Below are 112701 nucleotides of genomic sequence, written 5' to 3' on the forward strand. Positions count from 1 at the left end.
AATTCCGAGACCACCGAACGCGACAGGGCTTCCACCTCGACGGCGTCCTCTTCCGGTTCCGAAAGAGTCGTTGCCTTGGCTTCGTAGAACTCTTCCCGACCGGTATAGCTGTCGATCTTGGCGCGCGAGCGGCCTTCAACGAGCACCTTCACGGTGCCGTCGGGCAGCTTCAGGAGTTGCAGCACGTTCGCGACCGTGCCGACCTTGTAGATCGCGGAGGGCTCAGGGTCGTCATCGCCAGCGTTGATCTGGGTTACGAGCATGATCTGCTTGTCGGAACCCATGACTTCTTCAAGCGCACGGATCGACTTCTCGCGTCCGACGAACAAAGGCACGATCATGTGGGGGAAGACCACGATGTCGCGCAGCGGCAGGACCGGATACGTTTCGCCGCCAGGTGCCGCAGACGTTGAATTCGTCATGTTATTTCCTTTCCATCGTCCCGTTTCCGGGAAACGTCCCCAAGCAAACGCCTGGGCACTTCACTCCCGCCCAAAGTGGAGTTTGCGAAAATTGATTTCAAGCCTTGCACGCCGCCGCATGGCAGCAATGTGACAGTGCTTTGACAAGGCCTACACGCCTTGATTACGCGAAACAGCAGAGAACACGGTACGCGATCACCAGCACCTGAGGCTCCTCATGAAAGCCCTGAGCGAAGCAGCCGGGATATCGATGATCATCCGGGTCAGGTTCTAATGCAAGCTCAATAAGATGCAATTCTTCACGAGGCAAAAGTCGTGGATTTGTCTGCCATATCAAACCATTCCCGCCAGACGAAAAAGAGGCCCGAATCGGGCCTCTTCATGATCTTTCGCTGCGGATCGGATCAGGCCGAAACGTTGGCCTTTTCGTCCTGCCGGTCGGCGTAGATGTAGAGCGGACGGGCATTGCCGTTGACCACGTCGTCGGAGATGACGACCTCGCGAACGCCTTCCAGCGTCGGCAATTCGAACATCGTGTCGAGCAGGATCTTCTCCATGATCGAACGCAGGCCGCGGGCACCGGTCTTGCGGATGATCGCCTTGCGGGCGATTTCGCGCAACGCGTCCTCGTGGAAGGTCAGTTCGACATCTTCCATCTCGAACAGGCGCTGGTATTGCTTGACCAGGGCGTTCTTCGGCTCCGACAGGATCTGGATCAGCGCATCCTCGTCGAGATCCTCGAGCGTCGCCAGGACCGGCAGACGACCGATAAATTCCGGGATGAGGCCGAACTTGACCAGATCTTCCGGCTCCAGCTCCCGCAGGACTTCGCCGACGCGGCGTTCGTCCTGGGCACGAACCATCGCGCCAAAACCGATCGAGGTCTTTTCGCCACGGGCCGAGATGATCTTGTCCAGGCCGGCGAACGCGCCGCCGCATATGAACAGGATGTTGGTCGTGTCAACCTGCAGGAATTCCTGCTGCGGATGCTTGCGGCCACCCTGCGGCGGAACCGATGCAACCGTGCCTTCCATGATCTTCAGCAGAGCCTGCTGGACGCCCTCGCCCGATACGTCACGCGTGATCGACGGGTTGTCCGACTTGCGGGAGATCTTGTCGACTTCGTCGATGTAGACGATGCCGCGCTGTGCGCGCTCGACGTTGTAGTCGGCAGCCTGAAGAAGCTTAAGGATGATGTTTTCAACGTCTTCGCCGACATAACCGGCTTCGGTCAGCGTCGTCGCGTCAGCCATGGTGAACGGCACGTCGATGATGCGGGCGAGCGTCTGCGCAAGATAGGTCTTGCCGCAGCCGGTCGGGCCAACGAGCATGATGTTCGACTTGGCAAGCTCGACATCGCCGCCCTTGGAGGCGTGCGCGAGGCGCTTGTAGTGGTTGTGGACGGCGACCGAAAGGATGCGCTTGGCCTGCTTCTGGCCAATGACGTATTCGTCGAGAACCTTGATGATGTCCTGCGGGGTCGGGACGCCATCGCGCGACTTGACCATGGAGGTCTTGTTCTCTTCGCGAATGATGTCCATGCACAACTCAACGCATTCATCGCAGATGAACACGGTCGGGCCGGCGATCAGCTTCCGGACTTCATGTTGGCTCTTTCCGCAGAAAGAGCAGTACAGGGTATTTTTCGAGTCGCCGCCGTTGCTGCCGCTGACTTTGCTCATATCACTTTCCTTCCAGCACTCCGCGCGCTCATCAAAAACGGGCACGGTCCACTTTACCGTTTGCCGACGCGCATCCCCGGTCAGGAGGATTGACGGGCCTTGCGCGCCTGCCTTGCCCTAAAGGTACTCTACCGATCCCAAATCCTACGCGAACCGGCGGCAACGAACCCCTTAAGAACGAATGCTACGTCGAAATAGTTCAACACAGCATTAATACGTACTAATAGCGCTTTCCGAGCCGGTTGAAACCCCACCCCGGTCAAATCCGGGTGAGATGTGCCGGCTCTGCACCACCAGTCAGTCTGCGGAGCCGCCTTCAAGTTCTTGACGCGATGTCAGGATCTTGTCGATGACGCCCCAGTCCTGCGCTTCGTCCGCCGTCATAAAGTGGTCACGGTCGAGGGTTTTTTCAACTTCCTCTAATGTACGACCCGTGTGCTTTACATAGACCTCGTTCAAACGCCTCTTCATCTTCAATATGTCACGAGCATGGCGTTCGATATCGGATGCCTGGCCCTGGAAGCCGCCAGACGGCTGGTGGACCATGATGCGCGAATTCGGGGTGGCAAAACGCATGCCTTTTTCGCCAGCTGCGAGCAGCAGCGAGCCCATCGAAGCGGCCTGGCCGATGCACAGCGTCGAAACCGCAGGCTTGATGAACTGCATGGTGTCGTAGATCGCCATGCCCGCCGTCACGACGCCGCCCGGCGAATTGATGTAGAGGGCGATTTCCTTCTTGGGATTTTCAGCTTCGAGGAAGAGGAGCTGGGCGCAGACAAGCGACGCCATGTGATCCTCGACCGGACCCGTCAGAAAGATGATGCGCTCTTTCAGAAGGCGGGAATAGATGTCGTAGGAGCGTTCACCGCGATTGGTCTGTTCAACGACCATCGGCACCAAGGCCATAGCGGTATCAACTGGGTTTCTCATGTCCGTCCTTTGTCAAGCGAGCTCTGATCCCGGGGCCGAAGGCATGAGCGCTCCGGAATCAATTAGAATGGGTCAATCCCTACATAGAGTGTCAAGGCCCGGTACTTCAAGACGGAGCACCTGATATCCTTAACCACCCAGGATGCTCTCGACGCGGTGTCTAGCGCCTTCTTCGGCCGTGCGTCAGTCGCGCTGGCCCGTCGTCGAGAGGGGAGCACAGCTTTTTGCGGCTGCTTCGTAAACCGGTGATGAACGGCTGTCCCATTTGGCATCACATTACCGCCATGGAGGCCGGATGGGGACGAATTCCTCCGTAATAACCCGGGGCGGCGGCAACGTCCTCTTAAAGCCTCCGTGTCATGGTGAGGCCACTCGTGAGCGAGTATTGGAGTTTCGAGTGGATATCCTGACAGGTCTGATGATCTGGGCTGCGGAAGCAATCACGCTGGCCGTCCTGCTTTGGTCGCGTTGGTTTGCCGAGCGCAAGAACTATTGTCTGACCTGGAGTTGCGGCTTTGCTCTTCATGGGCTGGGTGTCGCTCTTGTTGCAGCGCGCGGGCACATTCCCGATTTCATGTCGATCGAATTGGCGAATGCCATCATTCTGGCAGGCGTCGGCGGCTGGATCGCAGGATTGTTGCAGTTCGACGGCAGGCGAGTTGAAGGTTATGTGGCAGTCCCGGCGCTGATCTGGATCGCCGGCATGTTCCTGACGCCGGTGCGCGAAACCTTCGCGTATCGGGTGGCCCTCGCCAATATGGCGTCCGCAACCGGGTACCTGATCATTTCCGGCCTCCTTCTCAAGCACGCAGGAACCTCGCGCTCCACCCGCCAGATATTGGCTGCACTCATTGGGGCGCAGGCCGTCTGCTCGTTCCTGGTGGCCGGGTCCACGCTTCTTGCCCAATACACCTCTTTCCAGACGGCTCATGTCGCCGGCTGGCTGTTCGTTCCGACTGCGATCTGCTTCATGGCCAGCGTCATGTTCGCCGGGAAACTTCTGGCGGAGCGCACCGAACAGAAGCTCAAGATCCTGGCAAAGACCGATGCCCTGACCGGCGTACTGAACCGGCGCGGGCTGATCGATGAATTCCATGCGCTTCGGGCGCATGTCGATCCTTCCAAGCCGATCATCGCATTCCTGCAGTTCGACCTCGACTTCTTCAAGCAGATTAACGACAAATTCGGACATCAGGCGGGCGACGCGGTGCTGGTCGCCTTCGCAGAGATCGGACAGACGTCGTTGCGCGGGCGCGGATCCTTCGGCCGCATGGGTGGCGAGGAGTTCGCCTCGATCCTGCGGGTGAAAGACATGGTGGAGGCCGCAAGCATTGCGGAAGCCGTGCGGCTCACGATCAAACGCCAGACGGTCTTGATCGGCGAGCACGAGTTGAAGGGTACGGTGAGCGCCGGGATTGCGCTGGCAGTGGCCGAAACCGCCAACCTCGATCTTCTGCTGAGCGCCGCCGACCGCGCGCTCTACACCGCCAAGAATTGCGGCCGTGACCGGTCCGCGATTGCCGACGGCGCCGACATCTCCATCGTGCCCTCGGCCGACCGTCGCGGCGAAGCAGAGGAACCAGGCGACCTGCGCGTGAGCCAGCAGGTGGTGGCGCTGAGGCGGATCGCAGCCATCGGCCAGCCCTCAGCGGTCTTGCCGTAGCCAGCCTGCGACACACATCCCATTGAGGGTTCAATCGGGAGACGTGTCATGCGAGCCAGAAAGACATTCGGTATCATCCTGTCCGTGATCATGGTGGCCGGGACGGCCTCTGCCCAACAGGCATCCGATACGATTGCGCCAGAACGCGCGACAGGCTTCAAGCCGGCGACGCGGACGGAAGCTAAGACCTTCATGGTCGCAGCCGCGCATCCGCTTGCTGCCGAAGCGGGCCGCGACGTGCTAGCCGCCGGCGGCAATGCGATCGACGCGATGGTTGCGGTGCAGACCGTGCTCGGCCTCGTGGAGCCACAGAGCTCCGGCCTCGGCGGCGGGTCCTTCCTCGTCTACTACGATGCAGCCTCTAAGAAGCTCACCACGTTCGACGGGCGCGAAACGGCGCCGATGGAGGCAACGCCAAAGCTCTTCCTCGACGATCAGGGGCAGCCGCTGAAGTTCATGGATGCCGTGGTCGGTGGCCGTTCGGTCGGCACGCCGGGCACCGTGCGACTGCTCGAAGAGGTGCACAAACGCTACGGCAAGGCGGAATGGGCGAGCCTGTTCGAACGCGGGCGGGCGCTCGCCACCGATGGCTTCAAGGTGACGCCGCGGCTTGCTGCGCTCGTGGCGGCCGAAGGCGACCGGCTGAAGACCTACGAGGGCGCCAAGAGCTACTTCTTCGATGAAAGCGGCGCGCCGCTGAAAGAAGGCGACACGCTGAAGAACCCTGCCTATGCCGAGACATTGAAGGCGATTGCAGAGGGCGGCGCGGACGCCTTCTACACCGGCAAGATCGCCGAAGACATCGTCAAGACCGTGCGCGAGGCTCCTTCCAATCCGGGCGTACTGTCGCTTGCTGACCTGCGTAACTATCGCATCAAGGAGCGCGAACCGCTCTGCTTCCCCTACCGGGCGCTCGATGTCTGCGGCATGGGGCCGCCCTCCTCTGGCGCGATCGCTGTGTCACAGATCCTCGGCGTGGTCGAGAACTTCGACATTAAGGCGCTCGGCCCGCAGAATGTCGACAGCTGGCGACTGCTGGGTGATGCGCAGCGACTGGCCTTTGCCGATCGCGAGCGCTACGTCGCTGACACGGACTTCCAGCCGACGCCCATCAAAGGCCTAATCAAGAAAGATTATCTCGGCACGCGAGCCGGCCTGCTCGATGGGGACAAGGCGCTGGCGCCTGACCAGGTGAAGGCGGGCGAGCCGGAATGGGACCATGCGCTTCTGTTCGGGCGGGACGTGGCGCTAGAGCTTCCCTCCACCAGCCACTTCGTGATCGTTGACCGTGAAGGCAATGTCGTCTCGATGACCACGACCATCGAAAGCGGCTTCGGGTCACAGCTGATGACCAACGGCTTCCTGCTCAACAATGAACTCACCGACTTTTCCTTCAAGACGCATGACGGCCAGTTTCCGATTGCCAATCGGGTCGAACCCGGAAAACGCCCGCGTTCGTCCATGGCGCCGACGATCGTCATGAAGGACGACAAGCCGCTTCTCGCCATCGGCTCACCGGGCGGCAGCCAGATCATCGGCTACGTTGCCCAGGCGCTGATAGCCTATGTTGACTGGGGCATGCCGGTCGAAGAGATTGTCGCGCAGCCGCACCTGATCAACCGCTTCGGCACCTATTACATCGAGGCAGGCACGGAAGCAGAGAAACTTGCCGAACCGTTGAAGGCGTTGGGATACGAGGTGAAGGCGGGCGAGATGAACAGCGGCCTGCACGCCATCGAGATCACCGATAACGGTCTCGCCGGCAGTGCCGACCCGCGTCGCGAAGGTGTGGCGCTTGGCGACTGAACGGAGGCTTTCGCTGCGGGAAAGTTTCGGCTAGGCATCGGCCATGGATACCCTGCCCGACTTTCTCCGCATCGACCCCGTCTTGCGACGCGTTTCACTCGATGGTCGCAATCCCGGCTTCTACAGCGACCCGAACCGCGTCTATGCGCTGCTGCACCAGCACTGCCCGACCTTCTATTGGGAGGAGCAGAAGCAATGGTTCTTCACCGGTTATGACCATGTGAACGCCCTGCTGCGCGACCGCAGGTTCGGTCGCCAGATCCTGCATATCGCCAGCCGCGAAGAGATCGGCCTCGCCGAGCCTGAGCCGCATCTCCAGAACTTCGATCTGGCCGAACGCTATTCGCTGCTGGAACTGGAGCCGCCGGAACACACGCGACTGCGCACGCTCGTCAACAGGGCCTTCGTATCCCGCCATATCGAAAGGCTGAGACCTGAGATCGCGGCGCTGGCGGAGAGCCTGATCGACGGGTTCGAGAAGGACGGCCGGACCGAACTCCTCTCCTCCTTCGCCGACATCATCCCCGTCACCATGATCGCGCGGATGATCGGCATCCCGGACGAGATGGGTCCGCAGTTGCTCAAATGGTCCCACGACTACGTCGGCATGTACATGTTCAAGCGGACGAAGGAAGACGAGTTCGCCGCCGACCGTTCGGCCAAGGAATTCGCCGACTACGTCAAAAGCCTGATCGCCGAGCGCCGCCGCCAGCCGCGAGAGGACCTGCTCACCCACATGATCCATACGGAGCACAAGGGGCAGTACCTGACCGATGACGAACTGGTGTCGACCACCATTGTGCTGCTGAATGCGGGGCATGAAGCGACCGTGCACCAGATCGGCAACTCGGTCCGCGTCATCCTCGACAGCGAGTTCGATCCCGCCAACCTGTTTGCTGACGAGGCGGTGACGGAGCGAACGGTCGACGAGACACTGCGCATCTGTGCGCCGGTGCACATCTTCCAGCGCTGGGCGCTCGAAGACGTCGAGATCGACGGTCTGTCCTTCAAGCGTGGGGACAAGGTGAGCCTGATCCTGGCGGCGGCGAACCTCGACCCGAAGAAGTTCTCCGATCCGCTGGCTTTCCAACCCGGGCGCCAGGAGGCGCCGAATCTTTCCTTCGGCGCCGGCATCCATTTCTGCATCGGCGCGCCACTTGCCCGGCTGGAGCTGAATACGGTGCTTCCGATCCTGTTCAGGCGCCTGCCGTCGATGCGCATCGCGCATCCGCCCGTGGTCAAGGATGTCTACCATTTCCACGGGCTGGAGCGGCTCGATCTTGCCTGGTAACGCGGCTTAAGCGGCGACGGGGCTTGCGCTGTAGCGCAAAGCCGGCTTGTTGCGCGACAGGTGCGGGCCGAGCGCCGCCCGAGACTGGCGGAAGCTGTCGAACAGGGCGGCGTCCTCCAGCGAGGGTATGGTGACGAGTTCGTTGCGGTCGAGGCCGGCGAGTGCCGCATCAACCAGGTCGCCCACCTCCATCACCGAGTCCTGCGGCAGGTTATCCATCGACCCGCCGACGCGGTCGAAGATTTCGGTCCGGGTAAAACCGGGCAGAACCGCCTGCACCTGGACGCCAGAATCCTTGAGCTCGGCCGCGAGCGACTCCGTGAGCGCCAGCACGAAGGCCTTGCCCGCTGCATAGGTGCCACTGAACCGCTCGGGCGCCAACGCGACGGCCGAGGCGATATTGACGATTGTTCCCCGGCCGCGCGCGCTAAAGGCGCGTGCTGCGGCAAGCGCCAGCCGGTTGGCCGCAGTGACATTGAGATCGACCATGCGGTCAAGATAAGCAGTATCGGCCTTCAGCAGCGGGCCGTTGGGACCGATGCCGGCATTGTTGACGAGGAGGCTTATCGTCCGGTCGTCGCGCAGGCGGCGGTCAACAATGTCGAGATCGAGGCGATCAGCTAGGTCTGCGCGCAGTACATCTGCGGTGATGCCATGCTGTTGCTCCAGTTTTTCGCCCAGCGCCATCAGGCGAGCGGCATCGCGGGCGACCAGGATAAGGTCATAACCGCGTGCCGCCAACTTCTCGGCATAGCTTGCGCCGATACCAGAGGATGCCCCTGTTACAAGTGCCGTTCCATGTCTTGATCCGCTGCTCATCTTTCATCTCCTGATTTAATTTACTGGCATATGCCACTATTTAAATGAGGAGATGCCTTTGAGGCTGCAAGGGCTCGCGGCAAGATTTTGCGACCCGCGCTCCTGCAGCTATAGACTGGGCGCCAGAAACACGGTGGACAAATGGCAGATAGAATCGACAATGATGAGGATGGGGTCTGGCTTCACTGCAGCAACAGCGCGATTCGTCGCGCGGGGCGGCAGCTTGGCCAGCTTTACGACGACGCGATGGGCGACAGCGGGCTCAAGGGCACGCAGTTTTCCCTGCTGTCACAGATAAGGCTCTTGGGCGCGCCAAGCCTGAAGACGCTGGCCAATGCGATGGTGATGGATCTTTCGGCGCTGGGACATACGCTGAAGCCGCTGTTGCGGGATGGCCTGGTGGAACTCGTGCCCGACGAGCAGGACCGGCGGGTGAAGCGGGTGCGTCTCACGCCCCTCGGACGAGCGAAGCAAAAGGAGGTGGCGGCGCGCTGGAAAAAGGCTCAGCGCCGGTTCGATGAGGTCTTTGGCGAAGACCGGTCGGTCGAGTTGCGTCGGACGCTTGCCCTCATCTCATCGCCCGAATTTGCCAAGGCCTTCGCCACCACTGGCGGCGACCCATCCTAAAGCCGGATGACGTAATCCTTGCGAGTCGTTTCAACGACTTCCCAGGTTCCGCTAAAGCCAGGCCTGAGGATCAGGCTCTCCCCTGCTCGCAGGTGGATAACCTCGCCCTTGTCGTCGGTGACGATGGAATAACCGGAGATGATGCGGAAATATTCCCACTCCTCGTAGACGATCCGCCACTTGCCGGGTGTCGATTCCCACACCCCGGCGTAGAGCCCACCCTCGGCCTCTTCGACATTCCAGGTGCGAAACCTGGGGTCGCCGGACAGAAGCCGGTCGGGGGCCGGAGCCCCCTCTTCAGGTTCGACAGAGGTGAGATCGAAGGTGATCCAGCTTCCCGTCACTGGATGGCCGCCAGCGCCTGATCAAGGTCAGCGATGATGTCACCCGAATCCTCGATGCCGATCGACAGGCGCACGACATCCGGTCCGGCGCCTGCAGCAATCTGCTGCTCTTCCGTCAACTGGCGATGGGTGGTCGATGCCGGATGGATCACGAGCGAGCGCGTGTCGCCGATATTGGCGAGGTGCGAGAAGAGTTGCAGGCTTTCGACAAAGGTCTTGCCCGCCTCGTAGCCACCCTTGACGCCAAAGGTGAAGACGGCGCCGGCGCCCTTCGGTGAATAGCGCTGCTGCAGGCCGTGGTTCGCGTCATCGTCCAGACCGGCATAATTGACCCAGGCAACCTTCGGATGGGTCTTCAGCCATTTTGCGACCGCTAGCGCATTGTCGCAATGCTTCTGCATGCGAAGCGGCAGGGTTTCGATGCCTGTCAGGATCATGAAGGCGTTGAAGGGCGAAATCGCCGGGCCAAGATCGCGAAGCCCCAGCACCCGAGCGCCGATCGCAAACGCAATGTTGCCGAAGGTCTTGTGCAGTTCCACCCCGGCATATTCCGGGCGCGGCTCAGACAGCATCGGGTAGTTGCCCGACGCCGACCAGTCGAAGGTGCCGCCATCCACCAAGATGCCGCCCATCGAATTGCCGTGGCCGCCGAGGAACTTCGTCAGCGAATGGATGACGATGTCGGCGCCATGCTCCAGCGGACGCACGAGGTAAGGGCTTGCCATGGTGTTGTCGACGATCAGCGGCACGCCGCGACGGCGAGCGACCTCGGCAATTGCTGCAATATCCACGAAGGTGCCGCCGGGATTGGCGAGGCTTTCGATGAAGATCGCCTTGGTGCGGTCGTCGAATTGCGCGTCGAAGGTCGCCGGATCAGCGGGGTCGGCCCAGCGCACCTCCCACCCAAAGTTCTTGAAGGCGTGCCCGAACTGGTTGATCGAGCCGCCATAAAGCTTGCGCGCCGCGACGAAATTGTCACCCGGCTGCATCAGCGTGTGGAAGGCGAGCATCTGGGCCGCATGCCCGGATGCGACCGCAAGGGCCGCCGTTCCGCCCTCCAATGCGGCGACGCGCTCCTCGAGCGCGGCCTGCGTCGGGTTCATGATGCGGGTGTAGATGTTGCCGAACTGCTGCAGGCCAAAGAGCGCCGCGGCGTGGTCCGCATCATTGAATACGAAGGACGTGGTCTGGTAGATCGGGGTCGCCCTGGCACCCGTCGTCGGATCTGGCGCCGCGCCGGCATGTACGGCCAGTGTTGAAAAGCCCGGATTGTTGGTCGCCATATCTCTCTCCCTTAAAGCGCCATGTCATGATGACGCGCAACAGAGCAAGCGGAGCGATCCCGATCAAGGCATATTCTTCCGCGGAACCTCATCCGTTTGGAAATGCGTGACAATTCTGGAGCGCTGTGTGGCGCCCCGCCTGGCGATCAGCCGATCAGCCGGGGGTATTCGATGGCCGGGCAGCGGTCCATGACCATCTTGATCCCGGCCGCTTCCGCCTTTGCCGCAGCGGCATCATCGCGAACGCTGAGTTGCCCCCAGATCACCTTAGGCTTCTTTTCAAGCGCGATGGCCTCGTCGACCACGCCATCGAGATATTCGGCAGCCCGGAACACATCAACCATGTCGACCGGCTGCGGCACGTCCGCGAGCTTGGCATACACCGTCTGGCCGAGGATCTGCTTGCCCGCCTGCCCGGGGTTGACCGGAAAAACCTCGTAGCCCTTGGAAAGGAGGAAGCCCATGACGCCGTTGCTCGGGCGGTCCGGGTTTGGCGAGGCGCCGAGAAGCGCGATCGTCTTCACCGACTTCAGGATGTCGGCGATATAGGCATTGTCATAGTGATCGTGGTTCATCTCGGGCTCCAGTTCTCTACGATGGCTCGCCCTTATGTAGGTTGAGACGGTGCGGCTTTCCATTCCGCGCATGTCGCGTGTAGTCTCCGCTTCCAGTCATTTGCCGGAACAGTCATTTCATGCCCGCACCAATTTTATCGATCGAACAGTTGCACGAGTTTCTCGACCGAGAGTTTCCGCAGATCCATGTCAATGGCCGCGTGCTGGCGGTGACTGAGGTGTCCGATGGTCGGCTGGTGATGCGGCTTGATCCGAGCGACCGACATCTACGGCCAGGCAATACCGTATCCGGCCCCTCGATGGTGATGCTTGCCGATGTCGCAGCTTATGCGATCATTCTTGCACACATCGGTCCGGTTGCGCTCGCAGTCACGACGAACCTCAACATCAACTTCCTGCGCAAGCCCACGCTCGCGCCGATCTTCTGTGAATGCCGTCTGCTGAAGCTCGGCAACCGGCTTGCGGTGGTGGATGCCCTGCTCACCCAGGAAGGCGCCGAACCCGTCGCTCAAGCGACCGCGACCTACTCGATTCCACCGCGTTAACGTGTGGCATTATAATACCACATCGCTAACCACTTGTTTTCATTGATGTTAAAAATCTCCGCTCCAGATCCCTCACCTTGACCGCGACAGCCTGCATGCGTATAAGCCACCCATGAATGCGACCCCTTCCGGGGCCGTTTTCTTTTTGCCGCTTGATCGGCAAAACAAGCAACAAGAAACGCCCCGGCGACCGGTTCGGAAGCCACGGGTCCAAAGAAAGAGAAAACCATGTCAACCTTCGTTCAGAAGCCCGCAGAGGTGGAGAAGAAGTGGGTGATCATCGACGCCGAAGGCCTCGTTGTCGGTCGCCTCGCCACCATCGTTGCCAACCGCCTGCGCGGCAAGCACAAGGCTACGTACACCCCTCACGTTGACGACGGCGACAACGTCATCGTCATCAATGCGGAAAAGGTTGCCTTCACCGGCAAGAAGTATTCCGACAAGAAGTATTACTGGCACACCGGTTATCCGGGCGGCATCAAGGAGCGCACTGCGCGCCAGATCATCGAAGGTCGCTTCCCGGAGCGCGTCGTTGAAAAGGCTGTCGAGCGCATGATCCCCCGCGGCCCGCTCGGACGTCGCCAGATGAAGAACCTGCGTGTCTACGCTGGCTCGAACCATCCCCATGAAGCTCAGCAGCCGGTCGTTCTCGACGTGGCATCGCTGAACAAGAAGAACGTAAGGAGCGCCTGATCATGGCCGATCTCTCCTCTTTGAAGGACCTCGCGCCGGCTGCTGAAGCCGCTGCTCCGGTTCATGTCCGCAAGGTCGACACGCTTGGCCGTTCCTACGCAACCGGCAAGCGCAAGAACGCCATTGCCCGCGTCTGGATCAAGGCTGGCACCGGCAAGATCACGATCAACGGTCGTGACTTCTCGGCATACTTTGCCCGTCCGGTTCTGCAGATGATCCTGCAGCAGCCGATCGTCGCGGCTGCCCGCACGGGTCAGTTCGACATCGTTGCAACGGTTGCCGGCGGTGGTCTTTCCGGCCAGGCTGGTGCAGTTCGCCACGGCCTGTCCAAGGCCCTCACCTACTTCGAGCCGGGCCTGCGTCCGGTCCTCAAGAAGGGTGGCTTCCTGACCCGCGACAGCCGCGTCGTTGAGCGTAAGAAGTACGGTAAGGCCAAGGCCCGCCGCTCCTTCCAGTTCTCCAAGCGTTAATCGCTTCGAGTTATTTCGGAATGTTCAAAGGCGGGGCTTCGGCTCCGCCTTTTCTGTTTGTGCGCTTGCCTTTATCAACAACGACATCCGCAACTGCCGTTGGAAGACGCGACCATGGCTGCCAGGACCATCGACCATGCCTTTACGGCGACGAGCCTGCGCTCCGCCGCAACCGACCCAACCTTTGCCGGCGCGCTTTCCTTCATGCGCCGTCGCTTCACCAAGGACCTGGCCGGTGTCGATGCCGCAGTCTGGGGCATTCCCTTCGATGCCGCGACCTCCAACCGCCCCGGGGCCCGCTTCGGGCCGCAGGCGATCCGTCGCGCCTCGGCCATCTTCGATAACGATCCGCAGTATCCGTTCAACCGGGATCTGTTCGCGCAGATGTCGGTCATCGACTATGGCGATTGCCTGCTCGACTACGGCAACCATGCGGAGACCCCTGCGGCAATCGAACGGCAGGCGACAACGATCCTCGACAGCGGCGCCTTTCTGCTGACGCTCGGCGGCGATCATTATGTAACCTGGCCGCTGCTGCAGGCGCATGCGGAAAAGCACGGGCCGCTGGCGCTCGTCCAGTTCGATGCACACCAGGATACGTGGCTCGATCACGAAGGGCGTATCGACCACGGCTCCTTCGTCGCCCGCGCGGCCCGTTCCGGCATCATCGATCCCGCTCACTCCATCCAGGTCGGCATCCGCACCCATGCGCCGGAGGACTGCGGCCTGCGACTGATCTATGGTCACGAGGTGGAGGAGATGACCGCATCCGAGATCGCGGCCGCGATCCTGGAGCGCACCGCAGGACGCCCCGCCTACCTCACCTTCGACATCGACTGCCTCGATCCGGCCTATGCGCCCGGTACCGGCACGCCCGTCGCAGGCGGGCCGTCGAGCACCAAGATCCTCTCGATTCTCAGCAAGCTTGGCGCCCTCGACATCCGCGGCGCCGATGTCGTCGAGGTCGCGCCAGCCTATGACCACGCCGATATCACCGCCATTGCCGGGGCAACCGTTGCAATGTATATGCTCGGGCTGCGCGCAGAGCGACTGGCAAAAGGCTGAAGACGTGATTCAACTGTTTCCCAGTTTGATTCAGAATTCCAATCCAAGTGGTTGAAACGACAGGAACAAGGTTATGGCAGCAAAGATCTTCATCGATGGCGAACACGGCACCACGGGCCTGCAGATCCGCACCCGCATGGCCGGCCGCCGAGATGTTGAACTGCTGTCGATCCCGGAAGCCGAGCGTCGCAATGCGGCGATGCGCGAGGACCTGCTGAACAGCGCAGACATCGCAATCCTCTGCCTGCCGGACGATGCATCGCGCGAAGCCGTGTCGATGCTTGCCGGAAACAACAAGGTGCGGGTGATCGACACCTCGACCGCCTTCCGCGTCGACCCGAACTGGGCCTATGGTTTTGCCGAGCTCGACAAGGCGCAGGCCGAGAAGATCAAGTCGGCACGCCACGTTGCCAATCCGGGTTGCTACCCTACGGGCGCGATCGCACTCATCCGCCCGTTGCGTGCCGCCGGCATCCTGCCAGATGGTTACCCGGTCAGCGTCAACGCGGTCTCCGGTTACACCGGCGGCGGCAAGCAGTTGATCGGCCAGATGGAAGACAAGGGCCGGGAGGACGCGATCAGCGCCAACAACTTCCTTTATGGCCTGCCGCTCAAGCACAAGCATGTGCCGGAGATGAAGGTTCATGGTCTCCTCGACCGGGCCCCGCTCTTCTCGCCATCCGTCGGGCGCTTTGCACAGGGCATGATCGTGCAGGTCCCGCTGTTCCTGGAAGACCTCAAGGAAGGCACGACGATCGAGGGGATCCACAAGGCGCTGGTCGAGCATTATGCCGGCCAGGACATCGTCACGGTGGTGCCGCTTGAGGAAAGCAGCAAGCTGCCGCGCGTGGATGCCGAGGAACTGGTGAACCAGGACACGATGAAACTCTTCGTGTTTGGCACGCCGGGCGGCGCGCATGTCAATCTCGTGGCCCTGCTCGACAACCTCGGCAAGGGTGCGTCTGGTGCGGCCGTGCAGAACATGGACCTGATGCTTTCGGCCTAATGACCGAAAGCACTGTCTCTCCAAACGCCCTCGGCCAGCCTAGGCGGCCTGGCCTCTCGTTGCGAGAACCTGCCGCAGGCCGAGGTTCAGCACCAGCTTGTTTCCAGGACCATGCACCGCCGCGAACAGCAAGCCGGCCAGGAATGTGAAGTGGTCCACGAAGAAGCCGAACTCCGCCTGGTTCCCCTCCCAATGGCTGGGGCCGTGGAATGCGAAGGCCAGAAAGATCACATAGACACCCGCGAGCAGCGCCGCTTCTGAGAAGAAGGCGCCGGTGAGGAAGGCGAGCGCCAGGCCGATTTCGAAGATCGCCGCGCACCAGGCGAGAAACAGCGGAAACGGGAAACCGGCGCCGGCGATGTAGCTCGCCGTCATCGGCGTATCGATGAACTTGAATGTCGTCGCCATGACAAACAGGCCGCCGAAGATCAGCCTCGCCACCAGGATTGCCACTGTGCCTGCCATTGTCCTCTCTCCTCTTGTTCGGCCGCGCCCATGCGGCGATACCCCAAGGACGGGCGGCAGAACCGTTTGCCGACATGGGGGAGCGAGAAATTGTGAAAGTTTGGCGCCAACGAAAAAGGCAGGCGGTAAAGGATCCGCCTGCCCCGTTGATGTCAGCCGTTGCGGAGGATGTCAGCTGCGCTCGACGATCGCCGTCTGCAGCGGATACTCGCCGATGAAACCACGCCAATGCGCCACGGCAAAACCAAGCACGACCAGCGCCATGCCCTGGTGGGTGAGCGCCATGTGAAGCGGCACCTGCATGACCAGCGTCGAGATGCCGATGATCGCCTGCACGCAGACGAGAAGGAACAGCACGACGGAACGACGTGCATGCGTGGTGCCCGGCGCCTTGGCGAGCGACACGATCATGTGGAGGAGCGTTGCGGCCCAGAGGAGATAGGCACCACAGCGGTGGACGAACTGCACCGTCTTCGGGTTTTCGAACAGGTTGATCCACCACGGCTGCTGGATGAACAGGTCGCCCGGGATGATCGCACCATCCATCAGCGGCCATGTCGTGTAGCTGAGGCCCGCATCAAGACCGGCCACAAGCGCACCGAGATAGATCTGGAACAACACCAGGAAGGCAATGCCGGCTGCGGCCCAATGCGAATTCGACGTCGGCGCCGGATCCTTGGAATGCGGTGCAAGGCCGCGCATGATCCAGACCGACGCTGCAAAGATAAGGCAGGCAATCGTGAGATGAACGGCGAGCCTGTATTGCGACACGCTGACCAGCTTGCTCAGGCCCGACGACACCATCCACCAACCGACGAATCCCTGGAAACCGCCAAGCGCCAGCAGGCCGACCAGGGGCCAACGGATGCGCCGCTCGATGCGGCCGGTAAACCAGAAGAAGGCAAGCGGCAGCGCAAAGATCAGCCCGATCGACCGTGCCAGGAAACGATGTGCCCATTCCCACCAGAAGATCGACTTGAACTCATCGACCGTCATGTCCTTGTTGACTTCCTGGTATTGGGGGATGCGCTGATAGAGCTGGAACTCCTCTTCCCATTCAGCCGCATTGAGCGGCGGAATGACGCCGTGGATCGGCTTCCACTCTGTGATCGAGAGGCCGGAGTCGGTCAACCTCGTCGCACCGCCAACGAGTACAAGGCAGAACAGGGTGAAGATCACCACGCCCAGCCAGATGCGCACCGCCTTGCGGTCACGCTCCTGGCGTTTCGTCTGTTTCAGGACATCGATAATCACAGCATCCGTTGCGGACATGTCTCGGGCTCCGCCAATGTTCATGGGCGGCACTGGACGTGACGCTCCTGCGGTTCGTTAGGATTGTGCGTTGATTTGCGCCATCGACCCGTGCAAAACAAGCCCTCGTGGTTTGCGGCATGGGGTCGCGGCCCGGATTCGCATGAGCAGGAGAAGCCGTTTGGTACCGCGTCTGAGGAGCTTCATCGGCACCATTCTGATCATTTTCCTCGTCATCATCTATGCGCTGGTTGCCACCACGGTCGCAACCCTGATGCTGGCCACCTCGCCATGGTGGATCCATTTCCTCTACTTCCTGATCAGCGGCCTCCTGTGGATCCTGCCGGCGATGCTGATCATCAAGTGGATGGCGGGCCCAAAGCTCAAGAAGTAGCTGCTAAGCCGCAGTTAACCAGTCCCGGCACTAATCCCCCTTTCGCGTGGCGTATAAACCGTTTGTTCGGCTCCGTTTGCCAATCGTGTGACCCCACACGCATTGGAACCGGGAAGAGCGATGCAGACAGCCCGTCTTGTCTTCGAGCACGATAGATCAGTTTCGGCCGCGGCAGCCGAGGTTTCGCCAGAGGTGCGGTTTGCACAACTGACGTTGGAGGTCGTGCCCGATCCCCGGGCCATCGAGGCCGACTGGCGGCGGCTGGAAGCGCTTGGGCGCAACTCGCTGCACCAAGGCTTTGACTGGTGCACGAGCTGGATGGAGGCGCGCGCAAGCGAGGCGGCCATCATCCGCGGCCATGTCGCGGGCAAGACCGCGCTCATCCTGCCGCTCGAAATCGTCCCTGAGCATGGCTGCCGAATTGCGCGTTTCCCCGGCGAGAGGTTCAACAACGTCAACACAGGCCTCTTTGATGCCGATCTGGCGGAGCCCGACGCGGAAGAGCTGCACAACTTTGCCTACCAGCTGAAACGCGCGCTTCAGGATCGCGCCGATCTGATCGTGCTGGACAGCGTGCCGCTCAAATGGCGCGGCGTCCGGCATCCGCTGGCCGGGCTTGCGACCATCGAGAACCAGAACCATTCGTTCCAACTTCCGCTTTTCGCCAATTTCGAAGCGACGATTGGCCAGCTCAACGCCAAGACGCGACGGAAGAAATTCCGCTCATCGACGCGCCGGCTTGAAGCAATCGGCGGCTTCGACCACGTGATTGCAAGCGAACACAGGCAGAAAGACGAACTGCTCGACCTGTTCTTCCAGCAGAAGAGCGAGAGGTTGAGGCTCGCGGGCTTGCCGGACGTTTTCCAGCCGTCCGAGATACGCCGCTTCTTCCACTCGGTGGTGGATGCGGGCGATCCGTCCGCCGATGCGCCGCTGATCCTGCATGCGCTGCGGCTGAAGGGCGAACACGATGGGCATGTCGCGGCAATCGCCGGCGTGTCGCGCAAGGGCGACTATGTCATCTGCCAGTTCAGTTCGATCGACGATACGGTTGGCGCTGACGCAAGCCCGGGAGAACTTCTGTTCTGGCTGGTTATCGAACATTGCTGCCATACGGGTGCGAGTACCTTCGACTTCGGCATGGGCGACCAGCCCTACAAGCGGAATTGGTGCCGCCAGGAGACGGTCCACCACGACATCCTGCTACCGCTCACATGGAAGGGTTCGCTGTTGCGCCCAGTGCTCGTAGGCGTCACGAAGGCCAAGGCGATCGTCAAGCGCAACCCGCGGCTTTACGCGATGGCGCAGCGCTGGCGTTCGCGCCGCCATTCCGCGGCCTCCGAGGCCACCGCCTCCGACGACTGATCCCTACGCGGCCCTGCGACCGCTGCGGGGATGGTGGCGGTCGGTCGCTTCGGACATGACGAGCAGGTTCGGGTAGCCCGCCTCCTCAAAACCGAGGACGAGGGCTGCTACGTCCTCATCCTTAAAGCCCGGAACCGACAGTACGATCTCGGCGCCTTCCTTGCGCGTGAGACGCGAAAGACCGTCCGCTTCTGCCGGACCACACTCGATGACGACGAGGTCATAGGCGTCGGCCAACGCGTCGATGATCATCGTCAGCCGGTCGGCGCCGCGCATGGCGCGCGCGGGATCGGACACACCCTGCGGGATGATGTGGGCGCTGGAAAGCCGGTCCGGATGGATGGCGTCACCAAAGGCGGTTTCGCCGCAAAGCAGATCGGTGATGCCCGGCAGCTTGCGGCTTTCGGCCATCAGCCGGGTCGGGCAGGCAGAGCCCGTCATGTCGATCAGCACGACCGAACGGCCCTGCTGGGCGATCTCGCGCGCCAGCACGACGGTTGCGGTCGAACCGGCGTCACCGCTCGGTGATACGGCAATCGCCACGGGTACGGCGTAACGCTGCAGGTAGTGCGCGACGGCGTCGATGGTAAAGCTCGGATCCTCGGATGCGGTCTCGTCTCCCATGACCGATACCGGTGCAGCGGGCTCGGGCTGCGCGACGGCCTCTGCCGGAGCGACCGCCGGTGCAGCGGGAGCAACGGCTGGCGCTGCGGCCACCACCGGCTCCGGTCGCACTCGTTCTGGCTGCGAGACTGCGACGGGCACCGGAGCGGCAACAACGGGCGCGGCGTCTGCCGGCGCCACCTCGTCCCGACGCGGGTTCAACGGGCGCAGCGCACGACCGGAGAAAAGCTCGGTGATCACGACAAGCAGGCAGCCTAGAATGAACGTAACCAGCGATACAACGACAACGATCGGGATGATCTTCGGGAAATAGGGTTCGGACGGTTCGACCGCGCGCGAAACGACACGCGCATCGGCGGGTGTGGAATTGCTTTCGAGCCGCGAGGTCGCCTGGCGGTAGCGGGCAAGGTAGGTTTCCAGAAGCTGGCGCTGGGCTGCTGCTTCCCGCTCCAGGGCGCGCAAGCCGACCTCTTCTTCGCCGGCCCGGGCGGAATCCGCCTTGAGCCCGTTCAACTGGCTCATCAGTTGCCTCTCGCGTATCCGCGAAAGCTCCGCTTCGTTGTCGAGGCTGGTGAGGATCTTGCGCGTTTCGCTGTCGATCTGTTGGCGAATACCAGCAAGCTGGGCGCGCAGCCCCTTGAGGCGCGGGTGCCCTTCGAGCAGCGAGGTTGCGCTGTCGGAGATCTGCGCCTGAAGATTGGCCTCGGCCTCCTTCAGCCGCTGGATCACCTGCGAGCCGACCACGTCGCTCAGCGTATCGACCGAGCGGCCGGCCCTCAGCGCCGCACGCACGTTTTCGGCGCGCGCTTCGGCATTGGCGCGCTCCGCCCTCACACGCGTGAGCTCGGCGGAAATGTTGTTGAGCTGCTGGGTCGGCAGGCTGCTGGTTTCGGTCGTCTGGAACAGGCCGTTGGCGGAGCGGTAGTCGGCAACCTTCTTTTCGGCCTCCCTCACCCGCTCCGTCAGGTTGGCGATTTCGGGCTCCAGCCACTTGGCGGTTTCGGAATGGGTGTCCTGCTTGGCGCCGCTCTGGAACTCCAGGTAGACTTCCGCCATCTTGTTCGGGATATACGATGCGAGCTTCGGATCATGCGAGGAGAACTCAATCGCGATGACGCGGGAGTTCTCCACCGCATAGACATGCAGCTTCTCGCGGAATTCCTCGATCACCCGATCTTCGGCATTGAGCTTCATCGGGTCCTGTTTCAGCCCGATCATCACCAGCGGGTTCGGGATCAGCGCCTTACCGGCGGGATCGAACTCTTCCAGCTTTGCCAGACCGAGGTCACGCACCACCCGCTTGATCAGGTCGCTAGACTGGAGGAGTTGGGCCTGGCTGGTGACGTTGAGCGAGTCGAGAAGCGGATCATTGGCCTGGGCGGCGGCTTCGGCTCCGGACAAGTTCGGCGAGCGGGATTCGATCAGCACCCGTGTTTCGCCCATGTAGCTCGGTTTTACCAGGCTGGCGCCAACCAGGGCCACCGCAGCAGCGACAACCGTGACACCGAGGATCCTGACCTTGCGATCCCAGACAGCGGCAATGATGCGGCTGAGATCGATATCCACGTCCTGATCGCCACCGTTTACGCCCGACATAACACGCTCCAACTCTCGGTTGGGCGCGATGGTAAAGGATCATGGTAACTTGCGGGTTAATGGCGCAGTGGCCCTCTTCGAAGCCACCGAACGGCAAAATCCGCGGCTGCCTTTACCGGGCGTTAACCCTAACAGATTGATAACAGCAGCCAGATGAACCCCGCTGGAGCCTGGAACGCAATGTCGTTCGCCCCTATCAAACGTGTGATTGCCAGATCCGCGCTCGTGCTCGGCACGGCCGCGACGGTCCTGGGCGGCTGCACAGGCTATGCGCCGGCGCCCAAGGGCTTCGACCAGGCTGCAATCCAGCCTTACCGCCTGGACAGCGGCGACCGCCTGCGCATCAGCGTCTTCGAGCAGCCCAGCCTCACGAACAGTTATACCGTGGATCAGGCCGGCTACATCGCGTTTCCGCTGATCGGCCAGGTGGCGGCGCGTGGCCAGACCCTGCCCGCCATGGAAGCTGCGATTGCCGCACGCCTGAAGCAGGGATATCTGCGCGACCCGGACGTGACGATCGAGGTCGACCGCTATCGCCCCGTCTTCGTCATGGGTGAAGTCGGCCGCCCGGGCCAGTATTCCTATGTTCCCGGCATGACGGCGCAGAACGCGATCGCGATTGCAGGCGGCTTCACCTCGCGTGGCAACCAGCGCGATGTCGACGTAACACGCAAGATCAACGGTGAGGTTATCACCGGGCGGGCCAACATCTCCGCCCCGGTTCTCGCAGGTGACACGATCTACGTTCGCGAACGGCTCTTCTGAATAGAGCCATGACCCAACAAGCTCCATTGCGGATTCTGCACTGCTTTCGATCGCCGGTGGGCGGCATCTTCCGGCATGTGCGCGATCTCGTGGAGGAGCACCGAGCAGCGGGCCACGACGTCGGCATCCTTTGCGATAGCCTGACGGGTGGCGCGCATGAAGAGCGCCTGTTCGACAGCATCCGGCCGATGCTTTCACTCGGCCTGTCCCGAGTTCCCATGCGCCGGGCGGTCACGCCGACCGACGCCGTGGCCATCTACAGGAGCTACAAACACATCAAGAGCTTGCAGCCGAACATCTTGCACGGTCATGGCGCCAAGGGTGGCGCATTGGCCCGGATGATCGGCTCAGCCCTGCGGGTGAACAGGTATTGCGTAGCCCGCCTCTATTCGCCGCATGGCGGCACCCTCCACTTCGAACGTGGCAGCCTGTCCGGCCAGGTCGTGTTCCGGATGGAGAAGTTCCAGGAGCGCCTCGGCGACGCAGTCGTTTTCGTCTGCGACTACGAGCGACGCACCTATGAAGCCAAAATCGGCGCGCCCCGCACGCTCTCGCGGGTCATCTACAACGGCATCAAGGATGCTGAATTCACGTCGGTCGGGACGACAGAGAACGCGCGCGATTTCCTTTATATCGGCATGATGCGGGACCTAAAAGGACCGAATGTCTTCATCGACGCCTTCACCCGTACCGAAGCTCTTTCCGGGCGCCGGCTCTCCGCCCTGATGGTCGGCGACGGGCCCGACCGCGACCGCTATCAGGCGACTATCGAGGCCCACGGCCTCTCCGACCGGATCGAGATGCGACCGGCCATGCCGGCAAGGGAAGCCTTTGCGCTCGCGAAAACCATCGTGGTCCCGTCCCGCGCCGAAGCCATGCCATACATCGTGCTGGAAGCGCTTGCGGCTGGCAAACCGGTCATTGCCTCCCGTGTCGGGGGCATTCCCGAAGTGCTGGGAGAACAAAGCGCCGCACTTGCCACACCTTGCGATGCGGAAGATCTTGCGCGGATCATGACAGCATCGATGGCGACGCCGGACTGGCAAGATACCGTGATGCCAAACCCGGAAACTTTGAAGAAAGCATTCTCGGCCTCCGTGATGGCCAGTGAAATGCTTGACCTGTACCAAAATGTACTTGCCTCAGCGGCAACGGGCGCGCCTCGCTAAAGGCTTCTTTCACCTCTTTTTGCTAGTGCCTGTCTATTGCTCCGGGGCTTGATCATCTCGGCAGCCGAGGGGGACAGGGCAGATGAGCCAGCCAAACACGTCCGAACAGCTCAACATGGACGACCTGCGCAGGAAGGTCTCCGAACTGCGGGCGAGCGAAGAGCGGCACGAGGCAACGGGCACGACGGAGCTCAACCCCTTTGCGCGGCAGATCGCCGAACAGTTCCGCGACCAGACAACCTCGCCTGCCATGCTCATCGGCCAGTTTCGACTGGCGGAGTTCATCTCGCTCCTCTTCATCGGCCTTCTGGTATCGATGCTGGTTGCGCCGACCGGTTGGGCGGCGCTCTTGAACCGCGTCGCATTGATCGGGCCGGGTGCTGCGCTCACGGTTCTGCTGCTGCAGCTTGTCGATACCTACCAGATCCCTTCGCTGCGCGCGGCGGGGAGCACAACGAAGCGCGTCCAGACGGCGTGGATCCTGTCTTTTGTCCCGACCGCCGTCGCCATGCATTTGCTCGACACCCCCCTCACCTTTGGCGGTTATGCGGCATGGTTTGCGTCAGGTGCCGTCTTCCTGCTGCTCGAGCGCCAGTTCATCGCCTATGCGATCCGCAACTGGGCCCGCAACGGCGTGATGGAGCGGCGCGCCGTGATTGTCGGTGGCGGCGAACCGGCAAAGCAACTGGTTCGCCAGCTTGAAGCACAGCCGGACAACGACATCCGCATCTGCGGCATCTTTGATGACCGCGGAAGCGAGCGCTCCCCCACTGTCGTCGCCGGCTACCCCAAGCTCGGCACCTTCGGCGAGTTGGTGGAGTTTGCACGCCTCGCCCGCATCGACATGCTGATCATCGCGCTGCCAGCAACGGCCGAACAGCGCATCCTGCAATTGCTGCGCAAGCTCTGGGTCCTGCCTGTCGACATCCGGCTCGCCGCACATGCAAACCGCCTGCGCTTTCGCCCGCGCTCCTATTCGCATGTCGGCGCCGTGCCGATGTTCGACATTTTCGACAAGCCGATCCGCGACTGGGATTCGGTTGCCAAACGGCTGTTCGACATCGTCTTTTCGCTCGGCGCCATCGCGGTCCTGTGGCCGATCATGCTCGCCGCCGCCATTGCCGTGAAGATGACGTCGAAGGGCCCGATCATCTTTCGCCAGAAGCGGCATGGCTTCAACAACGAGATCATCGAGGTGCTGAAGTTCCGCTCGATGTACACGGAGATGAGCGACCAGACGGCGGTGAAGGCCGTGACGAAGGGCGACCCACGCGTGACGCCGGTGGGGCGTTTCCTGCGCAAATCCTCGATCGATGAACTACCCCAGCTCTTCAACGTGCTTCGCGGTGAACTGTCGCTGGTCGGCCCGCGCCCGCATGCGGTGAGCGCGCAGACCGGCGAGCGCAAATATGTCGACGTGGTCGAAAGTTATTTCGCCCGCCACCGGGTAAAGCCCGGCGTCACCGGCTGGGCGCAGATCAACGGGTTGCGCGGCGAGCTCGACAGCGATGAGAAGATCCGCGCCCGCACGGCCTACGACCTCGATTATATCGAGAACTGGTCGCTGCTGTTTGACCTGAAGATCTTCTTCCTGACGCCGATCCGGCTCCTCAACACGGACAACGCGTATTGAGTGCCGTCGTCCAAAGTCCTGATCATTTCGATGCGCGGCTGGCAGCCATGCGGATTGCCGGCACGGCGCTGATTGCGTTTGGCGTCTTCCTGTCCGGCTTCGTCATCTCAGAACCGGCGCCCTATGAACTGGTGATGGCGATCCAGATCGCCATCTGGTTCATCCTCGGGCTGAAGATCTCGCGCACCACGGCCGCCCTGCTGGTTCTGCTGATGATCTTCAACCTCGCGGGTCTCCTGACGATGTTCGTGATGAAGGATATCAGCGGCGCGCCCCTCTATTTCGCCGTGTCGATCTTCCTGGCGCTGAGCGCGGTCTTCTACTGCGCCGTCATCGAGGCCGACCACCGCCGCCTCAACCTCTTGTTCAAGGCATGGGTTGCGGCCGCCATCATCACCTCGCTGCTTGGCATCGCGGGTTATTTCAATGCCTTTCCCGGCGCCCATGTCTTCACCCGCTACAACCGGGCGATGGGCGCCTTCGAGGATCCGAATGTCTTCGGGCCATACCTTGTGGCCCCGCTGCTTTATCTCCTCTACCGGATGCTGACCGGGCCGCTCATCAAGACGCCGCTTCTCATCCTCGGCCTGCTCGTGCTGACGCTCGGCATCTTCCTGTCCTTCTCGCGCGCGGCCTGGGGCCTGCTGGTCTTCAGCGGCGTGGCGCTCGTGGTCGTCATGCTGCTCAAGCAGCGCACCACGGCGTTCCGGTTCAAGATCCTGGCGATCGCCGGCGGCGCGGTCCTGGTGCTGGCGCTGGCGCTCATCGTTGCGCTGCAATTTCCCCAGGTCTCCGAACTCTTCTCCAACCGCGCCAAGCTGGTGCAGGAATATGACGGCGCCCGCCTTGGCCGCTTCGAGCGCCACAAGATCGGCTTCCTGATGGCGATGGAGCGTCCGTTGGGCCTCGGACCAATGGCCTTCGGCAAGATCTTTGGCGAAGACGAACATAATATCTGGCTGAAGACGCTCACCACCTATGGCTGGCTCGGGGCGATCACCTACCAGATCATGCTGTGGACAACGATCGGCTTCGGCTTCCGCTACATGCTGCGCGAACGCCCGTGGCAGCCATACCTGATGATCGCCTGGGTGATGATCCTCGGGCACGCCATCATCGGCAACGTCATCGATACCGATCACTGGCGGCATTATTACCTGCTGCTCGGCATCGTCTGGGGCTGTGCCGCACTTGAACACCGGCTGCAGCGCCGCGGTGGACCGGAGGCGAACGCGCTTGCGTCTTGACTTGGCCGCCAAGCGCACCAGATCAGTTCCATGCTGACTGCTTCCCAAATCCGTGCGGCTCGCGCCATGACAGGAATGACCGTCGACGACCTTGCCGCGGCCTCCGGCCTGCCGCGTGACGTCATCGAGGATGCCGAGGCGGCACAGGCCACTCCGCCGACCGACGTTGCCGAGCGCCTTCGGGTGATCTTCGAATCGAAGGATGTCGTGTTTCTCGCAGCTGGCGAGGACGACGCGAATGTTGGCCCGGGCGTGCGGTTGCGCCAACACTTGGCGAACGAAGGCATCCGCCCGCAGAACCTCAGTGCTGCCAACGACGGCTGACGTCGACCCCAAACAGTCACGTAACTCGACGGCTGCCTGCCGCGTTCGAAAAAAAATCGCCTTGCGCGCATTTTTTCCAGGAACAACTTCTTCTTCAAATCGTTGGCGTTCGAATAATCAGAAGAAGGGGCTGGGCATGACGACGCATCTGAAGCTTGAAGAGCTCAACAATCAGGGTTTGAAGAAGGTTTGGAGCGTTGCGGAGTTTGCAAAACACTATCGCCTCCACCGCGAGGAAGAAGCACGGCTTCTCAAGCTGCTCGGACCCTTTGCCTCCCAGCAGGAACTGCTGATGAACGCGACGCGGGCACCGCGATTCCGCTAATCTCATCTGGCCTCGCCCAAGTAGTGGTCCGCCAGATCTCTGATACATTATTGCTTCTTCTGCAGCTTCATCTTTATCCGGAACAATTGCCGTGGCGATCCAGTTTGGCGTGCGTGAACAAGTTCGCGCAGCATTGGCCGCAGCCACTGTGCAGAAGGAGGATAACAATGAACAAGATGCTTTCTACTGTGGTGCTGTCCAGCGTACTTTCGCTCGGCGCCATTGCTGCAGTTTCGACGCCGGCATCCGCCCAGGATGTCGAGCTACGCCTTGGCCCGGATGGCATCCGCCCGGTCATTCGTGACAGGGATCGCGACCGCGACCGCAATCGTGAATATGGCCGCCGCGACAGGGGCTGCTCGCCCGGTGAAGCACGTGCCGCCGCCCGCGACGAAGGTTTCCGCCGTCCCGAAGTCGTCCGCGTTACCGATCGCAGCATCACGGTCCGCGGCTGGACCTCGAATGGTCCCGACCGCATCACCTTCGCCAACCGCCGTGGTTGCCCGGAAATCTGATCCACCGCCGCCTGAACTCGAAAGCCCCGCCCTCGCGGGGCTTTTTGTTTTGCGTCGTCGGGAAATCGACCTTCGCAAACATTGGTGTTATCGTGGCTTGGTGGGGGTGCCGATGGTTTTTCCGAGGCAGCGCAGGGATGTCGACATGCCGCTTCTCGCGGTGCTTCTCGGCTGCCTGCTGCTCGCCGCCTTCAAGGTCGAGGCTGATACGACACTGACCGGCGAACTGGTGGTGGAAGCCATCTCGCATCCGTGGCTCGTTGCACTGCGCCCCATGATGTTTCCGATCGTCCTGGCGATCGTCGCGCTTGCTGCTGCATGTTCCCTGTTCGGCGCAGAGCTGCGGCTCAGCCTCCATCCGGTTTCGCTGCTGGTCTGCGCCCTGCCCTTCTATGCTGCCTTCCGCAGTTCGTTCGAGGATGCGGAGCTGGCTTTGAAGAGCCTGCAGGCCTTCCTGCTGTTTGCTTTCCTGACTGTTTTCATCGCCTTCCGGCGAGCGAACGTGAGGGATGACGTCGTGGCGGACACGGTCGCGGCCGCTTTCAGCCTGCTTGCCTTTATCCTCGTTTGCCTCAACCTGATGTTCTATCTGGGTGGCTACGGTTACCTTGGCCAGAACGCACGCTTCTTCGGCGCGACGGTTCATCCGAACTTTCTCGGCGTGCAGATGGCGGTCTGCGGCATCATTCTCTTGCATCTGGCGCTGACGGCCCGGCCCATGCTGAAGCCGATGGCCACTGCGGCTCTGGCAGCCGCGGCGTTCCTGTTGGTGCAGACCGGCTCGCGCACCGCGCTCGTTGTCCTCGCTGGTGGCTTTTACCTCTGCGCCTGGCGCGTCATCGGCTTCAAGGCGCGCCTTGTATCCGGCGCGCTGCTCTTGGCCGTGGTCAGCCTTGTTCTTGTTTCGGACCTTGCTCAGGACAACTGGCTGGAGGTCTATTCCCGCGGCGGCTTCACCGACACCCGGTCGGCGGCCTGGCAGGATCTAGTCCATCGCATCACCAAACGTCCGGTGCTTGGGCTCGGTGTTTTCGAAGGCGCGTCGGAGAACTCGCTGATGCGCGGCTGGGCGGCTTACGGCCTGCCCTACTTCCTCATCATGTCGGCCATGATCCTCGCAGGTCTCGCCAGACTCTACCGGGCAAGCAGAAGCGCCCAGGCATCATCTGCCAGCCAGTTGGTGGCGGGGCTGTTCTTCGGCCTCATCCTCGGCAGCATGTTCGAAGGTTATCTCTGCGACAACATGAGCGTCGGCATCGTGACGCTGGTCATCGTCTCCTCCGTCATCGGAGCACCGTCTGCACCGGCAACCGAGGATAATCCTGCCGCTTTGGAAGATCTAGCGGCGGGCGCCTGAGCCGTCGCTGGCGCATGAGAACCGCGGGCCGAGATCATCGTCGCTCGTTTTTCGCTTGCATCAAAACAAGGGAACGACTAGGGAGACCGTGCTCCCCAAGCTTGGCCATGCGCCGGGCAAACGAGCGGTGACGGAATGTAGCGCAGCCAGGTAGCGCACTTGACTGGGGGTCAAGGGGTCGTGGGTTCGAATCCCGCCATTCCGACCATTTCTATTTGAGCTTACTTGCGTAAGCTGAGGTTGAAGCCAGCCGGCCCCGTTGCCTGCTGGCTTTTTCGTTTTTGCCAATACATCCGACCTTTAGAGATTTCTTGACGAAGGTGCCGGTTGTGGGCTTCCCTGATGGCGTGCGGCGTCCATTTACTCAACACCAACTTCGCGAAGCACGCACTGACGGAAAAGACGATGGATCTAGCCACGCCTGCCTCGCCTCTCAGCTTCCTCACCGGTGATGGTGAGGTCGCCCAGCGCATGCGCGACCTCGACTGGTCCACGTCGCCGCTTGGGGATCCAGAGGGCTGGCCGCAATCGCTCAGCCTGGTCGTCAGCCTGATGCTCTCGTCGAAGTTCCCGATGTTCGTGGCCTGGGGACCGCAACTCGGCTTCCTCTACAACGACGCCTATGCCGATATCCTTGGGTCCAAGCATCCGCAGGCGATCGGCCAGCCGTTCCAGGAGGTCTGGTCAGAGATCTGGACGGACATCCTGCCGTTGATCCAGGCGGCCATGTCCGGCAACGCCATCTACCGGCAGGACCTGCCGCTCCTCATGCTGCGCAGGGGGTTCGAGGAGCAGACCTGGTTCACCTTTTCCTATTCTCCCGTCAGGGACGAGAGCGGCCATGTGGCCGGCATGTTCTGCGCCTGCACGGAAACCACCGCCCGCGTGCTGGCAGAGCATGCGGTGATCGAGAGCGAAGCCCGCTTCCGCAACATGGCAGACCATGCCCCGGTGATGATGTGGGTCACCGATCCGAGTGGTCACTGCACCTATATCAACCGCGCCTGGCACGACTTCACCGGCCAGACGCAGGAGGATGCGCAAGGGTTCGGCTGGCTGGAAGCCACCCATCCGGAGGACAAGATCGAGGCTGAGCGCATCTTCCTTGAAGCCAATGCGACGCGCTCCCCGTTTCGCGCCGAATATCGCCTGCGCCGCCATGACGGAACCTATCGCTGGGCGCTCGATGCCGCCGCGCCCCGGTTCGACGACAACGGAGACTATCTCGGTTATGTCGGCTCTGTCATCGATATCGATGCCCGGCGTGAGGTGGAGGATCGGCAAAGGCGCAGCGAGGCGACGCTGCGGACCTTGACCAACGCGCTTCCGGCCTTCGTGTGGTTTGCGACCCCGGACGGCGAGACGCATTACTTCAACAACCGCTGGTATGAATATACCGGGCAGACGCGCGAAGAAGCCCTGCCCAACGGCTGGATCACCACGCTGCATCCAGATGACGTCGAGGAAACCGCGGCCCGTTGGACCGAAGCGCGTGAGCACGGAAAGACCTACGAAATCGAGGTGCGCTATCGCCGCGCCGACGGCGTTTATCGCTGGTATGTCGTGCGGGCGGAACCGCTCCGTGACAGCAGCGGCAGCGTAACAGGCTGGGTCGGCACCTCCATCGACATCCATGATCGCAAGGAGGCGGAAACAGCGCTGCGGGAGAGCGAGACGCAGTTCCGGATCATGGCAGATGCCGTGCCACAGATCATCTGGATTACAGATGCTGAAGGAAGGGCCGAGTTCTTCAATCGCCACTGGTATGTCTACACCGGATCGGAACCGACCGAGACAACCGCCAGTGCCGTTTCCGCCAGCCATGTTCACCCGGATGATGGCGAGGCGACCCTCGCGGCGTTTGATGCCGCGCGCGCCAACGGCACGACGTTCCTCGTCGAGCACCGGATACGCTCGGCCTCCGGAGCCTATCGCTGGTTTCTCGTGCGCGGCGAGCCTTACCGGGATCCGCAGTCTGGCGCGATCGTGCGCTGGTATGGTGCATCCGTCGATATCCACGACCGAAAGGTCGCCGAAGCAAAACTTCATGACCTGAACCAGACGCTGGAGCGGCGCATCGAAGCCGCGCTGCAGGAGCGCAAGCTACTGGCCGACATCGTCGAGGGCACGAATGCCTTCGTGCAGGTCCTGTCCGCCGACTACGAGTGGCTCGCGATCAACAGGGCTGCGGCCGACGAGTTCGAGCGCATCTATGGCAAGCGGCCGCAGGTCGGCATGAACATGCTCGAGCTTCTGGCCGATCATCCACAGAACCAGGCGACGGTCCGCAGGATCTGGGCACGGGCCTTGTCCGGTGAGGAGTTTACCGAGGTTGGGGAATTCGGTGATCCGGACCGTGACACGCGCTTCTACGAAATGAAGTTCAGTGCGCTGCGCGACGACTCGGGCGAACTCATTGCAGCCTACCAGTTCGTCTACGACGTAACGGAGCGGATGGAGGAGCAGGAGCGTCTGCGCAAAGCAGAAGAAGCGCTGCGGCAAAGCCAAAAGATGGAGGCGATGGGCCAGTTGACCGGCGGCGTCGCGCACGACTTCAACAACCTCCTGACGCCGATTGTCGGCAGTCTCGACATGCTGCAACGTCGTGGCGTTGGTGGCGAGCGTGAACAACGGCTGATTTCGGGTGCCATGCAATCTGCCGAGCGCGCCAAGACGCTGGTGCAGCGGCTGCTTGCCTTTGCACGCCGCCAGCCGCTGCAGGCGGTGCCGGTGGACATGGCGAAACTCATTCAGGACATGGGACAACTGGTGGCGAGCACCACCGGGCCGCAGATCAAGGTCGCGATCGACGTTTCAGAAGACCTGCCGCCCGCCAAGGCTGATCCGAACCAGCTGGAAATGGCACTGCTCAACCTGGCGGTCAACGCGCGTGACGCGATGCCGGAAGGTGGGACTTTGCGCATTTCGGCAAGCCAGGAGGTGGTGCGCGACGGGCCGCGGCCCGATCTGCAGCCGGGCAACTATATCCGCCTGTCCGTGGCAGATACCGGTTCCGGAATGGACCAGGCGACGCTTGCCCGGGCGATCGAGCCGTTCTTCTCCACCAAGGGCATCGGCAAGGGCACCGGGCTTGGGCTTTCAATGGTGCATGGTCTTGCCCAGCAGCTCGGCGGTGCGCTGAAGATCTCCAGCCGCCCGGGCTTTGGCACCAATGTCGAGCTATGGCTGCCGCAGAGCCTTGAAGCGGCCTCCCCCGCAACCGAGGCGCCAGAGGCCGTCGCATCGGTTCCCTCGCAAACCACCGCACTCCTTGTCGACGACGAGGAACTGGTGCGGCTCACAACGGCGGACATGTTGGCGGATCTTGGCTACAACGTCATCGAGGCAGCCTCTGCCGAGCAAGCGATCGCGATCCTGGACGGTGGCCAGCGGTTCGACGTGCTGGTGACGGACCACCTGATGCCGGGCATGACCGGCACGGATCTGGTCGAGATCGTCAAGGCGCGGCTGCCGGGCACGCCGTGCCTGATCGTGTCAGGCTATTCCGGCGACCAGGGCATCGAGCCGGGCCTGGCGCGCCTCACCAAGCCCTTCCGCAAGGACGAGCTCGCCAACATGTTGAACCAGTTGCAGGGCGCGGCTTCCGTCAAGTGACGCCGGGATTGCCCGATGGGCGCAATCCCGATCTACTCGAGCGATCTCAGTCCGTCAGCGCAACGGGAAGCGCGCGCTTGTGTCCGCTGGCACGGTAAGTCGACAGGATGCGATCCAGCGACTCCTTGCGGATCTCCCTGCCCTCCAGGAAGTCGTCAATCTCGTCATAGGTCACGCCGTAGACTTCTTCATCCGGCTTCAACGGTGCATCCGATTCCAGATCGGCGGTCGGTACCTTGAAAACGAGGTTGTCCGGAGCACCAAGATGCTTGGCCACCGCCCGCACCCGCCGCTTGTTCAGGCCCGACAGTGGAAGGATGTCCGCGGCACCATCGCCGAACTTCGTGTAGAAGCCCATCAGCGCTTCAGCGGCATGGTCGGTGCCGATGACAATGCCACGCATGCCGCCCGCCAAGGCATATTGAGCGATCATCCGCTGCCGCGCCTTGACGTTGCCAAGGTGGAAATGCAGGCGCGGTCCGGCGACGAGATCATCGACTTCCCGCCGGACCTCGGCCATCATCGCATCCGCCGCCGGCTGGATGTTGATCCGCACGGTCCGGTCCGGCTTGATGACATCGAGGCAAGCCTGAGCATCGGCCTCATCCGCCTGCTCGCCATAGGGCAGCCTGACGGCGACAAAGGTTGCGTCATAACCACCCGACCGCAGTTGCTCCACCGCTCTTTGCGCCAGCAGCCCTGCAGTCAGCGAGTCCACGCCGCCGCTGATGCCGAGCACGAAGCCCTTGGCGGATGATGCCTTCAGGTAGTTGGCAAGAAAGCTTGTGCGCCGCTCGGCTTCTTCCCCTGCATCGAACTGCGAGGTGACGCCGAGCGCTTCGATGATTTTCTGCTGTTCCTCCAACAAGAAGGCCTCCTTCATGATTCTGTCCGGTTCATCTAGACGTACGAGCAGGCGGTGAAGTTCCTTCTAACCACCTATCCGCCAACAGAAAAAGCCCGTTCTGCACGAGGCAGAACGGGCTTCCGTTGCATTCCTTGCCCCCTGTCTCAGGAGTAAGGCGAGTAGCACTGCTGGCGCGGGCCGTTGTACGGCTGGAACGTGTTGTCGTAGGCGCGATACGAACGGTAGCGCGAGTAGCACCAGTTCACATGTGCGCTGCCACCGCTAATGTAACGACGTGGCGCGACATAACGCGGTTCGGCATAACGGGGTGCCGCAAGGGCGCCTCCGATGATGGCGCCGGCTGCAAGGCCACCAATGATGGCGCCGGCACCGGGACCGCGCCGATAATGGCGGTGCCCATAGTGGCGGGGACGATAGTGGCCACGTCCGCCATGCCATCCACCACGACGGTGACGGTACTGGACCTGTTCAACATCCTTCGGTGCTTCCACCTTGAGTGGGCTAACAGACGGGAATGCCTGCGCTGGTACGATGCTGCTGAGCGCGGTCATCAAGGACAATGCGACGACGGCGAGTTTCTTTTTCATGAGTTCACCTCCACGAGCCTTGGTTAGGACGCGATAATCGTCTTCTCCGGCTGAACCTGAGGTGAATGTATTTGTCTTCTACTTGTTCCAGCCCGCCCTCAACTGGAGCGGCTATTCTTGCATCTTGGCGCTACAGCGTCAGCGCACCTGGTCCAGCAACCGCTTGCATTCCAGCAAGTCAAACAGCGCTTCCTGGAGCAGCGCCCTGTCTTCCTTGCCGACACTCGATTTCCCGATCGACACTTCCGGAACGTCATCGTCCTGCGAGGAGCCAAAGCCGAAGAAGCGGCCGCTTGGCTTCACCTTCGGGCGCCCAACGATTTGGTCCTCGTCCGGCGCAGGCGCCTTGGGCTCGACGTGTTTTTCATTGTTGGCCGCCATGATGGCTTCCATCGTGGCCATGTCGCCGGAGGCGATGGCCGCCACAAACTTGTTGCCGTTGGCCTTCAAAAGCTTCTGGACACCCTTGATCGTGTAGCCGTGGTCGTAAAGCAGGTGGCGGATGCCCTTCAGCAGATCCACGTCTTCCGGGCGGTAGTAGCGGCGCCCGCCGCCACGCTTCATGGGCTTGATCTGCGGAAATCTGGTTTCCCAAAAACGAAGCACGTGCTGGGGAAGGTCAAGGTCATCTGCGACCTCGCTAATTGTGCGAAAAGCATCCGGGCTCTTGTCCACGCGTCACTCTCCCAACACGAAACGGCCTCAACGGCAGAAGCCACTGTTCGTTTGATAAACGCGAATCGAGGCAATCTCAACGAGTTACGTCGGATGTTTGCAGTCTTTTCACCGGATGATGGCGCGAAGCACCTGCTCAGGCGACCGGGCTGACCGGCTTCTGCTTTGCCTTGCGGGACGTATGAGCCTTGAGTATCCGGCTCTTCAGAACGTTGGATGCCTTGAAGGTCATGACCTTGCGCGGGGAGATCGGAACCTCCTCGCCGGTCTTGGGGTTGCGGCCGATACGCTCGTTCTTGGCGCGCACCTGGAAGGTCGCGAACGACGAGAGCTTGACCACTTCGCCACGCACGATGGCGTTGCAGATTTCATCAATAACCGTCTCGACAAGCTCGGCCGACTCCGTCCGAGAAAGCCCGACCTTACGGAAAACCGATTCCGCCAAGTCTGCTCGTGTCACTGTCTTACCGGCCATGATCCCCGCCCAATTCTGAGATTGATCTTGTCGAAGCCGCTAGACAGTATTTTGCTTGGACGCAGGGGTCAAGCACCTGTGTCGTCTCGATTATTTCTCTTTTCGAGGAAGGTACGAATTTACCAGCGGATGAGAACGGCACCCCATGTGAAGCCACCGCCCATCGCTTCCAGCATCACCAGATCGCCCTTCTTGATTCGCCCGTCGGCGAGTGCAACGGACAAGGCGAGCGGTATGGATGCCGCCGACGTGTTGCCGTGAAGGTCGACCGTCACCACCACCTTTTCGGGCGGGATGCCGAGCTTCTTCGCAGATCCATCGATGATGCGGCGGTTGGCCTGGTGCGGCACGAGCCAGTCAAGATCCTCTGCCGTTGTCCCGGTCGCCTCGAATGCGGCTTCGATCACGTCGGTGATCATGCCGACTGCGTGTTTGAAGACCTCTCGGCCCTCCATGCGCAGGTGGCCGACAGTGCCGGTCGTGGACGGGCCGCCGTCGACGTAGAGCTTTTCCTTGTGCGAACCGTCGGAGCGCAGATGCGAGGTCAGGATACCGCGGTCCGCGACGGTCCCCTCGCCTTCGGCAGCTTCCAGGATCAGCGCGCCGGCGCCGTCGCCGAAGAGCACGCAGGTCGTGCGGTCCGTCCAGTCGAGGATGCGCGAGAAGGTTTCCGCACCAATGACGAGCACGCGCTTGGCCATGCCGCCGCGGATGTGCAGGTCGGCAGTCGCCATCGCATAAACGAAGCCGGAGCAGACGGCCTGCATATCGAAGGCGTAGCCATGCGTCATGCCGAGCCGGTTCTGGATATTCACCGCCGTGGCCGGAAATGTGTTGTCGGGTGTCGAGGTCGCCAGCAGAACGAGGTCGATGTCATCCGGCATCAGGCCGGCGTTGTCGAGCGCTGCGCGGGCCGCCTGTTCGCCAAGCGACGCCGTCGTCTCGTCGTCGCCGGCGATGTAACGCTGGCGGATGCCGGTGCGCTGGACAATCCACTCGTCGGAAGTGTCGACAAGCGTCTCCAGTTCCTTGTTCGTCATCACCCGCTTCGGGAGCGCTGCTCCATAACCGCGAACCACTGAACGGATCATATTCATTTTATCCTGTCGTCATGCCGTTTCCGGGCCAGCCAAGGGCTGACGACGGGCATGGTAAAGTGTCAGATCCTGCTGGATCTTTGCATTGAGGTCGTTGCGCGCCATGTCGTAGCCGACATCGATCGCAGCGGCGAAGCCATCGGCGTTGGTGCCGCCATGGCTCTTGATGACGATGCCATTCAGGCCAAGGAAAACGCCGCCGTTGACCTTGTTCGGATCCATTTTCTCCCGCAGCCGATCAAAGGCGCTCTTGGCGAGAAGATAACCAAGCTTGGCAAACAGCGTACGCGACATGGCCTCGCGCAGCAATGTCGCGATCTGCCGCGCGGTGCCTTCGGCGGCCTTCAGCGCGATATTGCCGGTGAAGCCTTCCGTCACCACGACATCGACCGTACCCTTGCCGATGTCATCGCCCTCGACAAAGCCGTGATAGGCAATGGTGGGCATGTTGGCATCACGGATCAGGCGGCCGGCTTCCTTGACCTCTTCCTGACCTTTCACTTCTTCAACACCAACATTGAGGAGGCCGACGGTCGGACGCTCGACTTCAAAAAGCGCGCGCGCCATGGCGCCGCCCATCAGCGCGAAATCCAGAAGCTGCTGAGCATCGGCGCCGATCGTGGCACCGATGTCGAGGACGATGCTTTCGCCCTTCAAGGTCGGCCAGATCCCGGCGATTGCAGGGCGTTCGATATTGGCCATGGTCCGAAGACAGAACTTCGCCATCGCCATCAGCGCACCGGTATTGCCGGCCGACACGGCCACGTCCGCTTCACCGAGCTTCACCGCCTCGATCGAACGCCACATCGTGGAGACATACCGACCGCGCCGCAGGGCAGCGCTCGGCTTTTCATCCATGGCCACGGCAAGTTCGCAATCATGGAACACGGACTTTTCGCGAAGTTTCGGATATTTGGCGAGCAGCGGTTCGCACTGGGCCTTCAGCCCGTAGATGAGGAAGGTTACGTCTGGATGGCGTTCCAAGGCCTTGGCGGCACCCGGAATCACGACTTCGGGACCGAAGTCGCCACCCATGGCGTCGAGAGAAATTCTGATCACGCGTCCCTGATCCTTAATCTTCGCCGAACGCATGCTCCGGAAGGCCATGCGCTAGTTTCTTGCGTCACAAACGGCCTAGCTCTTGCGTGGCTCTGCCGGCGAAATCGTGGCCAAAATATAGTTTTCGCTCCTGCTGACAACCGTGCTTAGTCTTTTTTCCAGTCTTTCAGCACCGCGAACGGGTTCGGCCGCTCCGCTTCGTCGTTCGGATCGCTCTCCAGGTGATCGGCGAACTCGACACCCGGCTTGCGCGGATAGGGATCGATTGCGAGTGCGGCGAATTCGGCGACCACTTCGCCGGCATCAATCGTGTCGCCTGCAAAGGTCTCCGGCAGGTCCGGACCTTCGGGATCAAGCACCATCTCGGCCGCTTCGTTGCTGACGATGCGGGCGAGCTTCGAACCTTCCGGCACGAAGATCTGCTCGAGGTCTTCCTCAATTCTAGACTCGACCGGATCCATCGTCACCACGCACGCCTGGACGATCGATGCTTCGACGCGGCCCTTCAGGCGGACGCCGTCCTTCTTCCAGCGCACGACCTGCAGCTCAGCTTTGAGCGAATCGACCGCTTCCACCTGCCACAGCTTCGCCAGCCCCTGGCGCTCGCGCTCATCGGCTTCCAGCCGCACGGTAATCGGATTGGCCGAAACGTGGCCGACTTTCACAGGGTAGGAGAACGGAGGCTTTTCCTTCCGCACATGTTCATTCTTCACGACACATACCTTTCTGGCGCGGGCGCCGCCGGATCTAGGAGAACCGCCTGTCCGGTGGAGATCTCGTCTTCGGAAATCGTGGCAAGCGCCGCTTCCGCACGGATCATCCAGCCGGCGAGTTCCCGCATCTCGGGCGCATCATCCGCATTCGGATAGATATTGCGCCTCAGCGCTCCCGCAAGCTCCGCCTCGTTCTTGTTCTCCAACGCCGCCGCATAGGTTTCCAGCCGGCCATAGAACATGCCGGCGAGCTTCTTCATGCGTTTCGGCACGCCCTGGTCACCGATACCCAGTTCGCGGATCGAGTGATCGATGTCCTGGAAGAAGGCGTCGACGATTTCCTGGGCCAGTTCCTGGCCGCTGACCGGCGATTTCGCCGTCCTGCGGAAGAACAGGATCATCACGATCGACAGCATCTCGAACCGGCCCATGACCGTGTCCGGCACATGCAGGTCGCTGTAGAAGAACGGGATGCGCGCCGTCTCGGTCAGGGTCGCATATTGCCGGTTGATGATCGCCTGGTTGCGGTTCTTCTTCTTGAAAAGGCCGAATATCATCTCGATTCCTGCTGTATGTCTCCACGAATGTCCGGCCAAGCGCCCGGCCGATGTTGCATGGAAACGAAAGCTGGTTTACCGAAGCAGGCACGAAAAGCAATGCCGTTCCGCCAGACCAGCGAACGGGGTCGAGGATTTTCGCGACCGTGAAGAGCGGCTGCGGACAGTCTCACGTCCCTGAATAGCCACAATGGTAAGGTTCAGCAGGGGCCAGTTGAGTTTGGGGGACACCGTTGAGCAAGCGGGTTTTCGGATACGAAATGACATTCTTGAGCAAAGCGGCCCTGGCCACGGTAATCGCAACCGCCGGACTGACCGGCTGCACGTCGATGCAGATCGGTGACACCCTCTATAACGGCTATGTCGTTGACGAGCAGTCGCTGAAGCTGATCCCGGAAGGATCGAGCCGCGAGCAGGTGCTGCTGACGATGGGCACGCCGTCCACGACGGCCACCTTCGATTCCGAGGTCTTCTATTACATCTCGCAGAAGCGCCAGCGCGCATTCGCCGCCATGAAGCCGCGCCTCGTCGAACAGACGGTTCTTGCCATCTACTTCGACAAGGATGGCGTGGTCGCTCGCCGCGCAAACTACACGCTGCAGGACGGCAAGGTCTTCGATACGATTTCCCGTACGACCCCGACCGGCGGCCGCGACCTCACCTTCCTGCAGCAGTTGCTGTCGGGCGGCACGGGTGCAGCAAGCAGCGGCGCGGCAGCCGCGCGCAGCATCCTTGGTGGCTTCGGCGGCAACTAAGCCAAGCACGCCCGCTTATCAGAATCAGAAAGCCCGCGAGGAGCGATCCTCGCGGGCTTTTTCGTTATCCCCGATGATCAGCCGGCCAGGATGGCAAGCAGCAGCAGGGCCACGATATTGGTGATCTTGATCGCCGGGTTGACGGCAGGGCCCGCCGTATCCTTGTACGGGTCGCCGACGGTGTCGCCGGTCACGGATGCCTTGTGCGCGTCCGAGCCCTTCAAATGCTTCTGGCCGTCCTTGTCGATGAAGCCGTCCTCGAAGCTCTTCTTGGCGTTGTCCCATGCGCCACCGCCCGAGGTCATCGAGATCGCCACGAACAGGCCGTTGACGATGACGCCGAGCAACGAGGCACCAAGCGCCGCGAAGGCAGAGGCCTTGTCTCCGCCGGAGATGATGAGCACGCCGAAGTAGACAACAATCGGCGCCAGAACCGGCAGCAGCGACGGCACGATCATTTCGCGGATCGCCGCCTTGGTCAGAATATCGACGGCGCGGCCATAGTCCGGACGTTCCCTGCCCTCCATGATGCCCGGCTTCTCGCGGAACTGCTTGCGCACCTCTTCCACGATGGAGCCTGCCGCACGGCCAACGGCGGTCATGGCAATGCCGCCGAAGAGGTACGGGATAAGGCCGCCGAAGATCAGGCCGGCGACGACATAAGGATTGGCAAGGCTGAAGGAGATTTCCCCGACACCTTCGAAATACGGATATTGCTCGGCGTTCGCCGCAAAATACTGCAGGTCGTTGGAATAGGCGGCAAACAGGACAAGGGCGCCGAGGCCGGCCGAGCCGATCGCATAACCCTTGGTGACGGCCTTGGTCGTGTTACCCACCGCATCCAGTGCGTCGGTCGACTTGCGGACCTCCGGCGGAAGGTTCGACATTTCGGCGATACCGCCGGCGTTGTCGGTGACCGGGCCGAAGGCATCGAGCGCAACGATCATCCCGGCAAGACCCAGCATGGCCGTAACCGCGATCCCGGTGCCAAAAAGGCCGCCGAGCTGGTAGGTGGCAATGATGCCGCCAACGATGACGATTGCCGGCAGCGCCGTCGATTCTAGCGAAACCGCAAGGCCCTGGATGACGTTGGTGCCATGGCCTGTGACAGAGGCCTGGGCGATCGAGACGACCGGGCGCTTGCCAGTGCCGGTGTAGTATTCGGTGATCACCACGATCAGCGCCGTCACCAGCAGGCCCAGCAGGCCGCAGATGAAGAGGTTGGTGCCGGTGATGTCCATCCCGGCAACCGTGCCGATCGAACCCCATCCGGTCGTCAGTGCCGTTGCGCCGGCAAGGCCGACGACCGACAACAGGCCGGTGACGATCAGGCCCTTGTAGAGCGCTCCCATGATCGAGCCATTGGAGCCCAGCTTGACGAAGAAGGTACCGATGATCGAGGTGACGATGCAGGCGCCGCAGATGGCAAGCGGATAGAGCATCGCGGTCTCGAGCGTCGGTGTGCCGGCGAAGAAGATAGCGGCCAGAACCATGGTCGCGACCACCGAGACGGCATAGGTCTCGAACAGGTCGGCGGCCATGCCGGCGCAGTCACCGACATTGTCGCCCACGTTGTCGGCGATCGTGGCCGGGTTGCGCGGGTCGTCTTCCGGAATACCGGCTTCCACCTTGCCGACGAGGTCGCCGCCGACGTCTGCACCCTTGGTGAAGATACCGCCGCCGAGACGGGCGAAGATCGAGATGAGCGAGGCGCCGAAGCCGAGAGCGACAAGCGCATCAATGACTTCGCGCGAGCCGCTGGGATGACCGAGGCCCGAGGTCAGGATCCAGTAGTAGATCGATACGCCCAGAAGCGCGAGGCCCGCCACCAGCATGCCGGTGATGGCACCGGACTTGAATGCGATGTCGAGACCCGCGGCGAGACTCTGCGAGGCTGCCTGCGCGGTGCGCACATTGGCCCGAACCGAGACGTGCATCCCTATGAAACCGGCGGCGCCGGACAGAACGGCACCGATGATGAAACCGATCGCGGCCGTGCCGGACAACAGCAGCCAGGCCAGGATGGCGACCACCACGCCGACGATGGCAATCGTCATGTACTGGCGCGTCAGGTAGGCCTGTGCCCCTTCACGAACATAGCCGGCAATTTCCTGCATGCGTGCATTGCCTTGGTCGGCAGCCAAAACGGAACGCGTCGCCCAAGCGGCATAGATGATCGATAGCAGTCCGCATACGACCACACCCAATATTACGGTCATTCGCTTTTTCCTCTCCCTCAAGCGCCAGACGGCCCATGCCCTCCGGCATGCCGTTGCGACGCTCCCCACTCGACGGAGGAAAAGGATTGCCGCAACACTTCACGATGCGCATTCCCGCGTGAAGGCCGAATCCCCTCCCAAGGCGCCACATGGCCCTTCACGCAGCGCGAGATTGCGGTGGAGATGAGGTTGCGTCAAGCCCTAGAGGCGTACGCTTACGTGCTTGCGGGGGAACGCTTCTTGAGAGCGAGGGCAAGAAGGAGCGCCAGGCAGACGATCGTGACCGGCCAGATCACCAGATTGATGAAGGACCAGCCCCAGGTGACGAACACCTTGCCCGAGGAGAACGAGGACAGAGCGACCGTACCGAACAGGATGATGTCATGGAAGCCCTGCACCTTGTCGGCTTCGTGCGGGCGGTAGCTCGAGGCGACGATGGAGGTCGAGCCAATGAAGCCGAAGTTCCAGCCGATGCCGAGGAGAACCAGCGCACCCCAGAAGTTCCAGAGTTCGACGCCCATATGCGCGACGACCGCACAGGCCATCATGATGAAGAGGCCGGCGGCGACGATGCGCTCGGCGCCGAAACGGGTGATCAGCGCTCCGGTGAAGAAGCTCGGGCCGAACATGGCAAGCACGTGCCACTGGATGCCAAGCGCGGCCATCTCGGTCGGGAAACCGCAGCCGATGACCATGGCGAGCGGCGCGCCGGTCATCACGAAGGTCATCAGCGCATAGGTGCCGATGCCGCAGATCATGCCCGTCATGAAGCGTTGCGTGAGCACGATCTCCTTGAGCGGGCGGGCCGGCAGCGAGGTGCCACCGGTACTGGCACTTCCGGTGTTCGGCAGGCGCAGGAAGGCGAGAAGGATGAGCGGCAGAAGGCACAGCGGAATGATCGCGAGGAACGTGCCGGCGAAGGTGACGGGCGCCAGCAGGTCCTTGGCAAAGATCACAACCTGTGGGCCAAGCACGGCCGAGACAATGCCGGCGCCGAGGATCCAGGAGATTGCCCGCGGCTTGTAGTGGCTCGGCGAGGCATCGGCTGCAGCAAAACGGATTTTCTGCGTGAAGCCGGCGCAGGTGCCGATCAAGAGAAGTGCGACCGCAAACATCCAGAAGTCGCCGCGAAAGAGCGCGATGGTTGCGAGCGCGCCACCCATGGCACCGATCAGGCAGCCCAGCATGAAGGCGCTGCGCCGTCCAAGCGACCGTGAAAGAATGGCGATGAGAACGGCGCCACAGGCGGTGCCGACGTTGAAGCCGGTGATGGGCGCGGTTGCCAGCGTCTTGTCGTCGGCAAGGAGCTGGTAGCCTGCAAGCGACCCGCTCGAGATGGCGATCGGTGCGGCCGAGCCAAGCACCGCCTGCACGGCAGCGAGCAGCATGACGCTGCGTCGGGCGCTTCGCATCTGCGTTTGAAGAGCCTGCTGCCCAGCGTCCATGCTCATGACCTCGATTTATTTCTTCGCGTCGCCGCGTACTTCTTTTGCGATACGGTCCAGCACGGCATTGACGATGCGCGGCTCGTCTTCTTCGAAGAAGGCACGGGCAATCTCGACATATTCCGTGACGATGACGGCAATCGGCACATCCTTGCGCTCAAGGATCTCGAAGGTGCCGGCGCGCAGGATTGCGCGAAGGGTCGAATCGAGGCGCGACAGCGGCCAGTCTTCCTGGAGCGAGGAGCGGATGATCGGGTCGATCTTCAACTGGTCACGGACGACGCCCGACACGATCGAGCGGAACCAGGACGGATCCGCCTTCAGGTAGGTATCGCCGTCCAATTCCTGGCCAAGGCGATGCGCCTCGTATTCGGCGACGACTTCCAGCACGCCGGTACCACCGACATCCATCTGGTAAAGCGCCTGCACGGCCGCGAGCCGCGCAGCACCTCGCTGGTTGGCCGGCTTTACCGTGTGCTCGCCTTCTTTAGTCATTGGATCAACCACCGTTCAGCTTGTCACGCAGCGCAATCATCGTCAGCGCTGCGCGTGCGGCAAAGCCGCCTTTGTCCTTGTCCGAGCGGCGGGCGCGTGCCCAAGCCTGCTCGTCGTTTTCCACGGTCAGGATGCCGTTTCCAATCGCAAGCGATTCGGACACGGCAAGATCCATCAGTGCGCGCGAGGATTCGTTGGAAACGATATCGAAATGGTAGGTCTCGCCGCGGATCACCATGCCGAGTGCCACGAAGCCATCGTATTCGGTGCCGCCCTCTTCGGCCGCATCGAGCGCCATGGCGATTGCCGGCGGAACTTCGAGCGCACCGGGAACGGTCACGACATCATAGGTCGCGCCTGCTTCCTTGAGCGCATGCGTTGCGCCGTCGAGCAGCGCGTCGGCCATGTCGTCGTAAAAACGTGCCTCGACGATGAGGATATGGGGTGCGGCTCCGCGGGGCATGTGTCACCTTTTTCCAATCGGCCGCTTCAAGCTGGACCGGATTTTACGGGATTTGGCAGGCCGCGGTCAAAACACGCTCGCACGCGATTGGCAAGCAAATTTAGCGGATCCCTGAAATGCACGGGCAGAATAGGTCGTGAGTAACGACCTGCTCAAGCCTTGGCCGGAAACTCCGCCAGGCGGGCGGCATACCGCGCCATGGTATCCACCTCGAAGTTGACGAAATCACCAGGCTTGCGGTCACCCCATGTCGTGACGCCCAGCGTGTGGCGGATCAGCAGCACGTCAAAATCCGTGCCATTGACGGCGTTGACCGTGAGCGACGTGCCGTCGAGCGCAACCGAGCCCTTCGGGGCAACGAAACGCGCCAGATGCTCCGGCGCGCGCAGGCGCACGCGAACCGCCTCGCCCTCCGGCTCGATCGACAGGATCTCCGCCTTGTCGTCAACGTGGCCGGAAACGATATGGCCGCCGAGTTCGTCGCCGATCTTCAGCGCCCGTTCGAGGTTCACTCGAGTGCCTTCGGTCCAGCTTGCGATGGTGGTGAGGCGAAGCGCCTCTTCCCAGGCCTCGACCTCGAACCAGCGTTCGTTGCTGCCTTCTTCCGGAAGCTTGGTGACCGTCAGGCAGACGCCGGCATGGGAGATCGAAGCACCAAGATCGATGGTCTTCGGGTCATAACTTGTCGCGATCCGCAGACGCACGCCTTCATCCATCGGCGTCTTTGCCGCAACTGTTCCTACGTCGGTTACGATCCCGGTAAACATCAAGATGATCTTTCATATTCGAAAAGGCGGTCGCGGCCGAGTTCACTCGACCGGATCAGCGTGAATTCTCGCGGCATATCGGATGCCGTCACAGGCGATTCAAGACCGCCCACGCCGACGGTCACGACGCCTTCGGACAGGATGATGCGGTCGACCAGGCCGGCATCCAGAAAAGCCCTGGCAACGACGGCGCCGCCCTCCACCATCAGCGACGACAGGCCGCGCTCCGCCAGCGTCCGCAGCAGGGAGGCAAGGTCTCGGCAGTGGACGATCTCGACGCCCGCCTCGCGCAACTGCTCGCGCTTCTCGGCCAGTGTCTCGTCGGATGCAGCCTGTTCGCCAACCAACACAATCACTGGCACTTGCCGCGCCGTCTGGACAAGTTTTGAAGTCACGGGGATCTGCAGCTTGCGATCCATGACGATGCGGATCGGCGACCGATCCTCCAGGCCCGGAATACGTACTGTCAGTTCGGGATCATCTGAAAGCACAGTACCGATGCCGACGAGGATGGCGTCGGATTCTGCCCGCAGCCGAAAGACCGCTTGCTTCACCTCCGGACCGGTGATCGTCACTTCCTCGCCGCGGCGGCCGAGCATCCCGTCTGCGGAAACCGCAAGCTTCAGAGTCACATGCGGGCGGTTCTTTGTCTGGCGCGTGAGGTACCCCGCAAGCGCGCGCCGCCCCTCTTCCTGCATCAACCCCTGCTCGACCGATATCCCGGCATCACGCAGGATCGACAGGCCGCGACCAGCCACACGCGGATCGGGATCGGTGAGACAGACAACAACGCGCGCGACTTTCGCAGCGACAAGAGCGTTAGCGCAAGGCGGCGTATGGCCGTAGTGGGAACAGGGTTCGAGCGTCACATAGACGTCCGCACCTTCCGCCCGGGCACCCGCGATCTCGAGCGCCTGCGTCTCGGCATGCGGACGACCGCCCACCGCAGTGACGGCTTCGCCGACGATCTCACCATTCCTGACGACAACGCAGCCGACGGAGGGGTTGGTGCCGGTCAGCCCCAGATGCTGGCGCGACAATTCGAGCGCGCGAGCCATGAAGGCCCCGTCATTGCCGCCGCCCGCCATGGTCTCAGCCCTCGATGCCGGGATCACGTGCGATCTTGGCATTGATCTCCTGGATCACCTTCTCGAAATCTTCCGCATGCGAGAAATCGCGGTAAACCGAGGCGTAACGAACGAAAGCCACGTCATCGAGGCTCTTCAGCGCTTCGAGCACCTGCAGGCCGATCTCTTCCGATGAGATCTCGTTCTCGCCGGAGCTTTCGAGCCGGCGCACGATGCCGGACACCGCGCGTTCGATCCGGTCGTTGTCGACCGGCCGCTTGCGCAACGCGATCTGGAAGGACCGCACCAGCTTGTTCCGGTCGAAAGGCACCTTCCGGCCGGTCTTCTTGGTGACCATCAGTTCGCGCAGCTGGACGCGTTCGAAGGTGGTGAAGCGGCCGCCGCAATCCGGGCAGATGCGACGGCGCCGGATGGAGGTGTAATCCTCCGCCGGACGCGAGTCCTTCACCTGCGTATCTTCAGAACCGCAATACGGGCAGCGCATCGCCTCGAACCTCGTCTCGTCCAGCCGAACTTACATGTAGGGGTACATCGGGAAACGGTCGGTGATCGCGACGACCTTGTCGCGTACGCCCGCTTCCACGGCGGCATTGCCCTCGTCCGAATTGGCAACCTTGAGGCCATCGAGAACCTCGATGATCAGGTTGCCGATTTCGGTGAATTCGGCTTCCTTGAAGCCGCGCGTGGTGCCAGCCGGCGTGCCGAGGCGGATACCGGAGGTGACGAACGGCTTTTCAGGATCGAACGGAATGCCGTTCTTGTTGCAAGTGATGTAGCCGCGGCCAAGGGCGGCTTCCGCGCGCTTTCCGGTCGCGTTCTTCTTGCGCAGGTCGACCAGCATCAGGTGGTTGTCCGTGCCGCCAGAGACGATATCGAGGCCGCCGGCCTTCAGCGTTTCCGAGAGTGCCTTGGCGTTCTTGACGATCTGGGCTGCGTAGTCCTTGAACTCAGGCTGCAGTGCCTCGCCGAAGGCGACGGCCTTGGCGGCGATGATGTGCATCAGCGGGCCACCCTGGAGGCCGGGGAACACGGCCGAGTTCACCTTCTTGGCGATATCCTCGTCGTTGGTCATGATCACGCCGCCGCGCGGGCCACGCAGCGACTTGTGCGTCGTGGTGGTGGCAACGTGGCAATGCGGGATGGGCGACGGATGCTGGCCACCGGCAACAAGGCCGGCGATATGCGCCATGTCGACCATGAGGTAGGCGCCAACGGAGTCGGCGATCTCGCGGAAACGCTTCCAGTCCCAGATGCGGGAATAGGCGGTGCCACCGGCGATGATGAGCTTCGGCTTGTGTTCTTCGGCCTTGCGGGCGACTTCATCCATGTCGAGCAGGTTGTCGCCTTCACGCACGCCGTAGGACACGACGTTGAACCACTTGCCGGACATGTTGACAGGCGAACCGTGGGTCAGGTGCCCCCCGGAATTGAGGTCGAGGCCCATGAAGGTGTCGCCCGGCTGCAGGAGCGCCAGGAAGACCGCCTGGTTCATCTGCGAACCGGAGTTGGGCTGCACGTTGACGAAATCGACGCCGAACAGCTTCTTGGCGCGCTCGATCGCCAGTTCCTCGGCGATGTCAACGAACTGGCAGCCGCCGTAATACCGCTTGCCCGGGTAACCTTCCGCATACTTGTTGGTCATGATCGACCCCTGCGCTTCCAGCACCGCGCGGGACACGATGTTTTCAGAAGCGATCAGTTCGATCTCATGACGCTGGCGACCCAGTTCCTTCTCGATCGCGCCGAAAATGTCCGGATCGGACTCGGCAAGCGGGCGGGAAAAGAAGGCGTTGGTGTTCGACATGTGCAGGGCTCCTCAAGGGCGTAGCATGGGGTGTGCATGCGATGTCGCGTCTTAGCGTTCCGCCACTTGCAGGGCAATACACGCAGCGACATTTGAAGGCTTGAAGACGCGGGGTAAGCGAGAAATGCGAAGGCCGCGCATCTGGTGATGCGCGGCCTTCGATATAGTCGATCCGAACTTATTGCGGCAGGAGGTCTTCGTCCGGCGAACCGGCGGGACGCTCGATGCCGGTGGTGGTCTGCAGCGCCAGTTCCTGGTTGCCGTCCATCTGGTAGATGTCGTCGCGGAACTGCACGACACGGTCCTTGGCGGACCAGGCCGTGATGTAGACGATGTAGACCGGCACTTCCTGGGCAAGCTTGATCGGCGTGTTCTGGCGCGCGGCAATGACGCGTTCGATTTCCTGGCGCGACCAGCCGGGCGTATCGCGCAGCAGCCAGGTCGTCAGGTCGCGCACGTTCTGGACGCGCATGCAGCCCGACGACTCAAAACGCATCAGCTTGTTGAACAGGCCCTGCTGGGGCGTGTCGTGCATGTATTCGTTGTTCGGGTTGTGGAAGTTGATCTTCGTCGAGGACATCGCGTTGATCTTGCCCGGGTCCTGGCGGAACATCAGGTTCGGGGCCTTCGGCGCGTGCCAGTCAATCGATTCCGGCGAAACCTCGTTGCCGCGACCGTCGATCAGACGGATGTTGTTGCGCGCCAGATAGGTCGGATCCTTGCGCATCAGCGGCACGATGTCCTTTTCGACGATCGAGCGCGGCGCGGTCCAGTACGGGTTCAGGATGACTTCGTAGATCTTCGAGTTGATCGTGTGGGTCGGGCGGTCGATACGGCCAACGACAGCGGCAGTGCGCAGCGCAACGCGCGAGTTCTCGACGGCCTCGATATAGGCGGCCGGGATGTTGACCATCACGTAACGGGGACCGAGGTCACCAGACATCGACTGCAAGCGAACGAGGTTCGTTTCGAGCTGGCGAAGGCGCACATTGGCGGCGATGTTCATCGCCTTGATCGTGTACTCGCCCATCACGCCATCCGCCGGCAGGCCGTGGCGCGCCTGGAAGCGCTTCACCGCGCCATCGACATAAGAGTCGAAGGCGGACGACATGCCAACCTCGCGCGGCAGGTCACCGGAAATCATCAGGCGCTGGCGAAGCTGCTGGACGGAAGGATCAACCACGCCAAGCCGCAGCCGCTGGCCCGGATTGACTTCCGGCCAGCCGCCATTGGCGACGATCTGCTGGTAGTCCATGATGGCCTGCTGGATATTGGCAGGACCCTGCGGACCAAGAACCGGGTTGTTGGACGTGACGTAAACCGCGGTGCGCGATGCGGTCCTTGCATCGAACTGGTCATCCCAGGTGCCGCGACGCGGCGCGCTGATCACGTCATCCATGGCATTCTGGGCTAGCGCAGGTGCGGCAAGGGCGGCAGCCCCTGCAGAAACCGCCGAACGCAGCAAGGCGCGACGGGAAATAAAGTCAGGTCCGGTCTTCTTCGACATCACAATATCCGTCTGGTCCCAAGCATCTGAAGATGACGCCTACAGGGATATGGTTAATAACGCGCTAGGGAATGCCCCACCGGCCATCGTTTTCGCCGTCTTCGCGATCTTGTGAAGAGCGGCAATGGCCGGAATTCGTTCTCGCCGGTCCCATAGCAATATGGCCAATTCGTGTCAGGTGCATCCGCGTCACGAAGCCGTGTTAAGCCGTTATGACCGATCTCCGCTGGCGCCTTCGCCACCAGCTTCATGCAAGCAGCGTTTGATACCTCGTTGCGCAATCAACTAAACGGGGAACTGCATGCACTGGCAATCGACTTCTGAACTGGCACCAGGCAGGCTCGCCTTCCTGCGGTTCGACCAGTTGGCACCAGTGGGCAATGGGTCGGATATGTTGACGAGAACGGGGTGTGCGAATGGCCGGACAAGGTTCGTGGCCTGCGCCCATCGGGCTGGCAGGCGGTTGCCGTCGACCCGGATCTCTTGAAGCCTCAGGACAACTAAAGCCAAACGCTGAAACGGGCGTAACGAGGCACATCGCTATGCCTCGTTGCGCCCGTGCGCGTCACTTCATGACTGGAGGTGCTCTGAGTGTCCGCAAGCCTTTAGTGGATTAAAGGCGGTACATGATCGAGTCGTTCCAGAAGCGGTCGAGGCGCTGCAGGAGCTTGTTCATCTGGGTGAATTCGCTTTCGCCGATGCCGCCGACCTTTTCGATCGAGCCGATGTGGCGCTCGTAGAGCTTGGCAACGGTTTCTGCGACTTCCTGGCCGGCAGGGGTCAGGCTGATGCGAACCGAGCGACGGTCGATGCGCGAACGCTGGTGGTTGATGAAGCCAAGGTCGACCAGTTTCTTGACGTTGTAGGAAACGTTCGAGCCGAGGTAATAACCACGCGAGCGAAGTTCGCCGGCGGTCAGTTCAGAATTGCCGATATTGAAGAGAAGAAGAGCCTGGACAGCGTTGACGTCGTCGCGGCCCTGACGGTCGAATTCGTCCTTGATCACATCGAGAAGACGACGGTGCAGACGCTCGACCAGATGCAGTGACTCGAGGTAGAGTGCACGAACGGTTGCTTCCTGGGTATCTGCTACTGCCGGTGCCGCCTGCGGCTTCAGTTTCGTGTTCATCATGACTGCCTCACTCTGTTTTGTTTGGCGGTGTTTGTTTTCTTCCCGCCTTGAGACAGACCCTAAGCAATACGCATAAAATTCGACTTAAAACACACGCTTAACAACAGGTTAACGCACAAGCCCCCCCTGCCCCGGCCCGACCGACCCCAAGCGACGGCAAATTACACCATCAACAATATCAATGACTTGAAGCGAAAATTGTGGCCAAAAACGGCCGTCAAAGCTTTAAGGTCAGGGTAAATCAATCCTTACCCGCTCCGCCTTTCGGCGGGCTTCGAGCCACAGCGAGAGGCGAAACACGATGTAAAGGGCGGCCACCAGCCCATGCAGAAGCGGCACGACATGGTTGGGGCCGAAGATCTCCGGCCAAACGGAATACATCAGGATCTGCGAGACGGCGGCGATGGTCCAGAGAACCGGCCCCCAGGAGACCGTGAGCCACAACCCGAGCGAGGCGACGGGAAACAGAACCGCCAGCGCAGAAGCTGCGACTTTCCATGGCAGCACCAGGAGATCGAAGCGGGCCATCCCGTTCAGCGAATAACCCACCAGCATCGCCCAATATTGCAGGCCGAACCAGAAACAGGCGATCGCCACCATCCGCAGGAAGATGACATAGAGTATCTCAGTCAGGGTACGCTTGGGTACTGCGGGTGAATCAGGCTCCATGCGGGCAACATAGTGCCCAGTTCCGGCATGCGCCAGCGCCCTCGGTGTGTCATCCCGGGATGATGCGGCAAGACGTCCATTCATAAACAGCCTGCACCATGATAAGACCCGCCGCACTATTTCAAGGAATGGAGCGCAGCCATGGACAAGACGCATCTGGTCGACGAGGTAACCGGCCATCGCCGCATGCGACGCAACCGCAAGGCGGACTGGACGCGCCGCATGGTGCAGGAAAACCGCCTGACCGTGGACGACCTGATCTGGCCGATCTTCCTTGTTCCCGGTACCGGCATCGTCGATCCGATCGCTGCCATGCCGGGCATCAGCCGCATGAGCGTCGACAAGGCGGTGGAAGCCGTCAAGGAAGCAGCCGACCTCGGCATTCCCGCAATCGCTACCTTTCCCGACATCGAAATGGAGCTGCGTGACGAGACCGGCTCGAACAGCCTTGTCGCCGACAACCTGATCAACCAGGCGACGGCCGCGATCAAGAAGGCCGTGCCGAACATCGGTATCATCACCGATGTCGCACTCGATCCGTTCACCAGCCACGGCCATGACGGCATCCTGCGCGATGGCGTCATCCTGAACGACGAGACGGTTGACCAGGTCGTCCGGGCGGCGGTCATGCAGGCCGACGCAGGTTCCGACATCATTGCACCGTCGGAAATGATGGATGGCCGCATTGGCGCCATTCGCCGCGGACTTGATGCCGCCGGGCACCAGGACGTCGGCATCATGTCTTATGCGACGAAGTTCTCGTCGGGCTTCTATGGTCCCTATCGCGAGGCAATCAATACGAGCGGCCTGCTGAAGGGCGACAAGAACAGCTATTACATTTCGCCGGCCAACGGCACCGAAGCGCTACGGGACGCGGCCCTCGATGTCGAGGAAGGTGCCGACATGCTGATGGTGAAGCCCGGCCTTGCCTATCTCGACATCTGTTGGCGCATCAAGGAGGCTTTCGGCCTGCCGACCTATGCCTATCAGGTCTCCGGCGAATACAGCCAGATCAAGGCCGCCGCGATGAACGGCTGGATCGACGGCGACCGGATCATGATGGAGACGCTTCTCTGTTTCAAGCGCGCCGGCTGCGACGGGATCCTCACCTACTTCGCAATGGACGTGGCCCGCAAGCTCGCCAGAAACGGCTGATCTTGTGGTGGAACATCCCCGACACCATATTCTGAGGTGACGAACAGGAGAACACCGAGGATGAGCATCGACCGCAACCCAGCCTTTGCCGCACCAGACGACTGGCGCGCCTATAGCGGCGTCCTGTCGCGCCGGATGTTGGCGTTCCTTGTCGACTACCTGTTCATCCTGCTGCTCTGCATTCCGGCAGCGGTGGTGGTGTTCTTCCTGGGAATCATCACGCTGGGCCTCGGCTTCATGCTTTACCCGGTGCTGTTCGTGGTGGTGGCGCTGCTCTACTTCGGCCTCACCCTCGGCGGACCGAACCAAGCTTCGCCCGGCATGCGCATGGCCGGCATTGCCATGGCCCGGATTGACGGACGGCGCATCGACTTCCTGACGGCGATCGCACATACGGTGATCTTCTGGATCATCAACTCGGTGCTGACCCCACTCGTGCTTCTGGCCGGCCTCTTCATCGAGCGTTCGCGCCTCGTGCACGACCTGCTGCTCGGCACCGTTGTCGTTCGCACAAGCTGAGCGACAACACACTGCCACACGTCATCCAACCGTGTTCCGTCTGACGGCGGCACACGGTTGACGTTTTTTGTTTATACGCCATGCTATGACATTCACATGTAACGACCGGATTTCCGCGCCGCAATGAACACCCAGGCAACGCCCTCACCGCAGTTTTATCTGACGGCCCCGGCAGTGTGTCCCTATCTTCAAGGCGAGATGGAGCGGAAGGTTTTTACCCATCTCGTCGGGCCACGCGCGGCCGAGATGAATGATCTCCTGACCCAAGGCGGTTTCAGGCGCTCCCAGAACATTGCCTATCGCCCGGCCTGCGAAGCCTGCCGCGCCTGCATTTCGGTGCGCATCCTCGCCAACGAGTTCCAGCCGGCCCGCTCGATGAAGCGCGTCATGGCGATCAACCGCGACCTCGTCTCCAACGTCTTTCCGCCACAACCCTCAACCGAGCAGTTCTCGCTGTTTCGCCGCTACCTGGACAGTCGCCACCAGCGCGGTGGCATGTCGGACATGTCGGCGCTCGACTACGCGATCATGGTCGAAGACACCCATGTGAACACGCGCCTCATCGAGTACCGCAAGCGCGAACCCGGCGCCGGCATCAGCGCCGAGGCCAAGGGTGAACTCCTGGCCGTGGCGCTCACCGACGTGATGAGCGACGGCCTTTCGATGGTCTATTCGTTCTTCAATCCGGAGGCCGAGAAGCGGTCGCTCGGTACCTACATGATCCTCGACCACATACAGCGCACCCAAACACTCGGGCTGCCGCATGTCTACCTTGGCTACTGGGTCAAAGGCTCGCCGAAGATGGGTTACAAGACGCGCTTCCAGCCGCAGGAGCACCTGACACCGCGCGGCTGGGAACGCTTCGTTGAGGAGTACGAGGGTTAAACTCGGCTGCCGTTGACATGCCAGTGCACTAACCTAATGTTATAACACTGTTGCAACATGAGGTTCGGTCATGAACACCACCATCCGCAAGATCGGCAACTCCGAAGGCATTATCATCCCGAAGGAAGTCCTGGACCGCATGGGTCTCAAGGCCGGTGATACCGTCGAGATCCGCGTTGAAGATGGCAATATTGCGCTAGTGCCGGAGCAAGATGACCTTGCAGAGCAGTTGAAGGCAGCTCGTATTGGCATGGAAAAATACCGGGTTGCGCTGCGCGAGCTTGCCAAGTGACAGCTCTCAAATGGCTTACGCGGCGAGCCATCGAGGCTATTCATGAAGAGCAAATCGAGGAACATGGCGGGTTGCCGGGCCTCAAGGACGAGAATGCGTTGGAGGCCTCCCTCGCGCGTCCGCTGCACAAGAACGCCTACGGCGAAGACGACCTTTTTCCGCTAGCCTCTGCCTACCTTTACGGCTTTGCGCGAAACCATCCATTCCATGACGGCAACAAACGCACTGCGTATCTCGCCGCCTTCACCTTCCTGTTCATCAACGGCTACCTAATTGAAGCGACACAGGCTCAGGTCATCGAGTTCGTGCTCGCTGTCTCCGCCGGCGCGATCGACGAGGACGGTGCTACGCGTTTTCTCCGTGATCACACCGTCCCCCTCAACTAATCACCCGGCAAACTTGCCGCTGCGCGGAAAGCCCTTCGGTACGAGCCGACCGGCGGTGGCGCGGTCGCCGATCCACTCCAGGAGCTCATCCTTGTTGCGCGTGAAGGCGCGGCCAGCACTGTCTTCCCAGGACAAGCCGCTCGCCATCTCGAAGCACTTGATGTCGGAGACGCCGCCGTCCTTGTAGCGCTGCAGGCGTACGCCCTTGCCGCGCGTCATCTCGGGAAGCTGCGCCAGCGGGAAGACCAGCATCTTGCGGTTCTCGCCGACCACCGCGACATGATCGCCAGACACGGGCACGAGCAGCTTCGTCTCGTCCGGCATCGAGACGTTCATGATCTGCTTGCCCTTGCGGGTGTTCGCGACCATTTCACTTTCGGCGACAATGAAGCCGTTGCCCGCCACCGAAGCAATGATCAGCTTGCGCGACGGGTCATGCACGAAGGCGGTGAGGATATCCTGGTCGTTTTCCATGTCGACCATGATGCGGATCGGTTCGCCATGACCGCGCCCGCCCGGCAGCTTATCGGCCCCGAGCGTGTAGGCCTTGCCGCCCGTCGTCACCAGCAGCAGCTTGTCGGTGGTTTGCGTCGGGAAGGCGATCTTGAGGCTGTCGCCTTCCTTGAAGCTCAGGCTCGTCGTGTCCGAGATGTGCCCCTTCAACGCCCGGATCCAGCCCTTCTGCGAAACGACAACAGTGATCGGTTCCTTCTCGATCATCGCCTGATTGATCGCGTCGATGTCGGCTTCCGGTGCATCGGCAAAGGTCGTCAGGCGCGCGTAGGGCTTGCCCTTGCCCTTGGCGAAGTTCTTGCGAACGTCCTGGATCTCGTGCTCGATGACCTTCCACTGCTTGGCTTCCGACGCCAGCAGGGCTTCGATCTCTGCCTTTTCCTTCGTCAGGTTGTCGTGCTCGGTGCGGATCTCGAACTCTTCGAGTTTGCGCAAGGCGCGCAGACGCATGTTGAGGATCGCTTCGGCCTGGATGTCGGTGAGCGACCAGCGCGCCATCATCACGGGCTTGGGCTCGTCTTCCTCGCGGATGATCCGGATCACCTCGTCGATGTTGAGGTAGGCAACGAGCAGGCCGCCGAGGATTTCGAGGCGTCGCTCGATCGCGGCAAGCCGGAAGCGCGAGCGGCGGCCCAGCACGTCGCGGCGGTGGCCGAGCCATTCCGACAGCACCTCGTTCAGCGCCATCACCTTGGGCACGCGGCCCATTGACAGCACGTTCATGTTGAGCGGCAGGCGCGTCTCAAGCTCGGACAGCTTGAAGAGCGATTCCATCAGCAGGGTCGCATCGACCGTGCGGCTCTTCGGCACCAGCACGATGCGCACGTCTTCCGCCGACTCATCGCGGATGTCTTCGAGAAGCGGCAGCTTGCGCGCGATCAGCAGCTCGGCGATCTTCTCGATCAGGCGCGACTTCTGCACCTGGAACGGAATTTCAGTGATGACGATCTGGTAGCCGCCGCGGCCGAGATCCTCGATCTCCCAGCGCGCCCGCACGCGGAAGCCGCCACGGCCGGTCTTGTAGGCTTCGATGATCGCCTCGCGGCTGTCGATGATGATGCCGCCGGTCGGCAGGTCCGGCCCCTCGATGCCGCCCTTGGCCGGATCGGCAGGATCCGCCATCAGGTCCTCGACCGTCGCCTGCGGGTTCTTGATCAACCGCAGCGCCGCGTCGCACAGCTCATGCACGTTGTGCGGCGGGATCGAAGTCGCCATGCCGACGGCAATGCCGGAGGTGCCATTGGCGAGCAGGTTCGGGAACGCGCCCGGCAGGACCGTCGGCTCCGAATTCGACTCGTCATAGGTATCGCGAAAATCCACCGCATCCTGGTCGATGCCCTCGAGCAGCAGTTCAGATACCGCTGTCATCTTGGATTCGGTGTAACGCATGGCGGCAGGGCTATCGCCATCGATATTGCCGAAATTGCCCTGACCGTTGACGAGCGGGTAGCGCTGCGAGAAGTCCTGCGCCAGGCGCGCCAGCGCGTCATAGATCGACTGGTCGCCGTGCGGATGGTAGTTACCCATCACTTCACCGACGATCTTCGCGCATTTGCGGAACGCCGAGTTCGGCCGCAACCCCATCTCGCTCATCGCGTAGACGATACGGCGATGAACCGGCTTCAGACCGTCGCGAACATCCGGAAGCGCCCGGTGCATGATGGTGGAAAGGGCGTAGGCAAGATAGCGCTCTTCAAGCGCAGCTTTCAGATCGACCGGCAGAATGTTGTCGCCGCCATCGCCCGAAGGTGGTGTCAGATTTTTTCCCATGCCCCTTGACTAGACGAAACCCCGATTCTCGGCAAGAAAACCCGTACAGCACGCTGTGGATGAGGCGGCTTTCGGGCTTGCAAGAAATCGTTTACGAAATCTCGCGTCGTCTGCTTTGCGACGCCGGATGCGCGCAGCAGGTCCGCTTATCCCCATGGACGTTTTTGTGGCCCGGCCTATAAATTCGACGACCCATTTCAACCTTGAGCGGGCGCACCCGCAGGAGACGACCCGATGCTTTACCTGACCAAGGCCAAGTTACTGCTTGCCGGTGCGGCGCTCACCGCGCTTGCCGGCCCTGCCCTCGCCCTTGACGGCAATGATCTCGTGGCAAAGCTCAATGGCGCGCTCGCCATCAAGGGCAGCTCCGGTTTCACCGCGGGCTCGATCAATGTCAGCGGCTCGGATGTCATCGCAGCCGATGCCAAGATCGTTACCGATGACGCGAAACAGAACATTCCGCTCGGCACGGTGAAGTTCGAGGGCGTGGAAGAAGACGGCGGCGGCTACACGGTCGGCAAGGTCCTCTTCGACAACGTCAACGTCACGCAGGACAAGTCGTCGATCACGGCCTCCGACATCTCGATCACCAATCTCTCCATTCCGGCCGACCCGAACGGAAACGACCTCAGATCGGTGCTGCTTTATGACGAGGCAACCGTCGGTAGGATCGTCGGCACGGTTGAAGGCAAGCAGGCATTCTCCGTCGACCGGACAACCGTCACCACCGAACTCGCCGACGATAATTCCTCCGTCGACTTCGATGTGAAAGTGGCAGGCGTCAAGGCGGATCTCGGCCTTGTGGATGAACCGCAGGCGAAGGACACGATCCAGCAGCTCGGCCTGACGTCGCTGGACGGATCGATGATGATCGAAGGCAGCTGGAGCGTCGGCGACGGTACGCTCGACCTGACGGAATACGCACTCGACTTCAAGGATGTCGGACGGCTCTCGATGTCGTTCTCGCTGACCGGTTATACGCTCGACTTCATCAAGTCGCTCAACGAGACGACGCAGGCGATGGCAGAGAACCCGTCGAATGAACAGGCACAGCAGGCGGCAGGGCTTGCCATGCTCGGGCTGATGCAGCGCCTCACCTTCAACAGCGCCGAAATCCGGTTCGAGGACGCCGGCATCACCAAGCGCGGGATCGATTACGCTGCCAAGAAGCAGAACACCGACGCCACTCAACTGACGCAGATGCTGAAGGGCATGACACCGTTCATGCTGGCACAGTTCAACGTGCCGGAGCTGCAGAACATGGTGACGGAAGCGGTCAACACCTATCTCGACAAGCCCGGCAGCTTCACGATCAGCGCCGAGCCGGAAAATGCGGTGCCGTTCCCGATGATTGTCGGTGCGGCCATGGGCGCGCCGAACACGCTGCCGAAGGTGCTCGGCGTTACGGTCACCGCCAACGACTGAGCATTCTCGCAGATCATGAAAAAAAGCCGCGACGGAAACGCCGCGGCTTTTTTTGTCACTAGTGGCCGGCGGAGGCCGTCAGCGATGCATGTTCCTTGTCGTGCAAGGCGAAGCGGTCGATCATGCCGGCACTCGCCTCGTTGACGCCGCGGACGGTGACGGCAACGCCACGGCGGCGGAACTTCAGCACGATGTTGTCCAGCGCGCCGACTGCCGAGATATCCCAGAGATGCGCACCGCTGACGTCGATCACGACCTGCTTCACCGGCTCGTCGAAATCGAAGGCCTTGAGCAGGCTTTCGGTCGAAGCAAAGAAGATCTGGCCATCGACATGGTAGACGCGCGTCGCGCCGTCCTCTCCCACCTCCGATCGGACCTGGAAGAGCTTCGCAACCTTGCCTGCAAAGAAGATGCCGGACAGGAGCACGCCCACCAGCACGCCCTTCGACAAGTCGTGCGTTGCGAGGACGGTGAAGACGGTTGCGAGCATCACGACCGAGGAGGTCCTGGGGTTGGTGCGCAGTTCGATGAGGGACTTCCACGAGAAGGTGCCGATCGACACCATGATCATGATCGCCACCAGCGCCGCGACCGGTACGATGCGCAGCACGTCGTCGAGCACGAGCAGCAGGATCAGCAGGAATGCACCGGCCGTGAAGGTCGACAGCCGCCCGCGCCCACCGGAGGTGACGTTGATGACGGACTGGCCGATCATCGCGCATCCACCCATGCCGCCGAACAGGCCTGAGACGATGTTACCGGTGCCCTGCCCGACGCATTCCTGGCTCTTGTTGCTGGTCGTGTCGGTCATGTCATCGATGATCTGGGCTGTCAGCAGCGATTCCAGGAGCCCGACGGCGGCGAGCGCCAACGAATACGGGAAGATGATTTGAAGCGCTTCCCATGTCAGCGGCACCATCGGCCAGGCGAAAACCGGCAGCGAGGTCGGCATCTCTCCGAGGTCCGAGACGGTTGGGACCTGCAGGTTGAAGGCGACGGCAATCACCGTCACCACGACGATCGCAACCAGCGGAGACGGTACGACCTTGGTCACCCGCGGGAAAAGGTAGATCACCAGCAACGCGACACCGATCAGGAGGTAGGTCACCTCCGGCACGTTGATGAGTTGCGGCAGTTGCGCCATGAAGATCAGGATGGCAAGCGAGTTGACGAAGCCCGTCATTACCGAGCGGGACACGAAACGCATCAGCCGGCCGAGCTTCAGGAAGCCGGCGATGATCTGCAGCACGCCCATCAGGATCGTTGCCGCAAACAAGTATTCGATGCCATGGTCGCGCACCAGTGGTGCCATGAGCACTGCGGTGGCTGCCGTTGCCGCCGAAATCATCGCAGGACGACCGCCGGTAATGGCGGTAACGCAAGCGATTGCGACGGACGCGAACAACCCAAGCTTCGGGTCGACACCGGCGATCACCGAAAAGCCGACCGCTTCGGGGATCAGCGCCAGCGCCACGACGATGCCGGACAGGATATCGCCGCGAATGTTGGAGAACCATTCACGGCGGTAGGTGGACAGTTTGTTCATGAGCTAGAGATCGCAAAAGGAAGCGCATCGCCGGGAGCCATCCAGGTGTTGCTGCAACTTTGATGAAGCGGCTGATGCTTTGCGTTGTCCGGCGGATCGGCGGCCGGAAGAGCCACCCGGGAGTTTCACCCGAGTCCATGTGATGGCGCGTACATATCGGCGCGGTCCGTCCATTGCAACATCACAAGCAAAAAGCCCCGGCAGCAGGGCGGCCAGGGCTTCTTGATATCGGCAGCTCGGTTGATGCTATTCGAGCACCTGGACAACCGTGCGGGTCTGCGGATTGACGATCACGCGGCGGTCGTTGACGACCGTGTAGGCGTAATCCGGCTGTTCCTGGATGGTGTGAACTTCCACCGTATCCGGCAGTGCCGTACCAACAGCGATCGTGCCTTCATAGGCAACCGATGGCACGCTCTGCTCCATGACATAGGTGCGGACTTCGCCCGGCACCACGACGGTCGAGTTGGTGACGGCCGGATCCTGGGTGGTGATGACCGTCGTTTGGGCATAGGCAGCGCCCGAAAGGGCCATCATGACCGCGGAAGCGGCGAGCAAAGTCTTACGCATCTTGGTTCTCCTGTGCTTTTGCTGTCATAACAACACGAGCGTCGAAACTTGGTTCCGCTCTCCCATGACTGATCCCGCGGCAATCTACCCTGCTCGGACCATGATGCCTTGACGCCGTGGAGCCATGCGGCGAAAACGGGACCGCGGTTGCCCCCGCCATCTTTATTGCCGCTGTAATTGAGAAGGTCTCGCTTTCATGCTCTCTTGGCTCGCCGCGGAAACGCATACAATCGAAGCCGTAGAGCCCGCAAAAAAGCGGCTGGAGCCAGCGCGCCCCTCCTATTACTCCGGCAAGCCCGGCAACCAGTTGCAGCGGCTGTTGACAGCGCGGCGCGATTTCCTGTCCATCTGGCGCCAGAACGATTATTCGGCTCGCATCTCGCAGATCTCGCTGATGGGCCGCCAGGTGGTGGTGGTGAATTCCCCCGAGGCGATCAAGTACGTGGTCGCCACGCGCCACGAGAATTTCGAGCGCAAGTCACCCCAGATGCGGCGTTCGCTGGAGTACCTGCTGGGCGACGGGTTGTTCATCTCCGATGGTGAGACCTGGAAGCAGCGCCGGCCGCTGGTGTCGGATATCGTCCACAAGCACCGGGTGCCCGCCTTCGGCGACATCATGAAGAACACCTCGCTCGAGCTCGTCGAGCGGTGGACGAAACTCGGGGAAGGCGCGCAGGTGAACGCGCTTTACGAGATGGCTGGCCTCACCGCCGAAATCATCTCGCGCAGCGTCTTCGGCAACGACCTCGGCGAAGAAAGCGCCGGCATGGTGACGGATGGCTTCACGAGCTACCAGGCGCTGATCGATTCCATCAATATCGGCTATTTCCTCGGCTTCGACGAAGGCCTGCCACAGTTGCGTACCCCTTCCCTGAAGCGTTCGGTGAAGCGCATCCATACGATCATCGACCGGGTGATCGAGGACCACCTGGCCGGCCGCGGCGACGACCATTCCATGGTGGAGCTCCTGATCCGCCGCCAGCAGCGCAACCCCGAGCTCAAGCTCGATGTCGTCGCACTGCGCAACGAGGCCGCCACGATCTTCATGGCCGGGCACGAAACCACGGCGGCGACGCTCACCTGGGCGTGGTATCTCCTGTCCAAGGCGCCATGGGTCGAGGACGCGATCCACGCGGAGATCGAGGAGGTCTGCGGCGGCAATGTGCCGGATGTCGCCGACGTGCCCAAGCTGAAATGGTGCACGGCGGTCATCGAGGAGACCTTGCGGCTTTACCCTCCGGTGCCGATCCTGGCGCGGCAGGCCAAGGAAGCCGACCGCATCGGTGATCTCGATGTTAAACCCGCCTCGCTTATCATGATCGTGCCCTGGCTGCTGCATCGCACAGCCTCGCTCTTTCCCGATCCGCACCTGTTCAAGCCGGAACGATTCCTCGAAAAGCGCCCGACGCCATACAGCTATATTCCATTTGCTAGCGGTCCACGCATCTGCCCCGGTTTGCAGTTCGGGCTCACCGAAGCCATCCTCTGCCTTGCGGTGCTGGCGCAGCGGTTCAAGCTTCGTGTTCCGGCGAACCATCAGGTCGAGGCGGCCTGCCGGCTGACGCTTCGCCCGCGCGGCGGCCTGCCCATCACGCTGCATCCGCGGTGAGGCATCCATGACCGAGCACCGCATGCCGGAAACAGCACTCCGAAAACGCAAGGCCTGGCGGTTTGCGGCACCCGAGGCGCCGCCACTCAGCCACCTCTTCGGCACAAGCGACGAGCGCCGGCAGTTCCGCCGCTACTGGCTGACCGGAACCCTCGTCAACGCCATCGACCTGACGGTCCATTTCGGCCTGAAGCTGATGACGATGGACGCCTGCTCCAACTTCGGCGCACGCATCGGCACCTTTGCAATTCCCCGTTTCCACAAGGTCGCCGTCCGTCGCGGACGCGAGACGCTCAAGCGGCTTTTGCCGGAGGCGAGCGAGGTTGAGCGTGACGCGATCCTGCGCAGGAACTGGCAGGCGCAAGGGCGGATTATGACCGAGTTCTCGGTGATCAACCGCCTGCTGAAGAACATGGACCGGATCACGCTGCACGACTTCGACCGTCTGGTGGAGACCGTGCGGTCAGGTCCCACGATCATCGTCGGCATGCATCTCGGCAACTGGGAGATCGGCCCGACCATACTGCATGACGAAGGCATCCGGCCTTACGCCAACTACACACCGCCGAAGGGCCGCGCCAAGGCCTGGATCTCGGCGCGCGTGCGTCAAAAAGGAGGGCTCAATTTCCTGCCGCCCGGTGCGCAAGGCATCCGCCCTTCGGTCAAGGTGCTGAAGGAAGGTGGCGTCATCTCGATGTTCTGCGACGAAGGTGTTGCCGGCAAGATTCGCGGCCCGCTGTTCGGCCGCAAGCCGCATCTGGAAGGCAATCTTGCCGTCGCTGTCAGGCTTGCCCGCATGACCGGCGCGCAGATTGCACCCTGGTACAATGTCCGCGGCGACGGGTTCCGGTTCGATGCCTTCTTCCTGCCGCCCATTGAGCTGCCGCCGGAAGACAAGCCAGGTGCCCGTATCTCGGACGACATCCAGCTCCTCAACGACGTGATCGAGCCCGTCATCCTGAAACACCTGGACCAGTGGTATTTTCTCGACAACGGGCTTCCAGACACCCGCTGACAAACAAAAAGCCCGGCCTGAAGCCGGGCTTTTCTTATTCTTAGATGTTCTGCACTCAGCTCTTCTTTGGCGAAGGCACGACGCGGATGGCCAGTTCCCGCAGCTGCTGCGGGGTTGCCGGCGAAGGTGCGCCCATCAGCAGGTCCTGGGCCTGCTGGTTCATCGGGAAGAGCGTGATTTCGCGCAGGTTCTTGGCACCCGTCAGCAGCATGACGATACGATCGACACCGGCGGCCATGCCACCATGCGGCGGAGCGCCATACTGGAAGGCGCGGTAGAGACCGCCGAAGCGCTCTTCGACGTCCTGCTGGCTCAAGCCCACCATCTCGAAGGCCTTGACCATGGTTTCCGGCAGCTGGTTACGGATCGAGCCCGAGGCAATCTCGAAGCCGTTGCAGACCATGTCGTACTGATAAGCCTTGATCGACAGCGGCTCCTGGTTCTCCAGTGCCTCCAGCCCGCCCTGCGGCATCGAGAACGGGTTGTGCGCGAAGTCGATCTTCTTTTCTTCTTCGTTGTATTCGAAGAACGGGAAGTCGACGATCCAGCACAGCGCGAACTGGTCCTTGTCCGAAAGGTTCAGTTCATCGGCCGCGCGGTTACGCGCCTCGCCTGCGAACTTGTAGAACTTGTCCGGGTCGCCGGCGACGAAGAAGCAGGCGTCACCCGCTTCCAGGCCAAGCTGGACGCGCAGCGCTTCGGTACGTTCTTCGCCGATGTTCTTGGCGAGCGGGCCGGAGCCGCCAACCTTGCCGTCTTCTTCCTTCCAGAAGATATAGCCGAGGCCCGGCTGGCCCTGGCTCTGGGCCCAGGCGTTCATGCGGTCGCAGAAGGCGCGCGAGCCACCGGTCTTGGCCGGGATGGCCCAGACCTCGACCTTCGGGTTCGAGGCGATCATGTTCGCGAAGACCTTGAAGCCGGAGCCGGCGAAATGCTCGGTGACGGCCTGCATCTCGATCGGGTTGCGCAGGTCCGGCTTGTCGGAGCCGTATTTGCGGATCGCGACGTCATACGGGATGCGCGGGAATTCCTTGGTCACCGGCTTGCCGTCGGCAAATTCTTCGAAGATGCCGCGGATCACCGGCTCCATCGTCGTCCAGACGTCTTCCTGGGTGACGAAGCTCATTTCGAGGTCGAGCTGGTAGAACTCGCCCGGCAGGCGGTCGGCGCGCGGGTCTTCGTCGCGGAAGCACGGCGCGATCTGGAAGTAGCGGTCGAAACCCGCCACCATCAGCAACTGCTTGTACTGCTGCGGCGCCTGCGGCAGCGCAAAGAACATGCCCTCATGGATACGGCTCGGCACCAGGAAGTCGCGCGCACCTTCCGGCGAAGACGCCGTCAGGATCGGCGTCGAATATTCGGTGAAGCCGACATTGTTCATCTCGCGGCGCATGGCGGCGATGATCTGGGTGCGCTTGACGATGTTCTTGTGCAGCGTGTCACGACGCAGGTCGAGGAAGCGGTACTTGAGGCGGACGTCTTCCGGATAGTCCGGCTCGCCGAAGACTGGCAGCGGCAGTTCCTTGGCCGCGGCCAGCACTTCGATCTCCTGCGCGTAGAGTTCGATCTCGCCGGTCGCCATGCCCTTGTTCACGGTGTCCTCGGAGCGGGCCTTGACCACGCCGTCGATGCGGATCACCCACTCGCCGCGAACCGTTTCGGCAACCTTGAAGGCCGGGCTGTCCGGGTCGGCAACGACCTGGGTCATGCCGTAGTGGTCGCGCAGGTCGATGAAGAGGACGCCGCCATGGTCTCGCACGCGGTGCACCCAGCCTGAAAGGCGGACGGTGGAGCCAACATCGGTCTTCCGAAGGGCGGCACAGGTGTGGCTGCGGTAACGGTGCATTTTCAAGTTCCTGGACTGGTGCTCTTGCGGCCATCGGCATGCGAAGCAAGGCCGGCCGGCTTAAAGGAAAATCGGCGGGAAAAGCGCATGATGGACATGCTTTGTCAAGGCTGAACCGATTTTGCCCGCAAATCGTCGGGACATCGAGCCTGCTCTTCCGCTAGGACTCGCGACAAGCCGCGCGTCGGCGAATGAGTCGCATCGGCAAGCCTCACGCCCTCCGGCAGGACCTACATGTCGCATATCCGCCCCCTGATCCCCCTCCTCGTGACAGCCGGCATCCTTATTGGCGGCAATGGCCTGCAGGGAACGTATGTGGCGCTGCGCGGCTCGGCGGAAGGTTTTTCACCATCGATCATCGGCATGATCGGCGCCGGCTACAGCGTCGGGTTCGCAATCGGCTGTGTCTACGTGACCCGGCTCCTGAGGCAGATCGGCCATATCCGCACCTTTGCAGCAATGGCCGCGATATCGGCAGTGGCTGCCATCGCCATGTCGATGATCATCGACCCGGTCTTCTGGTTTGCAATGCGCTTCGTCACCGGCATCGCCGTGGCGAGCCTGTTCGCCGCAGTCGAAAGCTGGATCAATGCCAAGGTCACCAATGCCAACCGCGCCCGCACCCTTTCCGTCTATCGCCTCGTCGACCTGAGTTCGGTCACTGTCGCGCAATACATCATTCCGGCGGTCGGCATACCCGGGCCGATCATCTTCAACATTATCGCAATGGCGCTGACGCTCTCCCTCGTGCCGATCTCGGTCGCCGACAAGTCTAGCCCGGCGCCGCCGGAGACGCTAACCTTCGACCTCAAGGCCGTGTGGCGTATCTCGCCGCTTTCGGTGATCGGCGTCATATCGGTCGGGCTTTCCATGGCCGCGTTCCGCAATATCGGGCCGATCTACGCCGAGGCGATCGGCATGAGCATCACCTCGATTGCCACCTTCATGAGCGCCGGCATCATCGGCGGCGTCGTGCTGCAATATCCGCTCGGGATCTATTCCGACAAGCTCGACCGGCGCCGCGTCATCCTGTGGACCACGGTCGGCTCCATCATCACCGGCGCCTACATGTCGTTTGGCGCAGGTTCCAACGAGACGGCCAACATCATCAGCGTCTTCCTGTTCGGCGCCTTCTCGATGCCGCTCTACTCATTGTGTTCGGCGCATGCCAACGACTACGCCAAGCCCGGTGAGCATGCGCTGGTCTCGGCCGGGCTGCTGTTCTACTGGTCGCTCGGTGCAACGGTCGGGCCGCTGCTCGCCTCTATTCTTCTTGAATATTATGGCCCCCGCGCCTTCTTCGCCTATACGTCCTTTATCTTCCTCGCCTTCCTGGTCTTCACGCTCCGGCGGATGAAGGCGCGCCCCCCGGTGCCACCGGCAAAACGCACCTGGCGGTTCCGCTCGCTGCTGCGAACCTCGGCCTATTTCAACCGCCTGGCGGCTCCGGCTGACAAGGATGAACGCCAGGATAGGCCGTGACTCGTATTGACATATGCGACCGGAAGGGAAAGGAAGGTTGATCAAACAAGCGTGAAGAACCGATGATTGAAACGACCGCCGCTCTCGAAGAAGCCTGCACTAAGCTTGCAAAATCCGACTTCATCACCATCGATACTGAATTCCTGAGAGAAACGACCTTCTGGCCGCAGCTCTGCCTGATCCAGATGGCAAGCCCTGATCTGGAAGTGCTGATCGATCCGCTGGCAAAAGGGCTGGACCTCAAGCCTTTCTTCGAGCTGATGGGCAATCCTTCCGTCACCAAGGTCTTCCACGCGGCGCGGCAGGATATCGAGATCATCTACCATCTCGGCAATCTCGTGCCGCACCCGATCTTCGATACCCAGGTTGCCGCAATGGTCTGCGGCTTCGGCGACTCCGTTTCCTATGACCAGCTCGTCAGCCGCACGAAGAACGTCCATATCGACAAGTCGTCCCGCTTTACCGACTGGAGCCGCCGCCCGCTGTCTGAAAAGCAGCTGGAATATGCGCTGGCTGACGTCACCCACCTTCGCGACGTCTATCTTTATCTCAAGGCCGAACTGGAGCGCGAAGGCCGCGCACTGTGGCTGACCGAGGAAATGGCGGTACTGGAATCTCCCAACACCTACGACCTTCACCCTGACGACGCCTGGCTGCGGCTGAAGTCCCGGCTGCGCAAGCCGACCGAACTTGCGGTGGTGAAGTTCGTGGCCGCATGGCGTGAACGGGAAGCGCGCAACCGCAACGTGCCACGCTCGCGCGTGCTGAAAGACGATGCGATCTACGAGATCGCCCAGCAGCAGCCCAAGGACACTGAAGCCATGTCACGCCTGCGCACGATCCCGAAGGGTTGGGAACGCTCTGCCTCGGGCGCTGCGATCATCGAGGCGGTCAATGCCGCCCTCGCCCTTCCGAAATCAGACATGCCGCATGCGCCCAAGCACGTGCATGTGCCGGAAGGAACGGCAGCCGCAGTCGAGTTGCTGAAAGTCCTGCTGAAGCTGATTTCGGACCGCGAAGGCGTGGCTGCCAAGATCATCGCTAATACCGATGATCTCGAAAAGATCGCAGCCGAAGGCGAGAATGCCGAGGTCGCCGCCTTGAACGGCTGGCGTCGTGACCTGTTCGGCAACACGGCGCTGAAGCTCATCAATGGCGGTGTCGCACTGCGCTTCGTCAACAAGAAGGTGGAAGCCGTCGATCTCGAAACCGCCGGCGACTAACCTTTCTCCTTGCGTCGATTGCTCCGCCGGGTGCCGTCGTAGAAGCCAGGCGGCTTCTTGCGTACCCATCTGACGAACTTCTCCATCTGCGGATGTTCAAGCAGGGCTTCGACAGTCGAATACGACTTCTCAAGCTCCGCTTCATCGAAGAGCGCATGGATCTGCCTGTGGCAGATCCTGTGGAGCGCCTGCGTTTGCCGACCGCCGCGGCTCTTCGGAATGAGGTGGTGTTCGTCGCGCTGGTCTGCAGGGATCAGCCGGTTGCAAAGCGGGCAGATGTCCGGTTCCGGCTGCTGATACCAGGACACGACGTCCTGCTTGTGCTTCCTTGCCATGCTCATCCCGTTCTCAAAAACCCTGCGGTCCTCAGATGGGGTGACGCGGCCGGATTTGCAGCCTTCTGACGAGCCTATTCGAACCTGAAGGCGAGCTTCTTGCCCGTCAGCTTGGCAAGCTGCTGCAGGCGCCCGTTGAGCCGTTCACCAGCGAAATCGTGGTATTCGTGCGGGACGACAAACTCCAGATCAAGGTCAGGCGACGAGGCCGGCGCGAACTTCAGGTGATGCACGATGCCGGGCATGGAAGCCGAGAACAGGTAGACGACGCGCAAAAGCCCGCCCAGGAGCTTGGCGAGGTCGAGCAGGCGCGGCGTCGCGATCGCGGCCAGCGGACCGGTGGCGCCATCGTCATGCAGCCCTTCGAAGCGATAATAGTTCGCGAGCGCCAGATAGGCGCGTCCGGCATGGGTGATGCCGACGAAGGAGGAATTGGCAATGATGTTGAGCGCCTGCAAGCCCCGGTAATCCGGATGCGCTCGCCAGCTGATATCGGCAAGCAGGCAGGCGGCGCGCCGGTACCGGCCCTCTTCCTCAGTCTCGTCGACGCCGAAGGCTTCGACCATGCGGCCGGTCCAGTCCGCAAGCTCGCGGGCATGCTCCGGTGAACGGGCGCGCAGGATCGCCAATTGGTCTGCCGCGACCAGCAGCGGGTCGCTTTGCTGCTCCTCTTCCGACAGCAGCGAATAAAGGTAACCCTCGCGAACGCCCTGGGCCGAGAAGCTGATCTTCGACGGCTTCATGACACTCAGGACTTCCTGCATCGCAATCGCGCCGAAGGGAAGAAGCGCACGACGGCTCTTGGACACGACCTGCCATGGCCCTTCCTTGCTGTCCTTGGCGGCGATGACCTGCTCGAGGAGGTTCTGCATTTCCTCAAGCGACAGTTCATATCCCTGCATCATGTGCAGCGGATACTGGATCATCTCCATGTGCAGCTTGGCGATGTTACGCCAGGTGCCACCGACTGCGTAGAAGGTCCGGCCGTTCCCCTGCTCCAGGAAATGCGCCTTCTTGACCTGCTTGCGGGCAAAGTTGCGCGCCTTGGAAAGCGACTGGCCGGACGACTCCGACAACCGCAAACCGCCAAGCGGCAGGGTGACGCCGCGGCCAAAGTCCTGGCCCTTGATGTCGATGAGTTCGAGCGATCCGCCGCCAAGGTCACCGGCAATACCGTCGACCTCATGAAAGCCGCTGATGACGCCGAGCGCGGAATAGCGCGCCTCTTCTTCGCCCGACAGGACCTGAATCTCCTGTTCGAGGATCTCTTCGGCCTGGCGGATGAATTCAGGGCCGTTGGAGGCCTCGCGGGCGGCCGCGGTCGCCAACACATACACTTCCGTCGCGCGCGCCTGATTCGACAGCGCCTTGAAGCGACGCAGCGCCGCAAGCGCCCGCTCCACGCCTTCGTCATCCATGCGCCCGTTGGAGCCGAGCCCCTTGCCCAGCCCGCAAAGCACCTTCTCGTTGAACAGGATCGTCGGCGAGCGCGACAAGCCCTCGTAGATCACGACGCGAACGGAGTTGGAGCCGATATCGATGACGGAGACAGGAACAATCCCCGGAAGGCGCCCCTGGGCTTCAGATCGTACCATATGTGCTTTTCTGTGGCTAAATCTTGCGTCCGGACATCCGGCCGGCAATGAGTTTCGGGGCACTCGACTTCAGGGCTTCGCCGCGCCCTGACAGGCTCGGATTGGTCATGAAATAGTGCTGCGCGTTGAAAGGTTCCTCTCCCTTGCGCACTTCCATGCGCCGCGACGTGCCGTCGGGCAATATCTCGTAGCTCTGCTGATTGTCAATCAGATTGCCGAGCATGATCTGCGACAGGACCTGCTCGTGGACGGTCGGGTTGAGCAGCGGCACCAGCGTCTCGACGCGGCGGTCGAGATTGCGCGGCATCATGTCGGCGGAGCCGATGTAGACGAGCGCCTTGTCGGACGGCAGGCCATACCCGTTGCCGAAGCAGAAGATGCGGCTGTGCTCGAGGAAACGGCCGACGATCGACTTGACGCGAATGTTTTCCGAGAGCCCCGGAACCTGCGGCCTCAGGCAGCAGATGCCACGCACGACGAGTTCGACCTCGACGCCTGCATTGCTCGCCCGATAGAGCGCATCGATGATCTCCGGATCCACCAGCGAGTTCATCTTCATCCAGATCGCTGCCGGCTTGCCGTTCTGCGCGTGGCAGATCTCTTCCTCGATATGGCGCAGGATGCGTGGCCGCAGCGTATAGGGCGAAACGGCGAGTTTCATGCTTTCTTCCGGCTCGCCATAACCGGTGATGAAGTTGAAGACATTCGCCATGTCGTGGGCGATCTTCGGGTTGCAGGTGAAGAAGGACAGGTCGGTGTAGATCTTCGCCGTCACCGGATGGTAGTTGCCAGTGCCGAGATGGCAGTAGGTGCGCAGCCGGCCATCCTCGCGGCGCACGACCATCGACATCTTCGCATGCGTCTTCAACTCAATGAAGCCGAACACAACCTGCACGCCAGCGCGCTCCAGATCGCGGGCCCAGCGGATATTCGCTTCCTCGTCGAATCGCGCCTTCAGCTCCACCAGTGCGGTTACCGACTTGCCGGCCTCGGCGGCGTCGATCAGCGCACGAACGATCGGGCTGTCGTTGGAGGTACGGTAGAGCGTCTGCTTGATGGCAAGCACATCCGGGTCGCGGGCCGCCTGGATGAGGAACTGCACCACCACGTCGAAGCTCTCGTACGGATGGTGGACCACCATGTCCTTTTCGCGGATCGCAGCCAGGCAGTCGCCGGCATGTTCGCGCACGCGTTCGGGGAAGCGAGCGTTGTAGCTCTCGAACCGCAGGTCGTCGCGCGGCGCCTTAGCGATCTCCGACATCGTGTTGAGCGCGAGCAGGCCCGGCAGGACGGCGATGCGGTTATCCGGGACACCGAGTTCCTGCACCACGAACTGGCGCAGCGAGGCAGGCATTTCGGAATCTGTCTCGATGCGGATGACCTTGCCGCGACGGCGGCGCTTCAGCGCCGTTTCGAAGAAGCGCACAAGGTCTTCGGCCTCTTCCTCGACTTCGATATCGCTGTCGCGGATGATGCGGAACGTGCCGGCGCCCCTCACCTCATAGCCCGGGAACAGGCGATCGGTGAACATCCCAACCACATCTTCCAGCGTGATGTAGCGGATCGTCGTACCCTCGTCCGGCAGGCGGATGAAGCGGTCGAGCGTCGTCGGCAGGCGTAACAGGCCTGTCATCGGTTCCTTGCCGTGCTTGCTGTGAAGCTGCAGGCCCATGGAGAAACCGAGGTTCGGAATGAAGGGGAACGGATGCGCCGGATCAATCGACAGCGGCGTCAGCACCGGAAACAGGTCTTCGTCAAAATCGGTGGCGAGCCAGGCGCGATCTTCTGCCGAAAGCGCGGCAGGCCGCACGATCAGGATGTCTTCCTTGGCGAGATATTGCTGCAGCACGGCAAGCGACGCCTGCTGCTCCATCTGCAGGTTGTCGATCTCCTGCAGAATGTTATCGAGTTGCTCGGCCGGCGTCTTTCCGTCCGGGCTGCGCACGCTGATGCCCTGTCGCACCTGTCCCTCAAGGCCCGCCACCCGCACCATGAAGAATTCATCGAGGTTCGCAGCGGAAATCGACAGGAAGCGGACCCGTTCCAGAAGCGGATGGGCGGTATTCAGCGTTTCTTCGAGGACGCGACGGTTGAACTGCAGCCAGGAGAATTCGCGGTTGATGAACCGGTCGGGGCTGTTCATCAGATCAAGCGCTGGGGGCTCCCCTTCGCCTGCGGATTGCTGCGTCTCCGTTACCATCGAATCCATCTCGTCCATCCCTCCTGCGCTCCGCGAAGGGTACACTTCGACGAGCCCATTGTCACAGTCAATCGGCGGCTTCCGCATTTCCGAAGCCGGACAGAACCTCCGCAACCAGCGGCCTGGTGATCCTCGTTCCGCGGGCAAGCGCCAGGTGATCGAGCCGATCGACGATGGTTTGCGCGGCACCGAGCGAGCGCTCCATCCGGTTCACGATATAGGCCACCAGCTTGTCATCAATATAAAGCTGGCGGTCGGCGAAGAGCTTCACGATCACCTGCGACAGAAGCTCCTCGTCAGGCTCGCCGATCTCCACCACGGTGGCCGCTTTCAGCCGGGACTTGAGGTCAGGCAGTTCCACGCCCCAGGACATGGGCCAGAGCCTGGAGGTGATGAGAAGCGTCTGGTTGTGCTGGCGCACGCTGTTGATCACGTGGAAGAGCTCCGCCTCGTCAAATCCGCGCCGCTCGGCATCCTCGAACAGAACAGGTACCTGTGCGGCCACCATCGCCGCATCCGAACCCTCGACCGGATGAATGTCGGCGGCGCCCGCCTTGTCCTTCCAGATGTGCGCAAGATGGGACTTTCCGGACCCCACGGGGCCGGCGAGCACCACCACCGGCGACGGCCAAACCGGCCATTCGTCAACGATCGCTACCGCTGCGGCAAGCCGCTCGGAGACCAGCAGGTCATCGCGTGTTTTTGCGGCGTCATGCGCAAACTGCAGCGGCAGTTGCTCGCTCTTGCGCCGGTCGTGTCCGTTTGTCGCGCTCATTTTTCTTCCGCCACGGTGGTAAGCGCAGCATCGGTCTGCGCCGGTTGGCCGTCGTGCTCCAGCGCCTGTGGTGACGTTCCGTCCGCCTCCCAGGGAAGCGCTGCAGCGCGGCCATAATAGATGTCGCTGTCGAGATACCGCGACATTCCGAAGCGTACAAGCACGCCGACGGAAGCCGCAGCCGGTACGGCGATCAGCAGCCCGACGAAGCCGAACATCGCACCGAAGGCAAACAGCGCAAACATCAGCCAGACAGGATGCAGGCCAACGCTTTCACCAACGAGCTTCGGCTGCAGGATGTTGCCTTCAATGAACTGTCCTGAGAAGAACACGCAGGCGACTGCAATGATCCACGGATAATCCGGCCAGAACTGCACCAGCGCCACGCCGATCGACAGGATGAGGCCGATCAGCGAGCCGATATAGGGGATGAAGCTGATCATGCCGGACACGAAGCCAATCAGCAGGCCGAAATTCAGCCCGACGAGCGACAGCCCGACAGCATAATAAATCCCGAGGATCAGGCAGAGCGAGCCCTGGCCACGGATGAATCCGGCAACCGAGGAATCCATCTCGCGAGCCAGTTCGCGGACCGTGTTCACCTGGTCGCGCGGAATCCAGCTGTCGACCTTGGCGATCATGCGGTCCCAGTCGAGAAGGATGTAGAAGGCAACGACCGGGGTGACGATCAGCAGCGACACGACGTCGACGATCGCCTTGCCGGAGTTCCAGATCTGCCCGAGCAGCGAGCCGATGAAGCCAGCGCCCTGGCTCAGCACGTCGGAGAAATTCTGCTTCACCGTCTCGATCTGGCTGCTGATCCAGGGCGGCAGGAAGGAATTCTCAGGGTTGGAAATGATCTGCTGTAACTGCGTGATGTAGCCCGGAAGCGCTGCGGCAAACTGCGTGAACTGGCTGATGATGATCGGGATCACCAGCATGAGCGACAGCGCGAAGATCAGGACGAAGCTGACGAGGATCAGCACGGTTGCCATCAACCGGCTGAGGCCCCGGCGTTCGAACCAGTCGGCGATCGGGTCGAGGAAGTAGGCGAGCGCCATGCCGGCCGCGAACGGCAGGAGGATGGACCGGAACAGCCAGAGGAAGACAATGGTCACGACCAGCATGCCGACCCAGAACAGGACGTAGCGCTTCAGACTGGCGCCGCTGATATGGTAGGGCATGATCGCTCCTTGGGTGTATCTTGGGCTAAGGGATATGATCGGCGCCCCCTTCAAGGTCAAGCACAAGGCTGATGCGCCGCACAAACTGTGAAAAGCCTTCAAAACCTGCCGCGCCGCTTGCATATCCGTGCGTGCCATGCAATTGCGAGCCGCTATGGCAATCATTGGAGATGGATGATGAGCGAGGCGGGCAAGAACGGTCTGACCTATAGCGATGCCGGCGTCGATATCGACGCGGGCAACCTGATGGTCGAGAAGATCAAGCCGGCTGTCCGCTCCACCCGACGCTCCGGTGCCGATGGAGAGATCGGCGGCTTCGGCGGGCTCTTCGACTTGAAGGCCGCCGGCTTCACCGATCCGATCCTGGTTGCGGCCAATGATGGCGTCGGCACCAAGCTGAAGATCGCGATCGACGCAGACTTCCACGACACGGTCGGCATCGACCTCGTGGCCATGTGCGTCAACGACCTCGTTGTTCAGGGCGCCGAGCCGCTGTTCTTCCTCGACTATTTCGCGACCGGGAGGCTTGATCCCGAACAAGGCGCGGCGATCGTGCAGGGCATTGCCGCCGGCTGCCGCGAGGCAGGTTGCGCGCTTATCGGCGGCGAGACCGCAGAGATGCCCGGCATGTATTCGGATGGCGACTACGACCTCGCCGGCTTTGCCGTCGGCGCGGCCGAACGCGGCCAGTTGCTGCCGGTCGGCGATATTGCCAGCGGCGACGTGATCCTCGGCCTCACCTCGTCGGGAGTCCATTCGAACGGCTTCTCGCTCGCTCGCAAGATCGTTTCGATCTCGGGACTTGCCTGGGATGCTCCGGCCCCCTTCATGGACGGCAAGTCGCTCGGCGAAGCGCTGCTTACCCCAACGCGCATCTACGTGAAGCCGCTCCTGAAGGCGATCCGCGAGACGGGTGCACTGAAGGCACTCGCCCACATCACCGGTGGCGGCTTCCCGGAAAACATTCCGCGCGTGCTGCCGAAGAACCTTTCGGCCGAAGTCGATCTCGATAGCATCCCCGTTCCGCCGGTCTTCTCATGGCTTGCCAAGACAGGCGGCGTCGAGCCCAAGGAAATGCTGCGCACCTTCAACTGCGGTATCGGCATGATCATCGTCGTGGCCGCCGAGAATGCGCAGGCCGTTACCGATGTGCTCACCCGCGAAGGTGAGCTCGTCGTGCCGCTCGGCCGCATGACCGATCGCGCCGAAGGTGGCGCCGGCGTCGTCTACAAGGGCACGCTCGGCCTATGAGCGAGCCTGCGGCGCGGACGGCTGGCGGGCGCAAGCGCGTCGTCGTGTTCATTTCAGGCGGCGGCTCGAACATGCTGTCACTGGCCGATGCCTGCAACCAACCGGATTTCCCTGCCGAGATCGTTGCCGTCATCTCTGACAAGCCTTCTGCGGCAGGCCTGGCCAAGGCGGAAGCGCGCAGGATTCCGACACGCGTCTTCGAGCGGAAGAACTTTTCGACCAAGGCAGAGCACGAAGCCGCCATTCTGTCAGCGCTCGATGAGATCCGCCCGGACATCATCTGCCTTGCCGGCTACATGCGCCTGATCTCGAGCGCCTTCATCAGCCGTTATGAGGGCCGCATTATCAACATCCATCCCTCGCTGCTGCCGCTCTTCCCGGGACTGCACACCCACCAGCGGGCGCTCGATTCCGGCATGAAGATTGCCGGCTGCACGGTGCATTTCGTTACCGAAGGCATGGATGAAGGTCCAATCGTCGCCCAGGCTGCGGTTCCGGTCATGCCCGGCGACACGGCCGATTCGCTCGCCGCCCGCGTGCTGACGGTCGAACACAAGCTTTACCCGCTTGCGCTCCAGCTCCTGGCGGACGGGAAAGCCCGCATGGAGGATGGACGCGTGGTGCTTGACCACTTGCGTGATACCAGCTTGCAGAGCGGTGTCTTGATTTCTGCTTGACGCAGTTCCCCGCCACCTTGAGAATGGCCTCATCCTAGGATGGAGCATGGTCATGACGATCACGGTCAATGTCGTTGACGCTAATCTCGTTGAACTTCTCGCGAAGGTCGAGGCTGGCGAAGATGTCATCTTGGCTAAAGGTGATACCCCGGTCGCGCGGCTGACCACATTGGCATCGGCGCCCGAACAAGACTTGGGCGATGCAGGCGAACTTCCCAAGCAAGAACAGGAGCGCCGCCGCGCCCTCATCGAGGACATACGCGATTTTCGAAGGACCATGCCAAAGGTCAAGACTGACGAAATACTGGAGTGGAAAAGCGAAGGCCGCCGTTAGTGGCGCTCTTTGTCGTGGATGCTTCCGTTGTTTGCAGTTGGGTCCTTCCTGACGAGGAGCAAGCCCTCAGTGAAGTCTCACTCAACAGGCTGCAACAGTTTGGCGCCATCGCGCCGGATCTTCTCTGGTATGAGGTTCGAAACGTTCTTGCAGTCTCCTGCCGACGAAAACGTATCAGCGTTGAGCAGGCCAAGGAGGCTCTTGCAAAGCTTCGCCGCTCCGACATTCTGACCATACCAGTCAATGATGATGCTGCGGTTCTTGATCTCGGCTCAAGATACAGCTTGTCTGCTTACGACGCCGCCTATCTGACACTCGCGCTGGAGCGGAAGCTTGCGCTCGCGACGCTCGACCAGCGGTTGGCCGCCGCCGCATTGCAAGCTGGCTGCCCGCTGCTCGCCTAACCGAGACTTCCGCGGTTCAACTGCAGCCACTGCAGCAGCATGATCGTCTTGGCATCGCAGATCTCGCCTCGCTCGATCATCGCCATGGCATCCGAGACCATGACCTCGAGCACTTCGATGTCCTCGTGCTCTTCCGCGAGCCCGCCGCCCTCTTCCGTTTTGTCGGACTGGCTGATCGGCGCGTAGAAGAAATGCACCCTCTCGGTGATCGCGCCGGGCGACATATAGACCCGGAACAGGAAGCGCACATCGCGCAGTTTGTATCCCGTCTCTTCCAGCGCCTCTCGGCGGATCGCTTCCTCGGGCTGGTCGCTGTCCAGCAGTCCCGCCGGAACCTCGATCATCCAGGACGGGTCGCCGAGCAGATGCGCCGGCAGCCTGAACTGCTTGACGAGGACGACTGTGTCTCGCTCAGGGTCATGCAGCAGGATCGCTGCCGCTTCGCCGCGATGGTAGATCTCGCGCTTCAGCCGTTGCGTTTCGCCGCGCTGGTCCGTGTAGTCGATCTCGAAGTCTGAAAGGCGCGTCCAGCCGTCCGACAGCGTTGTCTCGCCGACGATCTTCACCCGATCATTGGCATCTGTCATGCTGCGTCCTTGCGAAGCCAGACCTTGTTGTCATGGAATGCCGCCCCGCCATAAGGCGCCACGGCATCGGCTCCGGTGAGCACATTGATCCCCTCGCCGTCGAGGTGCTTGCTGTTCGGCCACAGCCCTTCGGCGATCAGCACACCGGGGCGCGCGCCCGGCACGAGCCGCGCATGAAGCCTGACCTCGCCCCGCTGGTTGCCAAGCCGCACGACATCGCCGTCAACGATCCCGAGGCGTGCCGCGTCGGTCGGCTCGATCATCACTTCCGGCCGTCCTTCCCGCTCGTAGGAGCTCTTGGTCTCGCTGAAAGAGGAGTTGAGGAAGCTTCGCGCCGGCGATGTGGCCAACCGGAAGGGATGCTCGGCGTCGGCCACTTCGATGACATCCACCTGGTCGGGGAACCGCGGCAGTTGCGCGTACGGCCCCTGCGGGCCGACATTCGCCGGCGGCTTGTCCGGGGACGGACCGTTCTTCCAATCCGGGCTGAAGCGGAATTTCCCATCCGGGTAACCGAAGCCCCTGATGTAATGGGCCGTCTCGAAATCCGGCTGCGCGTCGATCCAGCGGTCGCGCTTCAGCTCGTCATAGCTGCCCCAGCCGCTCGCCTGCAGGATCTTGTCGATATGCTGGCGCTCGTCGAGCCCGAAGCCCGGAAAGTGATCGACGCCAAGGCGCTTTGCCAGTTCCTCGATGACGAAGAGATTGGTGCGCACCGTTGGCGGCGGCTCTGTCACCTTCGGCCCGAGCAGGATGTGCTGCTGCCCGCCGGCTCGGTAAAGGTCGTCGTGCTCCAAGAACATCGTGGCCGGCAGCACGATATCGGCAACCTGCGCCGTATCGGTCATGAACTGCTCGTGGACGGCCACGAACAGGTCGTCGCGCATGAAGCCCTGGCGGACGAGACGCTGTTCAGGCGCCACGTTCATCGGGTTGGTGTTCTGGATCAGCATTGCCGTCACCGGCCCGCGATGTCGAAGTGCCTCCGCGTCGCCCGTCAGCACCCGGCCGATCTGCGACTGGTCGAGCATGCGGATGTCCGGGTCCTTGTAGGCGGTGCCCATCAGTTCGGACTTGTCGAGCCGGAAGATCTGGCCGTTGTTGTGGAAGGCGCCGCCGCCTTCGTATTGCCAGGAGCCCAACACCGTGGCGATCGAGAGCGCGGCATGCATGGCCACGGTGCCGTTGCGCTGGCGCGCAAAACCGTATCCGAGCCGGAAGAAGGTGCGCTTCGTCGTTCCGACAAGCCGCGCGAATTTCTCGATCTCCGCGACCGACAGGCCCGTGATGGCGGACGCCCATTCCGGCGTCCTTGTCTTCAGATGCGCTTCAAGGCCGACGGGATCGTCTGCAAACAGGTCCATGTAGCTGCGGTCGGCGTAACCATCGCGGAATGCGATGTGCATCACGGCGCAGGCGAGCGCGGCATCGGTGCCGGGACGCACGGTGAGCGCGATATCCGCCTGCTTCATCGTTGGGTTGTCGTAGATGTCGATGACGACGATCTTGGCGCCGCGCTCCTTGCGCGCCCGGATCGCGTGGGTCATCACGTTGACCTGCGTCGAGACCGCGTTGGTGCCCCAGATCACCACGCAATCGGACTTTGCCATCTCGCGCGGATCTGGCCCCCGCAGGGCCCCTGTTCCCATCACATAGCCGGTCCAGGCCATGTTGGTGCAGATCGTGCCGAAGAAGCCGGAATATTTCTTGGCATGCCGCAGCCGCTCGATCGAGTCACGCTGCACCTGACCCATGGTTCCGGCGTAGAAGTATGGCCACACGGCTTCCGAACCGTGCCGTGCTTCCGCCTTCACGAAGGCATCGGCGACCTCGTCCAGCGCCGCTTCCCAGGAGATCTCCTGCCAGGCGCCCTCGCCCTTGCGGCCGATGCGGCGCGTCGGCACCATCAGCCGGTCCGGATGGTAGATCCGCTCACTATAGCGGGCGACCTTAGCGCAGATGACGCCGGCCGTGTAACTGTTGTCCGCAGAGCCGCGAACCCGGCCGATCCGGCCGTCCGCGGTCAAGTCGACATCAAGCGCGCAGGCGGAGGGACAGTCATGTGGGCAGACCGTATGGCCAACGGAATTGTGGCCAATCTTGCGCTTGGCCGGCGTGACTTCTGCAATGATGGGGGTCGCAACGTTCATGGCTTTTCTATATGGCAAGGCAAGGCGCGCAAAAAGCGTCTTTCGCACCGCGGCAAAGAAATTCAACGGACGGCAAGATCATGAACTACCGGCACATCTACCATGCAGGCAATTTCGCCGATGTCCTGAAGCATGCGGTGCTGGCGCGCATCATCCGCTACGCGCAGAACAAGGAAAAGGCCTTCCGCGTGCTCGACACGCATGCCGGCATCGGGCTCTATGACCTGTCGTCAGAGGAGGCACAAAAGACCGGCGAGTGGCGCGACGGCATCGGACGGGTACTTGAGGCTGAGCTACCCGCACCGGCAACCGAACTGCTGGAGCCCTATCTTTCTGCCATCCGCGAACTCAACCCGACGGGCGCGATCAAGCTCTATCCTGGTTCGCCAAAGCTCGCCCGCATGCTGTTTCGGCCGCAGGATCGGCTGTCGGCCATGGAACTGCATCCCGAGGATTACCACCGCCTGCACAACCTGTTCGAAGGCGATTTCCAGGTCCGCGCGACGCAGCTGGACGGCTGGCTGGCACTCGGCGCACATCTTCCGCCCAAGGAAAAGCGCGGGGTCATCCTGGTCGATCCGCCCTTCGAGGAAGAAGGCGAGTATGGCCGCCTCGTCAGCGGCTTGGCCAATGCTTATCGCCGTTTTGCCGGCGGCACCTATTGCCTCTGGTATCCGATCAAGAAGGGCGCACCGATCAAGGCCTTCCATGAGGAACTGCAAGCGCTGGACATCCCCAAGATGCTCTGCACCGAACTCACTGTCCGTAGCGACCGCGAAACGACAGGCCTTAGCGGTTCCGGCCTGGTGATCGTCAATCCGCCCTTCACTTTGAAGGATGAGTTGCACACCATGCTGCCGGTCCTGAAGTCGGTGCTGGCCCAGGATCGGTTCGCCTCGCAGCGCGCCTTCTGGCTGCACGGTGAGTAGCGGTCAGGAGTTTTCCAGCTTTTGCTGCTCCGGCTCGGCGAGCGTCTCCGAGCGGAACCTCGAGCGTTCGAAAACCACGATCACCACGAGCGCCATCACGAACGGGATCAGCAGGTAGAACAGGCGGAAGACGAGCAGGGCGGCGATCACGTCGGCCTGGTTCATGTCCGGCAGCCCCATCAGGAAGACGAGTTCGAGGATTCCGAGACCGCCCGGCGCGTGCGAGATCAAGGCCGCCGAGAATGACACCAGGAAGATGCCGAGGATCATCAGGAAGCCCGGGTTGCCGGCCTCCGGCAGCGCGAAATAAATGATGCCTGCCGCGCCGATCAGCTCGATCGGTGCGATGATGAGCTGCGGCAGCACCACCCGCGGCGACGGGTAGAAGATGTTGATCTTGCCGAGCTTGAGCGGCCGAAGCTTCAGGAAGCTTGCCCCGACATACAGCGCAATCAGGAACAGCAGGAAGAAACCGGTGCCGGCTGTCGCTTCCATCGGCACCACGTCGGCGAATCTTTCAACCAGTTCGGGTTCGATGATGAGCACCAGTGCTGCAAGCAGCAGGGTGCCGAGTAGGAAGGTGAAGGAGCAGACGGCGATCAGCACGCCGATCTCGGCCGGCGTCAGGCCTTTGGAGGAATAGGCGCGGTAGCGGACCACCGCCCCCGAAACGACGGACGCACCGACATTATGGGACAGGGCATAGGTGGTGAAGGAACAGATGCTGATGAACCACCAGTCGACCTTCTTGCCCAGGTGCATCAGCGCGATGCGATCGTATCCTGCAAGCGCGGCATAAGCGACAAGCGTCGAAAGTCCTGCCAGAACCCAGTTACCCGGAGTGATGGCCTCAAGGCTTTGGCCCAGGTCGTCAAGCGACAGACCACGCAATTCCTTGTAGAGAAGCCAAGCCGAAACCGCTATCGTCAGGGCGCCTATCGCCGGCCACAGGTACTTCTTTAATGCCATCCAGCCTTGCCAATCTCCGCATCTTTCCCGCCCTGCCTGAACGGAACGCGCTAGTGTAGTCATCCGGTACACGGTTGTTCAACCTTCAAAGATGATAACGCGTTCCAAATCTTCGAGAATTGACCATGGCCTTTACCCCTAGAGCGACCGCTTCCCTTCTTGCCGCCGCCCTCACCGTCCTGGTGGCACTCGGTTCTACCGCGGCGTTTTCCCAGCAGCGGACACAGGAACGGCGCGGCGAACGCGCCGGAGAATTCGACTTCTATGTCCTGTCGCTGTCATGGTCGCCGACCTTCTGCGCCGCCCAGAGCAGCGGCAACCGCGACCAATGCGGCACCGACAAGAATTTTCGCTTCGTCGTCCATGGGCTTTGGCCGCAATACGAAAAAGGTTATCCGGATTTCTGCTCCAGCGGCGAACCAGCGCGCGTTCCAAACAATGTCGGCCGCCCATTCATGGACATCATGCCGTCCATGGGGCTGATCGGCCACCAGTGGCGCAAGCACGGAAGCTGCACCGGCCTCACCCAGCGGGAGTATCTCGCCAAAACCCGCGAAGCCTTCAACCGCATCCGCATCCCGGATGATCTCGCTTCGGGCCGCGCCGCGCTCACCCTTTCAACGGACGCGATCGAGGAGAAGTTCGTTGCCGCCAATCCCGGCATGAGTCGCCGCGGCATCGCCACGAGCTGCGAAGGCCGGCGGCTCGAGGAGGTGCGCATCTGCCTGACCAAGGACCTGCGCTTTCGCGACTGCGCGGAAGTCGATCGCGGCGGCTGCCGGATCAGCAACGTGACCATGCCGCCGGCGCGTTGAGACAACAAGAGAAGCCCCCAGAGGAAAACCAGAGGAACAACCGAGGAACCCATGAAACTGCTTTATTCCCCCGCCTCCCCCTATTCGGCGAAGGCTCGCATGGCCGCCCGTTATCTCGGCATCGAGATCACCGAGGTGAAGACGGACACCAACGCCGCGCCGCCAGAGCTCACCGACAACAACCCGCTCGGCAAGATCCCTGTGCTGATCCGCGATGGCGAACCGCCGATCTATGACAGCGTCGCAATCATGCATTTCTTCGACCGCATGTCGGGCGGCAAGCTTTACCCGAAGAAGGACGCCAAGCGCACCGAAGCCGAGGTGCTCGAGGCGCTATGCGACGGTATCCTCGATTGCCTGCTCGCCATCGTCTACGAGCGTCGCTCACGCGACGAGTCGAAGGTGCACCAGCCGTGGATCGACAAGCAGTGGGGCAAGGTCGTGCGCGGTCTCGATTACCTGGAGAACAACCTGCCGAAGACCGGCAAGAAGCTGCATGGCGGCCATTTCGCGCTTGCTTCGCTGATCGGTTACCTCGATCTTCGCTTTGACGGGCAATGGGCGGGTGGTCGTCCGAAGCTCGCCGCCTGGACCTATGTGTTTTCCAAGCGCTTCGTCGACTATGCGTCGATGAAATCATCGGCCTGAGCGTCAAGCTCGACCGAACAAACAAAAGGCCCGGATTTGCATCCGGGCCTTTTGTTTTAATCCAGCCTTGCTGCTTAGAACTTGACGCCGATACCGAGGCGAACGCTGTGGTCGTCGAAGCCCTTCGAAACCGAGCCGCCGGACAGGTCGTAACGATCCGTGCCGTAGTCGGTGTAACGATATTCGACACGAGCCGTGATGTTGTTCGTGACGAAGGCTTCAGCACCTGCACCAACCGTGTAGCCGACACCAGTCTTGCTGTCAGAGGTCGTGCCGTCGCTGAGTTCGTTGTCCTGGAGCGCCAGACCAGCCGTACCGTAGATCATGAACGGGTTCAGGTCATAACCGACGCGACCACGGATAGAGCCGTTCCAGCCGGCTTCGCCACGGAAACCTTCGATCGTGTTGTTTTCGTTGCCGCTGTAGCCAAGGTCAGCTTCGACACCGTACACGATCTGGCCAGACTGCCAGTTGTAACCGGTGAATGCACCGCCGCCGAACTGACCGTCACGGTCGCCAGCGCCGCCAAAACGGCCCCAGTTGTACTGGCCGTAACCACCGAGGTAGAAGCCTTCCCAGGTTGCTACCGGGGCTGCTTCTTCAATGGCAACGGGAGCCTGTGGGATTTCGTCAACGGCATCTGCTGCATTGGCCGCTGAAAATGCGCCGAAGCTGGCTGCCGATGCCATCAGAGTTGCGATGAGAATACGCATACAATTTTCTCCTTTACTGCTGTGCCGGGAGCCGCCGCGAAGGCCGCGACAAATGTTCCCTGCCCGCTGGAGACGAATGTGGCGGCCAATTGAGGAATTGAAAGAGCCGAATTGTGAATTGATTGTGGCGCGCGCATGGCGAAAATTGGATGTTGCTGTATCGCAACAGGTATTTCCTTAACCCTAACTATACGTTATCATAAGTATTACAATCTTCACAACTGTATATTCCAAGTTAATACTCAAGTCGAACCACGTCAATATATTAACTCGTGCCGCCACTGCATCCGATGGGCCAGGCACGATTCACTTGGAAGCCAAGTTTCGCGGGTTTATCGCGATGGTAATGCGAAGAAATCACGGGTGCAAAACAGCAGGATCGACAGTCTCCATGGCTGGCAAATGGCTCCGCCACCCTCGCCTGCCCGTTTCCTGCCTTGTTGTGGCGCGGTTCCTGAGGGTCAGCATCCTCTTGCCTTCCTCCGCCGCCAAGCGTGGCTTTCAATCCAGGGCCCGAGTCACTATTTCTAGCGGACATCCCGAAAGCTGAAACGGGCGGTGATTCACCGGCTTAAATGACATTGCGAAGAATGGTGGCATCATCTGTCCGCCCGAAAGAACCAGTTGCCGATCATCGGCGCTGGCGGAGACTGAGGAATGAACGGAGCGAAGCTGCCTGATGGCGGCGTTCTCTATGACGAGACCGAAGACGACGAAGACGATCTGGCGCTGCCCGAGCCAAGCGAGAGCGCAGGCCCCGTCGCGTCGATCGACTGGAACGAAGGTCTTCGCAACGAGAGCGGACTAAAGGGCGCCGAACTCATTGCCGAGTTCGTCAAGCACCTGCCGAATGCGCCGGGCGTCTACCGCATGTTCAACGAAGCCGGCGACGTCATGTATGTCGGCAAGGCGCGCAGCCTCAAGAAGCGGGTCAGCAACTATGCGCAGGGCCGCGTCCACTCCAACCGCCTGTCGCGGATGGTGCGCGAAACCACGCACATGGAATTCGTCACGACTCGGACGGAAACCGAGGCGCTGCTGCTCGAAGCCAACCTCATCAAAAGGCTGCGCCCGCGCTTCAACGTGCTTCTGCGCGACGACAAGTCGTTTCCCTATATCACCATCACCGGCGATCATCGCGCCCCTGCGATCTTCAAGCATCGCGGCGCGCGCGCCCGCAAGGGCGACTATTTCGGGCCGTTCGCATCGGCCGCGGCCGTGGGGCGCACGATCAATTCGCTGCAGCGCGCCTTCCTGCTGCGCACCTGCACCGACAGCGTGTTTGAAAGCCGCACCCGCCCCTGCCTTCTTTATCAAATCAAGCGTTGCTCCGGTCCCTGCACCCACGAGATCAGCGACGAGGAATATGCAGCACTCGTGCGCGAGGCAAAGGACTTCCTCTCCGGCCGCAGCCAGAACGTGAAGGCGGCGATTGCGGCGCAGATGGCGGAAGCATCCGAAGACCTGGATTTCGAGCGCGCAGCGATCTATCGCGACCGGCTTTCGGCGCTTTCGCATGTCCAGAGCCACCAGGGCATCAACCCGGCCGGTGTCGAGGAGGCGGATGTTTTCGCCATCCACCACGAAGGTGGCCTCTCCTGCATCCAGGTGTTCTTTTTCCGCACCGGCCAGAACTGGGGCAACCGGGCCTATTTCCCGAAGGCCGACCCGCAGATGTCGGGTGCCGAGATCCTCAATGCCTTCCTGGCACAGTTCTACGACGACAAGCCGGTGCCGAAGCAGATCCTGCTATCCGAGACCGTCGAGGAACAGGACCTGCTCGCCATGGCCTTTTGTGAGAAGGCTGGCCACAAAGTTTCGATCTCGGTCCCGCAGCGCGGCGAAAAGAAGGATCTCGTGGGCCACGTGCTCGCCAATGCGCGCGAAGCTCATGGACGCAAGCTCGCCGAAACCGCCTCGCAGGCGCGGTTGCTTCAGGGCCTCGCAGAGACTTTCTCTCTGCCTTACGTGCCGCGCCGCATCGAGATCTACGACAACTCCCACATCATGGGCACCAATGCGGTGGGCGGCATGGTGGTCGCGGGGCCTGAAGGTTTCGTGAAGAACCAGTACCGCAAGTTCAACATCAAATCGACGGACATCACCCCGGGCGACGACTTCGGCATGATGCGCGAGGTCATGACCCGGCGCTTTTCCCGCCTCATCAAGGAAGAAGGCATCCCGGACCGCAGCAAATCCGCCACGGCCGCATCGACATCGGATGACATCAACGACTCGGGCTTCCCCGCCTGGCCGGACCTCATCCTGATCGATGGTGGCCAGGGGCAGATGACCGCCGTGCGCGCCATCCTCGACGAACTCGGCATCCGTGATGTCGTGACCGCCATCGGTGTCGCCAAGGGTGTCGACCGCGACGCGGGACGCGAGCGCTTCTTCGCCGATGGACGCAGCGACTTCTCCCTGCCCCCGCGCGATCCGGTGCTTTATTTCATCCAGCGCATGCGTGACGAGGCGCACCGCTTTGCGATCGGTTCCCACCGGGCGCGGCGCAAGAAGGAGATGGTCCGCAATCCGCTCGACGAGATCTCCGGCATCGGCCCCGGCCGCAAGCGCAAGCTCCTGCAACATTTCGGAACGGCCAAGGCCGTGTCGCGCGCCGGCGTCAGTGATCTGATGGCGGTCGAGGGCATTTCAGAGGCCGTGGCGAAGCAGATCTACAACCACTTCCACGAAAACCGGGCGGGTTGAGCTGGCGTTAGTCCATCCAGTTGCGGCCCGTCTCGGCAGCGATACATATCTCTGGTAAATGGCTGTTGGGCGGTTGACGCTCGTCGCTCAAAGTCTCAACTAGAGGCAAACATAAGTACAGGTCCGCTATGGCTTCCCGCGCATACAACATCCCGAACCTTCTCACCTATGCGCGCATCCTGGCCGTGCCGGTCATCGTCGGCTGCTTCTTCATCGAGGGGCAGCTCGAAAGCTCCGACGTCGCCCGCTGGACCGCCCTCGTGCTGTTCGCGGTCGCATCGATCACCGATTATCTCGACGGCTACCTCGCCCGGATCTGGAACCAGACCTCCAATATCGGCCGCATGCTCGATCCGATCGCCGACAAGTTGCTTGTCGCGGCCGTCCTCCTGCTCCTCGCCGCCGACCAGACGATCGCCGGCTGGTCGCTCTGGGCCGCCATCACCATCCTATGCCGCGAAATCCTCGTCTCCGGCCTGCGCGAATATCTCGCCGCACTCAAGGTATCCGTGCCGGTAACCAGGATCGCCAAGTGGAAGACAACCATCCAGATGGTCGCGATCGCCTTCCTGCTGGCGGGCCCCGCCGGCGACAAGATCGTGCCCTACACGACCGAAATGGGCATCGCGCTGCTGTGGATCGCGGCGATCCTCACCTTCTACACCGGCTACGACTACTTCCGTGCGGGGGTCAAACACCTGGTGGACGAAGAATGAAGGTCAATCTGGTTTATTTTGCCTGGGTTCGCGAACGCATCGGCAAGGGCGAGGAAGAGATCGTCCTTCCGGAAAGCGTCGTTACCGTGCGTGACCTGCTGGAGCACCTGAAGGGGCTTGGCGAAGAGTACGAGAACGCGTTGCAATACACCAACGTGATCCGCGTCGCGATCAACCAGGAGCATGTCGAGCACGACGAGCCGGTCGCCGGCGCCCGTGAGATCGGCATCTTCCCGCCAATGACCGGCGGCTGATCCCGATGGTGGAGCGCCTCCCATGCTCGCCCGCGACGGTCGCAAGGCCAGGAGGTCGCACATGACGGTGCCCACTATCCGCGTCCAGTCCGAGAACTTCGACCTGCAGGTCGAGATCGACGCATTGACAGCCGGTCGCAAGGATATCGGCGCCGTCGTCACCTTCACCGGACTATGCCGTGACGAGCAAGGCCAACTTTCTGCGCTGGAGCTTGAACATTATCCCGGCATGGCCGAAGCCGAGATGCGACGGATTGCCGACCTGGCGATGACACGGTTTTCGCTGCTGGGGCTCACCGCCATCCACCGCTACGGCAAGATCCTGCCGGGTGAAAACATCGTGCTGGTGATCGCAGCCGCACCGAATCGGCAGGCAGCCTTCGACGGCGCCAACTTCGTGATGGACTTCCTGAAAACCGCCGCCCCCTTCTGGAAGAAGGAACACGCTGCCGATGGCACGGCCGGCGAATGGGTCCCGGCCAAGGATGCCGACGACGCGGCACGCGAGAAGTGGCAGTAGACGAAATAGCGCCAGTCCCTTACCAGATGCGCAGGACATCTGCGAGTGAATCGAAGGCCTGGTCTGCTGATATAAGCGGAACGGAATTCTCCAAGGCGGTTGCAGCCAGCAGGCGGTCGAACGGGTCACGATGGGACCAGTCCATCATCGCTGCGCGCAGGCAGATCCGCGGATCGAGCGGAGCTGTTCCGGCCCCCTGCTGGTCCAGGATGTCCGGGAGTTGATCGACAAACGGTGCCATCGCCGGCCACTTTCCGAGGCGCACCTTCTGGCCGATCTCGAAAAAGCTGACAGGGCTCACGAGAACGATATCAGCACTGCTGATCGCCTCAACCGCGCTTCTTGAAAGTCTGTCCTGCCCCAACATCGACCACGCCCAGGCATGGGTGTCGAGCAGAACGGCGCTCAAGCGATGCCTTCCCAGCGCGCGAGCTCATCCTCTTCCATGGGTTGGAAGAAATCTGGCCCATCACCTGGAAGCTGTCCCTGCAGTACGCCAAACCTGAATGTGTTTTTCCGCATCGGAACGATCTTCGCTACCGGCGTCCGCCCATCTGCGATGATGACTTCCTCTCCCGCCTTGGCGCGTTCGATGAGTTCCGATAGGTCGATCTTGGCAGCCTGTATTGTCACTTGCATGGGCCACTCCATCAGCTTTGCCAGATGTAGCGGCTCTTTCGCAGGAAATCCAGTTCCAGGTCACGGCACCTCTCGTTCCCGGCGGCTGACTACCAGCACCAGGACGAGCACGGAGACCACAACCAGTTCACGCCAGAAGATCGGGCCATAACCGCTCCAGAGCGTTTCCGCCAAGCCGACGACCGCGGCGCCGGCTGCCGCCCTGAGTGGGCTGTCGTGCCCGCCGGCGGCTGCGATCAGCACGACCTTCAGCCCGAACAGCAACCCGGCACCGAAATCCATCGTGCCATAATGCGAGGTGGCGAGGATGCCGCACAGCGAGGCGTAGAGCGCGGCGGCGGCATAGGCGCCGACAAAAACGCGGGCAGAGGACGTGCCGCAGAGTTCTGCGGCTCGGGCATCATCGGCGACGGCGCGCCACAACCTGCCCCAACGACTATGCCGGATTACCCCATAGCCGATGCCAACCAGCGCCAGCATTGCGGCGGCGTTGACCAACTGGATGCGCGTCAGCGTCACCGGGAATCCGCCGGCCTGCCATAGGATCACCGGCCTGTTGAGGAAGGGCGGCAACCAGAGTTCGCGTGTATCGGAGGCCAGCCGCGCGCCCTCCATCAACACCATCAACACGCCGAGAGACGCAACAATCACCGCATTGGGCGAAATGCGCGCCAGCGGCCGCATGACCACCTGGCCCACCGTCAGCCCCGCCGCCGCCCCGCCAGCCAGCGCCGTGACCGCGCCCAGGCCAAGCGCCGCCGGCAGCGTCAGCCACAGGCGGTCCCACCCAAAATGCGCGCTCAGCAGATAAAGGTGGCCTGAAAAAGCGAAGATCGCGCCATAGGTGATGTCGGCACGCTTCGTCACTGCAAACGCAAGGGAGTAGCCAAACGCCAAGGCTGCATAAAGCGTCGCAAGCGGCACCGCGTTCGCCAGTTGCTGCAGCAGATAGGCCATGGCACCTCCTCTAAGCGCGATCATCTATAACTGGCAAAATGAATTTTACCAGTTATATTACCCCATGAGTTTTTTATGGACCCCACACCGTTTCGCCGGCGGCGCGCTGGCGCTGGATGTTGCAAACAGCGTGATCCTGCGCCACCAGCCGGAGCGCAGGACGGATCGATTTGCCGATCCCGCACAACTCGAAAGCTTTGCTGATGCGGCACAGTGCTTCTGCGCCGAACGCGCGCTTTTCGGTGATATCCTCCCCGTGCCGCAGGAACGGCAATCGCGTTTCCTCGCCTTGCGTGAGGCCATCGACTGCTACTTCCGCGCCCGCGTCCAAGGGGTGGAGACGACCCACCTGCTCGCCGACCTGCTGGAGGCGATCGCGCACAACCTGCGACAGTCCACCGGCAACACGCTTGATGCCGCCACCGCGCATTCGGCGCTGCGGCTTCTCTCGGCCGGTCAGGTCGAGCGGCTGAAGATCTGCGGCAATTGCGGCTGGCTGTTCATCGACCGCAGCAAGAACCGCAGCCGCCAGTGGTGCGACATGGCGGTCTGCGGCAACCGGGTCAAGGCAAGCCGCCACTACCACCGCTCCAGGGAGAAAACCGCATGATGATGCGCCGCGTCCTCGCGTTCGGGTTCGTGCTGCTGCTCGTTGCCGGCTGCCAGCGGGAGGCGAACGCGCCGATCGCCGAACTCTCCGGGCGGGTGTTCATCTTCAACTACCGTGTCGCGGCCGCAAACTATGTCGTGACGCTACGCAAGACCGCCCCCTTTCCGGAGGGTGCCTATGCCGAGGCCTCGTTCGAAAACCCGCAAGGTGGAGATCCGCTCGTGGTCCGGCAGAAGCTGTTTCCGGCGATGGAAAAGGTCGTGCTGGAGAGCCCGGAACTCAAATGCGTGCGTAAGGATCGGCCTTACGCTGTCTCCATCCGCATCGTCGGCAATAACGACCGCCTGCTGCAGACGATCGAGACTACAATTACCTCGAACATGGACCAGGCGGAGATGATGCCATCGAAGCCGCTGGTGGTCGGCCCCGGCTACACGCCCAATCCGGATGTCTACCGCGCAGATGGCAGCGTCGATTACGCCAAGGCGGCGAACTGTCCCTGAGGTACAAAACACAAAAGCCGGGGCTGGCCCCGGCTTTCTTCAATTATTTAGAACGCGGCGATCAGCCGACGATTTCGGTTTCCGAGAACCAGTAGGCGATTTCCTGAGCTGCGGTTTCCGGAGCATCCGAACCGTGAACCGAGTTTTCGCCGATAGACAGTGCGAAGGTCTTGCGGATCGTGCCTTCCTCGGCGTTTGCCGGGTTGGTGGCGCCCATGATTTCGCGGTTCTTCAGGATGGCGTTTTCGCCTTCCAGAACCTGAACAACGGTCGGGCCAGAGGTCATGCCTTCAACGAGTTCGCCGAAGAACGGACGGTCCTTGTGAACGGCGTAGAAGCCTTCAGCTTCGCGCTTGCTCATCCAGACGCGCTTGGATGCGATCACGCGCAGGCCGTTGTCTTCAAATACCTTGGTGATGGCGCCGGTCAGGTTGCGCTTGGTGGCATCCGGCTTGATCATCGAAAACGTGCGTTCAATCGCCATTGTTCTACCCTTCGTTCCTCTTGGCCCGATAATTCGGAGAAAGTGGGCGGTCTTTACCCGCCCGCATCACCGGAAACAAGGGGGTTCCGGCATTTTCACGCCGGCGCGACACTGCGCCCGACGCCGTTATAGAGGTCAAGGCAACGCTCGAACCAGGCCTGCACCGGGTCGTCATGGGTCAGCACCTGCGCGCCGGTCGTGATGCGCATCCACTGCAGCGCGCCAAACAGGATGTAGTCGGCAAACAGTGGCCCTTCCCCGCCAAGGTAAGGCTGGTAGCGGAAGGTGTGGCGCACCGGGTCGAGCTTTGCCGCAAAACTTCCCACCGCGGCGTCCCGGTCTGCGCGGATTTCCTCCAGCGACTTGCCCATCATCTTCTCGCGGCTGGCGCGGAAATACACTTGGTCGGTTTCGCCCAGCATGTCGTGGATGTCGGGAAGCGCGAACTGGCTGATTGCCGGATGGACGACCGTCTGCGTGAAGCGTTCAACGAAGCGCGACAGCGCCCTGCCCCCCTCCCCGCCAAACAGCGTCGGCCGGTCCGGATACGTGTCCTCGAGATAAAGCGCGATCGTAAAGCTGTCGCGGATCAGTTCGTTGCCATCCCGCAGGATCGGCACGGTGCGGGAGAAACCGCCCTCGATCTCGGAAATCTTGGTGAAGGGCGAAGGCCGCTCCACGAAATCCAGCCCCTTGTGATGCAGCGCCAGAACGACCTTCCAGCAGTGCGGTGAAAATGGCCGGCTCTCGTCGGCGCCACAAAGGGAATAGAGAATTCTCGTCATTCGTTTCCTCCTGCCATCTCCTGGTCCTCCATCATGTCGAAGGTGGGCCCAATGCACCAGTGAAGAATGTTGATGAGCACCATCTGTGCGCGAGTGCCTCGTCATTTTCCCTTAACCCTAGCGACAGGTGCGGGCGGCGTTTTCAGCATATTTTAAAGGCCCTCCGGCACGTCTTTGCGCACAAGAAAACAGCTCCAGGGGGCGAGAGATGGCGGGTGACGCTGCGAGAACAAAAGACCGGAACCTGCAGGCGGTCGTTCAATACATGGCCAAGCTCGGCGTCGACGGCTTGCCGCGCAACTACGAGCTGTTCCACGATGCCCTCGCAGGGGCGGACCCTGCACTCTCGAAGGAAGTCCTGTCGCTGCCGCAAGAGCCGTCGCAGGCCACGCTCGATGAAATCGGCATCCGCCACCAACTCGCCGGCTTCGTGGCGCTTACCCCGCCAAAGGGCCGCGAGCAGGAGATCAAGCTGCTCGACGAGCTTCGTGACAAGATGGCAAGCGGCGTGGCCCAGAAGCAGGGCTTCGCACGGGTGCTGGAAACGGTGGCGCGCAGCCTGCGCAACGACAGCAACGCCGGTCCGGCCGATATCCTGGCCGAGATCGAATACCTGAGTGTCTCGCTGTCGGATGCCGTGGTTGCAGAAACCGAGCTCGAAGCGACCCTGCGTGCAGCCGCAGACCGCCTTGCGGAAGCCGAGCGTGAGGCGCTCTCCGCCCGTACCGTGACACTGCGCGACCGGCTCACTACGCTGCCCAACCATGCAGCACTGACCGAGCGACTGGAAGCGCTTTATGGCGCAGAGGGGGACCGGCGCGATGTCGCACTCTTCATCGTTTCGCTCCGCGACCTGCCGTATATCGCCCAGACCTATGGCGAGCCTGCCACCAACCGGCTGGTGAAGAAGGCGGCTGCCATCTTCCGCAAGTCCGTCAAGAAGAACGACTTCCTCGCGCGCATCGGCAAAGGCGAGTTTGCCTTCCTGTTCAGTGACGTTACCCGTGACAGCGTGCAGCCGATCGCCGAGCGTCTTGCGGCATCGATCGCCGACAATCTGGTCTTCGCCGTTACAGAAGGGGCGCCGGCGCTGACGCTTGCAATTGGCGCGTCGCTGACGTCGGATGCCTATTCGCCGCCGGAACTTCGGCTGCAGGCGACCGCGGCGCTCGAGGTCTCCCGCAACAATCCGCGCCTGCCGGTCGTGGTCCACAGCGACCTGAAGCGCGCCTGAGACGAGACACGACAGCGGCGCTCGGCATGATCGCCCGCCGTCTTGCCTTCACCGCGGGATTGCGCCAAAACCCCGCGCATGATCACGATCACCAACCTTTCCGCCCGTATCGCAGGCCGCCTGCTTCTCGACCATGCCAGCGTCACGTTGCCGGCTGGAACGAAGGCAGGCCTTGTCGGCCGCAACGGTGCCGGCAAGTCCACCCTCTTCCGCGTCATCACCGGTGATCTTGCGGCCGAAAGCGGCTCGGTAACGATCCCGCGCAACGCGCGCATCGGCCAGGTGGCGCAGGAAGCCCCAGGCACCGAGGACTCGCTGATCTCGATCGTCATGGCCGCCGACAAGGAGCGCACGGCGCTTTTGAAGGAGGCCGAAACGGCGACCGATCCGAACCGTATCGCCGAGATCCAGATGCGACTTGTCGATATCGACGCACATTCGGCGGAAGCGCGCGCGGCAAGCATCCTCGCCGGCCTTGGCTTCAATGCTGAAGCGCAACTGCGCCCCGCCTCGTCCTTTTCCGGCGGCTGGCGCATGCGCGTGGCGCTGGCAGCCGTGTTGTTTGCCGAGCCCGACCTGCTGCTCCTCGACGAGCCCACCAACTATCTCGATCTTGAAGGCACGATGTGGCTTGAGGACTATGTGCGCCGTTATCCGCACACTGTCATCGTCATCAGCCACGACCGCGACATGCTCAACAACGCGGTCAATTCGATCGTCCATCTCGACCAGAAGAAGCTCACCTTCTACCGCGGCGGCTACGACAGTTTTGAACGGCAGAAGGCCGAGGCTGACGAACTGCAGATGAAGGCGAAGGCCAAGAGCGACGCGGCCCGCAAGCACATCCAGAGTTACATCGACCGGTTCCGCTACAAGGCGTCGAAGGCCCGCCAGGCGCAGAGCCGCATCAAGGCGCTGGAACGCATGGGCACGGTGGCCGCCGTGGTGGAGGATCACGTCCAGCCGATCACCTTCCCGGCGCCGGAAAAGCAGCCCGCCTCGCCGATCGTCGTCATCAACAAGGGCGCGGTGGGCTACACGCCCGGCCAGCCGATCCTCAAGAACATCACGCTCCGCATCGACAACGACGACCGGATCGCGCTGCTTGGCTCGAACGGCAACGGCAAGTCGACCTTCGCCAAGCTGATCTCCGGTCGACTGCAGCCCGACGGCGGCGAGATGCGGCTCGCGCCGTCGCTGTCGATCGGCTTTTTCGCTCAGCACCAGCTTGACGATCTTATTCCCGATGCCTCGCCGGTCGATCACGTCCGCCGGCTGATGCCGGATGCGCCGGAAGCCAAGGTGCGTGCGCGTGTCGCGCAGATGGGGCTGGCGACCGAAAAGATGGCGACCGCCGCCAAGGATCTTTCCGGCGGCGAGAAGGCACGCCTGCTGATGGGGCTTGCCGCCTTCCACGCACCGAACCTGCTGATCCTCGACGAGCCCACCAACCACCTCGACATCGACAGCCGTCGCGCCTTGATCGAGGCGTTGAACGACTATGACGGCGCCGTCATCCTCATCTCCCACGACCGCCACCTGATCGAGGCGACCGTCGACCGGCTGTGGCTCGTCAACGAAGGAACGGTGAAGCCGTTTGAAGGCGACCTTGAGGAATATCGCGATCTGATCGTCGCGGCAGGCCGCAAGAAGGATGAGAAGCCGGTGACGTCTTCGGACGAGCCGGCCAACAAGGCCGAACAGCGCAAGGCGAATGCCGAAAAGCGCGCCTCGCTTGCGCCGCTCAAGAAAAAGATCAACGAAATCGAGGCGCTAACGGCAAAGCTGGAGAAGCAGATTCAGCTTCTTGATAAAGAGCTTGCAGACCCTCTGCTGTATGAAAAGGCACCGGCCAAGGCCGCAACCAAGGCCAAGGAGCGTGGCGAAGCGGCCGCCAAGCTCTCGGCCGCCGAAGAAGAATGGTTGATGCTGTCCGCCGAATACGAGGAGGCAATGGCCGGCTGAGTTACCGGCCAGGCTTGTAGCGCTTGTGAATATACACTACCTTCGATGTATATTCACAAGGTGCCGCCATGCCCCTGTATGTCCGTGACGAGCGGGTGAACCAACTCGCCGAGCAGGCCCGCCAGATCCTGAACGCCCCCACCAAGACGGATGCCATCCGCCAGGCGCTGGAAAAGGTCGTCGAAACTGCCAAGCCCGCAGAAGAACCCGAAAAGCCGCTTGCCGAGCGGCTGAAGGCTTTGCAGGACCGCTACAAGTCCATGGGTACGCCCAATCCTGATTTCGACGAGAAGAAGTTCCTCGATGAAATGTGGGACATTTAATGTTCCTTGATACCTCCGCGATCGTCGAATACTTCGTCGGCGGTCCTGACTATGACCGCATCGCCACCGCTATCGAGACGTCCCGCCAAAGCTTCAGTACTGCGCCGGCTGTGATGTTTGAAGCGGCCTGCGTTCTCGCAAGCCGACGCAAGATTGACGTCAGGGAAGCCGTCGACCTGCTTGAGGATTTCCTGGCGGAACTTCGGGTAGAGGTTCTTCCGGCGACACGCGAGACGGCACTTGCCGCCATCGATGCCTTCTCCCGCTACGGCAAGGGCCGCCACCCGGCCAAGCTCAACTTCGGCGACTGCTTTGTTTATGCCGGCGCCAAGGCAGCCGGCCAGCCGCTGCTTTACGTCGGCAACGACTTCGCCCTTACCGATCTTGCCTGAGCGACACCCCGTTCCCCGCATTCGAAAGACCTCTGCCATGGACCTGTTTCTGGAAAACGACACCGACCCGAACACCCTGTCATTCGTGGCGGAATTGAACGAAGCATCCGACCAGAAACTGAAGACGCCGGAGTTCGAACAAGACCGGGACCGCATCAAGTCGATGATCGAGCGGGAGGACCGGCTGATCGTCCCTTCGCGCCGTGGCCCCTGGCTGTTCGATTATCACCGCACCAAGGATAACCCGCTCGGTATCTGGCGACGCCTGCCCGCCGACCTTGAGCCGCGATCGAATGCCCCTTGGGAAACGGTGCTGGATCTTGACGCCTACTGCCAGACTGAGGGCAAACGCTGGATCTATTCAGGTGCCATTACCTGCCCCTTCGAGCCGACGCGCGTGCTGCTGGTCCTTTCCGATGGCGGATCCGACCTGCTGCGGCTGGTGGAGTTCGACACCGAAAGAAAAGCATTTGTCGAAGGCGGCTTTGACACGCCGGTGGCACGCTCGCATGCAAGCTGGCTTAGCCGTGACGAGATCGCCTATTTCGGCTCGATCGACGAGGAGTCTGCCACCCGCTCCGGCTGGCCACGGGTGGGACGCCGCCTCAAGCGCGGCCAGAAACCCCAGGACGCCGAGATCTATTTCGCCGCGGGCAAGGACGATGTCTACGGCTCGGCCTTTTCCATCAGTCCCTTGTTCTGGGGCGGCAAGGAGAACGAGCGCCCGATCGAGGTCTTCGCGATCGGTCACGAGATCGGCAAGGCCAGCGCCCATCTGCGCGACGCCGAGGGCAAGATCCGCCGCCTCGATCTGCCGGTCGAAATCGACTACTCCATCAACCACAGCCATATACTGTGGCGGGCAAAGACGGCGGAACGCTTCCCGGTGGGCAGCCTTGTCCTCCAACCGATCACCCCCTTTGCCGCCGAACAGCTGGGTGAACCGCGCATCCTGTTTGCCCCGAAGGATGGGCAGTCGATCGCACAGTTCTCGCTTCTGAAAACCTGGGCGATCTTCATTGTCAGCGACCGCATGGTGCCGCAGGTCTTCCTGCTTGACCTGACGAAGCCCGGCGCAGAACCGCAACAACTGCCGCTGCCGCCGGAACTGCAAACGGTGAGCTTCCGCCTGCTCGACGCCGATCTCACGCTCGGCGAGGAGATCCTGACGGTGATCGGCCAGGGCTTCCTCCTGCCTTACAGCACCTACCGCCTGGACCTGCGAGATCACGACCGGCAACCGGAGCTCGTCCACACCGGCACCGCGCCTGCCTATTTTGATCCCGGGGGAATGACGTCGGAACTCCTGGAGGCGACGTCGGAGGATGGCACCAAGGTGCCGTACCACATCGTCCTGCCGAAGACCTGGACGAAGGGCAAGCTTCCGGTGCTCATGTATGGTTACGGCGGCTTCGCCTCACCGCTTGCGCCTTATTATTCGGGCAATAACGGCCTCTGGCTCGAAAAGGGCGGCGCCTACGTGCAGGCGTATATCCGCGGCGGCGGTGAGCTTGGGCCGGACTGGCATTATTCGGCAAAGGGCCATCAACGCCACAAGGCATTCGAGGATTTTGTTGCGGTGGCGCGCGATCTGGTGCAGCGCGTTTATACCAAACCGTCGCGGATCGCCTGCACGGGCGGCAGCAATGGCGGCCTGCTGACCGCCGTGATGCTGACGCGTTATCCGCAGGATTTCGGTGCCGTCTGGACCCGCGTTCCGGTCATTGACATGTCGCGCTTCCACGTCTTCCCGGCCGGCCGTGCCTGGATGGATGAATACGGCAATCCGGACGACCCTGCCGATCTCGAATACATGCTGGGTTATTCTCCGCTTCACCAGGTGAAGCCAGCGAGCGAGGCCAGCTATCCGCCGGTCTATGTCGAGAGTTCGTCCAACGACGACCGGGTGCACCCGTCGCATGCCCGGCGCTTTGCCAAGCGGTTGATCGACCAGGGCCACCAGCCTCTGTTCCATGAATATGGATCCGGCGGCCACGGCGGTGCGGGTGATTCCGGCGAGCAGGCTGCACGCGCGGCGATGGGCTACAGCTTCCTGCGCCAGACGATCATGCAGCCCTGAAAGTCGGAAGAAGGCCTGTCAGGCCTTCTTCACCCAGCGACCTTCTTCCGTCTGCTGCCAGTAGGTCAGGGTGTGCCCTTCGGTCTTCAGCCGCTTCCACTGGGCGCGGGCACCCTCCAACTGCGGTGTATCGTAACCGTCGAACATGAAGACAATTCGCTCATAGCCATCCAGCGGAGGCGGCTCCGCGCCGTCGACCAGGAAACGGACGCTCGCCGCATTCGGATTGTCGCCTGTCGCGCTCAGCAGCACCGGCTGCGCTTCCGACATTGGTGCCTCGTCGGTACCGTGCGGCAGGAAGCTGTCTTCCCGAAACGTCCAGAGATGCGCGTCGAGAAAATCCCGGCGCGCCTCCGTGCTCGTTTGCACCACGACCTTCCAGCCGCGCTCGACGCTCTTTTCCAGGAGCGCCGGCAGTGCGTCTTCCAGCTTGGATTCGGTCAGGTGGTAGAAGAGGATTTCAGTCATTCGCTCTCATAGTGGGCGCGCACCAACTCGTCCAGCAGCCGCACGCCGAAGCCGGAGCCCCAGGACTGGTTGATCTCGTTGGAGGGCGAGTTCATCGCCGTCCCGGCAATGTCGAGATGCGCCCATGGCGTTTCGCCGACGAAGCGCTTGAGGAACTGCGCCGCGGTGATCGAGCCCGCATAACGGCCGCCGGTGTTTTTCATGTCGGCGAACTTGGAATCGATCATCTTGTCGTAGTCCTTGCCGAGCGGCATGCGCCACAGCTTTTCGCCGGTCGCCTCGCCCGCGCCTGTCAGTTCGACCGACAGCGCATCGTTGTTGGAAAACAGCCCGGCATGCACGTTGCCAAGCGCCACCATGATTGCGCCCGTCAGCGTCGCAAGATTGACCATCAAGCGCGGCTTGAAGCGGTCGTTGCAGTACCAGAGCGCGTCGCAGAGCACGAGGCGGCCTTCTGCATCGGTGTTGATGATCTCGATCGTCTGGCCGGACATGGAGGTGACGATATCGCCCGGGCGCTGCGCATTGCCATCCGGCATGTTCTCGACAAGCCCGATGATGCCAACAACATTGACCTTTGCCTTGCGGGCCGCCAGCGTGTGCATCAGGCCGGTCACGGCGGCGGCGCCACCCATGTCGCCCTTCATGTCTTCCATGCTGGCACCCGGCTTGATGGAGATGCCGCCGGTGTCGAAGGTCACGCCCTTGCCAATGAAGGCGAGCGGAGCTTCGCCGGCCTTGCCGCCCTTCCACTGCATGATCGCAAGCCGCGGCGGCCGGACCGAACCCTGCGCCACGCCCAGAAGCGCGCCCATGCCGAGTTCCTTCATCTCGGCCTCGGTCAGGACCTCCACCTCGACGCCAAGCTTCTCAAGCTGCTTTGCCTTGTCGGCAAATTCCACCGGCCCGAGCACGTTCGGCGGCAGGTTGACGAGTTCGCGCGCCAGCGTTACGCCGCCAGCCACCGCTTCGGCACCGGAAAACGCTTTGGTGGCGGCCTCATGAGCGGCGGTGACAATGGTGACGGACACCGTTTGCGGCACCTTGTCTTCGTCGTCCTTCTTCTTCGTCTTGTATGAATCGAAGCTGTAGGCGCGCAGCAGCATCCCAAGCGCAAAGCCAGCCGCCTCCGCGCCGCCCACCGTCACACCCGGCGCGTCGAGGAACACCGTCACTTTCGTCATGGTCTTCACGGCACCGGCAGCGGCGCCGCCTGCCTTGATCCAGTCGTAAACCGTCAGCGAATCCGCCTTGCCCAGCCCCAGCACGACCAGCCGGTCGGCGGCCGAACCCTGCGGCGCGATTATGTCGAGAACGCCCATGGACTTGCCGGTAAACTTGGCAATTTCCGAAGCGCGGGCAACGACGCCCGCAGGATCGACTTCGGCGGCACCGGCAGCCGGCCCGTCACCCTTGAGCTTCAGCTGGATGGCGAGGCCACCGTCAAGCTTGGTGGCAGAAGCGAAGGCGATCTCAAATTTCGTGGACATTGCGACTCCAATGGGCTGCGTGAGGAAGCGGCGATCATCGCGGTTTCAGCCGCAAGTTCAAGGGCGAGATGTGACACTTCCGTCCGCCAGGGCGACGGAAGCTTTCCTAACAGGTGGAGAGGAAGCGTGACCCAAAAGCGATACCGCTCCGATCCGGGATAGGCTAATGAGCGCACACGCCCGCCCGGCGCCACATTGAACGGACTAGATGACTGCATGACGTTGCTTACGACTGAAACCGCCGACAGGTTCTCGCCGCCGCCCCGCGGATTTGCCAATCCCACCACATGGTTCGTGGTGCTGCTTGTCTTGTGGTTTGCGCTGCTGGCGCTGTTCTATTTCGTGCCGGAAATCGACATCGCGGTCTCGCACCTGTTCTTTGAGCCGGAGGCATGTGGTGCGACAGCGGAAGCCGGACGCATCTGCGGACACTTCCCTCATGCCCGGCTGAAGCTGTTGGTCGCGATCCGCCAGATCCTGTTCTACCTACCGGTCGTGGTGGCGGTCTATTTCCTCTACCAGTTGATCGCCAACCTCAAGCACAAGGGGCCAGGCTACAACTGGCGCAAGACGCGCGATTATTCGATCGCGCTCGTTTCCTTGGTCGTTGGCCCTTACCTGCTGGTCAATCTGTTCCTGAAGCAGATCTCCAACCGCCCCCGCCCCTACGAGACGGATATCTTCGGTGGTCGCGAGTTCTTCACCCCCGCCGGCGATTTCTCCGGCGCCTGCGATGGAAACTGCTCGTTTGTCTCGGGTGAAGCGGCCGGCGCCGGCTGGATCGCCTGCCTGATCGTGCTGATGCCAAAGCGGCTGCGGCTGGTGGTCGGTATACCGCTCATCATCCTGTCATTCGTCTCGCCGATGCTGCGAACCTTCTTCGGCGGCCACTTCTTTTCCGACGTCGTGCTGGGCTGGCTGTCGTCCCCGGTGGTCTTCGCCGGGGTCGCGATATGTTTCCAAATGTCACAGCGCGCGATAAAACCGAATCCGGAAACAACTTTGTGACGCGGGCCCTGTCGCAAACCTGACTTTGATCGCTTAGATAGGCGCGACTGTCAGCGGTGGGAATCTTGTCCGCTGATGACGCAACACTAGACGTCCAGGCCGCATGAAGCTTCTCGAAGTCTACATATTGCGCCGGATTTTCCAGATGTTCCTGGTGACGCTGATCCCAGTGCTCACCATCATCTGGACGATCCAGGTGCTTGGGCGCCTCAACCTGGTCACGGATACGGGGCAGTCGATGGGGTCGTTCGCGACCCTCGCCACCTTCATCCTGCCAACCATCATTCCCGTCGTTCTCCCCTTCGCGCTGGTGATCGGCATCACCCAGACGCTGACGGCGATGAACAACGATTCGGAGCTACCTGTCATCGATGCGGCGGGTTCGGCGCGCAGCATCATCTACCGGCCGGTGCTCCTGCTCGGCATCCTGCTCAGCCTCTTCTCGTTTACGGTCACCAACTTCATCGAACCGCCGTCGCGGGTTGCCGCCCGCCAGATGGTGGCCGAAGCCTATGCCGACCTCCTGTCATCGGTGATCGAGGAAAAGACCTTCCGCAGCATCGAGGACGGGCTTTACGTCCAGATCTCGGAGCGCCATTCCGGTCGCGTCCTGCGCGGCCTGTTTGTGGTCGACTATCGCGATCCGAACTTCGACCTCATCTATTACGCCCGCGAAGGCTCGATCGATGAAAGCGGCACCTCGCTCACCATGCGCGACGGCGAAGTGCACCGGAAGGCGGCGGACGGCCGCATCTCCATCATCAAGTTCGTTTCCTACGCCTTTGACCTTTCGGCGATGGCGAAGTCGCAGGGCGGCCTTCCGCAATACTCGACCGACCGCAGCCTCGCCTTCCTGCTTAATCCGGATCCGGACGACCCGTATTACAAGGAAACGCCGGCGCCTTACCGGGCTGAACTTCACCGCCGCCTCTCGGACTGGCTGTTCCCGATCACCTTCGCGCTCGTCTCGCTGGTGATCGCCGGTAACACCCGCTCGCACCGGCAGCGCCAGGTGCATCCGATGGTCTATGCGCTGTTCCTCGCCTTCCTGATCCGCTGGCTCGGCTTCTCGGCCACGAATCTCGTCGAGCGCCATCCGGCCTATGCCTTTGCGCCTTACCTCGTGCCGGTCGCCAGCATGGCGATCGCCATCTACATGCTCGCGACGAACCGCCAGTTCTCGACGCCGCGCCTTATCCGCACGAGCATCAACAGGATCAGTCGTAACATCCAGAGCCGCTTCCGTGCGCGCTCGGGTGGAGGTGCGGCATGATCTTCTCGACGCTCGGCCGCTATTTCTTCCGCCGCTATATCGTTACCGCGCTCTGGTTCATGCTCGGCGTCAGCGCCATCATCTTCCTCGCCGACTTTAGCGAAACGAGCCGCCGCATGTCGGGTTATGTCGGCTACACCGTCTGGGGTGGCCTGGCGATGACGGCGATGCGGGTGCCGCTCATCCTGCAGCAGACGATCCCGACGCTCAGCCTCTTCATCGGCATCACCGTGCTGATTGCGCTCAACCGTCGTTACGAACTGGTCGTTACCCGCGCCGCCGGGATTTCGGTATGGCAGTTCGTCTCCCCCTTCGTCGCCGGCGCCTTTCTCATCGGCCTGGCGACTGTCTTCGTGGTCAATCCGCTAGCCGCCTGGGGCCAACGCGAATCGGCATCCATGGAAGCCAGCTGGCGCGAAGCGAGCAACCGCACGCGCGCCTCGAAATTCCTTCCCTGGATCCGCCAGATCAGCGGCGACCAGGACACGATCATCGGCGCCAAGAGCTACCAGAACGACGGGACCTACCTCATTGACGTGGTGGTTTTCCAGTTCGATGCGGACGGCCGGGTGATCCTGCGGCAGGATGCCAAGACGGCTAAGTTGGAAGATGGTTACTGGCTTCTTAACGAGGTTCTGGAGAATCGCCCGGGCGAGATTCCTGTTCGTCGCGACACGGCACAGGTTCGCACCAACTTGAAACAGGAATATATCCAGGAAAGCCTCGCGCAGCCGGAAACCGTTGCGTTCTTTGATCTTTCTCGGAAGATCGAGGTCAGCAAATCATTCGGCATCTCAACCAAGGCGCTGGAGACGCAATATCACTCGCTTCTCTCGCTCCCCGTCCTGCTCGTGGCCATGACGCTCATTGCTGCAACAGTGTCACTAAAATTCAGCCGGTTCGCCCAGTCCCGGTCAGTGATTCTGGGTGGAATAGTTGCAGGCTTCGTGCTTTATGTCGTCACTGTGCTTGTGAAGGCATTCGGGAGCAGCGGGGCGATTCCACCCTTCGTGGCGGTCTGGATTCCAGTCGTCGTCGCGACGGCACTGGGGGCGACTATTCTGCTTCATCAGGAGGATGGCTAGTGGCGGTCAGTAACCGCGGAAATTTGAGTCGGCTTGCCGCCGCCCTGCTGACAGGTGTGTCTGTATGCGTATTCGGCGTATCGGCACCGACGGTGCATGCGCAGACGCTCGGGGCCGGCCTGGTTGCCGACCCGGATGACAACGCGAAGCTTTTGCTGCGCGCCAACCAGCTTGTTTATAACCAGGATGCCGAGCAGGTCACCGCTTCCGGCGCCGTGCAGCTTTATTACAACCGCTACCGCATGGTGGCGCAGCGCGTTCAGTACGACCAGAAGACCGGCCGCGTCATGGCGACCGGCAATATCGAGCTGATCGAGCCGAGCGGCAACCGCGTTTATGCGGATGAACTCGACATCACCGACGATTTTGGCGAAGGCTTCATCAACGCGCTGCGGGTCGAGACTGTCGACAACACCCGTCTTGCTGCCGAAAGTGCCGAGCGCCAGCCCAGCGACCTGATGGTGCTCAACAACAGCGTCTACACCGCCTGCCTGCCCTGCGCCCAGCGTCCGGGCAAGGCGCCCTTGTGGCAGGTGAAGGCCGAGCGTGTCATCCGCAACGGCCAGACGCACACGATCCGCCTGGAGCGGGCCCAGTTCGAGCTGTTCGGCCATTCGCTCGGCACGCTGCCGTTTGCCATCGAGGTTCCGGACGAAACGGTCGAGCGCAAGTCAGGCCTGCTGTTCCCGCAGTTTGCCGCCAGCGACAACCTCGGCTTCGGCGTCACGGTCCCCTACTACCATGTCTTCTCGCCGAGCATGGATGCGACGATCAGCCCGACCTACTATTCCAACCAGGGCCTGTTGTTGCAGGGTGAGATCCGCAACCGCTTCGAAAGCGGCCGGCATACCTTCCGCTTTGCCGCGATCGACCAGATGAACCCGGACGCGTTCGACGCCAACACCAGCGACCGCGAGGCCGAAGGGCGCTTCATGGCGGCCTCCAAGGGCGAGTTCGACATCAATCCGCGCTGGACCTTCGGCTGGGACGTGATGGTCCAGAGCGACAACAACTTTTCGCGAACCTACAACCTGGAAGGTGTCGATTCCGACACATTCACCAACGACGTCTACCTGACGGGCCTTGGCGAGCGGAACTTCTTCGACCTGCACGCCTATTATTTCAATGTTCAGGACGACGCGGTTCGCAACATCCTCGAGCAGCAGCAGGCGATCGTTTATCCGTCGCTCGACTACACCTGGTTTGCGCCTGAGCCGATTTTGGGCGGCGAGCTTTCGCTCACCACCAACTTCACCAATCTCTCGCGCCGCGAGGACGACTGGTACTACGAAGGTTCGACCTTCCGTTATCCTGGCCTTGAAGGCAGCTACAGCCGCTTCACCGCCGAGGCGGAATGGAAGCGGATGTTCAATCTCGACGGCCTGCTGCTGACGCCGCTGTTTGCAGCGCGCGCCGATGGCATCCGCCATACCGGCTCGAACGTGCCCGGCGGCGTCTATCTCGGCGACCTTGAGCCGAAGGGCGGTGATGGCCGCTACATGATGACCGCCGGCCTTGAAGCCCGTTACCCGATCCTGATGACCTATGGCGACAGCAGCCACGTCATCGAGCCGATCGCGCAGATCTTCGCGCGCAACGACGAGCAGATGGCTGGCGGGCTTCCGAACGAAGACGCGCAGAGCTTTGTGTTCGATGCGACGAGCCTCTTCGAGCGCGACAAGTTCTCCGGCTTTGACCGCGTCGAAGGTGGCACCCGCGCCAATGTCGGCATTCGTTACACCGGTGCCTTCGCCAATGGCGTTGGTGTGCGCGGGATCTTCGGCCAGTCCTACCAGATCGCCGGCCGCAACTCGTTTGCGACGGAAGACCTCGTGCATGCGGGCGCCAACTCCGGCCTCGAAACCCGTCGCTCGGACTACGTCGCCATGGCCGCGGTCGATCTTCCGCAGGGCTTCACGGCCGCGGTGGACACGCGCTTTGACGAAAAGAGCCTGGCGGTGAAGCGCACCGACGCGTCCTTCACCTACACGACGCCGCGCATGACAGGGGCGCTCGTCTACACGCAGGTCGATCCGCAGGAGAAATACGGCTCCGACGAGGCGGCGGACGTTCTCAAGCATTCGATGAAGTTCCGGATCAACGAGAACTGGGCGATTGCCGGAACGGCGACCTGGGACCTGGCAGACAAGGAAGTCATCCGGCGCGGCATCGGCGTCAGCTATGCCGACGAGTGCACGATCTTCACGATCGCCTACACGGACAAGCCGCAGAGCACGGTCGCCAATGACTGGTCCGTCAGTGCGCGCCTGAGCTTCCGCACCCTGGGTGACATCAACATCGGCAGCGATGTCGATGACTACAGCCAGGATTACCAGTACCAATAGCATTGGCATCCTGGGCACGAGGACAGAGAGCGGCGTCATCGTTTCGCCGCAAGAATTGTGCAATCGGGCGCAAGTATAGTATGAGTGAGGCCAGCCGCCTTGTGAGAGCGGCTGGGGCGGGAAAAGGGATTGTATGATGTTTGCATTGACCGCAACGCGCAGACTGGCGCTTGCCGCTGCTGTACTTGCTGCTTCGGTCGTCGTGCAGCCGGTAGCGCAACAGGCGCAGGCTGCGGAAATCTCGGCTGTCGTCAATAAGACAGCGATCACCAGCACCGACGTTGCAAGACGCGCCGCCTTCCTGCGCCTGCAGCGCCAGAAGGCCGATACCAAGAGCGCTCGCGAAGCCATGGTCGATGAGATCCTGAAGCGCCAGGAAGTTGCGCGCATGCGGATGTCGGTCAGCACCGAGGACGTGGACCGTGCGTTCGAGCGCTTTGCCGCCAGCAACAAGATGAAGCCGCAGCAGATGAGCCAGATCCTGGAGCGTGCGGGCGTCGGTGTCGAGCACTTCAAGAACTACATCGCCGTGCAGATGAGCTGGCCGCGACTGGTCAATGCCCGCTACGGCAGCTCGCGCGGTCGCATGTCCAGCGAAGAGCTCGTGAAGCGGATGCAGGAAAACAAGGAAAAGCCGGTTACCACCGAATACTTCCTGCAGCAGGTGATCTTCGTCGTGCCGGCCTCCAAGCGCAATGCCATCATGGGCAAGCGCCAGAAGGAAGCCAACACCGCCCGCACCAAGTTCCCCGGGTGCGAGCAGTCGAAGGACTTTGCGGCGAACTATCTCGACGTCTCGGTTCGCAGCCTTGGCCGCGTGCTCGCACCTGAACTGCCGGCGGAATGGAAGCCGCTCATCGAGAAGACGCCGGAGAACGGCACCACTGCCACCCGCGTGACGGAACGCGGTGTCGAGTTCCTGGCGATCTGCAACCAGCGCCAGGTTTCGGATGACTTCGCTGCCGAAGTCGTGTTCCGCGCCGAAGATCTCGGCAAGGAGCAGAAGGGCGGCGGGAACCCGAACGAAAAGAAGTATCTCGACGAACTGCGCAAAAAGGCCATCATCGAGTATCGCTGAACCGCGCCTTCCTCGGAGTACCCATGCCGGTTGATCCTATCCTAGACCGCCCGCTCGCGCTGACGCAGGGCGATCCGGCCGGCATCGGTCCCGACGTCACGCTTGCGGCGTGGTCTGCACGACGTCAGCAGGACCTCCCGCCATTCCTGTTCCTCGGCGATCCGGCCGTTCTTCAGGCGCGCGCCAAGTTGCTTGGCCTCGACGTGACGTTGCGGGAGAGCGATCCGGCAAGCGCCCTCTCCCACTTCGATACCGCCCTTCCGGTATTACCCATCCCGGCCGGTGCCGAGGTTGCGCCCGGCGAGCCGCATGTGGCAACCGCCAAGGGTACGATCGCTGCCATCGAGACCGCCGTCTCCCTGACACTCGAGGGGAAGACATCCGCCGTCGTCACCAACCCGATTGCGAAGTCCGTGTTGTATCAGGCGGGCTTCGGCTTTCCCGGGCATACGGAATTCCTGGCCGACCTTGCCAAAAAAGCAACCGGCAACCAGACACTTCCGGTGATGATGCTCGCCGGTCCGAAACTGCGCGCCATTCCTGTCACCATCCATATACCGCTGCACCAGGTGCCGACGGCTCTCACTCAGGATCTGATCGAGGAAACCTGCCGGATCACCCATCGGGATCTGAAGCAGCGCTTCGGCATTGACCAGCCGCGACTGGCGGTTGCCGGGCTCAACCCGCATGCGGGCGAAGATGGCGCTATGGGCCACGAGGACCGCGACATCATCCACCCGGCTATCGTCAAGCTGCGGGCGGAAGGCATTCACGCCTTCGGGCCCCTTCCGGCCGACACCATGTTCCATGACGAATCCCGCACCCGCTATGACGTTGCGATCTGCATGTACCACGACCAGGCGCTGATCCCGGCCAAGGCGCTTGGCTTCGATACCTCCGTCAACGTCACGCTGGGCCTGCCTTTCATCCGCACCTCTCCCGACCACGGCACGGCCTTCGGCATCGCCGGCCAGGGTGTTGCGCGCGAAACAAGCCTCATCGAGGCGCTGAAGCTTGCCGGCGACCTGGCGCGCAAGACGCAAAGCAGGAATTGATCCTTAATGGCCACACTTGACGGTTTGCCGCCGCTGCGCGACGTGATCCAGCGGCATGGACTGGATGCGAAGAAGGCGCTTGGTCAGAACTTCCTTCTCGACCTCAACCTCACACAGAAGATTGCCCGCAGCGCCGGCCCGCTGGAAGATGCGACTGTGATTGAAGTCGGTCCCGGTCCGGGTGGCCTTACGCGTGCCATACTGTCGCTCGGGGCCAAAAAGCTGATCGCCATCGAGCGCGACAGCCGCTGCCTGCCCGCACTCGCCGAAATCGGCGACCATTATCCGGGTCGACTTGAGGTGATCGAAGGCGACGCGCTCAAGACAAACTTCGCGGAACTGGTGCCGGAAGGTCCGGTGAAGATCATCGCCAACCTGCCCTATAACGTCGGCACGCAGTTGCTGCTGAACTGGCTCCTGCCGGAAAACGGCCAATGGCCGCCGTTCTGGGAAAGCCTGACGCTGATGTTCCAGAAGGAAGTGGGCCTGCGTATCGTCGCCGACGAGGAAGACGATCATTATGGCCGGCTCGGCGTGCTTGCCGGATGGCGCACCGATGCCCGGATGGTCTTCGACGTGCCGCCGCAGGCGTTCACGCCGCCGCCGAAGGTGACCTCGACCGTCGTGCACCTGGCGCCCCGCGCCAATCCCCTACCCTGTGATGTGGCCAGACTCGAGCGGGTGACGCATGCTGCCTTCGGCCAGCGCCGCAAGATGTTGCGGCAAAGCCTGAAGCCTATTGGTGGCGAGGCTCTGCTGACGAAGGCAGGCATAGATCCGCAGCGGCGTGCAGAGACGCTGTCTGTCGAGGAATTCGTGCGGTTGGCAAACTGCTTGTAACCCGCAGTCTTCCGTTACGGCCCGCCGGCGACGGAGCCGACGATCACCATGACCAGGGCATCCAAGTCCACCGATCCGTCAATCACCGCGCGGTCGCCGTCCTTGCGCACGCGCAGCACGGAGGGGTTTTCGGCCGCCTGCCGTTGCAGTTCTTCATAGGCGGCCTCGATGGCCTTGGCTTCGAGTGGTTTGTGGTCGGATGTGCCGGTATCCATGAAGCGACCTTCCTCCGGGAGTTGAGCCTTGAGTCTCAACACCTGGCGGCATGGCAAAGTTCCTGCCACGCCCGTGATCGCTTCCTGCCGTTCAGGCAGTGATGCTTAGAGGTTCGGCTCTTCGGTCAGCAGGCTGTTGACGAAGTCGAACAGGCCATGCCGACGATCTCTGCGCACCCGCTCCGCCTTGACGATGCAATGCACGTTGCGAAATGCCTCGTCGAGATCGTCGTTGACGATCGCGTAGTCGTATTCGCGCCAATGCTCGATCTCGGCTCGAGAATTCAGGAGCCGGGTGCGGATCACTTCTTCGGAGTCCTCGGCGCGGCGATGCAGCCGCGACTGCAGTTCCGTCATCGTCGGCGGCAGCACGAAGATCGAGACGACATCCGCCTTCATCTTTTCCTGCAACTGCCGGGCACCCTGCCAGTCGATGTCGAACAGCATGTCGCGACCCTGCGACATCGCCTGCTCCACGGGCTCGCGCGGCGTGCCATAAAAATTGCCGTGCACTTCCGCCCATTCCAGCAGTTCGTCTGCCGCGCGCATGCGCTCGAACTGGGCCGTGGTAATGAAGTGGTAGTGCTTGCCGGCAATCTCGCTCGGCCGACGCTGGCGGGTCGTGACGCTGACGGAGATTTCCAGGCTCGGATCGGTCTCCAAGAGGTTGCGGGCGATGGTCGACTTGCCCGCTCCCGAGGGCGACGAAAGCACAAGCATGAGGCCCCGGCGCGCAATCGTCGCAGGCATCTTCGAAGACGAGACGGGGCTCATGCGCTACTCCAGATTCTGGACCTGTTCACGGAACTGGTCGATCACTACTTTCAGTTCGATGCCGGCAGCCGTTACCGCAGCGGCATTGGATTTGGAACAGATGGTATTCGATTCCCGGTTAAATTCCTGTGCAAGGAAATCCAGCCGGCGGCCTACCGGGCCACCCTTGTCGATCAGTTCACCCGCCGCCACCACATGCGCCTTGAGGCGATCGATCTCTTCGCGCAGGTCAGCCTTGGTGGCAAGCAATGCAGCTTCGGCATGCAGCCGGTCCCGATCAAGCGACGGCGCGTCCTGCAGCAATGCCGCGACCTGCTGGGACAGCCGCCGGGCAATTTCCTCGGTCGAGCGGGACGGGTCGGCCTCCACCACCGCCGTCAGTTCGGCAATGCGGGCGACATGAGCCTTGAGCACTATGCCCAGCGCAGTTCCCTCGCTTTCGCGCATGCGGCGCAGATGCTTCAGCGCCTCGCCAAGCCCCGCCAGAATGGCAGCATCGCGCGCGGCAATCGCTTCTTCGCTCTCCTCCGGCTCGCGGATATCGACGAGGCCGCGGATCGCCATCAGGCTGTCGAGCTTCAGGGGTGACGGGTCGACCAGCGGACCAAGCTCCTCGCGCAGCGCCAGAACGGCCGCCAGTGCGTCGCGGTTCAGCGCCGCCTCTACCTTGGTTTCGGTGACGGAGAGGTTGAGCGAAGCCTGGATATTGCCGCGCGAGAATTTCTCGGTGATCAGGCGGCGAACGTCGGGTTCCAGGCTTTCCAGCCCCGGTGGCAGGCGCAGGCGCATGTCGAGCCCCTTGCCGTTTACCGAGCGGAGTTCCCAGACGTAGCGGTTGCGGCCCACGGTCCCTTCGCTGCGTGCAAACCCGGTCATGGACTGCAAGGTCATCGTCATCTCCAGAATATGGCAGGATCAGCAGCCGGCATTGTCGCCGAAGGCTCAGTTGCTCTTCGGCGGCTTTTCTGCCTCGTCGCCATCCGGCTGGCCGTCCACCACTTCCGGATTGGCAGCCCGTTCGGCTTCCAGCCTGCGCCAGCGGCGAACATTGGCATTGTGTTCTTCAAGCGTCGCGGCAAAGACGTGCCCACCCGTGCCATCGGCCACGAAGTAGAGATCCTTGGTCCGCCACGGATTGGCGACCGCCTCGAGCGCGGCACGGCCCGGGTTGGCGATCGGCGTCGGCGGCAGGCCCTTGATCTGGTAGGTGTTGTAGGGCGTTGGCTTGGCGAGGTCGGACTTGTAGATCGGCCGGCCGGCCGGCTTCCCCTCGCCGCCAAAGAGGCCGTAGATGATCGTCGGGTCGGACTGCAGGCGCATGCCGCGCTGCAGGCGGTTGATGAAGACGGAAGCGACATGGGCGCGCTCGTCTTCCTTGCCCGTTTCCTTCTCCACGATCGACGCCAGGATGACGAACTCTTCCTTGGTCTTGATCGGCAGGTCGGGGTCGCGACGCTCCCAGATCTGGTCGATGAGCTTCTGCTGTGCGACGCGCATCTGCTGAATGATGTCGGCGCGCTTGCTGCCGCGGGAGAACTTGTAGGTGTCCGGGCGAAGCGTGCCTTCAGCCGGCAGCTCGGCCGGAATGTCGCCTTCAAGCGTCGGGTCTTCGGCAAGCCGCAGCATCATCTGCCGCACGGTCAGGCCTTCCGGCATGGAAATCGAGTGCAGGATCGATTTGCCGGACTCGAGCAGGTTGGCGATGTCCTGCATCGAGGCATGCGCCTTGATCTCGTATTCGCCCGACTTCAGGCTGCGACGTTTGCTGCGGTCGCCGGAAAAGTAACCAAGCTGCACCGCCGTCACATACTGGAAGATGCGCGGATCGCTGTCGATGATCTCGTTGCGCGCCAGGCTGTTGGCGATTTCCTCAAGGCCTGCGCCTTCGCGCACCACGAAATTCGTGTTGGCGGCAAGTGGCCCCGGCTGCTGATAGGTGGACAGCGCGTAATAGAAGACGGCAGCACCAATCAGGCAGATCGCCACCACCATGGTCATGACGAAGTTCAGGAAGATGACGAGCTGGCTGCGCGCCTTCTTCGACCGACGTGGTGGATCCGGCACCCGCTCCGGCTTCAACGCCTCGTTCGGCGACTTCGGAATGATCCGGCCCCTGCCGTTGGCAGGAGGCAGATCGTTCACATGACTGGAATCACTCAACCGCGCCCCCGGGGTCAGAACTTATACAAAGACATGACTCGTTGTTTGGCCACGTAATGCGGCAAAAACAGGTTCGCCAATGATCAGGACCCGGGAGAACTCCCAGGTCCAGTGGCATCAGGCGTTGTAGCGGCGCAGAACCAGCGAGGCGTTCGTACCGCCGAACCCGAAGGAGTTCGACAGCGCCACGTTGATGTCGCGCTTGCGCGCCTTGTGCGGAACGAGATCGATCGCGGTCTCGACATCGGGATTGTCGAGGTTGAGCGTCGGCGGAGCGACGTTGTCGCGGATCGCGAGCGTGGAGAAGATGGCTTCCACGGCACCGGCGGCACCGAGAAGGTGGCCGATCGCCGACTTGGTGGACGACATCGAAATCTTCGAGGCGGCATTGCCGACCAAGCGCTCCACAGCGCCGAGTTCGATCGTGTCGGCCATGGTCGAGGTGCCATGGGCATTGATGTAGTCGATGTCGGAGGCGTTCAAGCCTGCACGCTTCAGCGCAGCCGACATGCAGCGATACGCGCCGTCGCCATCCTCGGAAGGAGCCGTGATGTGGTAGGCATCGCCCGACAGGCCATAGCCCACGACTTCGGCATAAATCTTGGCGCCACGCGCCTTGGCATGTTCCAGCTCTTCGAGAACCACGATGCCGGCGCCCTCGCCCATGACGAAGCCGTCACGGTCGCGATCGTAGGGACGCGATGCCTTCTGCGGGTCGTCGTTGTGCTGCGTGGACAGCGCCTTGCAGGCGGCAAAGCCCGCGAGCGAGATGCGGCAGATCGGCGATTCTGCGCCACCGGCCACCATGACATCGGCGTCGCCGAGCATGATGAGACGCGCTGCGTCACCGATTGCATGCGCGCCGGTGGAGCAGGCCGTGACAACGGCATGGTTGGGACCGCGCAGCTTGTGGCGGATCGAGACCTGGCCGGAAACGAGATTGATCAGGCGACCGGGAATAAAGAACGGCGAAATGCGCCGCGGCCCCTTGTCGCGCAGGGTGTAGCCAGCCTCGACGATGCCGTCGAGACCGCCAATGCCGGAGCCGATCAACACGCCGGTGGCGATCTGGTCTTCTTCGGTCTGCGGATGCCAGTCGGCATCCTTCAGCGCCATGTCCGCAGCAGCCATGCCGTAGATGATGAAGGGATCGACCTTGCGCTGTTCCTTCGGCTCCATCCAGTCATCTGGATTGAAGGTGCCGTTGGTGCCGTCGCCGAAAGGCAGGCGGCAGGCAATCTTCGCGGGCAGGTCATCGACCTCGAATTCCGTCACGAGACGAGCGGCATTTTCGCCGGCCAGCAAGCGTTGCCAGCTGACTTCCGTTCCGCAACCGAGTGGAGATACCATGCCGGTACCGGTGATAACGACACGTCTCATCGCCAGCGCCCTACCCTATATGCTTAGTGTTCTTATTTGCGGAAACGGCCCGAGCAAGCGGGCCGTCGTCGGGATCGACCTTGCGGCTCATCCCAAATATATCAGTCGATCAGGCCTGGGCCTTCTCGATGAACTTCACTGCGTCGCCGACGGTCAGAATGGAATCGGCGGCATCGTCAGGAATTTCAACGCCGAATTCTTCTTCGAAAGCCATGACCAGTTCGACGGTGTCGAGCGAGTCCGCGCCAAGATCGTCGATGAAGCTTGCGCCTTCAACTACCTTGTCGGCATCGACGCCGAGATGATCAATAACAATTTTCTTAACGCGTTCAGCGATATCGCTCATGTCGGTTTCCTCGACCTTTGTCTTATCGAATGCCTGGATGACATCCGCATCCTGTTAAAACCAGCAACCGCAGCTAAATCCAGCCGCGATCCCGGCAAACCCGTTGCCCCCTTTTCAGGTTCCCATCGCATCGCAATCACGCAATATGACGGCCTGATTATCAGGGTGACTATTTCACAGTCTTGGCCCGCTTAACATGGATTAACTGTTCCGCAAAGCCAGAATTTGTTCCACTTCGCCGCTGCCAACAGGGATTTGTCGTTGCGGCTCAACGGCTCAAATCATTGCCATGCCGCCGTTGACGTGAATCGTCTGGCCGGTGACGTAGCCGGCTTCGTTGGAGGCAAGATAAAGCACGGCGGCAGCAATGTCGGAGCCAGCGCCCATCCGCTTCATCGGGATTGCGCCGAGGATCGCTTCCTTCTGCTTGTCGTTCAGCTTGCCGGTCATGGCGCTTTCGATGAAGCCCGGGGCGACGCAGTTGACCGTCACGTTGCGGCTGGCGATTTCCTGGGCGAGCGACTTCGAAAAGCCGATCATGCCGGCCTTCGAGGCGCAGTAGTTTGCCTGGCCCGGATTGCCGGTGACACCGACCACGGACGTGATGTTGATGATGCGGCCATGCCGGCGGCGCATCATCGGGTGGGTCAGTTCGCGCGTCAGGCGGAAGACGGCCGTGAGGTTCACTTCGAGGACCGAATCCCAGTCAGCATCGCTCATCCGGACGAACAGGCCGTCCTTGGTGATGCCCGCGTTGTTGACCAGGATATCGACGCCTTCAAGTTCGGCCTCAGCCTTCTCCCCGAGCGCCTTTACCTCATCGCGGTCCGACAGGTTTGCCGGGAAGATCTTGACGCGGTCGCCAAGTTCGGCTGCCAGCGCCTCGAGCTTTTCAACGCGCGTGCCGTGCAGGCCGACGGTTGCGCCCTGTGCATGCAGCATGCGGGCGATCTCTTCGCCGAGGCCACCG

The 112701-nt window shown here is 61.8% G+C and carries 112 protein-coding genes, 1 tRNA gene and 1 other annotated feature (2 of these 114 running past the window's edge); of the genes, 57 read left to right on the forward strand and 56 right to left on the reverse strand.

What is annotated here, in order from left to right; genetic code table 11:
* The 3 genes from lon to clpP form a co-directional block, all read right to left on the reverse strand.
* A protein-coding gene (lon, locus tag M0654_RS16200) for an endopeptidase La (RefSeq protein WP_118849249.1) crosses the window boundary here: on the reverse strand, positions 1-422 show its start. It extends 1999 nt beyond the left edge of the window; only the first 422 of its 2421 coding nucleotides appear in the window; the start codon lies at positions 420-422; its stop codon lies off the left edge, out of view.
* 404 nt (positions 423-826) lie between these two features.
* Complete coding sequence (gene clpX, locus M0654_RS16205) at positions 827-2104, reverse strand: ATP-dependent Clp protease ATP-binding subunit ClpX (RefSeq protein ID WP_248684002.1); 1278 nt, start codon at positions 2102-2104, stop codon at positions 827-829.
* Positions 2105-2401: 297 nt separating this feature from the next.
* Positions 2402-3034, reverse strand: coding sequence for an ATP-dependent Clp endopeptidase proteolytic subunit ClpP (gene clpP, locus M0654_RS16210; protein WP_118849247.1), 633 nt, complete (start codon positions 3032-3034; stop codon positions 2402-2404).
* A 397-nt stretch (positions 3035-3431) separates the two neighbouring features.
* Here clpP and M0654_RS16215 point away from each other — a divergent pair, with 397 nt between their 5' ends.
* The 3 genes from M0654_RS16215 to M0654_RS16225 are packed head-to-tail and all read left to right on the forward strand — an operon-like array spanning position 3432 to position 7794.
* A complete protein-coding gene (locus M0654_RS16215; RefSeq protein ID WP_248684003.1) occupies positions 3432-4697 on the forward strand; it encodes a GGDEF domain-containing protein in 1266 nt (421 codons plus the stop codon).
* A gap of 48 nt (positions 4698-4745) precedes the next feature.
* Entirely contained in the window at positions 4746-6503 is a 1758-nt protein-coding gene (gene ggt, locus M0654_RS16220) for a gamma-glutamyltransferase (RefSeq protein ID WP_248684004.1), read from the forward strand.
* 43 nt (positions 6504-6546) lie between these two features.
* Entirely contained in the window at positions 6547-7794 is a 1248-nt protein-coding gene (locus M0654_RS16225; protein WP_248684005.1) for a cytochrome P450, read from the forward strand.
* Between the two features lie 6 nt (positions 7795-7800).
* On the opposite strand, the gene M0654_RS16230 is transcribed toward M0654_RS16225, so the two are convergent.
* Positions 7801-8613, reverse strand: a complete 813-nt coding sequence (locus M0654_RS16230; RefSeq protein WP_248684006.1) for an SDR family NAD(P)-dependent oxidoreductase — start codon at positions 8611-8613, stop codon at positions 7801-7803.
* Between the two features lie 141 nt (positions 8614-8754).
* Between M0654_RS16230 and M0654_RS16235 the strand changes: the two genes are divergently transcribed.
* Complete coding sequence (locus M0654_RS16235; protein WP_248684007.1) at positions 8755-9240, forward strand: MarR family winged helix-turn-helix transcriptional regulator; 486 nt, start codon at positions 8755-8757, stop codon at positions 9238-9240.
* On the opposite strand, the gene M0654_RS16240 is transcribed toward M0654_RS16235, so the two are convergent.
* The 3 genes from M0654_RS16240 to M0654_RS16250 form a co-directional block, all read right to left on the reverse strand.
* Positions 9237-9584: a cupin domain-containing protein gene (locus tag M0654_RS16240; RefSeq protein ID WP_248684008.1), complete on the reverse strand. Its 348-nt coding sequence runs from the start codon at positions 9582-9584 to the stop codon at positions 9237-9239. The two genes, M0654_RS16235 and M0654_RS16240, sit on opposite strands and share 4 nt — an antisense overlap.
* The gene (locus M0654_RS16245; protein WP_248684009.1) at positions 9581-10867 is read right to left on the reverse strand and encodes an O-acetylhomoserine aminocarboxypropyltransferase; all 1287 of its coding nucleotides are present in this window, start codon (positions 10865-10867) and stop codon (positions 9581-9583) included. Before M0654_RS16245 ends, M0654_RS16240 begins: the two co-directional genes overlap by 4 nt.
* Positions 10868-11013: 146 nt before the next feature.
* On the reverse strand, positions 11014-11442 hold the full coding sequence (locus M0654_RS16250; RefSeq protein ID WP_248684010.1) for a CoA-binding protein: 429 nt from the start codon (positions 11440-11442) through the stop codon (positions 11014-11016).
* A gap of 119 nt (positions 11443-11561) precedes the next feature.
* On the opposite strand from M0654_RS16250, the gene M0654_RS16255 reads away from it, so the two are divergent.
* The 5 genes from M0654_RS16255 to argC all read left to right on the forward strand — a co-directional run bounded on the left by M0654_RS16255 (position 11562) and on the right by argC (position 15221).
* Positions 11562-11987 (forward strand): PaaI family thioesterase, encoded by a 426-nt coding sequence (locus tag M0654_RS16255; protein WP_248684011.1) that lies wholly within the window; start codon positions 11562-11564, stop codon positions 11985-11987.
* Positions 11988-12215: 228 nt separating this feature from the next.
* Entirely contained in the window at positions 12216-12680 is a 465-nt protein-coding gene (rplM, locus tag M0654_RS16260) for a 50S ribosomal protein L13 (protein WP_118849237.1), read from the forward strand.
* A 2-nt stretch (positions 12681-12682) separates the two neighbouring features.
* Positions 12683-13150, forward strand: a complete 468-nt coding sequence (gene rpsI / locus M0654_RS16265; RefSeq protein ID WP_248684012.1) for a 30S ribosomal protein S9 — start codon at positions 12683-12685, stop codon at positions 13148-13150.
* Between the two features lie 114 nt (positions 13151-13264).
* A complete protein-coding gene (gene speB / locus M0654_RS16270; protein ID WP_248684013.1) occupies positions 13265-14215 on the forward strand; it encodes an agmatinase in 951 nt (316 codons plus the stop codon).
* A 73-nt stretch (positions 14216-14288) separates the two neighbouring features.
* The gene (gene argC / locus M0654_RS16275) at positions 14289-15221 is read left to right on the forward strand and encodes an N-acetyl-gamma-glutamyl-phosphate reductase (RefSeq protein WP_248684014.1); all 933 of its coding nucleotides are present in this window, start codon (positions 14289-14291) and stop codon (positions 15219-15221) included.
* 39 nt (positions 15222-15260) lie between these two features.
* Here argC and M0654_RS16280 read toward each other — a convergent pair whose 3' ends face one another.
* Complete coding sequence (locus M0654_RS16280; RefSeq protein ID WP_248684015.1) at positions 15261-15686, reverse strand: DoxX family protein; 426 nt, start codon at positions 15684-15686, stop codon at positions 15261-15263.
* A 171-nt stretch (positions 15687-15857) separates the two neighbouring features.
* Complete coding sequence (locus M0654_RS16285; protein ID WP_248684016.1) at positions 15858-16958, reverse strand: COX15/CtaA family protein; 1101 nt, start codon at positions 16956-16958, stop codon at positions 15858-15860.
* A gap of 142 nt (positions 16959-17100) precedes the next feature.
* On the opposite strand from M0654_RS16285, the gene M0654_RS16290 reads away from it, so the two are divergent.
* Positions 17101-17331, forward strand: a complete 231-nt coding sequence (locus M0654_RS16290) for a DUF2842 domain-containing protein (protein WP_390920534.1) — start codon at positions 17101-17103, stop codon at positions 17329-17331.
* Positions 17332-17451: 120 nt separating this feature from the next.
* Positions 17452-18696 carry a GNAT family N-acetyltransferase gene (locus M0654_RS16295; protein ID WP_248684017.1) on the forward strand — a complete coding sequence of 415 codons (1245 nt, stop codon included), beginning with the start codon at positions 17452-17454 and terminating at the stop codon, positions 18694-18696.
* Between the two features lie 3 nt (positions 18697-18699).
* On the opposite strand, the gene M0654_RS16300 is transcribed toward M0654_RS16295, so the two are convergent.
* The gene (locus M0654_RS16300) at positions 18700-20916 is read right to left on the reverse strand and encodes a GumC family protein (RefSeq protein ID WP_248684018.1); all 2217 of its coding nucleotides are present in this window, start codon (positions 20914-20916) and stop codon (positions 18700-18702) included.
* A gap of 180 nt (positions 20917-21096) precedes the next feature.
* On the opposite strand from M0654_RS16300, the gene M0654_RS16305 reads away from it, so the two are divergent.
* The 10 genes from M0654_RS16305 to M0654_RS16350 all read left to right on the forward strand — a co-directional run bounded on the left by M0654_RS16305 (position 21097) and on the right by M0654_RS16350 (position 31866).
* Complete coding sequence (locus tag M0654_RS16305) at positions 21097-21681, forward strand: polysaccharide biosynthesis/export family protein (protein WP_248684019.1); 585 nt, start codon at positions 21097-21099, stop codon at positions 21679-21681.
* Between the two features lie 8 nt (positions 21682-21689).
* Complete coding sequence (locus M0654_RS16310) at positions 21690-22850, forward strand: glycosyltransferase family 4 protein (protein WP_248684020.1); 1161 nt, start codon at positions 21690-21692, stop codon at positions 22848-22850.
* An 82-nt stretch (positions 22851-22932) separates the two neighbouring features.
* A complete protein-coding gene (locus M0654_RS16315) occupies positions 22933-24483 on the forward strand; it encodes an undecaprenyl-phosphate glucose phosphotransferase (RefSeq protein WP_248684021.1) in 1551 nt (516 codons plus the stop codon).
* 47 nt (positions 24484-24530) lie between these two features.
* Positions 24531-25730, forward strand: coding sequence for an O-antigen ligase family protein (locus M0654_RS16320; RefSeq protein ID WP_248684133.1), 1200 nt, complete (start codon positions 24531-24533; stop codon positions 25728-25730).
* A 66-nt stretch (positions 25731-25796) separates the two neighbouring features.
* Positions 25797-26054: a DNA-binding protein gene (locus M0654_RS16325; protein ID WP_248684022.1), complete on the forward strand. Its 258-nt coding sequence runs from the start codon at positions 25797-25799 to the stop codon at positions 26052-26054.
* Positions 26035-26379 carry a hypothetical protein gene (locus tag M0654_RS22950; RefSeq protein ID WP_390920539.1) on the forward strand — a complete coding sequence of 115 codons (345 nt, stop codon included), beginning with the start codon at positions 26035-26037 and terminating at the stop codon, positions 26377-26379. The genes M0654_RS16325 and M0654_RS22950 overlap by 20 nt, the downstream gene beginning before the upstream one ends.
* Positions 26380-26546: 167 nt before the next feature.
* Positions 26547-26894, forward strand: a complete 348-nt coding sequence (locus M0654_RS16335) for a hypothetical protein (RefSeq protein WP_118849222.1) — start codon at positions 26547-26549, stop codon at positions 26892-26894.
* A gap of 145 nt (positions 26895-27039) precedes the next feature.
* Positions 27040-28251, forward strand: a complete 1212-nt coding sequence (locus M0654_RS16340; protein WP_248684023.1) for an O-antigen ligase family protein — start codon at positions 27040-27042, stop codon at positions 28249-28251.
* Positions 28252-28382: 131 nt separating this feature from the next.
* Positions 28383-28459: transfer RNA gene (locus M0654_RS16345), tRNA-Pro, on the forward strand.
* Positions 28460-28656: 197 nt separating this feature from the next.
* Entirely contained in the window at positions 28657-31866 is a 3210-nt protein-coding gene (locus tag M0654_RS16350) for a PAS domain S-box protein (protein WP_248684024.1), read from the forward strand.
* A 46-nt stretch (positions 31867-31912) separates the two neighbouring features.
* Here M0654_RS16350 and nadE read toward each other — a convergent pair whose 3' ends face one another.
* The 8 genes from nadE to M0654_RS16390 form a co-directional block, all read right to left on the reverse strand.
* Complete coding sequence (gene nadE, locus M0654_RS16355) at positions 31913-32749, reverse strand: ammonia-dependent NAD(+) synthetase (protein ID WP_248684025.1); 837 nt, start codon at positions 32747-32749, stop codon at positions 31913-31915.
* Between the two features lie 128 nt (positions 32750-32877).
* Positions 32878-33321 carry a BA14K family protein gene (locus M0654_RS16360; protein WP_118849218.1) on the reverse strand — a complete coding sequence of 148 codons (444 nt, stop codon included), beginning with the start codon at positions 33319-33321 and terminating at the stop codon, positions 32878-32880.
* Positions 33322-33459: 138 nt separating this feature from the next.
* Positions 33460-33996, reverse strand: a complete 537-nt coding sequence (locus tag M0654_RS16365; protein ID WP_118849216.1) for a MerR family transcriptional regulator — start codon at positions 33994-33996, stop codon at positions 33460-33462.
* Positions 33997-34132: 136 nt separating this feature from the next.
* On the reverse strand, positions 34133-34471 hold the full coding sequence (locus M0654_RS16370) for an integration host factor subunit alpha (protein WP_118849215.1): 339 nt from the start codon (positions 34469-34471) through the stop codon (positions 34133-34135).
* Between the two features lie 119 nt (positions 34472-34590).
* On the reverse strand, positions 34591-35562 hold the full coding sequence (locus tag M0654_RS16375; protein ID WP_248684026.1) for a beta-ketoacyl-ACP synthase III: 972 nt from the start codon (positions 35560-35562) through the stop codon (positions 34591-34593).
* 18 nt (positions 35563-35580) lie between these two features.
* Complete coding sequence (plsX, locus tag M0654_RS16380) at positions 35581-36627, reverse strand: phosphate acyltransferase PlsX (RefSeq protein WP_118851490.1); 1047 nt, start codon at positions 36625-36627, stop codon at positions 35581-35583.
* A 146-nt stretch (positions 36628-36773) separates the two neighbouring features.
* Positions 36774-37340, reverse strand: a complete 567-nt coding sequence (locus M0654_RS16385) for a YceD family protein (protein ID WP_118849213.1) — start codon at positions 37338-37340, stop codon at positions 36774-36776.
* The gene (locus M0654_RS16390) at positions 37337-37897 is read right to left on the reverse strand and encodes a ubiquinol-cytochrome C chaperone family protein (RefSeq protein ID WP_248684027.1); all 561 of its coding nucleotides are present in this window, start codon (positions 37895-37897) and stop codon (positions 37337-37339) included. The genes M0654_RS16385 and M0654_RS16390 overlap by 4 nt, the downstream gene beginning before the upstream one ends.
* Positions 37898-38157: 260 nt before the next feature.
* On the opposite strand from M0654_RS16390, the gene M0654_RS16395 reads away from it, so the two are divergent.
* Positions 38158-38652: an outer membrane protein assembly factor BamE gene (locus M0654_RS16395; RefSeq protein ID WP_248684028.1), complete on the forward strand. Its 495-nt coding sequence runs from the start codon at positions 38158-38160 to the stop codon at positions 38650-38652.
* Positions 38653-38729: 77 nt separating this feature from the next.
* On the opposite strand, the gene M0654_RS16400 is transcribed toward M0654_RS16395, so the two are convergent.
* The 11 genes from M0654_RS16400 to M0654_RS16450 all read right to left on the reverse strand — a co-directional run bounded on the left by M0654_RS16400 (position 38730) and on the right by M0654_RS16450 (position 50241).
* Positions 38730-40871 carry a sodium-translocating pyrophosphatase gene (locus M0654_RS16400; RefSeq protein ID WP_248684029.1) on the reverse strand — a complete coding sequence of 714 codons (2142 nt, stop codon included), beginning with the start codon at positions 40869-40871 and terminating at the stop codon, positions 38730-38732.
* 215 nt (positions 40872-41086) lie between these two features.
* Positions 41087-42316 (reverse strand): MFS transporter, encoded by a 1230-nt coding sequence (locus M0654_RS16405; RefSeq protein ID WP_390920616.1) that lies wholly within the window; start codon positions 42314-42316, stop codon positions 41087-41089.
* 15 nt (positions 42317-42331) lie between these two features.
* Positions 42332-42811: a transcription antitermination factor NusB gene (gene nusB, locus M0654_RS16410; RefSeq protein WP_118849208.1), complete on the reverse strand. Its 480-nt coding sequence runs from the start codon at positions 42809-42811 to the stop codon at positions 42332-42334.
* Positions 42812-42815: 4 nt separating this feature from the next.
* Positions 42816-43274: a 6,7-dimethyl-8-ribityllumazine synthase gene (gene ribH / locus M0654_RS16415; RefSeq protein ID WP_248684030.1), complete on the reverse strand. Its 459-nt coding sequence runs from the start codon at positions 43272-43274 to the stop codon at positions 42816-42818.
* Between the two features lie 152 nt (positions 43275-43426).
* The gene (locus tag M0654_RS16420; RefSeq protein WP_248684031.1) at positions 43427-44041 is read right to left on the reverse strand and encodes a riboflavin synthase; all 615 of its coding nucleotides are present in this window, start codon (positions 44039-44041) and stop codon (positions 43427-43429) included.
* Positions 44041-45129 (reverse strand): bifunctional diaminohydroxyphosphoribosylaminopyrimidine deaminase/5-amino-6-(5-phosphoribosylamino)uracil reductase RibD, encoded by a 1089-nt coding sequence (gene ribD / locus M0654_RS16425; protein ID WP_248684135.1) that lies wholly within the window; start codon positions 45127-45129, stop codon positions 44041-44043. Before ribD ends, M0654_RS16420 begins: the two co-directional genes overlap by 1 nt.
* Before the next feature lie 4 nt (positions 45130-45133).
* The gene (gene nrdR, locus M0654_RS16430; RefSeq protein WP_118849204.1) at positions 45134-45613 is read right to left on the reverse strand and encodes a transcriptional regulator NrdR; all 480 of its coding nucleotides are present in this window, start codon (positions 45611-45613) and stop codon (positions 45134-45136) included.
* A gap of 30 nt (positions 45614-45643) precedes the next feature.
* A complete protein-coding gene (glyA, locus tag M0654_RS16435) occupies positions 45644-46933 on the reverse strand; it encodes a serine hydroxymethyltransferase (protein ID WP_390920552.1) in 1290 nt (429 codons plus the stop codon).
* Positions 46934-47111: 178 nt separating this feature from the next.
* The gene (locus tag M0654_RS16440; protein ID WP_248684032.1) at positions 47112-48440 is read right to left on the reverse strand and encodes a L,D-transpeptidase family protein; all 1329 of its coding nucleotides are present in this window, start codon (positions 48438-48440) and stop codon (positions 47112-47114) included.
* 613 nt (positions 48441-49053) lie between these two features.
* Positions 49054-49569: a transcriptional regulator LdtR gene (gene ldtR / locus M0654_RS16445; RefSeq protein WP_118851489.1), complete on the reverse strand. Its 516-nt coding sequence runs from the start codon at positions 49567-49569 to the stop codon at positions 49054-49056.
* Between the two features lie 234 nt (positions 49570-49803).
* Positions 49804-50241 (reverse strand): DUF6163 family protein, encoded by a 438-nt coding sequence (locus tag M0654_RS16450; RefSeq protein ID WP_118849200.1) that lies wholly within the window; start codon positions 50239-50241, stop codon positions 49804-49806.
* A 141-nt stretch (positions 50242-50382) separates the two neighbouring features.
* Here M0654_RS16450 and hemB point away from each other — a divergent pair, with 141 nt between their 5' ends.
* The 5 genes from hemB to M0654_RS16475 all read left to right on the forward strand — a co-directional run bounded on the left by hemB (position 50383) and on the right by M0654_RS16475 (position 53478).
* Positions 50383-51396 carry a porphobilinogen synthase gene (gene hemB, locus M0654_RS16455; RefSeq protein WP_248684033.1) on the forward strand — a complete coding sequence of 338 codons (1014 nt, stop codon included), beginning with the start codon at positions 50383-50385 and terminating at the stop codon, positions 51394-51396.
* Between the two features lie 60 nt (positions 51397-51456).
* Positions 51457-51915 carry an RDD family protein gene (locus tag M0654_RS16460; RefSeq protein ID WP_118849198.1) on the forward strand — a complete coding sequence of 153 codons (459 nt, stop codon included), beginning with the start codon at positions 51457-51459 and terminating at the stop codon, positions 51913-51915.
* 123 nt (positions 51916-52038) lie between these two features.
* Positions 52039-52800, forward strand: coding sequence for an arginyltransferase (locus M0654_RS16465; RefSeq protein ID WP_248684034.1), 762 nt, complete (start codon positions 52039-52041; stop codon positions 52798-52800).
* A 70-nt stretch (positions 52801-52870) separates the two neighbouring features.
* Entirely contained in the window at positions 52871-53092 is a 222-nt protein-coding gene (locus tag M0654_RS16470; RefSeq protein WP_118849196.1) for an AbrB/MazE/SpoVT family DNA-binding domain-containing protein, read from the forward strand.
* Positions 53089-53478, forward strand: a complete 390-nt coding sequence (locus M0654_RS16475; RefSeq protein ID WP_248684035.1) for a type II toxin-antitoxin system death-on-curing family toxin — start codon at positions 53089-53091, stop codon at positions 53476-53478. Before M0654_RS16470 ends, M0654_RS16475 begins: the two co-directional genes overlap by 4 nt.
* Here the strand turns inward: M0654_RS16475 and parC are convergent, their stop codons facing one another.
* Positions 53479-55761, reverse strand: coding sequence for a DNA topoisomerase IV subunit A (parC, locus tag M0654_RS16480; RefSeq protein WP_248684036.1), 2283 nt, complete (start codon positions 55759-55761; stop codon positions 53479-53481). It lies immediately after the preceding gene.
* A gap of 234 nt (positions 55762-55995) precedes the next feature.
* On the opposite strand from parC, the gene M0654_RS16485 reads away from it, so the two are divergent.
* Positions 55996-57186, forward strand: coding sequence for a hypothetical protein (locus M0654_RS16485; RefSeq protein ID WP_248684037.1), 1191 nt, complete (start codon positions 55996-55998; stop codon positions 57184-57186).
* 58 nt (positions 57187-57244) lie between these two features.
* Here the strand turns inward: M0654_RS16485 and M0654_RS16490 are convergent, their stop codons facing one another.
* Together M0654_RS16490 and M0654_RS16495 are read right to left on the reverse strand one after the other, a co-directional pair.
* Complete coding sequence (locus tag M0654_RS16490) at positions 57245-58732, reverse strand: SulP family inorganic anion transporter (RefSeq protein WP_248684038.1); 1488 nt, start codon at positions 58730-58732, stop codon at positions 57245-57247.
* An 82-nt stretch (positions 58733-58814) separates the two neighbouring features.
* Positions 58815-58872 (reverse strand) — a sequence feature (sul1 is cis-regulatory element that is thought to sense ions involved in sulfur or methionine metabolism; They are found in Alphaproteobacteria).
* Positions 58873-58978: 106 nt separating this feature from the next.
* Positions 58979-59302: a DUF1236 domain-containing protein gene (locus tag M0654_RS16495; protein ID WP_118849191.1), complete on the reverse strand. Its 324-nt coding sequence runs from the start codon at positions 59300-59302 to the stop codon at positions 58979-58981.
* Between the two features lie 196 nt (positions 59303-59498).
* On the opposite strand from M0654_RS16495, the gene M0654_RS16500 reads away from it, so the two are divergent.
* Together M0654_RS16500 and M0654_RS16505 are read left to right on the forward strand one after the other, a co-directional pair.
* Entirely contained in the window at positions 59499-60911 is a 1413-nt protein-coding gene (locus tag M0654_RS16500; RefSeq protein ID WP_248684039.1) for a cytochrome P450, read from the forward strand.
* A 7-nt stretch (positions 60912-60918) separates the two neighbouring features.
* Positions 60919-61926: a lysophospholipid acyltransferase family protein gene (locus M0654_RS16505; RefSeq protein ID WP_248684040.1), complete on the forward strand. Its 1008-nt coding sequence runs from the start codon at positions 60919-60921 to the stop codon at positions 61924-61926.
* Positions 61927-61981: 55 nt separating this feature from the next.
* Here the strand turns inward: M0654_RS16505 and aspS are convergent, their stop codons facing one another.
* Complete coding sequence (gene aspS / locus M0654_RS16510; protein WP_248684041.1) at positions 61982-63772, reverse strand: aspartate--tRNA ligase; 1791 nt, start codon at positions 63770-63772, stop codon at positions 61982-61984.
* Positions 63773-64006: 234 nt separating this feature from the next.
* On the opposite strand from aspS, the gene M0654_RS16515 reads away from it, so the two are divergent.
* Both M0654_RS16515 and rnd read left to right on the forward strand, forming a co-directional pair.
* Positions 64007-65254, forward strand: a complete 1248-nt coding sequence (locus M0654_RS16515) for an MFS transporter (protein ID WP_248684042.1) — start codon at positions 64007-64009, stop codon at positions 65252-65254.
* A gap of 62 nt (positions 65255-65316) precedes the next feature.
* Complete coding sequence (rnd, locus tag M0654_RS16520) at positions 65317-66477, forward strand: ribonuclease D (RefSeq protein WP_248684043.1); 1161 nt, start codon at positions 65317-65319, stop codon at positions 66475-66477.
* Here the strand turns inward: rnd and M0654_RS16525 are convergent.
* The 5 genes from M0654_RS16525 to M0654_RS16545 form a co-directional block, all read right to left on the reverse strand.
* Positions 66474-66818, reverse strand: a complete 345-nt coding sequence (locus tag M0654_RS16525; RefSeq protein ID WP_313791087.1) for an HNH endonuclease — start codon at positions 66816-66818, stop codon at positions 66474-66476. The genes rnd and M0654_RS16525 overlap by 4 nt on opposite strands.
* A 68-nt stretch (positions 66819-66886) precedes the next feature.
* Positions 66887-68407, reverse strand: a complete 1521-nt coding sequence (gene ppx / locus M0654_RS16530) for an exopolyphosphatase (protein ID WP_248684044.1) — start codon at positions 68405-68407, stop codon at positions 66887-66889.
* A gap of 16 nt (positions 68408-68423) precedes the next feature.
* Complete coding sequence (locus M0654_RS16535; RefSeq protein ID WP_118851487.1) at positions 68424-70616, reverse strand: RNA degradosome polyphosphate kinase; 2193 nt, start codon at positions 70614-70616, stop codon at positions 68424-68426.
* Between the two features lie 58 nt (positions 70617-70674).
* Positions 70675-71382, reverse strand: a complete 708-nt coding sequence (hdaA, locus tag M0654_RS16540; protein ID WP_118849184.1) for a DnaA regulatory inactivator HdaA — start codon at positions 71380-71382, stop codon at positions 70675-70677.
* Positions 71379-72566 carry an AI-2E family transporter gene (locus tag M0654_RS16545; protein ID WP_248684045.1) on the reverse strand — a complete coding sequence of 396 codons (1188 nt, stop codon included), beginning with the start codon at positions 72564-72566 and terminating at the stop codon, positions 71379-71381. The genes hdaA and M0654_RS16545 overlap by 4 nt, the downstream gene beginning before the upstream one ends.
* Before the next feature lie 177 nt (positions 72567-72743).
* Here M0654_RS16545 and purM point away from each other — a divergent pair, with 177 nt between their 5' ends.
* From purM to M0654_RS16565, 4 genes are read left to right on the forward strand one after another with little or no spacing between them, the layout of a single operon-like run.
* Positions 72744-73817: a phosphoribosylformylglycinamidine cyclo-ligase gene (purM, locus tag M0654_RS16550; protein ID WP_248684046.1), complete on the forward strand. Its 1074-nt coding sequence runs from the start codon at positions 72744-72746 to the stop codon at positions 73815-73817.
* Complete coding sequence (gene purN / locus M0654_RS16555) at positions 73814-74494, forward strand: phosphoribosylglycinamide formyltransferase (RefSeq protein WP_248684047.1); 681 nt, start codon at positions 73814-73816, stop codon at positions 74492-74494. Before purM ends, purN begins: the two co-directional genes overlap by 4 nt.
* A gap of 46 nt (positions 74495-74540) precedes the next feature.
* A complete protein-coding gene (locus tag M0654_RS16560) occupies positions 74541-74828 on the forward strand; it encodes a type II toxin-antitoxin system Phd/YefM family antitoxin (protein WP_248684048.1) in 288 nt (95 codons plus the stop codon).
* A complete protein-coding gene (locus M0654_RS16565) occupies positions 74828-75232 on the forward strand; it encodes a type II toxin-antitoxin system VapC family toxin (protein ID WP_199925207.1) in 405 nt (134 codons plus the stop codon). Before M0654_RS16560 ends, M0654_RS16565 begins: the two co-directional genes overlap by 1 nt.
* On the opposite strand, the gene M0654_RS16570 is transcribed toward M0654_RS16565, so the two are convergent.
* Together M0654_RS16570 and M0654_RS16575 are read right to left on the reverse strand one after the other, a co-directional pair.
* Entirely contained in the window at positions 75229-75819 is a 591-nt protein-coding gene (locus M0654_RS16570; RefSeq protein ID WP_248684049.1) for an NUDIX domain-containing protein, read from the reverse strand. The two genes, M0654_RS16565 and M0654_RS16570, sit on opposite strands and share 4 nt — an antisense overlap.
* A complete protein-coding gene (locus M0654_RS16575; RefSeq protein ID WP_248684050.1) occupies positions 75816-77969 on the reverse strand; it encodes a molybdopterin-containing oxidoreductase family protein in 2154 nt (717 codons plus the stop codon). Before M0654_RS16575 ends, M0654_RS16570 begins: the two co-directional genes overlap by 4 nt.
* 80 nt (positions 77970-78049) lie before the next feature.
* Between M0654_RS16575 and M0654_RS16580 the strand changes: the two genes are divergently transcribed.
* On the forward strand, positions 78050-78898 hold the full coding sequence (locus M0654_RS16580) for a 23S rRNA (adenine(2030)-N(6))-methyltransferase RlmJ (RefSeq protein ID WP_248684051.1): 849 nt from the start codon (positions 78050-78052) through the stop codon (positions 78896-78898).
* A gap of 3 nt (positions 78899-78901) precedes the next feature.
* Here the strand turns inward: M0654_RS16580 and M0654_RS16585 are convergent, their stop codons facing one another.
* Positions 78902-79867: a lysylphosphatidylglycerol synthase domain-containing protein gene (locus M0654_RS16585; protein ID WP_248684052.1), complete on the reverse strand. Its 966-nt coding sequence runs from the start codon at positions 79865-79867 to the stop codon at positions 78902-78904.
* Positions 79868-79992: 125 nt separating this feature from the next.
* On the opposite strand from M0654_RS16585, the gene M0654_RS16590 reads away from it, so the two are divergent.
* Together M0654_RS16590 and M0654_RS16595 are read left to right on the forward strand one after the other, a co-directional pair.
* A complete protein-coding gene (locus M0654_RS16590) occupies positions 79993-80682 on the forward strand; it encodes a ribonuclease T2 family protein (RefSeq protein WP_248684053.1) in 690 nt (229 codons plus the stop codon).
* 51 nt (positions 80683-80733) lie between these two features.
* Complete coding sequence (locus tag M0654_RS16595; RefSeq protein WP_118849173.1) at positions 80734-81330, forward strand: glutathione S-transferase family protein; 597 nt, start codon at positions 80734-80736, stop codon at positions 81328-81330.
* A gap of 74 nt (positions 81331-81404) precedes the next feature.
* Here M0654_RS16595 and M0654_RS16600 read toward each other — a convergent pair whose 3' ends face one another.
* Positions 81405-82043, reverse strand: a complete 639-nt coding sequence (locus M0654_RS16600; protein ID WP_118849172.1) for an outer membrane protein — start codon at positions 82041-82043, stop codon at positions 81405-81407.
* Between the two features lie 657 nt (positions 82044-82700).
* Here M0654_RS16600 and uvrC point away from each other — a divergent pair.
* The 4 genes from uvrC (at position 82701) to M0654_RS16620 (ending at position 86242) form a co-directional block, all read left to right on the forward strand.
* Positions 82701-84752, forward strand: coding sequence for an excinuclease ABC subunit UvrC (gene uvrC, locus M0654_RS16605; RefSeq protein WP_248684054.1), 2052 nt, complete (start codon positions 82701-82703; stop codon positions 84750-84752).
* Between the two features lie 128 nt (positions 84753-84880).
* A complete protein-coding gene (gene pgsA / locus M0654_RS16610; RefSeq protein ID WP_118849170.1) occupies positions 84881-85468 on the forward strand; it encodes a CDP-diacylglycerol--glycerol-3-phosphate 3-phosphatidyltransferase in 588 nt (195 codons plus the stop codon).
* A complete protein-coding gene (gene moaD, locus M0654_RS16615; RefSeq protein ID WP_248684055.1) occupies positions 85465-85722 on the forward strand; it encodes a molybdopterin converting factor subunit 1 in 258 nt (85 codons plus the stop codon). Before pgsA ends, moaD begins: the two co-directional genes overlap by 4 nt.
* A gap of 61 nt (positions 85723-85783) precedes the next feature.
* Positions 85784-86242, forward strand: coding sequence for a molybdenum cofactor biosynthesis protein MoaE (locus M0654_RS16620; RefSeq protein WP_248684056.1), 459 nt, complete (start codon positions 85784-85786; stop codon positions 86240-86242).
* Between the two features lie 19 nt (positions 86243-86261).
* Here the strand turns inward: M0654_RS16620 and M0654_RS16625 are convergent, their stop codons facing one another.
* The 3 genes from M0654_RS16625 to M0654_RS16635 are packed head-to-tail and all read right to left on the reverse strand — an operon-like array spanning position 86262 to position 87838.
* Positions 86262-86651 (reverse strand): type II toxin-antitoxin system VapC family toxin, encoded by a 390-nt coding sequence (locus M0654_RS16625; protein WP_248684057.1) that lies wholly within the window; start codon positions 86649-86651, stop codon positions 86262-86264.
* Complete coding sequence (locus tag M0654_RS16630; protein ID WP_248684058.1) at positions 86648-86881, reverse strand: type II toxin-antitoxin system Phd/YefM family antitoxin; 234 nt, start codon at positions 86879-86881, stop codon at positions 86648-86650. The genes M0654_RS16625 and M0654_RS16630 overlap by 4 nt, the downstream gene beginning before the upstream one ends.
* 60 nt (positions 86882-86941) lie before the next feature.
* Positions 86942-87838: a branched-chain amino acid ABC transporter permease gene (locus tag M0654_RS16635; RefSeq protein WP_248684059.1), complete on the reverse strand. Its 897-nt coding sequence runs from the start codon at positions 87836-87838 to the stop codon at positions 86942-86944.
* A gap of 64 nt (positions 87839-87902) precedes the next feature.
* Between M0654_RS16635 and M0654_RS16640 the strand changes: the two genes are divergently transcribed.
* On the forward strand, positions 87903-88448 hold the full coding sequence (locus M0654_RS16640) for a CGNR zinc finger domain-containing protein (RefSeq protein WP_248684138.1): 546 nt from the start codon (positions 87903-87905) through the stop codon (positions 88446-88448).
* A complete protein-coding gene (locus tag M0654_RS16645; protein ID WP_248684060.1) occupies positions 88445-88951 on the forward strand; it encodes a hypothetical protein in 507 nt (168 codons plus the stop codon). The genes M0654_RS16640 and M0654_RS16645 overlap by 4 nt, the downstream gene beginning before the upstream one ends.
* A 61-nt stretch (positions 88952-89012) precedes the next feature.
* Here M0654_RS16645 and ndk read toward each other — a convergent pair whose 3' ends face one another.
* Positions 89013-89435, reverse strand: coding sequence for a nucleoside-diphosphate kinase (gene ndk, locus M0654_RS16650; RefSeq protein WP_118849165.1), 423 nt, complete (start codon positions 89433-89435; stop codon positions 89013-89015).
* A gap of 95 nt (positions 89436-89530) precedes the next feature.
* A complete protein-coding gene (locus M0654_RS16655; RefSeq protein ID WP_118849164.1) occupies positions 89531-90220 on the reverse strand; it encodes a glutathione S-transferase family protein in 690 nt (229 codons plus the stop codon).
* Positions 90221-90428: 208 nt separating this feature from the next.
* On the opposite strand from M0654_RS16655, the gene M0654_RS16660 reads away from it, so the two are divergent.
* The 5 genes from M0654_RS16660 (at position 90429) to M0654_RS16680 (ending at position 96214) form a co-directional block, all read left to right on the forward strand.
* A complete protein-coding gene (locus M0654_RS16660; RefSeq protein WP_248684061.1) occupies positions 90429-91454 on the forward strand; it encodes a GGDEF domain-containing protein in 1026 nt (341 codons plus the stop codon).
* A gap of 78 nt (positions 91455-91532) precedes the next feature.
* Positions 91533-93419, forward strand: a complete 1887-nt coding sequence (abc-f, locus tag M0654_RS16665) for a ribosomal protection-like ABC-F family protein (protein WP_248684062.1) — start codon at positions 91533-91535, stop codon at positions 93417-93419.
* A gap of 68 nt (positions 93420-93487) precedes the next feature.
* Positions 93488-93742 carry a type II toxin-antitoxin system VapB family antitoxin gene (locus tag M0654_RS16670; protein ID WP_248684063.1) on the forward strand — a complete coding sequence of 85 codons (255 nt, stop codon included), beginning with the start codon at positions 93488-93490 and terminating at the stop codon, positions 93740-93742.
* Entirely contained in the window at positions 93742-94134 is a 393-nt protein-coding gene (locus M0654_RS16675; protein ID WP_118849160.1) for a type II toxin-antitoxin system VapC family toxin, read from the forward strand. Before M0654_RS16670 ends, M0654_RS16675 begins: the two co-directional genes overlap by 1 nt.
* Before the next feature lie 37 nt (positions 94135-94171).
* Entirely contained in the window at positions 94172-96214 is a 2043-nt protein-coding gene (locus M0654_RS16680; protein WP_248684064.1) for a prolyl oligopeptidase family serine peptidase, read from the forward strand.
* Between the two features lie 18 nt (positions 96215-96232).
* Here M0654_RS16680 and M0654_RS16685 read toward each other — a convergent pair whose 3' ends face one another.
* Both M0654_RS16685 and M0654_RS16690 read right to left on the reverse strand, forming a co-directional pair.
* Positions 96233-96682 (reverse strand): DNA polymerase III subunit chi, encoded by a 450-nt coding sequence (locus tag M0654_RS16685; protein WP_248684065.1) that lies wholly within the window; start codon positions 96680-96682, stop codon positions 96233-96235.
* Entirely contained in the window at positions 96679-98172 is a 1494-nt protein-coding gene (locus M0654_RS16690) for a leucyl aminopeptidase (protein ID WP_248684066.1), read from the reverse strand. The genes M0654_RS16685 and M0654_RS16690 overlap by 4 nt, the downstream gene beginning before the upstream one ends.
* A 216-nt stretch (positions 98173-98388) precedes the next feature.
* Here M0654_RS16690 and M0654_RS16695 point away from each other — a divergent pair, with 216 nt between their 5' ends.
* The 7 genes from M0654_RS16695 (at position 98389) to rsmA (ending at position 106856) form a co-directional block, all read left to right on the forward strand.
* Complete coding sequence (locus M0654_RS16695) at positions 98389-99180, forward strand: phosphatase PAP2 family protein (RefSeq protein WP_248684067.1); 792 nt, start codon at positions 98389-98391, stop codon at positions 99178-99180.
* A 103-nt stretch (positions 99181-99283) separates the two neighbouring features.
* A complete protein-coding gene (locus tag M0654_RS16700; protein ID WP_248684068.1) occupies positions 99284-100453 on the forward strand; it encodes an LptF/LptG family permease in 1170 nt (389 codons plus the stop codon).
* Entirely contained in the window at positions 100450-101538 is a 1089-nt protein-coding gene (lptG, locus tag M0654_RS16705) for an LPS export ABC transporter permease LptG (protein ID WP_248684069.1), read from the forward strand. Before M0654_RS16700 ends, lptG begins: the two co-directional genes overlap by 4 nt.
* On the forward strand, positions 101538-103883 hold the full coding sequence (locus M0654_RS16710) for an LPS-assembly protein LptD (RefSeq protein WP_248684070.1): 2346 nt from the start codon (positions 101538-101540) through the stop codon (positions 103881-103883). Before lptG ends, M0654_RS16710 begins: the two co-directional genes overlap by 1 nt.
* A gap of 133 nt (positions 103884-104016) precedes the next feature.
* Complete coding sequence (locus tag M0654_RS16715; RefSeq protein WP_248684071.1) at positions 104017-104961, forward strand: peptidylprolyl isomerase; 945 nt, start codon at positions 104017-104019, stop codon at positions 104959-104961.
* A gap of 23 nt (positions 104962-104984) precedes the next feature.
* Entirely contained in the window at positions 104985-106016 is a 1032-nt protein-coding gene (pdxA, locus tag M0654_RS16720) for a 4-hydroxythreonine-4-phosphate dehydrogenase PdxA (protein ID WP_248684072.1), read from the forward strand.
* A gap of 6 nt (positions 106017-106022) precedes the next feature.
* On the forward strand, positions 106023-106856 hold the full coding sequence (gene rsmA, locus M0654_RS16725) for a 16S rRNA (adenine(1518)-N(6)/adenine(1519)-N(6))-dimethyltransferase RsmA (RefSeq protein ID WP_248684073.1): 834 nt from the start codon (positions 106023-106025) through the stop codon (positions 106854-106856).
* Between the two features lie 14 nt (positions 106857-106870).
* Here the strand turns inward: rsmA and M0654_RS16730 are convergent, their stop codons facing one another.
* The 7 genes from M0654_RS16730 to fabG form a co-directional block, all read right to left on the reverse strand.
* Positions 106871-107071 carry a hypothetical protein gene (locus M0654_RS16730; RefSeq protein WP_248684074.1) on the reverse strand — a complete coding sequence of 67 codons (201 nt, stop codon included), beginning with the start codon at positions 107069-107071 and terminating at the stop codon, positions 106871-106873.
* A gap of 105 nt (positions 107072-107176) precedes the next feature.
* Complete coding sequence (gene gmk / locus M0654_RS16735; protein ID WP_118849149.1) at positions 107177-107845, reverse strand: guanylate kinase; 669 nt, start codon at positions 107843-107845, stop codon at positions 107177-107179.
* 3 nt (positions 107846-107848) lie between these two features.
* A complete protein-coding gene (locus M0654_RS16740) occupies positions 107849-108736 on the reverse strand; it encodes a YicC/YloC family endoribonuclease (protein WP_248684075.1) in 888 nt (295 codons plus the stop codon).
* A gap of 51 nt (positions 108737-108787) precedes the next feature.
* A complete protein-coding gene (gene mltG, locus M0654_RS16745; protein WP_248684076.1) occupies positions 108788-110005 on the reverse strand; it encodes an endolytic transglycosylase MltG in 1218 nt (405 codons plus the stop codon).
* A gap of 117 nt (positions 110006-110122) precedes the next feature.
* Positions 110123-111385, reverse strand: coding sequence for a beta-ketoacyl-ACP synthase II (gene fabF, locus M0654_RS16750; protein ID WP_248684077.1), 1263 nt, complete (start codon positions 111383-111385; stop codon positions 110123-110125).
* Between the two features lie 109 nt (positions 111386-111494).
* Positions 111495-111731 carry an acyl carrier protein gene (locus tag M0654_RS16755; protein ID WP_003502080.1) on the reverse strand — a complete coding sequence of 79 codons (237 nt, stop codon included), beginning with the start codon at positions 111729-111731 and terminating at the stop codon, positions 111495-111497.
* Positions 111732-112007: 276 nt separating this feature from the next.
* On the reverse strand, positions 112008-112701 hold the 3' portion of the coding sequence (gene fabG, locus M0654_RS16760) for a 3-oxoacyl-[acyl-carrier-protein] reductase (RefSeq protein WP_248684078.1). It continues 44 nt past the right edge of the window; the window shows 694 of its 738 coding nt (coding positions 45-738); its start codon lies off the right edge, out of view — the gene reads right to left on this strand; the stop codon is at positions 112008-112010.

The sequence above is a fragment of the Neorhizobium turbinariae genome (assembly GCF_023223505.1).
Classification (GTDB): domain Bacteria; phylum Pseudomonadota; class Alphaproteobacteria; order Rhizobiales; family Rhizobiaceae; genus Neorhizobium; species Neorhizobium turbinariae.

Bases quoted from the DNA above. Each gene is read 5' to 3' on its own strand.
- M0654_RS16670 (WP_248684063.1), top strand. From the start codon at position 93,488: ATGCCCCTGTATGTCCGTGACGAGCGGGTGAACCAACTCGCCGAGCAG.
- M0654_RS16305 (WP_248684019.1), top strand. From the start codon at position 21,097: ATGTCGTTCGCCCCTATCAAACGTGTGATTGCCAGATCCGCGCTCGTG.
- M0654_RS16245 (WP_248684009.1), bottom strand. From the start codon at position 10,867: ATGGCGACCAACAATCCGGGCTTTTCAACACTGGCCGTACATGCCGGC.
- M0654_RS16225 (WP_248684005.1), top strand. From the start codon at position 6,547: ATGGATACCCTGCCCGACTTTCTCCGCATCGACCCCGTCTTGCGACGC.
- abc-f (WP_248684062.1), top strand. From the start codon at position 91,533: ATGATCACGATCACCAACCTTTCCGCCCGTATCGCAGGCCGCCTGCTT.
- M0654_RS16525 (WP_313791087.1), bottom strand. From the start codon at position 66,818: ATGAGCATGGCAAGGAAGCACAAGCAGGACGTCGTGTCCTGGTATCAG.
- M0654_RS16390 (WP_248684027.1), bottom strand. From the start codon at position 37,897: ATGATATTCGGCCTTTTCAAGAAGAAGAACCGCAACCAGGCGATCATC.
- ggt (WP_248684004.1), top strand. From the start codon at position 4,746: ATGCGAGCCAGAAAGACATTCGGTATCATCCTGTCCGTGATCATGGTG.
- purN (WP_248684047.1), top strand. From the start codon at position 73,814: ATGAGCGAGCCTGCGGCGCGGACGGCTGGCGGGCGCAAGCGCGTCGTC.
- nrdR (WP_118849204.1), bottom strand. From the start codon at position 45,613: ATGCGCTGCCCGTATTGCGGTTCTGAAGATACGCAGGTGAAGGACTCG.
- M0654_RS16680 (WP_248684064.1), top strand. From the start codon at position 94,172: ATGGACCTGTTTCTGGAAAACGACACCGACCCGAACACCCTGTCATTC.
- M0654_RS16740 (WP_248684075.1), bottom strand. From the start codon at position 108,736: ATGACCTTGCAGTCCATGACCGGGTTTGCACGCAGCGAAGGGACCGTG.
- M0654_RS16285 (WP_248684016.1), bottom strand. From the start codon at position 16,958: ATGTCCGCAACGGATGCTGTGATTATCGATGTCCTGAAACAGACGAAA.
- M0654_RS16600 (WP_118849172.1), bottom strand. From the start codon at position 82,043: ATGCGTATTCTCATCGCAACTCTGATGGCATCGGCAGCCAGCTTCGGC.
- M0654_RS16280 (WP_248684015.1), bottom strand. From the start codon at position 15,686: ATGGCAGGCACAGTGGCAATCCTGGTGGCGAGGCTGATCTTCGGCGGC.
- ldtR (WP_118851489.1), bottom strand. From the start codon at position 49,569: ATGAACACGAAACTGAAGCCGCAGGCGGCACCGGCAGTAGCAGATACC.
- M0654_RS16620 (WP_248684056.1), top strand. From the start codon at position 85,784: ATGACGGTGCCCACTATCCGCGTCCAGTCCGAGAACTTCGACCTGCAG.
- M0654_RS16290 (WP_390920534.1), top strand. From the start codon at position 17,101: ATGAGCAGGAGAAGCCGTTTGGTACCGCGTCTGAGGAGCTTCATCGGC.
- M0654_RS16675 (WP_118849160.1), top strand. From the start codon at position 93,742: ATGTTCCTTGATACCTCCGCGATCGTCGAATACTTCGTCGGCGGTCCT.
- M0654_RS16575 (WP_248684050.1), bottom strand. From the start codon at position 77,969: ATGAACGTTGCGACCCCCATCATTGCAGAAGTCACGCCGGCCAAGCGC.
- aspS (WP_248684041.1), bottom strand. From the start codon at position 63,772: ATGCACCGTTACCGCAGCCACACCTGTGCCGCCCTTCGGAAGACCGAT.
- clpP (WP_118849247.1), bottom strand. From the start codon at position 3,034: ATGAGAAACCCAGTTGATACCGCTATGGCCTTGGTGCCGATGGTCGTT.
- M0654_RS16395 (WP_248684028.1), top strand. From the start codon at position 38,158: ATGACATTCTTGAGCAAAGCGGCCCTGGCCACGGTAATCGCAACCGCC.
- pdxA (WP_248684072.1), top strand. From the start codon at position 104,985: ATGCCGGTTGATCCTATCCTAGACCGCCCGCTCGCGCTGACGCAGGGC.
- ribH (WP_248684030.1), bottom strand. From the start codon at position 43,274: ATGCCCCGCGGAGCCGCACCCCATATCCTCATCGTCGAGGCACGTTTT.
- glyA (WP_390920552.1), bottom strand. From the start codon at position 46,933: ATGTCGAACACCAACGCCTTCTTTTCCCGCCCGCTTGCCGAGTCCGAT.
- M0654_RS16420 (WP_248684031.1), bottom strand. From the start codon at position 44,041: ATGTTTACCGGGATCGTAACCGACGTAGGAACAGTTGCGGCAAAGACG.
- rnd (WP_248684043.1), top strand. From the start codon at position 65,317: ATGATTGAAACGACCGCCGCTCTCGAAGAAGCCTGCACTAAGCTTGCA.
- M0654_RS16630 (WP_248684058.1), bottom strand. From the start codon at position 86,881: ATGCAAGTGACAATACAGGCTGCCAAGATCGACCTATCGGAACTCATC.
- M0654_RS16660 (WP_248684061.1), top strand. From the start codon at position 90,429: ATGGCGGGTGACGCTGCGAGAACAAAAGACCGGAACCTGCAGGCGGTC.
- moaD (WP_248684055.1), top strand. From the start codon at position 85,465: ATGAAGGTCAATCTGGTTTATTTTGCCTGGGTTCGCGAACGCATCGGC.
- M0654_RS16350 (WP_248684024.1), top strand. From the start codon at position 28,657: ATGGATCTAGCCACGCCTGCCTCGCCTCTCAGCTTCCTCACCGGTGAT.
- M0654_RS16325 (WP_248684022.1), top strand. From the start codon at position 25,797: ATGACAGGAATGACCGTCGACGACCTTGCCGCGGCCTCCGGCCTGCCG.
- M0654_RS16690 (WP_248684066.1), bottom strand. From the start codon at position 98,172: ATGTCCACGAAATTTGAGATCGCCTTCGCTTCTGCCACCAAGCTTGAC.
- M0654_RS16450 (WP_118849200.1), bottom strand. From the start codon at position 50,241: ATGGAGCCTGATTCACCCGCAGTACCCAAGCGTACCCTGACTGAGATA.
- M0654_RS16465 (WP_248684034.1), top strand. From the start codon at position 52,039: ATGAACACCCAGGCAACGCCCTCACCGCAGTTTTATCTGACGGCCCCG.
- M0654_RS16585 (WP_248684052.1), bottom strand. From the start codon at position 79,867: ATGGCATTAAAGAAGTACCTGTGGCCGGCGATAGGCGCCCTGACGATA.
- M0654_RS16515 (WP_248684042.1), top strand. From the start codon at position 64,007: ATGTCGCATATCCGCCCCCTGATCCCCCTCCTCGTGACAGCCGGCATC.
- rplM (WP_118849237.1), top strand. From the start codon at position 12,216: ATGTCAACCTTCGTTCAGAAGCCCGCAGAGGTGGAGAAGAAGTGGGTG.
- M0654_RS16655 (WP_118849164.1), bottom strand. From the start codon at position 90,220: ATGACGAGAATTCTCTATTCCCTTTGTGGCGCCGACGAGAGCCGGCCA.
- M0654_RS16695 (WP_248684067.1), top strand. From the start codon at position 98,389: ATGACGTTGCTTACGACTGAAACCGCCGACAGGTTCTCGCCGCCGCCC.
- M0654_RS16755 (WP_003502080.1), bottom strand. From the start codon at position 111,731: ATGAGCGATATCGCTGAACGCGTTAAGAAAATTGTTATTGATCATCTC.
- M0654_RS16570 (WP_248684049.1), bottom strand. From the start codon at position 75,819: ATGACAGATGCCAATGATCGGGTGAAGATCGTCGGCGAGACAACGCTG.
- lptG (WP_248684069.1), top strand. From the start codon at position 100,450: ATGATCTTCTCGACGCTCGGCCGCTATTTCTTCCGCCGCTATATCGTT.
- uvrC (WP_248684054.1), top strand. From the start codon at position 82,701: ATGAACGGAGCGAAGCTGCCTGATGGCGGCGTTCTCTATGACGAGACC.
- hemB (WP_248684033.1), top strand. From the start codon at position 50,383: ATGGACAAGACGCATCTGGTCGACGAGGTAACCGGCCATCGCCGCATG.
- gmk (WP_118849149.1), bottom strand. From the start codon at position 107,845: ATGAGCCCCGTCTCGTCTTCGAAGATGCCTGCGACGATTGCGCGCCGG.
- M0654_RS16440 (WP_248684032.1), bottom strand. From the start codon at position 48,440: ATGTCGAAGAAGACCGGACCTGACTTTATTTCCCGTCGCGCCTTGCTG.
- M0654_RS16295 (WP_248684017.1), top strand. From the start codon at position 17,452: ATGCAGACAGCCCGTCTTGTCTTCGAGCACGATAGATCAGTTTCGGCC.
- M0654_RS16595 (WP_118849173.1), top strand. From the start codon at position 80,734: ATGAAACTGCTTTATTCCCCCGCCTCCCCCTATTCGGCGAAGGCTCGC.
- M0654_RS16635 (WP_248684059.1), bottom strand. From the start codon at position 87,838: ATGGCCTATCTGCTGCAGCAACTGGCGAACGCGGTGCCGCTTGCGACG.
- M0654_RS16360 (WP_118849218.1), bottom strand. From the start codon at position 33,321: ATGAAAAAGAAACTCGCCGTCGTCGCATTGTCCTTGATGACCGCGCTC.
- M0654_RS16700 (WP_248684068.1), top strand. From the start codon at position 99,284: ATGAAGCTTCTCGAAGTCTACATATTGCGCCGGATTTTCCAGATGTTC.
- M0654_RS16485 (WP_248684037.1), top strand. From the start codon at position 55,996: ATGCTTTACCTGACCAAGGCCAAGTTACTGCTTGCCGGTGCGGCGCTC.
- M0654_RS16400 (WP_248684029.1), bottom strand. From the start codon at position 40,871: ATGACCGTAATATTGGGTGTGGTCGTATGCGGACTGCTATCGATCATC.
- M0654_RS16235 (WP_248684007.1), top strand. From the start codon at position 8,755: ATGGCAGATAGAATCGACAATGATGAGGATGGGGTCTGGCTTCACTGC.
- M0654_RS16375 (WP_248684026.1), bottom strand. From the start codon at position 35,562: ATGATCCGTTCAGTGGTTCGCGGTTATGGAGCAGCGCTCCCGAAGCGG.
- ppx (WP_248684044.1), bottom strand. From the start codon at position 68,407: ATGGTACGATCTGAAGCCCAGGGGCGCCTTCCGGGGATTGTTCCTGTC.
- ribD (WP_248684135.1), bottom strand. From the start codon at position 45,129: ATGGCGGGCGGCGGCAATGACGGGGCCTTCATGGCTCGCGCGCTCGAA.
- clpX (WP_248684002.1), bottom strand. From the start codon at position 2,104: ATGAGCAAAGTCAGCGGCAGCAACGGCGGCGACTCGAAAAATACCCTG.
- M0654_RS16490 (WP_248684038.1), bottom strand. From the start codon at position 58,732: ATGAACAAACTGTCCACCTACCGCCGTGAATGGTTCTCCAACATTCGC.
- parC (WP_248684036.1), bottom strand. From the start codon at position 55,761: ATGGGAAAAAATCTGACACCACCTTCGGGCGATGGCGGCGACAACATT.
- pgsA (WP_118849170.1), top strand. From the start codon at position 84,881: ATGGCTTCCCGCGCATACAACATCCCGAACCTTCTCACCTATGCGCGC.
- speB (WP_248684013.1), top strand. From the start codon at position 13,265: ATGGCTGCCAGGACCATCGACCATGCCTTTACGGCGACGAGCCTGCGC.
- M0654_RS16495 (WP_118849191.1), bottom strand. From the start codon at position 59,302: ATGCGTAAGACTTTGCTCGCCGCTTCCGCGGTCATGATGGCCCTTTCG.
- M0654_RS16535 (WP_118851487.1), bottom strand. From the start codon at position 70,616: ATGGATTCGATGGTAACGGAGACGCAGCAATCCGCAGGCGAAGGGGAG.
- M0654_RS16640 (WP_248684138.1), top strand. From the start codon at position 87,903: ATGAGTTTTTTATGGACCCCACACCGTTTCGCCGGCGGCGCGCTGGCG.
- M0654_RS16250 (WP_248684010.1), bottom strand. From the start codon at position 11,442: ATGAACCACGATCACTATGACAATGCCTATATCGCCGACATCCTGAAG.
- fabF (WP_248684077.1), bottom strand. From the start codon at position 111,385: ATGAGACGTGTCGTTATCACCGGTACCGGCATGGTATCTCCACTCGGT.
- M0654_RS16320 (WP_248684133.1), top strand. From the start codon at position 24,531: ATGCGGATTGCCGGCACGGCGCTGATTGCGTTTGGCGTCTTCCTGTCC.
- M0654_RS16300 (WP_248684018.1), bottom strand. From the start codon at position 20,916: ATGTCGGGCGTAAACGGTGGCGATCAGGACGTGGATATCGATCTCAGC.
- M0654_RS16370 (WP_118849215.1), bottom strand. From the start codon at position 34,471: ATGGCCGGTAAGACAGTGACACGAGCAGACTTGGCGGAATCGGTTTTC.
- M0654_RS16335 (WP_118849222.1), top strand. From the start codon at position 26,547: ATGAACAAGATGCTTTCTACTGTGGTGCTGTCCAGCGTACTTTCGCTC.
- M0654_RS16470 (WP_118849196.1), top strand. From the start codon at position 52,871: ATGAACACCACCATCCGCAAGATCGGCAACTCCGAAGGCATTATCATC.
- nusB (WP_118849208.1), bottom strand. From the start codon at position 42,811: ATGACTAAAGAAGGCGAGCACACGGTAAAGCCGGCCAACCAGCGAGGT.
- M0654_RS16560 (WP_248684048.1), top strand. From the start codon at position 74,541: ATGGTCATGACGATCACGGTCAATGTCGTTGACGCTAATCTCGTTGAA.
- rpsI (WP_248684012.1), top strand. From the start codon at position 12,683: ATGGCCGATCTCTCCTCTTTGAAGGACCTCGCGCCGGCTGCTGAAGCC.
- M0654_RS16545 (WP_248684045.1), bottom strand. From the start codon at position 72,566: ATGCCCTACCATATCAGCGGCGCCAGTCTGAAGCGCTACGTCCTGTTC.
- M0654_RS16715 (WP_248684071.1), top strand. From the start codon at position 104,017: ATGATGTTTGCATTGACCGCAACGCGCAGACTGGCGCTTGCCGCTGCT.
- M0654_RS16315 (WP_248684021.1), top strand. From the start codon at position 22,933: ATGAGCCAGCCAAACACGTCCGAACAGCTCAACATGGACGACCTGCGC.
- rsmA (WP_248684073.1), top strand. From the start codon at position 106,023: ATGGCCACACTTGACGGTTTGCCGCCGCTGCGCGACGTGATCCAGCGG.
- M0654_RS16310 (WP_248684020.1), top strand. From the start codon at position 21,690: ATGACCCAACAAGCTCCATTGCGGATTCTGCACTGCTTTCGATCGCCG.
- purM (WP_248684046.1), top strand. From the start codon at position 72,744: ATGAGCGAGGCGGGCAAGAACGGTCTGACCTATAGCGATGCCGGCGTC.
- M0654_RS16405 (WP_390920616.1), bottom strand. From the start codon at position 42,316: ATGGACGCTGGGCAGCAGGCTCTTCAAACGCAGATGCGAAGCGCCCGA.
- M0654_RS16580 (WP_248684051.1), top strand. From the start codon at position 78,050: ATGAACTACCGGCACATCTACCATGCAGGCAATTTCGCCGATGTCCTG.
- M0654_RS16340 (WP_248684023.1), top strand. From the start codon at position 27,040: ATGCCGCTTCTCGCGGTGCTTCTCGGCTGCCTGCTGCTCGCCGCCTTC.
- M0654_RS16645 (WP_248684060.1), top strand. From the start codon at position 88,445: ATGATGATGCGCCGCGTCCTCGCGTTCGGGTTCGTGCTGCTGCTCGTT.
- M0654_RS16500 (WP_248684039.1), top strand. From the start codon at position 59,499: ATGCTCTCTTGGCTCGCCGCGGAAACGCATACAATCGAAGCCGTAGAG.
- M0654_RS16255 (WP_248684011.1), top strand. From the start codon at position 11,562: ATGCCCGCACCAATTTTATCGATCGAACAGTTGCACGAGTTTCTCGAC.
- nadE (WP_248684025.1), bottom strand. From the start codon at position 32,749: ATGAAGGAGGCCTTCTTGTTGGAGGAACAGCAGAAAATCATCGAAGCG.
- argC (WP_248684014.1), top strand. From the start codon at position 14,289: ATGGCAGCAAAGATCTTCATCGATGGCGAACACGGCACCACGGGCCTG.
- M0654_RS16730 (WP_248684074.1), bottom strand. From the start codon at position 107,071: ATGGATACCGGCACATCCGACCACAAACCACTCGAAGCCAAGGCCATC.
- hdaA (WP_118849184.1), bottom strand. From the start codon at position 71,382: ATGAGCGCGACAAACGGACACGACCGGCGCAAGAGCGAGCAACTGCCG.
- M0654_RS16460 (WP_118849198.1), top strand. From the start codon at position 51,457: ATGAGCATCGACCGCAACCCAGCCTTTGCCGCACCAGACGACTGGCGC.
- M0654_RS16590 (WP_248684053.1), top strand. From the start codon at position 79,993: ATGGCCTTTACCCCTAGAGCGACCGCTTCCCTTCTTGCCGCCGCCCTC.
- ndk (WP_118849165.1), bottom strand. From the start codon at position 89,435: ATGGCGATTGAACGCACGTTTTCGATGATCAAGCCGGATGCCACCAAG.
- M0654_RS16685 (WP_248684065.1), bottom strand. From the start codon at position 96,682: ATGACTGAAATCCTCTTCTACCACCTGACCGAATCCAAGCTGGAAGAC.
- M0654_RS16230 (WP_248684006.1), bottom strand. From the start codon at position 8,613: ATGAGCAGCGGATCAAGACATGGAACGGCACTTGTAACAGGGGCATCC.
- M0654_RS16505 (WP_248684040.1), top strand. From the start codon at position 60,919: ATGACCGAGCACCGCATGCCGGAAACAGCACTCCGAAAACGCAAGGCC.